The organism is Algoriphagus hitonicola, from assembly GCF_900113375.1.
Taxonomy (GTDB): domain Bacteria; phylum Bacteroidota; class Bacteroidia; order Cytophagales; family Cyclobacteriaceae; genus Algoriphagus; species Algoriphagus hitonicola.
Genome location: NZ_FOPC01000006.1, coordinates 31,459 through 146,801 on the forward strand (window position 1 = coordinate 31,459; position 115,343 = coordinate 146,801).

Sequence of the window (115,343 nt, forward strand, 5' to 3'; positions counted from 1 at the left end):
TATAGGATTTATAATCCGAATAAATATAAAGAACTCTTTTTCAGCGATTAACAAACTTCGAAATTCATCATTGGGCATTCATCATTCGATATTTTAAAGGACTGATTTCTCCAATCTCCCACCTTCCCATCGATTCAACTTTCGACGATTCCCCGATTCTCCTCAAACGACTGTTTAACAATTAACTTTTAACCCTTAACCAAAAAAGTAGGCAGTCGCAGTTTTCAGTTAGCAGGGTATCAATGAACCCCGAACCTTGAACTCAGACCCCGTAGTACCTTTGCGCCGTTGCGAGCTTTTCAGTTAAACAATTCCCCAATTCATCAATTAAACAGTTCATTGATTCCCCAACCGATTGTTTAACAATTAACTTTTAACCCTGAACCCATGAAGTAGGAAGTCGCAGTATGCAGTCGGCAGATAAACCTTGAACCCGGAACTGTGAACCCTGAACCGTTGCGTCCTTGCGAGCTTTTCGATTAAACAATTAAACAGTTCATCAATTCCCCAATTCATCAATTAAACAGTTCCTCGATTCCCCAACCGACTGTTTAACAATTAACTTTTAACCCTTAACCAAATAAGTAGGCAGTTACAGTTTTCAGTTGGCAGATCAAGAATCTAGAACCCTGAACCTAGAACTCAGAACCCATAACCCGTTGCTTCTTTGCGTCGTAGCGAGCTTTTCGATTAAACGATTCCCCGATTCTTCAATTAAACAGTTCATCAATTCCCCAATAATCCCCCAACAAAAAAAAATCGATTTTTTTTCACCTGTTAATTTCCTTGAAAAAGGTTGAAAACTGTATTTAAACAATATAAAAAAGTTGTTTATCTATTTATATCAAATAATAATATTTTTAATCAATAGATCTTTCTATTAATTAATTGTTAATGGCAAGGCATTTGTTATGTTTTTGCGTAAATTTACACCGTTAAATCGCTTTTAATATGTTTTTTTTCTTAGCAGCGCTAACCGCTTTTTCAGTAGGAATGATCAGTATGCCAATCCTGATTAAAATCCTCCGAAAAGCCAAAATCGGAGATAATCCCGGAGGTAGAAAAATCCACACCTCATTTATCCCTTCCATGGGAGGAGTTGGTTTTTTTGTTGCATCCCTAGTTGCTATGTCTATCTGGGCTTGGCAATTTCCACTTCCCGATATCCGATACCTGCTTGGAGCCATCGCAATCATGTTTATCGTAGGACTAAGAGACGATTTGATCGAAATGAAAGCATCCCAAAAGATCGTCGGGCAGTTAATAGCAGTCTTACTCGTAGTAGTGGCCTCAGATATCCGAATCAAGGATTTGCATGGATTTTTGGGTTTTCATGAACTTCCGCTTTGGTTTTCTTACAGCTTCTCCGCCTTTGTTCTTCTCGCTCTGACCAATGCATTCAATTTGATTGATGGCTTGGATGGACTCGCAGGAACTATGGCTATGTTGGTTTTTGGATTTTTGGGAACCTGGTTTTTGGTGCAAGGATTGGAAAGTTATGCGGTTCTGTCTTTTACCTTTCTGGGCGGTATTTTAGCCTTTTTAATGTTTAATTGGCACCCGGCAAAAATATTTATGGGGGATACCGGTTCGCTTCTGCTTGGCTTTACGCAGGGTGCACTGATCATTGCTTTTATGGAATATAATGCCACACTGCCTGAAGACGGTTTCTTACAGTTTGAGCCGGTTTTCACTTCAGGGATTGTGTTGATGCTTTATCCCTTGTATGATATGGCCAGGGTGTTTACCCGAAGGCTGTCTCAAGGAAAAGGCCCCATGACACCCGATAAAAGCCATGTGCATCATTTTTTGATGCGGATGGGGTTAAAGCATAATCAAGTCGCCCTGATGCTAGGAGCACTTCAACTTTCATTTATCCTATTGATTTTTGTAATGGCAGATGTATCTGATCATATCGCCTTACCCATCGTATCTGCCTTAGCCCTGTTTTTAGGCTATCGGTTGGATAAAATTACCGTCAAATACGTCAAACGTAAAGTTCACAAACAGCCTAGAATTCTTGATATGAAAAGTCGGGCTTCTAGAAAACATGCTCAGGTTTCACTCGATGCTGAAAAACTTAAATCCTCAAAAATCAATTTGAATTAATCTTAGCTGATTTCTTTCCAAATTTACTCAAAGCTATTTCTTACCCTGATTAAGGGCTTTTAAAATTAAACTATTTTCTTAAAACTTAGATAAATACAATTTTTTTACTACTTGTAGTTCAATTGGTTGGGTTTTTGTTGGTTTGTGCGTATGTTTAGCACCATCTACATCTCACCCTAATCGTAAATGGCTTACCAAATAAAATTATCAGCGCCGATTTTTAATGGTAATGAGTCAATCTATATACAACAGGCTGTAGATTCAGGACACCTGGCCACTTATGGATCCTTTATAGATCAGTTTGAATATAAGCTTGGAGCCTTAACCAAAACCCATCAGGCAGTAGCTCTGAATTCCGGGACATCGGCGCTTCATTTGGGAATGGCTTTATTGGGAGTTTCACATGGGGACGAGGTGATTTGTCAGTCCTTTACGTTTTGTGCCTCAGCAAATCCCATCATCTACCTGGGCGCTACTCCAATATTTGTAGATAGTGAGTTGGATACCTGGAATATGTGTCCCGAATTATTGGAAGACGCTATTCTGAACCGGATTGCCAATGGAAGAAAACCCAAGGCGATTGTTATCGTGCATCTTTTTGGCATGCCGGCAAAGATGAATGAAATCATCGAAGTGGCTTCAAAATATCAAATTCCTATTCTAGAAGATGCTGCCGAAGCAGTGGGAAGCAAATACGCCAATCGACACTGCGGCACCTTTGGGGAATTGGGTGTTTATTCCTTCAATGGAAATAAAATTATCACCGCTGGCGGGGGAGGAGCATTGATTTCTAAAAATGCATCCCTCTTGCAAAAAGCCGAATACCTGTCCATGCAGGCTAGGGAAGATCTTCCCTATTATCAGCATCTCGAAATTGGATATAATTACCGGATGAATAATCTCTCGGCTGCTGTCGGAGTTGCCCAGATGGAGCAATTGCATCAGGCTGTCAAAAGACGAAGGGAAATCAACCAAAACTACCGGCAATTATTGAATAATATGCCGGGGATTAAATTTCAGGACGATTCGGATCTTTCAGAGTCTAATTACTGGTTGACGACCGTTTTAATCGATGAAAAGGTGATGGGTTTCTCCAATGACCAACTTCGGATTAAATTGATGAAAAATGGAATAGAAACCCGTTTTTTATGGAAGCCACTTCACATGCAGCCCGTTTATAGAGGAATTCAATTTTTTGGTGGTTCGATCGCAAAATCTCTTTTTCATTCGGGCATTTGCTTGCCAAGCTCATCGGATTTGACTTTCGATGATCAATCCCGGATCGTACAATTAATTCAGGATGAGCTTGCCAAATCATTCAAATAAGAGTTTGTATCGGAGTTTTGGAAAACGGCTAATGGATTTCTTCTTATCCATTATTTTATTCGGCATTCTTTCTCCCCTATTTCTACTCCTTTATTTCAGTTTGGCAATTCATTTTCGGGGAAACCCGATTTTTGCCCAAGAAAGACCAGGCAAGGATGGGGTTATATTTAGAATTCTAAAATTCAAAACCATGAAAGATCGCAGAGACCCCTCAGGTAATCTGCTTCCCGATATCGATCGACTGACTAGCTTTGGAAAATATATCCGAAAATTTTCACTTGATGAAATTCCACAACTGCTAAATGTGATCAAAGGGGATATGAGCTTGATTGGTCCTCGACCGCTTTTGGTGGAATACCTGAGTCTTTATTCTGAGGATCAATCCCAACGGCATTTGGTCAAGCCAGGAGTAACCGGATGGGCCCAGATTAACGGGCGAAATACAATCAGCTGGGAAGAAAAGTTTATCTATGACCTCTGGTATATTAAGCATTATGATTTCTTTTTTGATGTAAAGATTTTGCTGATGACTTTTTTCAATGTGATCCGCGGAAAGGGCGTTTCCCAACATGGCCATGTCAGCATGGGAAAATTTACCGGAAGCAATTCCCAAAAAGTCCGGTGATTGCTAAGTACTCCAATTTGGCATAAATCTTCCGTTTTTTCTTCGAAATTCATTTGCGCCGCCACGAGCTCATTAAGGTCGGTGAGCTGGTCGAACCATCAGTTAACCAGTTCATCAATTCCCCAATTCGACAGTACCCCGATTGATTGTAAATAGAAAGAAGTGAAAAGTAAACAGAGGGAAAACCGACGCCTTAACCCATAACCATTTACCATTAACCTTTTGGAAATGAGACTTTCCTCTTCAACCTATTCAGTTAACCAGTTCATCAATTCCACAGTTCGACAGAGTTCCGTGATTGAGTGTAAATAGTAAAAAGTAAATACCAAACAGCGGGAAAACCGACCCCTTAACCCATAACCATTAACCTTTAACCTTTTGGAAATGAGACTTTCCTCTTCAACCTATTCAGTTAACCAGTTCATCAATTCCACAGTTCGACAGAGTTCCGTGATTGAGTGTAAATAGTAAAAAGTAAATACCAAACAGCGGGAAACCGACGCCTTAACCCACAACCATTTACCTTTAACCTTTTGGAAATGAGTCTTTCCTCTTCAACCTATTCAGTTAACCAGTTCATCAATTCCCCAGTTCGACAGAGTACCCCGATTGATTGTAAATAGAAAGAAGTGAAAAGTAAACAGTGGGAAAACCGACGCCTTAACCCATAACCATTAACCTTTAACCTTTTGGAATCGAAATTTTCCTCTTCAACCAATTCAGTTAACCAGTTCCTCAATTCCCCAATTCGACAGTACCCCGATTGATTGTAAATAGAAAGAAGTGAAAAGTAAACAGAGGGAAAACCGACGCCTTAACCCATAACCATTAACCATTAACCTTTTGAAAACGAGATTTCAATTTTGAACCTATTCAGTTAACCAGTTCATCAATTCGTCGATTAAACAAATCCCCAGTTCGACGATCAAACAATTCCCCAGCTAATTAATGCTTTTCCAAAAAAAAATCCACGAAAGCCCTCAATCCAAACATTAACTTTATTTCGTTTATCCATACAAACGATGCTCAAAACTTATTTAATTGCAAAGTAATATTGGAATTTGAAAAATATTGACTAAGTTTCTTTGGTCAAAGTTCGCATTCTACTTAGTTTTGCCGAATTATTGGACTGATTATGGTTGGTGTCATTTTAAAATCTTACCATTTGAAAAAATCTCTACTATGAATTTTTTGTCTCGGTTAAAAATCCTCCCTCGATGGATCATAGCCACTCTTGACTCGCTTATTCTTTTTCAATGCGCGTTATTTGGCTACTTGGTTCGCTTCAATTTTGAGCTCGCGCTGATCGAACAAAACGATGCCGTTGCCGGCAGTTTTACCTTTATGATCGGAGGTCTTCTGGTCATGCAGAATACCCGTAGCTATGAAGGAATTGTGCGCCATACTGGCTTTAAAGACGGTTCTAATATCTTTAAAACGGTATTGATCAATTTTATATTGTTTCTTTTCCTGAATTTTTTCCATGGCAGTTTTCTCAATGATCGGTTCCTTCTTCCCACTTCAGTTCTGATTGTGGCGAGCTTGTCCTCGCTCTTTATGTTGATCTTTTATCGGCTATTGGTGAAAGAACTTTTCGTCTATTTGAAAAATGGGTTCATGCAACGGGAGATGAAAAATGGAGTCATTTTCGGAGCCGGTGAAGCTGGAATAATCGCACAAGAAGCCATCAAGCAGGACAGTATAAGTTTATTCAATACCATCGCCTTTTTGGATGACGATCCTAAAAAGGAAGGAAAAAATATTGCCGGGAAGCGAATTTACCGTGGAATCGAATCCTTGGAAAAAGTAGTGGAGCTTTTTGGTGTAACAGAACTCATCATTGCTGTAAGAGATCTTTCGGTTAAGCGAAAAAATGAGATTATTGATGAGTGCCTCCGTTTAAAGGTTTCAGTGTCCATCGTTCCTCCCGTGGATCAATGGATCAATGGAGGACTGACAGCAGGCGCAATCAGAGAAGTGAAAATCGAGGATCTCCTCAGCCGGGAGCAGATCAAATTGGACAATCCACGAGTCAAAGAAGACTTGATGGGCAAAATCATTTTGGTCACCGGAGCAGCGGGGTCCATAGGAAGTGAGATCTGCCGTCAAATCACCCATTATAATCCAAAACTTCTTATCATGCTGGATATCGCTGAGTCTGCACTCTATGATATCGAACATGAATTTAAGGAGAATTATATCTCTTGTCCGATAAAAATCATCTTGGGGGATGTTCGGAATAAGAAGAAAATGAAAGAGATTTTCCGGCTTTTTAAACCTCAAGTGGTATTCCATGCAGCAGCCTATAAGCATGTACCTATGATGGAAAATTATCCGGAAGAGGCTATTCATGCTAATGTAATCGGAACCAAAATTTTAGCCGACCTATCGGTTTTGGCACAGGTGGATCGATTTGTTTTTGTCTCTACAGACAAAGCCGTCAATCCAACCAATGTCATGGGAGCAAGCAAGCGTGCTGCGGAAATGTACGTACAGGCACTCAATGAGTATTTGGAGCAAAACCATAAAAAATACCACACCAAGTTTATCACGACCCGTTTTGGAAATGTCCTCGGCTCCAATGGATCTGTAATTCCACTTTTCAAAAGGCAGATCTTACATGGAGGGCCGATTACGGTTACCCATCCTGAAATCACCCGTTTCTTTATGACTATTCCTGAAGCTTGCCAATTGGTTTTGGAAGCAGGAATCATGGGAAATGGTGGAGAGATTTATGTGTTTGATATGGGTGAACCCATCAAGATTTTGGATTTGGCTAAAAAGATGATCCAACTTTCCGGTAAGAAAGTGGATGATGATATCAAAATTACTTTTTCAGGCTTAAGGGAAGGGGAGAAACTGTATGAGGAATTGCTTAATGACTTCGAAACTGTCAAGATCACTCACCATCCCAAAATTAAAATCGCCCAGGTTTTACCGGCTTCGTATCATAAGATAGACGGCCAAATTGAGTTGTTCCAAGATTTGATTCATAAGAATTCTGAAAATGACTTGGTTTCACATCTCAAGGTCATCGTTCCAGAATTTATCTCAAACTCTTCCCGATTTGAGGTTTTGGATCGATTGAATTAATTGTCCCCTCCAAATTTCCAATGCATTTCAAGCCTTCTTAGCCGAAGCCAAGGTATCCATTCCCTAATTAGTCAGGAGTAGATTGGGACCTTTTATTTCAGTTTCTACAAAACTTTCTTTCCTTGATATAGGGAACAGGAATCAGTTTAAGGGTAAAAAGTAAACAGTGGGAAAACCGACCCCTTAACCCATAACCATTAACCTTTAACCTTTTGGAAATGAGTCTTTCCTCTTCAACCTATTCAGTTAAACAGTTCCTCAATTCCCCAGTTCGACAGCACCCCAATAGAGTGTAAATAGTAAAAAGTAAATACCAAACAATGGGAAACCGACGACTTAACCCATAACCATTAACCTTTAACATTTTGGAAATGACTCTTTCCTCTTCGACCTATTCAGTTAACCAGTTCATCAGTTCCCCAATTCGACAGTCCCCCGATTGAGTGTAAATAGAAAGAATTGAAAAGTAAACAGTGGGAAAACCGACGCCTTAACCCATAACCATTAACCATTAACCTTTTGGAAATGAGTCTTTCCTCTTCAACCTATTCAGTTGAACAGTTCATCAGTTCCCCAATTCGACAGTCCCCCGATTGATTGTAAATAGAAAGAAGTGAAAAGTAAACAGTGGGAAAACCGACACCTTAACCCATAACCATTAACCATTAACCTTTTGGAAATGAGACTTTCCTCTTCAACCTATTCAGTTAAACAGTTCATCAGTTCCCCAGTTCGACAGTACCCCGATTGAGTGTAAATAGAAAGAAGTGAAAAGTAAACAGTGGGAAAACCGTCGCCTTAACCCATAACCCTTAACCTTTAACAATTTGAAAACGAGACTTTAATCTTCAACCTATTCAATTAAACAGTTCCTCAATTCCCCAATTCGACAGTACCCTGAACCCAAAAACGATGTCAGGCTGAGTCTCGAAATCGAAGCTATTGTCAGGCTGAGCGAAGTCGAAGCCCGTCGCACCACCACGAGCTCCTCAAGGTTGGTGAGCACCTGTACTGAGCACTTGTACTGAGCTTGTCGAAGTATGTCGAAGTAGGTCAAACCATCAGTTAAACAGTTCCTCAATTCCCCAGTTCGACAGCACCCCAATAGAGTGTAAATAGTAAAAAGTAAATACCAAACAATGGGAAACCGACGACTTAACCCATAACCATTAACCTTTAACATTTTGGAAATGACTCTTTCCTCTTCAACCTATTCAGTTAAACAGTTCCTCAATTCCCCAATTCGACAGTACCCCAATAGAGTGTAAATAGTAAGAAGTAAATACCAAACAATGGGAAACCGACGCCTTAACCATTAACCATTAACCTTTAACATTCTGGAAATGAGACTTTCCTCTTCAACCTATTCAGTTAAACAGTTCCTCAATTCCCCAATTCGACAATTAAACAGCTCCCCAACCCTGAACAATTTTTCCTACCTTTGCCCCGATTTAAGGATAACTACCTTACCATGAAAAAGCATTTTACCTTACAACTTTCCCCAGAGGAAGCTTACCAACCCGAGGTGTTTAAAAATACCTTGCTCAAGAAAGCAGGCCTCCCTCCAGAATCACCCCATACCTTTGCCCGCCAAACCCGGAGATCAATTGATGCCCGAGGAAGAAACGTTAAGGTTAATGTGGAGGCAGAACTTTTTATTAATGAGGAACCGGGAAAACTCCTCGATTATCATTCGGATTATAAAAATGTAACCCACTCGGATCCTATCCTGATCGTTGGGGCAGGGCCTGCGGGTCTATTTGCCGCATTGCGGGCCATCGAATTAGGAGTGAAACCCATCCTTATCGAACGAGGAAAAGATGTAAGGGCGAGGCGAAGAGATCTCGCTGCGATCAATAAGGAGCACATCGTTAACCCAGATTCCAATTATTGCTTTGGAGAAGGTGGAGCAGGAACTTATTCGGATGGAAAACTCTATACGCGCTCCAAAAAGCGGGGAGACATTCGGAGAATTATGGAAATCCTAGTCGCCCATGGTGCCACCGAGGATATTTTGGTGGATGCCCATCCCCATATCGGCACGAATAAGTTACCTGTTTTGGTAGCCGAACTCCGGGAAAGTATTTTGTCACATGGAGGTGAGATTTTATTCAATACCCGTGTGGAGGATTTTATACTCGAAGGGGAAGAGATCAAAGGAGTAGTTACCCAGGATGGGGAGCAAATTAAAGGCTTGGGAGTGGTTTTAGCTACCGGCCACTCGGCAAGAGACATTTTTGAGTTGCTGCATAGACGCAAGGTATATATTGAAGCTAAACCCTTTGCATTGGGAGTTCGAATAGAGCATTCCCAAAACCTCATCGACCGCATCCAATACCATTGTGAAATTGATCGGGGGCCTTATTTACCGGCTTCTTCGTATTCTTTGGTTCATCAGACCGAACTCCAGGGAAAGCGTCGTGGTGTGTTTAGCTTTTGTATGTGTCCCGGGGGGTTTATTGTACCAGCCGCTACCGCTCCGGGGGAGTTGGTCGTCAATGGGATGAGCCCAAGTCGACGGGATAGCCGCTTCGCCAATTCCGGAATGGTGGTTTCAGTTGAATTGGAAGACCTCCCCCAATTTCAAAAATATGGGCCATTGGCGGCTATGCACTTTCAGGCTTCGGTTGAAAAGGCCGCTTGGGAAGCTGGAGGTAAGACGCAGGTTGCTCCTGCACAGCGAATGGTTGATTTTGTTAATCGTAAAGTAAGTAAAAGCCTCTTGGATACTTCCTATCAACCCGGCCTTAATTCGGTAGATATGAATGAAGTTCTCCCGGATTTTATAGCAAATAGAATGAGCCTTGCTTTTCGGGCCTTTGGCCAAAAAATGAAAGGATACTATACCAATGAAGCTCAATTGATCGGGGTAGAAAGCCGAACTTCCTCCCCAGTCCGGATTCCTCGGGATCGAGAAAGCTTCGAACATCCCCAAATCAAACGCCTTTATCCCTGTGGAGAGGGAGCAGGCTATGCAGGGGGAATCGTCTCTGCTGCCATGGATGGAGAGCGCTGTGCCGAGCGCTTAATCGCCGCCTATGCAAATCAGGCAAGGTAATATTCGTTTAAAGAAGTGGTTATTTTTTCGTTCTTTCTTCTTGAACTTGAACAGACAATACCATTTACGACTTACCACTTACTACTTACTGCTGACAGCTGACAGCTGCCAAGCTGCGACCGCCTACTTTTTATCCCTTTTTCAGCTTTTTCACTTCCTCCCCTTCAGTCTGCCGTCTCCTGTCTTCGGTCTCAATCACCGAATACTTGGGGTAAGCGCAGTCGAACCATCATACACCACTCACACTACTTACCACTTACAATTTACAAGGCGATAATATCCAATAAACCATTTCCCTTTACCATCGAACCCCCATCATCCCCCGACAATTCTCGTCTAATTCCTAAATGACTCAATTGCATTCCTTACTTTTGATTATGGAATTTGCCATTGTCGATATCGAAACCACAGGGGGTAATGTGAAGGTGGGTGGGATTACAGAAATCGCCGTGGTCATTCACGATGGTCATCAAATAGTCCACGAATTTCAGACGCTGATTAACCCCGAACAGGGAATTCCCACTTACATCATTGGATTGACAGGAATAGACAATCAAATGGTGCGCTATTCCCCCCGCTTTGAAGATATCGCAGACGAGCTTTGGGATTTGCTTGAGAATCGCGTTTTTGTTGCCCATCAAGTCAATTTTGACTTTGGTTTTATTGCCGAAGCTTATTCCAGAATAGGGAGAAAACTAGCTAGCCCAAAACTTTGCACCGTCAGACTTGCCCGAAAGGTATTTCCGGGAATGCGGTCATACAGTTTGGGTCGGGTTTGTGAAAGTAGGGGAATCCCCATTTTGGCAAGGCACCGAGCGATGGGGGATGCGAAGGCTACAGCTATTCTTTTTGACCAAATGCTCCATGAAAATGCGGAATTGGTATATACTGCGCTGAAAAAAAACACGGGAGAGAGCTTTTTGCCGCCCAATTTTCCGATAAAACGTTTTCGTGAATTACCACAAGAAACAGGAATCTACTACATGCTCGATCAGCGGGGAAAAGTCATTTATGTTGGGAAGGCAAATAATATTAAGGAAAGATTTAAAGGACATTTTACTGGACAAGGATTACCTCACTTGAAGAGTCAGCTCAAATCTGAAGTTCATGATCTCCAGTGGGAATTAAGCGGAACAGAAATGATGGCCTTGTTGATGGAGGCGGTGGAAATTAAGCGACTTTGGCCGAAGTATAATGCGGCATTGAAGCTGCCCCGAACCTTATGGGGGATTTTTGGCTATCGGGATGGGTTGGGATATCAGCGCTTTCAAATCGCAAAAGTCACTCCGGCCATTCAGCCTTTAGAGACATTTTTTAGCAGAGAAGAAGCCCAAGTATTTTTGAAAGAAGGATTGGAGCAGTATCAACTCTGCGCTAAATTATCCGGCCTTCGCAAAGTCAACTGTCAGGTGGTAAAGGATGAGACTTGCTTAGGTGCTTGTGAGCAAAATGAAACGATAGAAAGCTATAATCAAAGAGCGCTTACTTTTATCCAAAAAGTAAAAGAGCGTAAAGGTCTGATTCAAATTGATCTTCAGGGCCGAACCGCCGAGGAAAAGGCAATTTGTATCTTTGAACGTGGGATGTTGGTAAAGTACGGGTTTTTGGCTCAAGGTCAGGAAGATATCAGTTCCCTCAAATCTGTAAAAGCCTTTGCCGAAAGCTCATCTATTTTTAAGCAGTTTTTTCACAAAATAGGATCGGATCAAGTCAGGGTTTTGGACGATTCAGAAGTTTCTTTTGGGGAACAGGGGCTTTTTTCCTCCTTAAAATTTTGAAACCGAATCAATACAAATTAGCAAAACTTAATTAACTCCTGTTTTTCCACCTTTAATCCTATTTTAAACAGCATTTTTATTAAAAATGAGTAAAAATACTCATATACCCATTCTCCAATTGGCGAAAATTACCCATTGTTCACCGCTGTGTTTCGATTTAAATTTGTATCAAATACAAAAAAAAGTATTCGAAACAATTTAAATTGATTGTGAAATTGAAATCAAAAACGAAATACTTTTTTTTGACTAGCTATGGATTGAACTAACAATCAATAAATTAATCTTTTAATTAACTTTCAAATTTTCAAACATCATGAAAAAATCAATTTTAATCTTAGGTGCCCTTGCTTTTTCAGCAGGCGTATCTTTTGGACAGGGGAATACGGCTTCCTCTAGCTCAACAGGTAACGGAAACAGTTCATCCGTTTTACAAACCGGTCAAAACAATACCGGATCCACCACCCAAGAAGGTAATAACAACGAGGCACTGCTTCAGCAGGGTAACTTTGGAGGTGGAAACGTTCAATCAAACAATGCGGAAGGTTCAATTTCTCAAACAGGAAACAGCAATGATGCAACTGTAAAGCAAAGACAGGGTTTTGCAGGGGGTACGGCAGTCAGTGTTCATTCTGTGGAGCAAATTGGAAACAACAATGATGCTTTTATTGAGACTTTCAATGGAGGTAATCTTGGTTCTGTTTTCCAAAATGGTAATGGTAATACTTCTTTCAGCCAGCAATCTGCTTCCGGTCATGACGTAGATATTGATCAAATCGGAAACGGAAATACTGCTCGAACTTTCCAACTAGGTGGAGGTGATAATTCAGCAGCTATTCGTCAGGATGGAAACAATAACTTCGGTGAAATCAGACAGTCTGGAATGAATAACCGTGGATCTCACTGGATAGCTGGATCAGGAAATACAGGTTACTCAGAGCAAGACGGAATGTCTAACGTTCAAAGAACAGAAATCACAGGTAATGGTAATGATTTTACAGTAGATCAGTTTGGTGATGATAACTTCTCCTATGTTAATGCTAGAGGAACCGGTCCTGGAGCGAATGATCTATCTCTAAATAATTCTGAGATCGATATTCTTCAAAATGGTGACGACAACAAAATCAGTGGTTCTATCGGTGGAAACAATAACGAATTAACCATCACTCAAGATGGATCAGGAAACTTGATTCTTGGTTCAGGCGGTAATTGGGATGCGCTTGGTTTCACCATCAGTGGAAATGGTAACGTAGGTACGGTAATGCAAATGTCCAACAACAACAGTGCAACCTTCTCTATGGTAGGAAATGGTAACACCACTACCATCACACAAAATTAAATAAACTATAGCACCTCCTGTTCGTTTCGAAGCAGGAGGTGTTTATTTTTATTAACCCCAAAAATCATGTTTAAACTTTCAAAAACCATTTTATTTTCCGCGCTCTTTCTTAGTAGTACCTGGGTATTGGGACAGGGTCAATCTGAGGGGAATGATCTAGTCAATATGGGTCAGATTTCAAATCTCGATCTTGGCTTTAACAATGGAGCTTTCACCAATCAGGAGGGTAACCGAAATAAAGTCTCAATTGAGCAAACAAAAACATCAGGATTTAATATTGGTGACTTCTTAAATGGACCGGGAATTTTCTCCGATGGCTTTCCGGGGCAAGGTGATTTTCCTTCCCAAGGAATCGATGAATTTCCGGGACGAGGTGATGGGCCAAATCAAGATGGTGGTCTTTTACCAGTGTCGGGTTCGTTTCTACCCTTTAACTTGGCTGCGGTCAATCAGATGGGCAATCGCAATCAAACCCAAATCGGGCAGGAGGGTTCAGGCCTTATAACATTGGTTAATCAGATGGGCAATGGAAATATGGCTTCACTCAATTCTTCGGGTATTAATGTGGTGCAGGCTTCCAATCAGATGGGACGACGAAATGAAATCTCCAGTGAAATAAATTACAATGGATTGGGAGGTACAGTTGCCCTTTACAATCAGATTGGCAGAGATAATACGATTGATGTTAATGTAAATACCACTTTTGGGCTTGGAATCCAACCCGTTTTAATCAATCAAGTAGGAGAAAATAATGTTGCAAATGTGGATGTGAGTGGATTTAGTGGCCCAGGTAATGAGATTGTGATTAGTCAAACCGGTGGAATGCCAATGAATATTACGCAGACTCCCGGTGGAGGAATGGGAGGATTTATTCCCGGATCAAGGAGATAATCAACCATTCATCATTTCTATTTGGATTATAAAAATATCTGAATTTATTTTAGGATTTAAATAAGTGAATTAGTAGCTAATAAATGAATTCGGGGAATAAATATCGCATTGTTGATGATTTGGTTCGAGGATTGAAAAAGAAATACCTTTCTTGGGTATTTCTTTTTTCTTTGATTCTCTTTTTTATTCCTCAATGGGCTGAGGCTCAAACTCAACCTGCTAAAATCGATACCTCAAAGAAGGTGAAAAAGACAGAACAAGAACTTAAAGAATTACTGAATAAAATTGTAAATCAAGAAGTCAAAAAGGTTTCTTCTGATGCAGAGTTGGAAATCGATGGATTAATTGTGGATGAAACCAAAACAAAAGTAGGAAGGGACTTCTACGATTATTTTTACCGGGATTGGCAGCCTCCTGCAGAGGCAAGCAATTACTCTATTTTTATCATAGAGAAGCCTTTCAGACTGAATACCACAATCATTGAAATTAAAATCAATGAGATTACCGTTTTTGAGTCCTTCCTACAGCCTAGAGGTGATTTAGTAGAAGGTCTGGCAATTCAATCCATCGCAAATACCCAGTTTTACTTACAGCAATATGATGAATTGGTCAGAGAACTTGGTGGTGAGGATACCCGCGGAACAGGAATTTATTAACAAACCCATTATGAAAAAATTACTCCTATTGATTCCCATGCTGATCTTTGGTTTGATGGCATTTGAAGCCCAGAGTCAGCAACTCGTTTATAGACCTCAAAACCCCGCATTTGGAGGGGATACTTTTAATTATCAGTGGTTGCTCTCTTCTGCAGAAGCCCAAAATACCACGCGAGATCCAAATGACCTTTCCAATGATCCATTTGGTTTTCAGCAAGATCCTTTGCAGGATTTTTCTGAAACCTTAAACCGTCAAATTCTTAGCCGATTGGCAAGAGATATCGTTGATCGCCAGTTTGGAGAAGATGAAATAGGTGAAGGAAGCTACGATTTGGGTGATTTTCAAATCGAAATAAATAATTCGGGTTCCGGCCTGAATATTACCATTACCGATGTGCTATCGGGGGCCACGACAAATATTGAAGTGCCGTTTTTCTAAAAAACTTTATGTTCTATCGATTAAAAAGAGTTTGTGGAATCTTGGGCATTACTTTGCTCTTGATTTCCAGCGCATGCTCTCCGTATTATTACCAGCCATTTAACGACCGCAATGCGAGGCTTGGCCCAGAAACTCCTATGAAAAAAGAGCTTCAGCAGCTGCCTGAGCCAAAAGAGCCGATATATGTGGCAGTTTATAAGTTTCGTGACCAAACCGGTCAATACAAAGAATCCAATGTAGGAGCCAGCTGGTCCACGGCTGTTACTCAGGGAGCTACGAATATTTTGATTCGTGCTTTGGAAGAATCGGGTTGGTTCGTTCCAATCGAGCGGGAGAATATTTCCAATCTATTGAATGAGCGAAAAATTATTCGGTCCAGTCGGGAACAGTACGAAGGCAGTAACAATGTCTTACTGCCTCCGCTTTTATTTGCTGGAGTCTTGCTCGAAGGGGGGATTGTATCGTATGAGTCCAATGTTTATACCGGTGGTGCCGGGCTCCGTTATTTTGGTGCCGATGCTTCATCCCAGTATCGAGAGGACCGAATCAGTATCTACCTACGGGCGATCTCGACCAACAATGGTAAAATCCTAAAGACGGTTTATACGACTAAATCCATTCTTTCTCAGGAAGTTTCTGCGGGCCTTTTTCGATACGTCAAATTCAGACGGCTTTTGGAAGCAGAAACAGGGTACACTTACAATGAACCCCGCGAAATGGCAATCATTGAGGCCATTGAAAAAGCTGTTCATAGCTTGGTGATCGAAGGTGCAATTGACAATCTCTGGCAATTCAAAGCAGAAAATGATACGAGCCAAACAGCAGTAGATAGCTACTTGTCGGAAAAAGAACAAAATCAGCAGATTGACTACATCGGAAGGTTACAGGACTTTGATGGACGGACCTCAACCTACCTTTCGGTAATGGGAAATACCCAAACCTATATTGGGGATTATTCAAGTGGTTCGTTTAGACCTGGGTTTACGGCCAATTTAGGAATCGGGCTATCCAATTCACTTTTTCTTGAAGGAGGAGTCGGTGTGCAGCAGATTGAAATCAAAGAATTGGTTCGATCAGTAGATTATTTCGGAGATTTAAGCCTGATGTATATGGCCAATATGAATGGCAAACTCTCGCCATATGCTTCGGCCGGTATAGGTAGCTTTTTCGACCCTGAAGATCAAATAGGACTTTCTGGAAATTCCTGGTTGCCCTATGCTAAATACGGAGCTGGACTGGAATATTTGTTTTCTGATCGCACGGCGCTCACTTCTAGGGTTTATGTGAATCACATGTTTAATGACCGGTATGATGGAGTAGAAGCCGGAACCTTCAATGATGTAATCTGGGGACTTAACCTAGGCTTTCGATTTTATTTAGGAAAATAAGAATTATGAATTATAGAAATTTTAATCTGGCCCTTTTGCTCTTTGTGACATTGATCCTTAGTTCTTGTGAAGAACAATTATTGGATATTGATCGATTCGGTACCATCACGGGAATCGTGGTTGACGGGACTACTTATGAACCGCTTCCAGGAGTATTAATTACTACTGCCCCGGCAAGCAATGCGGTACTTTCCGATGAGGGAGGGACTTTCCAACTGGATAAAATTACCGCAGGAGATGTGCTGATCAATGCCCGGAAAAACGAATATTTGACCGGCTCAATCAGTGTGGCCGTCTACGAAGAGGAAAATACTGCGGTAACTTTCTTTTTGCTGGAGGATGAAAATAATGTAGGTGATGTGGTATTATTTGACCCTGTCCCTGGGAATGGCGCCGTTGATCAACCTCTGAGTTTTACGCTTAGCTGGAATGTAGATCAGGAAAATAGGGGAGTGGAGCTAGATTATACGGTTTACTTATTTGAAAGTGGTTCGACTACTCAGACGATCGTATCTGAAAACCTACAAAATCGTGAGGCAGTAATTTCAAACTTGAAAACCAATACCACCTACTTCTGGTACGTGGTGGCCAAGTTTGATGGACAAAATGTAGCAAATAGCCCGACATGGACTTTCAGAACAGGAGGAGGATAATTATTTAAAATATCAAAACAATTAAAAGCGCAATCTTGTTGCAATTATAACTTGTTTCATAGGGTTATCAATTAGTTTTTTTATGATAAAAATATTATTAGTTCAACTAGAAGACTGCGATAGTTCGTTATTCGAATTACTTTCGGAGAATGGATTCGATGTTAGCCAAGTTTTTGAAGTTGGTGATGCGCTAAAGGGAATCAATTCAAAGAAATTTGATTTGGTTTTCTGTGATCATGACTTGGGAAATCATGATGGCTTTTATGTGTTCAAATCTATTCAATCTTTTCTCAAGGAGCTTTTTATTCCTTTCTTCTTAATTATGGACCGAAACGTGCTCAAGGAGGAATTGATGCTTGTTTATGAGTTGGGAATAGATAATGTGATTTTCAAGCCTTTTGATAAAGATTCAATTCTGAATAAAATAGAACAAACCCTCAAGAAAAAAACCGAGGTAAATCTTTTTAGAGTGAAGGATTTTAAGTCTTTTTTCAAATATTCACTCGCACCGATGATTTGGGTCAGTGATGAAAAAATCCAAACCATTAATTATGCGGTAGGAAAAATCCTTGGAGATTATTCAGAACAACTAGTAGATAAGAAGGTCGAGCAGATATTTGAATTGAAAGAGGAGGACACTACTCGCCTGAGTTATTTTAAGTTTAAACATCAGGTAGTTAACGAATGCTTTCTGAATTCCATAAAATTAAAGGAGGGGATTTCCCAGACTTTTGATTTGTATTTATACCGTGGAAAATTTACAGGATCGACAGAGTATTTGATTGAAGTTTGTTATCTGCCATCAGAATTGAAGAACAAAATCAGAAAGAACAAAAATTCCGGTAATTCTGATGAAGCTAGCTTGAAATTGACTTCCCGAGAGCAGGAAGTATTTCGTCTTTCCGCAGATGGTTTACCTTTAAAACTGATCGCTGAAAAACTCAATATTTCTCGCAGAACAGTGGAGCGTCATCGCGCCAATATCATGCAAAAAACCAATTCCAACAGTATTATTGAAGCAATTTCAAAAATCAGGAATTACGAATATCATAATTCCTGAGGTTTAGACTTTTTCCTTTTTAATCGGAAAATATTCCGGTAAATTTCTCAAAATATCCGTTGTCATCTGGTCCAAATCATAATCAGGACTCCAATTCCAATCTGCTCTTGCCTGAGAATCATCAATGCTATCTGGCCAAGAGTCAGCAATTTGCTGTCTGAAATCCGGTTGATATTCGATTTCAAAGTCTGGGTGATGTTTTTTTATGCTTTCGAAAAGTTCTTTTGGAGTAAAGCTCATTCCGGCGAGATTGTAACTTGACCGGACTTTAATTGACTCTTTGGGAGCCTCCATAAGTTCGATCGTTGCCTTGATCGCATCGGGCATGTACATCATCGGAAGGCTGGAATCCTCCTTGAGAAAACAGGTAAATTTCTCTCCGGCCAAAGCCTTGTGATAAATGTCCACTGCGTAGTCCGTAGTACCACCCCCGGGAAGAGATTTGTATCCGATCAAACCCGGATAGCGTAAACTCCGCACATCCACCCCATACTTTTCAAAATAATATTGACACCACTGTTCGCCCGCCTGCTTACTGATTCCATAGACTGTATTGGGCTCTTTGACTACAAACTGTGGCGTTTTGATTTTGGGAGTATTGGGACCAAATACAGCAATAGAAGAGGGCCAATAAACCTTGTTGAGTTTAAATTCACGTGCCAATTCCAGAACTGACAGCAAACTGTCCATATTCAGTTTCCAGGCAAAAAGTGGTTTCTGTTCACCCGTCGCCGATAGAACAGCGGCTAGATGGTATATCTGAGTGATTTTCTCATCCTTTACCAAGCTTTTCAGTTTTTCCTGATTCATCACATCCAGCACTTCAAAGCGGCAAAAATCAAATTTTGAACGCGCCTGTTCATTCAAGTCCGTGGCAATGACCTGCTCTTGGCCATGAAGCTCTGCAAGCGATTTGGTCAATTCTGATCCCAACTGTCCAGCGGCACCGATTACAAGGATTTTTTCCATTTTCAGGTCTTTCGAAAAAGCGCCTGAGCATGCAGGGCTTTTTGTTTATATTTGGGTTTGCTTGCGCAAAAGTAAGAAAAATCAGAGGGTCAAAACGAATTTTTGACCAATGGATAAACCGAAATTCTAAAATATAAAAATAAAAAATGTACGATCAGATTAAACCCAAATTAGAGCAGGAATTAAAATCCATCGAAGAAGCAGGTCTTTTCAAAAAAGAGCGGATCATTACTTCTCCACAATCAGCCGAGATTACAATCTCCGGAGGCCAAAAAGTACTAAACTTCTGTGCTAATAATTATTTGGGCCTTTCCTCTCATTCTCAGGTCATCGATGCAGCCAAAAAAGCGATTGATACCCATGGTTTTGGGATGTCTTCGGTTCGTTTTATCTGCGGGACTCAGGACATTCATAAAGAACTGGAACGTAAAATCTCCGAATTTCTCGGGACAGAAGATACCATTTTATATGCGGCGGCTTTTGATGCCAATGGGGGAGTTTTTGAGCCCTTGCTTGGGCCCGACGATGCCATTATTTCTGATGCCTTAAATCATGCTTCTATTATAGATGGCGTCAGACTTTGTAAAGCCATGCGCTTTCGATACGAGCACAATAATATGGAGGACTTGGAGAAGCAGCTTCAAGATGCGATCGCTCAGGGAGCCAAACAGAAGATTATCGTAACTGACGGGGTTTTTTCGATGGATGGGACGATTGCTCAGTTGGATAAAATAGTAGAATTAGCCGAAAAATATGAGGCTCTTGTCATGTCTGATGAATGCCATTCTACAGGCTTTATGGGGAAAACCGGAAGGGGAGTTCATGAGCATTGTGGAGTAATGGGGAAAATAGACATTATCACGGGTACCTTGGGTAAGGCGCTTGGCGGTGCATCCGGAGGATTTACTTCGGGAAGAAAGGAAATTGTGGAATTGCTCCGTCAGCGTTCAAGGCCTTATTTGTTTTCCAATACACTTGCCCCTTCTATTACCGGAGCTTCCATAGCCGTTTTTGATTTGTTGTCAGAAACCACCGAACTCCGGGATAAACTGGAGGAAAATACCACCTATTTTAGAGAGAAAATGACTGCCGCGGGATTTGATATCAAACCGGGTACACACCCGATCGTCCCCGTGATGCTGTATGATGCGGTGCTTTCCCAGCAAATGGCAGAGAAACTCTTGGAAAAAGGAATCTATGTGATCGGCTTTTATTATCCGGTAGTTCCCAAAGGCCAAGCTCGCATCCGCGTACAGATTTCTGCAGGACATGAAAAATCTCATTTGGATCAGGCAATAGCCGCGTTTACCGAAGTAGGAAAAGAATTGGGAGTGATTTAATCCATTTCAGATATCCTAAAAAGCCTTGAAAATGTAAGTTTTTGGGGCTTTTTTTATTTGGGACAAAGATGACGGTAAAATGACGTAAGCAATTTTTGTTGTGAAAATGGGTTCCTGAATACTTTTGGAAAAACGAATCAACTATGGAAAATAAAATAGGTCAACAGCTCAAGGCACTTCGTCTGCAATCGGGATTTTCTCAAGAGGAACTAGCTGAGCAAGCAGGAGTCAGTCTCAGAACTGTGCAGCGTTTTGAAAATGCGGAAACTACTCCTAGAGGGGATACGGTTAAGCGTTTATTTCAGATTTTTGGAAAAAGCCCAGAGGAGGTGTTGGACTGGAGCAAAGAAGAACATCAGGGGTTCTTATACACCCTGATTCTCTCAGGTTTACTTTTTCTTTTCAGTCCAATTTTAGGCTTAGTCATTCCACTTGTACTTTGGCTTAATCGAAGAAATAAAGTAGTAGAAGTGGACTACCTCGGTAAAAAACTCATCAATTTTCAATTGACCTTATTGATTCCCTATTATGCTATCCGTCTTGTCGGATATCTTCGACTCCTGCCTTCCTTCAATGATGGCAATGTCAGTATTACTTATTTTCAGTGGTCTTTTACGCTTTTGCTTTGGGGCACGGGGATCATATTTGGATTGGTAACCCTGATGACCGCAATTAATTGCTATAGATTGTATCAAAATAAAGCTGCCCTTTATTATGGGATTCCCTTTATTCGGTAAAAAATAGTGATTTAGAGTTTTTATGCCGTCGTGAGTAGCCTGTCCCGATTTATCGGGGTCCTCACTCACGACTTTCGATAATGGATAAATTGGTATAAAAGAGAATTAATTTCACTGAAAAATTAAACAGGGCAAGAAGAACCCCTTAACCCTGACTTTTACTCGTCATAGCCATTTTACGTTTCTTCTTCATTTCATAATCCTCCAAATTCTCGAATCGGCTATCCACATCAAGATTATTCAGATAATCATTGAGCGTTTCCCGCACATCCTGAAAAGACATGTTGTGAAGCACTTTCCCATTTTTTGCCATGGATAATTGGCCGGTTTCTTCCGAAACAATCAATACAATCGCATCAGTGGCCTCAGACATGCCAATTCCAGCCCGGTGTCTTAGGCCGAATTGGGCCGGAACTTCCCGTTCGGTGACCGGAAGAATACATCTCGCAGCCTTGATTCGTCCATTGTGAATAATGACCGCTCCGTCATGTAAAGGGCTGTATTTATTAAAAATTGAAATGAGTAATCTTTTTGAAAGGTCAGCGTCTAAAATATCTCCACTCTCGGCGTAGAATTTCAGTTCGGTGCTTTTGGAAATCACCATCAACGCACCTGTATTACTACCGGCCAGAGTTTTGGAAGCGTCAATAATTGGGGAGATATTAAAGGAACCGTTTTCTTTTTTCCTCCAAAAGAAAAACAAATCCTTCCAAATATTATCATCCGAAAGGAGAGAAGACCTTCCGATCAAAAGAAGGAATTTTCGGATTTCTGGGGCAAAGATGATAATAGCTGCAATTACACCTACTCCCATAAACTGACCCAAAATCGAGGAGAGCAATTCCATCTGTAATGCCCGTACCAACAAGTAAATCAAGTAAATGGATAGAAATCCCAAAAAGATCTTGATGGCAACACTACCCTTCAAAAGTTTATAAACCTGATATAAAAGCGCGGCTACCAAAGCAATATCGATCATATTGACAATGGATATATCCAGGAAGCCGATTTTAAATAAAAGGGTCAAAGGTAAAGTTGTTTATATAGTTTCAGTGTTTCGTTTGCTTCTTTAACGTCGTGTACTCTCAGGATGTTGGCACCGTTCATCAAGGCCACCATATTCAAGGCAGTTGTGCCATTTAAGGCTTCACTTGGATCAATTTCCAGCAACTTATAAATCATGGATTTGCGAGAAAGTCCCGCCAAAATTGGAAATCCTAAAAGGCGAAAATAATCCAGATTTCTAAGGATATAATAATTTTGCTCCAACGTTTTTGCAAATCCAAACCCCGGATCAATAATTACATCTTTGATGCCAAACTTTCTAATAAAATCCAGTTTTTCGGTAAAATAGTTCATTATTTCAAGGATTATATCAGAATACTCCGTTTGACCTTGCATAGTCTCCGGATTTCCTCTCATATGCATGGCAATGTAAGGCACACGGAGCTTGCCTATGGCTTCAAACATATTCTGGTCCAATGCGCCTGCAGAAATATCATTGACCAAATGAGCCCCTGCCTCAACCCCCTGCCGGGCTACTTCTGATCGAAAGGTATCCACCGAAATCAAAACCTCCGGAAATGTCTCACTAATCCATGCGATGGGTTCTACCGTTCGGTTCAGTTCCTCTTGTACGCTGACTTCTGCTGCTCCCGGTCTACTACTGTATCCCCCAATATCCAGAATATGAGCTCCATCTCGAATCATTTTTTCGGCAGTCGTCAGAATGGAGTCTTTATCAATGGAAACTCTGCTATTCTTAAAAAAAGAATCCGGGGTCGTGTTTAAAATCCCCATAATTTGCGGTTTATCCCAAATGATAAGCCTTCCCTTCGATTGAAGTGTATATTTTTGGGGAAATAATTTATCTTCGAAGGAAGATGTAGTGCCTGTGGCCACAACTATTAAACTAAAGTAAATTGAAAACAAAAACCAGTAGCGAATATACGGAAGTTATCAGCCGTTGTAAAGAACTATTTCGTAAGAAAACCATGGATTATGGGACAGCCTGGAGGATTTTGAGGCTTTCCTCAATTACGGATCAGATTTTTATCAAAGCCCAGCGGGTACGGTCGATTCAAGAGAAAGGAAATCAAAAAGTAAGCGATCCGATTGTCGATGAATTTGTGGGAATTGTAAATTATTGCCTGATCGCCCTTTTACAGATTTCCTTTAAAGATGATGAGCGAATGGAAATCCCATTTGAGGAATTGGAGCCGATCTATGATCGCTGGGTAAACGAAACAAAAGGCCTGCTCGAAAACAAAAATCATGACTATGGAGAAGCTTGGCGGGAAATGCGGGTCAGTTCCATGACAGATATTATTCTGATGAAATTGCTGCGGGTCAAACAGATCGAGGATAATCAGGGACAAACCTTGGTTTCTGAAGGAATCGAAGCCAATTATCAGGATATGATCAATTATTCGGTATTTTGTCTGATCAAACTAGGATATCATGGGTAAACAAATCGCATTGTGGGTTCTTCGATTGCTTGTCGGAGGCCTTTTTATTTTCTCTGGGTTAATCAAAGTCAACGATCCTGTCGGAACTGCAATCAAGCTGGAAGAATATTTTGACGTGTTTTCCAACGATATTGCCGGATTCTTTTATTACTTCAAACCTTTCGCCTTATATCTGGCGGTTTTCTTGGTGGTGATTGAGGTAGTTTTGGGAGTCATGCTTATTCTGGGAGTCAAAGCAAAATTCACCCTTTGGGCTCTGGGCTTGATGACCTTGTTCTTTACCTTTCTTACTTTCTTCTCCGCCTATTTCAATAAGGTAACCGATTGTGGTTGTTTTGGAGATGCGATCAAGCTGACCCCCTGGGAATCGTTTTATAAGGATGTCATTTTGTTGATGTTGATAGGACAAATATTTGCCCTACGAAAGTTTCTCCCTCAATCTGCTCCAAAATGGGCCAATTTGACAAGCATTGCTGTATTGGTTTTATGTTTTTCTTTATCTGTATATGCGATCCGAAATCTGCCATTTATTGATTTTAGAGCCTATAAGGTAGGGGTCAATATCCCCCAAAATATGCAGCCATCCGAAAATTTGCAGTATACTTATGTGATGACAAAGGATGGACAAGAAGTGGTTTTTGACCAATATCCTTCGGATGAAAGTTATGAATTTGTGGAAATGGTCCTGCAAAACCCCGATGCACTTCCCAAGATTTCAGACTTTGCAGTTTGGAATGAGGAGGGAGATTTTACTGAAGCCGTTTTTACAGGAAATAAACTGCTTATCTTGATCAGCAGCTATTCCAAGATGTCAGATGTAAATCTGGAGGACATAGATGTATTGATTACCTCGCTTAAGGACTCACCAATTGAAGTAGTACTCGTTGCTGCAGCTTCTGAGGACGAGATTCAGGATCTTAAATCCACGAGGTCTTGGGATATTTTATCCCTTCAGGCCGATGCCACGGTAGTGAAAACTATGATTCGCTCCAATCCGGGAATTATGCTTTTGGAAGAGGGCACTGTGCTAGCTAAGTTTCATCATAATAATACTCCGGATCCTTCCGATGTTTTAGATTATTACCTTCCATGAACCCACCATTGAAAGTGGTCCTGGTAGGTTTACCGGGATCAGGAAAAAGTACCTTTGGTAAGCAGTTGGCAACAGCACTGAATTTTCAATTTTATGATTTGGATACGCTGATTGAAGAGCGTTTTTCACTCAAAATTCCTGAAATATTTTCCAGATACGGAGAGGGGAGGTTTCGTGATATGGAAACCGAAACCTTGGAAGAGGTGCTCTCTTGGGATAGGCCATATGTTTTGGCATCAGGTGGAGGTTGCCCTTGTTTCAATGAAAATATGAGCCGAATCAACGAAAAGGCAGTTTCTGTTTACTTGGATGTTCCGCTGGAAGATATCTCGGAGAGATTGGAAGCTTCAAAAATCCAGAATCGTCCACTCTTTCAAGGAATGGGCTCGGGGGAAATTACCCTTAAACTCAAAAGTCTACAAGCTGACCGGGATTACTATTATAATATGGCAAAAATAAAGCTCAGCGGATCAGATTTTTCCGCTGAGCTTTTACTCTCTGAGTTGATTCACCTACTTAAAAACTAAGCCCAAGAGTCAATACTCCATTTAAAATCGAATTTTCCAATTCAGTGACTGGACCTACATTATTTCCTTGGGAATCAATCACCTGATAAGAGGAATACAAGCCATTGTAAAGCTGATTAACCAGCGCAAAATCCACAGTCAAACTATTTAATCTGACTCCAACTCCACCGCTGATTTGGGTAGTGCTTCGATCAAAATTTGAATTGGTATAAGGATCTCCAAAATAGGCAAATCCACCTCTTAATCTGAAAATATCCAATTTAGCCTCTGCGCCGAGACGGAAATTTACTGTACTACTATATATGCTGCTGATGGCTTCATTGTCAGGACCCTCATTAAAATCATTTGAATTTAAGCGTGCAGCACTATAATCTACATAATCCACGTCAGCTGAAATAAACCCGTTTTTCCCGAGAAAAAAGGTAGCCCCGCCACCAAGTTTCAGTGGTGTGCGAAGGCTATATGTACTCAGAAATAAATCTGTAAGCGCTTCTTCTCTTCCCAGGGTGACATCTTCTTGTTCGAAGTAGTAATTGTCATAATTGGCTACCATTCTAGCCTCATATTCCTCATTGAGACTATACCAGGTTGGAGACTGGAAAGTCAAACCCAGATTCACATAGTCAATAGGCTTATAAATTAATCCTAAGTTGACATTGACTCCTGCACCATTGATAAATAAATTTTCTTCCAAACTGGAGTTTCGTAATGGCTGATCAATAAACTCCTCATTGTAGATTTTTCGAGACGCAAAACTTATTGACCGAATTCCCAAAGATCCTCCTACAAATAACTTGTGGTCAAAATTAGCCCCATAGCTAAATGTAATTTGACTAGAAGAACCTTCCTGAAGGATGTTTTCGTCCTGAAAAGGATTATCCAAGACAAAAGAATCATAAGTGTCGGGATTGTTTATAGGGTTGCCATCCTGATCAAATATCACGGGATTGATTTGATAAGTTAAGTAGGCCAAACCAGTCAACCCGAAAGTCTCGATTTGATTTTCGGGGATTCCAAAGGCATCTTGGATATAAAAATCAAGAATGGAATTATTACCTATCTCGTCTGAGAAATACCCAAACTCATTGTTGAAATTTGCGATTCGTTGTATACTGATCCCAAATGCCCCACCTTTAAATGATCCCCGACTCAATGGGCCTTTGGGATTGGCAAATACAGCTGAAATATTGGGGATTGTTACATTATCTGTATTGTAGCTTCTTCCCTGACCTAAATAGCGGGTATCAACTCCCCAATCAGTATATCCAAAGGATAAACTGGCTTCAGAGTTTCGGAAAAAGCCTAATCCGGCAGGATTTCCCGCAACATTCGAAACATCTCCTCCAAGTGACCATTGGGTACCACCTATTCCCATTATCCTTGCCGAACCTGTGGGATTTGCTTGACTAAAACGAAAAGCATCCTCAAAATAACCGCTTTGCGAAAAAGCCGGAAAGGAAAGCAATAACAATACAATTAAACTGCTATATCTCATGTAGTTTTTGAATTGGTAATACAGAATTATACGGTGCTGCTGGGATTACGGCTGATATTTGGCAAAAAAAAGGGGGGAATTAATTCCCCCTTCCTCCTCTGGAACCAGTTGAGACGCCTCCGCCTCCTCTGGATCCTCCAGTACTCATTCCTCCGCCGGAACTTCTGCTAGGTACTCCGACAGATCCGCTTCTACTAGGGAAGCTTGTTCTTGTATTACTTCTATTATAAGTAGGTGTTGTGGTCCTTCTCGTTGGACTAGTTCTATTATAGGATGGGCTTGAAGACCTATTATATGATGGACTACCGATCGCTCTCCTATTGTTGTAATTATTCATAGAACGATTAGGGCTATACGTTCTTGAATTTGGAGTACCCAGTGAGGATCTTCCGGCTGGCATAGCACTTCGAGTTCTTACCGCTGATGATCTATTCAAAGCTGGAGAATTTACATTTCTACTGCTTGCTGAATTGGCAACTCTCGATCTGCTTGAGCTATAGTAGTCATTTTGGCTACTACCAAAATCTCTGGCCGTAGCTCTTGTTCTATCAGAAGAAACCAAACTTCGGTTATTTCCCATCGCATCTCTTCTTGCTTGAGCTCTACTGGTACTAGGCAATACACCTGCCGAACCTCTATTCAGATTGGCATTAGCTAAACCAGAACCACGAGTAGGTCTTGCGCCTCTAACCAGTCTTCTGTCTCCAAATTCATTACCAGGAAGAACATATATAGGTCTGGCAAATCCATAACCGGGTAAACCACCGAAGGCATAATTAGATCCCCAGAATGGATCGTAAAATCCACCCATTCCGAAACCGCCCATTCCAAATCCAGAACCCCAGAACGGATCATAGAATCCACCCATTCCAAATGGTCTCATGAATGGTCTACCCCATCCGAATCCTAATCCAATAGACATGTTGAATCCAGGACGGAATCCAAAACCAGGTCTAAAACCAAACCCAGGACCCCAGAATGGATCATAAAATCCTCCCATTCCTCCCCAAGGACTGAATCCTGACATCAGGCCCATATTGAAACCCATGTTGAACGCAGAAGCTGAGTTGAATGAATTATTCATCCCGTTTCCGGAATAGAAATTATTATAAACATCGATATCAGGATCACCTTGATTTTGTTCGCTAGCGCCTTCGTCGAAGTAAACAATCTCATCTTCTCCTTGCGAAGTATCAGACTGATATCTGGAGAGATAATCAGGATTTACGTTTCTGCTACTAAAGCTTTCGCCTGGAGCTATTTCTGTCGAGGTAAGCGTCTCAAAATTCTCTGGTGTGTTATTCTGTACTGCGTATTCGGTAGACAATCTGGCATCAGATGCCATGAAATACATGTTGTCAGATTCTCCCATACTTGCCATCCTGTTGGTGTTGCAGGATATCAAGGTCAGCGAACCTAGAATAACTGAAGTTGATAATAAGGTTATTTTCCTCATGGTTGATTTGAATTGTTACTTCTTATACGTGGCTAAAGAACGAGGGTTATATTTTTAACTTATATTTGTCCCACTCAATTTAGCAAAAATAAAGACATTTCATATCCAAATCAACAACGATGAGTAAAGGTTTACCAAAACGTAGTGAAGATTATTCCCTTTGGTACAATGAATTAGTGAAGAGGGCTGATTTAGCCGAGAATTCTGCGGTTCGTGGATGTATGGTGATCAAGCCCTATGGCTATTCTATCTGGGAAAAAATGCAGGCCGAGCTCGACCGAATGTTTAAAGAAACTGGCCACACTAATGCATATTTCCCCCTTTTTATTCCAAAATCTTTTTTAAGTAAGGAAGCTTCCCATGTGGAAGGCTTTGCTAAAGAATGTGCCGTAGTCACGCATTATAGGTTAAAAAATGCCGAGGATGGCAGTGGTGTAATCGTAGACCCTGATGCCAAGCTCGAAGAGGAGTTGATCGTACGGCCTACTTCTGAGACAGTGATCTGGAGCACGTATAAAAACTGGATTCAATCTTATCGTGATCTACCTCTTTTGGTCAATCAATGGGCAAACGTGGTCAGATGGGAAATGAGAACTCGTTTATTTCTGCGAACTGCCGAATTTCTTTGGCAAGAAGGCCATACCGCCCATGCTACCAAAGAAGAGGCCATGGAAGAGACGATCCAAATGATGAATATTTATGCTCAGTTTGCGGAAGATTTCATGGCTTTGCCAGTAGTGAAGGGAAAAAAATCCGAAAATGAGCGATTTGCCGGAGCAGATGAAACCTTCTGTATCGAGGCATTGATGCAGGATGGAAAAGCACTTCAGGCAGGGACTTCTCACTTTTTGGGACAAAATTTCGCCAAAGCTTTTGACGTGAAATTTGCCAGCAAAGAAGGAGGACTTGAATACGTATGGGGAACTTCCTGGGGCGTGAGTACCAGACTAATGGGCGCTTTGATCATGGCTCATTCGGATGATAATGGGCTGGTTTTACCTCCTAAACTTGCACCAATTCAAGTGGTGATTGTGCCGATTTACAGAGGTGAAGCAGAATTGGAAGCAATCTCTGCCAAGGCCAATGAGATTATGGCATCCTTGAGAAAAGCCGGCGTCTCTGTGAAATATGACAATAGAGACACCTATAAGCCGGGTTGGAAATTCGCGGAATACGAATTGAAAGGTGTGCCATTGAGAATTGGAATCGGACCAAGAGATTTGGAAAATGGAACCATAGAGCTGGCTAGAAGAGATACGCTGACCAAGGAAACCTTTGACCTCAATTCCCAACCGATTGAAGAAAAAATCTTGGGTCTCCTAAGCGAAATCCAGGCAAGTATTTATAATAAGGCCTTCAAATTTCGCCAAGAAAAAACCACCGAAGTTAATTCCTGGGAGGAATTCAAATCAGTTTTGAACAACAAAGCTGGATTTGTGTCTGCTCATTGGGATGGGACTTCCGAGACAGAAGAGCGGATCAAAGAATTGACCAAAGCGACGATTCGCTGTATTCCTCTGGATCGAAAGGAGGAAGAGGGTGTTTGTATTTTGACAGGAAAGCCTTCTAGCGGAAGGGTTTTGTTTGCCAAAGCATACTAAGGAGAAAGCGATTAAAAGTCGAACTCGAACCTAAAATAAAAGCCCGGATTTCCGGGTTTTTTCTTTTTAAACATACAGGGTTCGTTTCTTTCTTGTATTTTAGAAATCTCATCGAAAAAGGAGCCATGACTATTGTAATATTAACAGCACTGCTCGGCATAGGATTGATCCTTTTGCTTTTGGAAATCCTCTTTATTCCTGGCACTACCGTAGTGGGGATATTTGGTTTGTTGGTGAGTCTGGCAGGAATAGCCTATGCCTTTTTGAATTTTCCACCAGAGATAGCTTGGTGGATCACGGCGGTAGCCACTTTGCTGAATTTAGCCGCTGTGATTTATGGTTTTCGATCCGGAGTATGGGACAAGTTTTCGCTCAAGTCTTCCTTAAAAGGAGGTACATTCGATGAGCGGACTGTAGGAGTGGAAGTGGGAATGAGTGGCAAGGCGATTTCGGATATCAAGCCAATCGGCAAAGCACTCATCAATGATGAAGTGTATGAGGTGAAATCTGATTCGGGATATATTCCTGTGGATTCCATCTTGACAATTATAAAAGTAGAAACCAATAAAATTATCGTAAAATAATATGGATCCTTCAAGTTCAATGTTTGTTTTGATCGCTGCCTTTGCAGGGATAGTATTACTCTTTATTTTCCTTTATTTCGTTCCAGTCAACTTGTGGATTACTGCGCAGTTTGCCAATGTCAAAGTAGGAATCGGAGAGCTTATCGGGATGAGAATCCGAAAAGTTCCACCAAGTGTGATTGTCAACTCTATGATTACGGCTACCAAAGCCGGTCTGGATTTGACTACCAATGACCTCGAAACGCATTTTCTAGCTGGAGGAAATGTCCCTAATGTAATTCGGGCTTTGATTTCAGCGGACAAAGCCAACATCAAACTGACTTTTAAACAAGCCACGGCGATTGATTTGGCGGGAAGGGATGTATTTGAAGCTGTTCAGATTTCTGTAAATCCAAAAGTCATCAATACGCCCAGCGTGGCCGCAGTAGCCGCCGACGGGATTCAATTGATCGCCAAAGCCCGAGTGACGGTGAGAGCCAATATCGCACAGTTGGTCGGTGGTGCAGGTGAAGACACGATTCTTGCCAGAGTAGGGGAGGGAATTGTAACCTCAATTGGATCTTCTGCCAACCATAAAATTGTGCTTGAAAATCCCGATCGGATATCCAAACTCGTACTCCAACGGGGATTAGATGCAGGTACAGCATTTGAAATTCTTTCCATTGATATCGCAGATATTGATGTGGGAACCAACATCGGAGCCAAGCTTCAGATAGATCAAGCATCGGCGGATTTGAAAGTAGCAGAAGCCAAAGCCGAAGAACGAAGAGCCATGGCCGTGGCCCTGGAGCAGGAGATGAAAGCCAAAAACGTAGAAATGCGCGCCAAAGTAGTGGAGGCGGAAGCTGAAGTACCGAAGGCATTAGCGGAAGCATTTAGATCAGGAAAATTGGGTGTGATGGATTATTATCGCATGGAAAACATCAAGTCCGATACCTCAATGAGAGAGTCCATCGCCAATTCGGATACGGACAATAAGGATTCTGGAAAAGGTAAAAACGAGAAAAATTAGGCTGATTCTCAACCCTAAAAATATTTTTGATTTAAAAGGGGCTTTACTGGCCCCTTTTTCTTTTTTGCTTAATCGGTTCTTCTTCGACTACGATAATGGGTTGATAGGTTCCTCTTGCCAAGATTTGCTGAGTCGTCTGATCGATGGAGATTTCTTCATAATCCAAGGGAAGTTTGACATCTCCAGACTCACTGATTACTCCCATCTTTTCATTTTTTCTGACAATGATCAGATCTGATTTTTCCCGCTGTACAAAGTCGTATTCCGCTTCAAGTAGGAGTTTCCCTTGTGCATTTGCTAGGCCAATTTTACCATTTTTCGAAAAGAGAAAATATCCTCCATCTGTTCGGGAGATTTGATCAAACCCGTCTTCAAAAATTGAATGGCCGCTCTTGTCCAGCAGAAACCATTTTTGATCTTTGCTGGCTAGTGCAAAATTCTGGCTAAAGCCTTTGATTTCATTCCATTGGGCAGACGAAAGAATACTCCCCCGGGAATCCATCAATCCCCAAAAACCTCCATGTTTAAACGCGGCGATAGATTCCGAAAAGGTAGAGACCTCTTGATATTCAGGCTCGATTTTCCATTCTCCCCGCTGATTTACAAAGCCGAAGAGACCGTTTTTTTGAGCAGGGAAAAGTCCTCCTTTTCCATTAAAAATCCCCTCAAGGCTATCGGTGGGCTGGACAAGCCAGCCTTGTTTTCCCAGCAATCCTAATTTTTGATCCCGAAATCTCACTTGATAAATATCCCGCTCAATCCGATTTACCTCAGTCATTCCTACCGCATCCAGCAAAATCCCATCCTCCTCCATCACACGGCGAAGTTTGCCATGGATGTATTCCAGCATCAGGTCATTTTCATAAGTGATTTTATGAAAAGAATTGTAGCGAACATTTGCTCTGATGGGATGTCCCTCGATCAAAAGGTACTGATCCTCGTCATATCCGTAATAAAAATCTCCTCGAGTATGAATCAGTGAATCAATAATTGGCTCCAAGATCGTCCTACCCTCCATATTGATCAATCCAAAGCCCGTCTCGGTTTGAGCTAGAAGATAATCCCCCTCATTGTCTGAAAGTTGAAGATAGCCTTGACTTGGGTTTGGAGATAAGGGGAGGAAGAATTTTCCCGACTTCTGAGCAATTACCTGACCATTGTGAGTGATTTTTGCCTGATCAAATTCCCCCAAAAAGCTGCTTTTATCTTTACCCCGATCATAAATCCAGTATTCGTTTCCTTTCCTGGCCAAAAGCAGATTAAGGTAGGTTTCGATTTCCTCAAATTCCAGTGGTAGAACCTTTTGACCATATTCATGAAATGCGCCGATCCCTTTTTGGTTTTTGACCAAAATCCAAGGTTCTAAATACTGATACAACTCATCTCCTTCCAAGTTTACACTCGGTTGGTATTGGGAATTGAGTAAAAATAAACTGCTGTCGGTTTTTCCGATTTTTACCGATTCACTGAGAAGAAAAATGGATTGATAGACTAATCTGCTTTGGAGTTGATATTGGCTGTTGTAAAGTTCCCAGGTTTGACAGAAAGATGGAAAAACAGAAAGGCAGGAAATGAGAACTACAAGGCTCAGTTTAAGGCGATACATGAACGAATGGTAAATTTGGCCTAAATATAAAAATGACCAAAAGACTAATGTGATCTTTTGGTCATTTATTTATGTTCGGTGATTTTTATCTGTCTTTATTCTCCCTGTCCAAGTCAAAAAGATCGGAAATGATGTCGATCATTTCTTCAGCTTCATCTCGCTTACAGGCTGCTCGAAGCTGGACTACAGGAACCTTGAGGATTTTCTGCATCATACTTTTGGTGATTTTATCGATGATGGCAAATTCCTCCTCGGTTGAATTTTTCAAGTATCTACTGAGCTCTTCTTGACGGATCTGTTCCAGCGACTGCTTGAGTTTATTGATGGTAGGGGACACCATCATTTCTTTTTTCCAATTGTAAAATTCCTCTATGCTCTCCAGGATGATATCCTCCACTTTAGAGACTGCCGCGAGTCTTTTTTCCAAGGCTTCGGATGCTTTGCTACGGATATTGTCCACATTGTACAAAATCACACCTGGCACATCTTCCACGGTAGTTTCGATGGATCGAGGCACAGATAGATCGACCAACAATTTATAGGATTGGATCTCAAATTGACTGACGAGCTGCTTGGTAATGAATGGATCGTCTCGATGAATAGAGCTGACAATTACATCCGCTTCCTGCATGGCTTCGAGACAATTGTCAAAAGGAACGACCTCAAAACCCATTTCTGCTGCTATCGTTTCGGCTTTCGAAATGGTTCGGTTCGTTATTTTAACTTTAGCATCGGGAAGATAAACCATGTTTTTGGCTACATCTTCGCCGATTTCACCCACCCCTATCAATAAAATTCTCGGCTGATAGGTATTGGAAGTAAGACTATCGATCAATTCAATAGTAGCGTAGGAAAGCGAGGCTGCTCCATCTCGGAAAGTGGTTTCCTGCACAATCCGCTTATTGGTAAAAAAGATGGTGTGCATCAAGCGGTGCAAAAACGGCCCAGCCATATCCAAATCCGCAGAAGCTTGATAAGCACGCTTCACTTGATTGGAAATCTGTATATCACCGACCACTTGGGCTTCCAAACCCATAGCTACCCTAAACAAATGATTGATGGCCGTTTGGTCTTCGTTGAAAATCTCAAAATACTCTAAATAGTTGACCACATCGGACATTCCCTTTTCCAGCCCGATCAATTTTATTATCTCGGTACTTAGATCTAAGTCATGGCTGTAATATACCTCTGTACGGTTGCAGGTAGATAAAATCAAGGCATCATTCATACTGAAAAACTCCTTGAGCTTCAGTAAGATACTGTGAATAGATCGTTCATCCAGTGCGATCAGTTCTCTGATCTGCACAGGGGCTGTTTTATGTGATAAACTTAAGGCTCTAAACTTGACTTGCATAGGTCCAATTCTTGCAGTGCAAATTTAACAGAGATTGCGCTCCATCAGGTTCATTCTCGTATTCTATTTGACAATTTAGAATATATCTAAATAGAATTTCTGTCACAAATATCGAAGAAATTGAAATTCTAGTCCAATATTATTAACTTATCCGTTATTGATAGATTCTATTTCGGATGAAGCTGAGCAAATTTTTCTATTGGATGAAGGTCTCTTTTGGGTTTTCGCAGAAAGAATCCAGAGGCTTTGTTTTATTGATTCCCTTCTTGCTTATTTTGATTCTTTTGCCGAATGTTTTTGATTGGATCAACTCATCTCGCGCAGACACGCAACAAATTCAGTTAAGCTCCAAAATCGATAGCTTGGAGCAAGTGGGATTTTTTAAGGTTTCCTCTTCTCGCCCCCTTTTCAATCCCGAGGATACTGCCAAAACCTCTTCTTCGGATAGGCTCGAATCAATCCAAAGAATCCCATTTTCTGAAAGTGATTCGGTGACCTTACAAATTGTTCCAGGCATAGGTCCCACCTTGGCTGCCAGAATCGTCAAGTACCGGGAAAATCTGGGAGGGTTTCATAGTCAAGAGCAATTGCTTGAAATCTATGGGATCAAAGAAGAGGTCGTGGAGAATTTATGGGAGTATTTTGAATTTGATCCCGGCATCCGCCGAAAAGTAAAAATCAATGAATTAGATGTTCCTGAGCTGGCCAAGCATCCTTATATCGGCTATGGTGAAGCCAAAGTTTTGGTCGCTTATCGAAAGCAACACGGGGATTTTTCCAATTCGGAAGACTTGCTAAAAATCAAAATTTTTAAAGCGGAATGGGTAAATAAAATAGAACCTTATTTGGAATTTTAGCTTAGAAATAATCGTTCTTCCACCATATTTGCCCCATGAATTTGTCCGAGTCAGAAGTTCAATTACCAAATCTGAACCTTCCCGAAATCCAACCCCGGCTAAAAATGCAGGATGGGAAATTAATGGTCTTTGATACCCAGCGGAAAAAAGATCTAATCCTTACTCCCGAAGAGTGGGTGAGGCAGCATTGGATTTCCTATCTGCTCCATCAACTTTCCTTCCCTAAGGGACTGCTTTCCTTGGAAAAAGGATTAAAATATAATCAGCTTTTGAAGCGAACGGATGTCTTGGTTTTTGATCAGGAAGGAAAGCCATATCTACTGATCGAATGTAAAGCTCCGCAAGTCGCCATTAACCAGAAAACCTTGGAGCAAGCCTGTCTTTATCATAAAACCCTTCAGGCGAAATACCTCATTTTGAGCAATGGCATGCAACACGTTTCCCTACGGTGGCTTGCTGCCGAAAATCGATTCGAGCAACTAAAAAATTTTCCGGAAGCCCCGATTTAATTGATTCTTCTATGATTTTAATCAGTCTTTTTATAACTTTTAAGAATTAAATACTCATTATTTATAAAGTATCCCGAACCATGTCTAATCCAACCAAGAATACGCCCTGTGAACTCTGCGCAAGTAGGAAGTACTCCATGTTCGCGGATTTGTCTGAGCAGCAAATTTGTACGATTTCGGATCATAAAAACCTCATCTCACATCGCAAAGGTCAGATTTTGTATTACGAGGGTACCAAGCCGTTGGGGATTTTCTGCATCAATGCCGGCGTAGTGAAAGTTTATAAAACCGCCTCCAATGGCAAAGAACAAATTGTTCATCTGGCCCAAAAAGGCGATTTTTTAGGATATGCGGCCCTATTGGGGGAGGAAAATTACACTAATTCTGCCATGATTGTCGAAGATGCCAAAATCTGCTTTATTCCCAAAGAGGCCTTTCTCAATACACTTTTGGGAAATACTCAGTTTTTTAAGCGAGTGACCAAGCAACTCAGTCATGAACTTGGTCTGATGGAAGAAAAACTCACTGACGCCACACAGAAAAGTATTCGTGAGCGATTGGCTTATGTTCTTTTACATTTGGCAAGTAGCTACGGAATCGAAGGCGGAGATAATCAAAAAATCGATTTGGTCCTCAGCAGAGAAGAGATTGCGAGTATAGTCGGTACTGCTACCGAATCTATCATCAGGCTTTTGTCAGAATTCAAAAAGGACAATTTGATCGAACTGGACGGGAAGAAAATCATCATTAAAGATAAAAGAGGACTGGCCCGACTTTCCGATTTCTATGCTTAAGCCGAACCTTCAGTTATCAATTGAAGTTTTAAGTGCATGAATCCTAAATTGACCAACTCACCTTATGTATTAAAAGGGCTGATTTCTCTGGCCCTTTTTTTAGTGACTTCCATGGCTTTTTCTCAGTCTTTTGCTTACAAAGCGCTCTTAAAAACCATCTATGATGCTGATCTTCCGGTATTGAAGCCGGAAGAAATTCCTGATTTGGATCGATTTCAACTCATCGATACCCGAGAAAAAGAAGAATATGAAGTGAGCCATCTTGAAGGAGCACGTTGGGTAGGATATGATACTTTTTCCATGGATCTGCTCGATGATTTGGATAAGGATGAACCAGTATTGGTTTACTGTACAGTAGGAGCACGTTCTCAGGATATCGGCAAAAGATTAAAGGAAGCCGGATTCAGAAAGGTATTCAATTTATACGGCGGAATTATCCATTGGGTAAATGAGGACTATCCGATATATCACGAAGGGAAATCGACCAATCAAGTTCATACCTATACCCGCACTTGGGGTATTTGGCTGCAAAAGGGAGAAAAAGTTTATTAAAACCGATTTCCAGAGGTTCGATTTTTCTATTGTCAGGCTGAAGACATAATTAAGCAGGATTGATCTATACCTTTCTATTCCTCGTAAATCATTAAAAAATGAAAACGCTAAAAATCACATTCACCTTTTTCGTTGGCCTCATGCTTTTGAGTTGTACTTCGTCCACATTGGGCATGGCAGGCACCAATCCGCCGAGTCATGAACTTTGGGATCAGTTGGTCAAAAAACATGTAAAATCAGACGGAATGGTCGATTATCCGGGATTTATAGCCGATAAGGATCAATTGGAGAAATACCTCAATTTACTAAGTGAAAATGCACCCGATCGTAAAACCTGGAGTCGCGAGGAACAGCTTGCCTATTGGATCAATGCGTATAATGCATTTACGGTAAAATTAATATCCGATAATTATCCGGTAGAAAGTATCCGAGACTTGGGCCCAAAACTCAAAATCCCAATGATCAAGGATGTTTGGCATTACAAATTCTTCAAAATTGGAGGAGAAGAATCCAGCCTGGACGAAATCGAACACGGGATTCTCCGAAAGGAATTTGATGAGCCGCGGATTCACTTTGGGATCAACTGCGCCTCAATTTCCTGTCCGCCTTTGCATGATGAGGCCTTTGTGCCTGAGAAAATTGATGAGCAACTGGACTTTGTCGCCAAACAATTTATCAATGATCCCCGCCGAAATAAAATCGGAAAAGACCAAGTCGAAATATCTTCCATATTTTCCTGGTTTAAAGGAGATTTTACCAGGAATGGAAGTGTAATAGATTTTTTGAATCAATACAGCAAAGTGAATATTTCGCCTAACGCCAGTATAAAACACATGGATTATAACTGGAGTCTAAACGAATAAACTTACCTTGATTTTCTAAAATTCAGTTCATGTCAACTTCCAAGCATGTCGTCATTATCGGGAATGGGATTTCTGGGATCACCTGTGCAAGGCATCTCAGAAAATTGGATGATCAGGTTCAAATCACCGTGATTTCTGGGGAAAGCGAGTACTTTTTTTCGCGTACGGCACTCATGTATATTTATATGGGGCACATGAAGTTTGAACATACTCAACCCTATGAGAATTGGTTCTGGGAAAAGAATCGGATCGAATTAAAGCATGCCTGGGTAAAAACGGTGAATTTCACCTCGAAGTCCTTGCATTTTGGCTCTGGAGAGCAAATGAATTATGATGAACTCGTCATTGCAACCGGGTCAAAACCCAATAAATTTGGTTGGCCGGGACAGGATTTGAAAGGAGTGCAAGGACTGTATTCCAAACAGGACCTAGAGCTCATGGAAGAAACCACAAAATCAGGAGTAGAGCATGCGGTGATTGTGGGAGGAGGTCTGATCGGGATAGAAATGGCCGAAATGCTGGCTTATCGAAAAATATCAGTGACTTTTTTGGTTAGGGAAACTGGTTTTTGGAGAAATATTTTACCCAAAGAAGAATCCGAATTGGTCGGAAGACATATTCGTGAGCATCATTTCGAACTAAAACTCGAAACTGAGCTCGATGAAATCATTGGTGATAAATCAGGAAAAGTGATAGCTGTCAAAACCAAAAGTGGCGAGGAAATACCCTGTCAATTTGTGGGTTTGACTGCTGGAGTTAGCCCGAATGTGGATTTTCTAAAGGGAAGTGGTCTGGAAATCGGAAGAGGGGTAAAAATAGATTCTTTTTTTCGGACCAATATCGATCACGTGTATTCCATCGGTGATTGTGCCGAGTTCAAAGAAGCTCCCGCAGAAGACCGCAAAAATATTGAGCAGGTTTGGTATACTGGTCGAATCCATGGCGAGATTTTAGCCCATAACCTGATCAAAAAGCCTGTCCCTTATCGACCTGGAGTTTGGTTTAATTCCGCCAAATTTCTCGATATCGAATATCAAACCTACGGTCAGGTTCCGGCAGATTGGGATAGAGATCAGGTAAAGAATTTCTATTGGGAGCATTCAGGAGGAAAAGTTGCCTTTCGATTGTTGATGCATTCTGATGAGTCCATTCTAGGTGTCAATGTCTTCGGCTTAAGAATGAGACATGAATTTTTTGATCGGGCAATTCGGGAGAAATGGTCCGGAGAAGAGGTCATTAATAAATTGGAGAAGGCTAATTTTGATCCGGAGTTCTTTGCTCCCTATTACAAAGTCATCAAGGAGAAATTTGCGGCTGATTTTGATAAAAATATTTCTAAAGTTAAGCTTTCTTGGATTCAACAGCTATTAGGAGCACGGGTATGAAAATAATACAAGCAGTCGGATTGGTTTTGTTTTTGGCAGGTATGCTGGCTTTTACTTTGATTCCATTTGTTGGAAGCTACGAGCTTGATTCGGAAATGGTGACAGCGCAGACAAAAGAGTCTCATCGAGAAAAAATGCTGGAGATTCTCGAGCCGATGTATGGGAAAAATTACTCGTCTAATTTTTCATTTCTCTCGGATTTCAACACTCATTTTGACGACTACAATGATGAGTTTAAATCCAATCAAAAATGGGATGAAGTAATTTGGGATGATTACCGTTTTCCTTTGGCCAAAGCAGCTCTCAATAGCCCGGTAAAAGATTCACCTTGGTTGTGCCTGAGTTTATCGATAGGATTGATTGTTATAGGCGGGTTGTTTTATAATCTTCCAAAACATCAAGATGAACCAGCAGGGATTAAGCACAACGGAATCTATCACTCAGCCATGAAAAACAGAGGTTGGCTGGGGATTTTAACCGGATCCTACCTGATTCTATTTTACATCATTCTGTACTGGTTTCCGGCTTATTTGGTCAATCTAGTGTCCATGGTAGATCCTTTGAGTGAAATTCTTTCGGGAAATCCGGCAAGTCAATGGTTTCTATACGGTTTGATTTACACCTTGGCGATTTTGGTCATGGGGATCCGAATGTTCCGTAAATATCGAGGCAATAAGTATCAGCAGCTACGAACCGCTTCCGTGATGTTTTTCCAGACGGCTTTTGCTTTTTTGATTCCAGAAATTCTCGTCTTACTCAATCAGCCTTATTACGACTTCAAGAATATTTGGCCATTGGATTATGATTTCTTCTACGATTATCAGATTAGTACATTTTTATCTAGTGGAGGAATGGGCTTGTTTATGTTGATCTGGGGGATTTTGCTCATTATCATAGCAGTGCCGACATTCACCTATTTCTATGGGAAGCGCTGGTATTGCTCGTGGGTGTGCGGTTGTGGAGGATTGGCTGAGACAGCCGGAGATCCCTATCGGCAGCTTTCGGATAAGTCCCTGAAATCATGGAAAATTGAGCGTTATCTCGTGCATTCTGTTTTGGTTTTGGCAGTAGTAATGACCGCTTTGACGATTGCCAATTATTTTTCAAGTTTTTCCCTTTTGGGAAATATCACTAACCAGCTACATTCGTTTTATGGATTTGCCATTGGATCGGCGTTTGCCGGGGTAGTCGGAACGGGATTTTATCCTTTTATGGGGAACCGGGTATGGTGTAGATTTGGTTGTCCACTTGCTGCCTATTTGGGAATCGTGCAACGCTTCAAATCACGGTTTCGAATCACCACCAATGGCGGTCAGTGTATTTCCTGCGGCAATTGCTCCACCTATTGTGAAATGGGGATCGATGTACGCTGGTATGCACAGCGGGGACAAAATATCGTTCGGGCTTCCTGCGTAGGTTGCGGAGTATGTTCTGCAGTTTGCCCGCGAGGTGTCCTCAAGTTGGAAAATGGTCCGGAGGAAGGTCGGATCAATGACCTCCCGATTATTATTGGAAATGACTCGATTAAGCTGAATGCCTGATATTTTACTTTACGCGCTCCTGGGAATTTACTTGCTGGGAATGCTCTTTATTTTCCTATACAGTTTAGCTCAGGGACAGCTCCTCTTTAGCTTCTTAAAAGCCCGGAAATCTCTCCTAAAAACCCAAAAAATTTCACCCCAGGAATGGCCTTTGGTCACGGTACAGTTACCGGTTTTTAATGAATTGTATGTGGCCGAACGATTGATTGATGCTGTCGCAAAGCTCAATTACCCCAAGGAAAAACTCGAGATTCAAATCCTCGATGACAGCACGGATCAGACGGTCGATTTAATCCGCGAGAAACTCAAAGATTATCCAAACATCCATTTCAAATATATTCACCGACAGGATCGAACGGGATTTAAAGCTGGCGCCTTGCGAGAGGGTTTGACAGTGGCGAAGGGAGAATTCATTGCGATTTTTGACTCAGATTTTATTCCCGATCCGGATTTTTTGCAAAAGACTATTCCCTTTTTTCATTCGGATAAGATCGGAATGGTCCAATCCCGCTGGACACACCTCAATGAAGAGTATTCCCTGCTAACCAAGTTGCAGGCTTTCGCCTTGGATGCACACTTTCTAATCGAACAGATCGGCCGAAATCATCAAGGCGCCTTTATCAATTTCAACGGAACAGGAGGCATCTGGAGAAAAGCTTGCATTCTTGATGCTGGCAATTGGCATGATGATACCTTGACGGAAGATTTGGACCTAAGCTATCGAGCCCAGAAAAAGGGTTGGAAATTTATCTATCGACCAGAAATCGAATCTCCGGCAGAACTTCCTCCCATTATGTCCGCCATCAAATCCCAGCAGTTTCGCTGGACCAAAGGTGGTGCCGAATGCGCCGTAAAACATGCCAAATCTGTACTTGGACAAAACCTACCCTTTCGGATCAAATTTCATGCGATGGCTCATCTGTTTAATAGCAGTATTTTCATAGCGGTGTTGCTGGTAAGTTTAAGCAGTATCGGCGTGTGGTTTTTAGGAGAAAAAGAATTTCTTTCATCCGAATGGCTCAGAATGGCTGGTCTATTTTTAATGGGTTTTGTGCTGATTGCCTTGGTGTATTTGGTCTCTTATTTCTATGGAAAACGAAGTTTTTTCAGAAGTCTGGGCGAAGCGATCATTTATCTCCCGCTTTTTCTCTCCGTATCGATGGGTATGGCCCTTCATAATGCTCAAGCCGTCTGGGAAGGCCTTTCGGGAAAAAAATCGCCCTTTATCCGAACCCCGAAATTTAACCTGGAAAGTAAAAAACAAACCTTAAAAGCCAACCGATACCTCACTTTCAAAACACCAATTACCACCTGGATAGAAGGTGTTTTGTCACTGGTTTTTCTTGTCATGGTGTTTTTAGCCATTCAAACCGGCAATTATCTTTTTCTTCCATTTCACGCCATGCTGGCATTTGGATATGGTCTGGTATTTATCTCTTCCTTCAAATCTTACGCCTTGGGAAAATCCTGATTTATGCTCCAGAATCCGATTATTGACGTCATCATTCCAGCCTATAATGAGGTAAAGTCTATTCCCAAAGTAATTGCAGAAATCCCCGATAGGGTACGACATATCGTAGTGGCAAATAATAATTCATCCGATCGGACTGGGGAGGTGGCTGTTCAGGCAGGAGCAGTGGTAGTTTTTGAACCCCAAAAGGGATATGGAAAAGCTTGTCTCACTGCCATGGACTGGATCAAAAACCAGGAAATTCAGCCGGATATTGTGGTTTTTTTGGATGGAGATTACAGTGATTTTCCAGAAGAAATGAATGATTTGATTTCTCCGATCATTGATCAAAAAGCAGATATGGTCATTGGTTCCCGGGCTTTGGGAAATCGGGAATCCGGCTCAATGACTTTCCCGCAGGTATTTGGAAACTGGCTGGCCACTACTTTAATGAAATACATACAAGGGGCACGCTATTCGGATTTAGGACCTTTTCGAGCGATTCGATGGGAGAATTTACTTTTGTTGAATATGCTGGATCAAAATTTTGGCTGGACTATAGAAATGCAAATCAAAGCGCATAAAGCTGGATTACGCTATTTGGAAGTACCGGTCAATTACCGAAAGCGAATTGGAGTTTCCAAAGTCAGTGGCACGGTTAAAGGCGTCTTCGGAGCGGGATACAAAATAATTTTGACGATCTTTAAGTATTGGTAAGACGCTAACTGGAAAGGATATGAAGGTTCAAAAAATTAAGCGATTTCATCCGAAAATCAGCTCCCTTCCACACTTGGGCATGTGGATTTCTATTGTTTTATTCCTGTTTTCTTGTGGCCCACAAAGTCGCGATGGGATAAATGAGGATGAATTTGCCGGATACTGGTACAAAGGTCTCGCTGAGATCAATGTATTTGATCTGACCCAAATGAGGTATGGAGAGGAACGCAGAGGCAATGCGGTGATGATCTTTGTCACGGAGGATTTTTCCCGTCGCAAGCAGGTCAAGCTAGACGACCCCGGTGGTGCAGGTGCAGATGCCCGAAAAGTAATGAAACTCAATATGACACGGGATTTTGTGACTGGGGTCTATCCCTATCATACCATGCTATCGGTTTTTACTCCCGTCAATGATGAAGTAAATTCTTTCAAACTCACTGCTTCGGTAACCGAATGGTGCGGACAGGCTTTTACCCAGATGAATTGGCGGAATTCCGGCTATCTCGTTCAGATGTTTTCTTATTTTGAGTCAGAAGGAGATCAAGAATTGAAAATCGATGCCAAGCCGGAGGATGAACTGTTTAATCTGATTCGGTTAAATCCTGATTTGATTCCCACCGGAGATGTCAGGTTAATTCCCAGCTTGATTTATCAGCGGTTTTCGCATACTCCTTTGAAGGCAGAGCGAGCGGAGATTTCCATTGAGCAAGGCAGCGAAAACACCAAGGAGTTGATTGTCGAATATCCTTCCTTGAAAAGAACTCTGACCGTTCGGTTTAAGCAGTTTTTCCCATATGAAATTCTTTCTTGGGAAGAGGTGCAAACCAAACCCAATGGAGATCAGGAAATCACCAAAGCCGTCCGAAAAAAACTTGAGCTTCTGGACTATTGGGAGAAAAACGAATCGGTTTTTGAGCCACTTCGAAAAGATCTGGGCTTTTGAAAGCAAAGGAAAACGCTTTCCTGATATTCACTGCCCTGCTGATGGTGGTGGGGATTTATTTTTTAGGCTATCGCGTAGTTCGAACTGAATTCTCTTTGGTTTTGAGTCTCTATTCCAGCCTTTTTGGGCTCATGATTTTTTGGTTTTTCTATTCCAAAAAAAGAACCGTCGATTGGAAGGCGGTTTTTCTGGTTGGGTTTATATTGCGGTTGGTGTTATTTCCTTCAATACCGCTTTGGTCTGAGGATTTTGCCCGATTTTTATGGGACGGCGAGCTTTTGAATTTAGGATTCAATCCCTATTTAAACACTCCCAATCAATGGGTTCAGCTCCACTCGGAAGATTTTTCTGCGTATTTGGCGCTGCTTTATGACAGGATGAATTCCCCAGGTTATTATTCGGTTTATACCCCCTTTAATCAATTCTTTTTTTGGCTTGGCGCAAAACTCGGTGGCGGAAGTTTGATCCCCGGTCTTCTTGTACTCAAAGGGATCTTAATTATTGGAGAAATCGCTGTGTTTTTTTTATTAAAGTCATTGTTGATACGGTTTGGTATTGGAAGCCAAAAGTTAATCTTCTACTGGCTCAATCCCTTTGTCATTTTGGAAGTGATTGGAAATCTACATTTCGAAGGGTTGGTTTTACTTTTTTTGCTGGCAGTACTTTTCGGTTTAGAGAGAAAACATAGACTGGTTTCAGCTTCGTTTTTGGCATTTGCCGTCGGATTGAAACTGGTGCCTTTGATTTTAGCCCCTGGATTTTTACGTATCAGGTCAAAACAGCCTTGGTTTTGGATGGGCTTAGGCGTGATTTCCTTGGTTTTATTTCTGCCGCTTTTGATCGATCAATCCTGGCGTAATTTCTTTCAAAGTCTAGGCCTTTATCAGGGAAAATTTGAATTCAATGCCTCCATTTATTATCTCGGTCGGGAGGTGGGTTATTGGATAGAAGGCTACAATACCATTGCTTATTTGACCAAAGGGTTGAGTGCCTTGACTTTGCTATTGATCCTTTTTTTAGCATTCAAAAAGAAAATCAATCAAACAAAAGATTGGATCGAATTATGGATTGGATGCTATTGGATTTATCTTTTGTTGCAGCCGGTTGTTCATCCCTGGTATCTGATTCCGGGATTGGGCTTGAGTATTTTGACCAAAAAAATCGGTTTTTTGGTTTGGAGTTTGGCTGTGATTTTGTCGTACCAAGCTTACGGAAATCACTGCAATGTAGAGTATCCGATAGTTTTAGTCCTCGAATATTCGCTGGTTTGTGTGGGCTTGATCTATGATTACCGCCAGCATTATTTTACCTTTCCCATTAAATTATTGAAAAAATGAAGCGAGTTAATTTTTACTTTTTATTCCTAGTATTCGTTGGAATGACATGGTTTTCTTGTCATCCAGCCGAGGAGAGAAAAGCGATTTCCCTTGTGGAGAAATCCATTGCTGCTCATGGGGGCCAATCGGAATGGGATGTGCTGGAAGCGATTCATTTTTCAAAAAAGACTTCATTGTTTGCTGAGGATGGCTCACTTGAAGAGGAATTGGATCAGCAGATTGAATTCCAGCTCAAGCCACAATATTCTGGAAAAATGTCTTGGATAAAGGATTCGATTGCCCATGTTTTGGAGTTTGACGGGAAAAAAATCCGCTATAAAATGGCCGGAAATCAAATTCAAAATTCCGATTTTCTTGCCTCAAAAAAGAAAGAACTTGATGCAGCGCTGTATGTAGTAGGGATGCCCTGGAAATTGCTGGAAGATCAATCCGCAAAGTTAATTTATAAGGGAATCCGAGATACAGCCCTAGGGGAAGTAGAAGTGATCGAGGTGGATTATGGTCCAGGTGCGGATCGATGGTGGTATTATTTCGATGCTGAAAGTCATCTCATGGTAGGAAATGAAGTGCAGCTAGAGGACCATCGCAGCGTAATCGAAAATCTAGACTTTAATCAGGTCGATGACTTTGTTTTTTATGGTGAGCGCAAAAGCTATCGGGTGGATTCTCTTGGACAAAAATTATATTTACGAGCAGCGTATCAATACGGAGATTATAAACTTATCCCATAAATGAAAAAGAATCTGTTTCTAATTATTCTTGGCCTTGTAGTGCTTATTCAGGCTTGTGATCAGCGATCGGAAGCTCAAAAAATCGTCGATTTATCCATTGAGGCTCATGGTGGAAAAGCCTTTGAGGAATCCGAAATCGAATTTGATTTTCGGGATATTCACTATCAAATCTTCAAAACCAGTGATTCCTTTGAATATAGTAGGGAGTTTCAGGACTCGACAGGACAGATCAAGGATGTCCTCAATAATTCAGGATTTGTCCGGACGCTCAACGGAGCGAAAGTGGATACCTTGACAGAGGAGCGAATTGGGGCTTTTTCCAGATCGGTCAATTCGGTTGCCTATTTCGCTTTTTTACCTTATGGACTCAATGACGCTGCTACGATAAAAAACTATTTAGGCGAAACAACTCTCAATGGAGAAAGCTATCATTTAATCGAAGTAACCTTTGAGCAAGAAGGCGGCGGAGAGGATTTTGACGATATTTTTCTCTATTGGATTGGTGTAGAGGATTATTTTGTTGATTTCATGGCTTACAGCTACCACACCGATGGGGGAGGAGTCCGGATGCGCGAGGTGTCAGACGTGCAGGAAGCAGGAGGAATCCGATTTCAAAATTACCTGAATTACAAACCAGAAGATAAAGATACTCCAGTGGATCAAATGCAGTCACTATATGAAGCGGGAGATTTGGAGTTGCTTTCTGAGATCAATTTGGAAAACATTGAGGTGAGACCTTTAAATCGCTAACTATGAATCCATTAAAACTGAGTTTTAAAAATCGAAAAGGATTGGAGCTTTCGGCACACCTGTATCAGCCCTTGGATCGGGAGCCAAAATTTTATTCCATTTTTGCCCATTGCTTTACCTGTACCAAAAATCTCTCATCGGTCACGCGCATTTGTACTGCTTTATCTCAGGAAGGAATTGCGGTTTTGAGTTTTGATTTTACAGGTTTGGGCATGAGCGAGGGTGAGTTTCAGGAAAGTACCTTTTCGGCTAATATCTCAGATTTGGTGGATGCTGCAAAATATCTGGACGAAAACTATCAATCTCCACAATTGATGGTGGGGCATTCGCTTGGTGGTGCTGCGGTGCTTTATGCTTCAAGTGAAATAGCGTCTGTTTCCGCGATAGCCACCATCGCTGCTCCTGCAGATCCCGGTCACGTCAGACATCTTTTTGAAGGTGACTTAGAGGATCTTGAGAAATCGGGTAAGGCAATGGTAAATATCGGGGGAAGACCATTCGAGATAGACCGGCAATTTGTGGAGGATTTGGAGCAGAAGCCTTTGAAGACTTTTTTGAAAAAAATGAGAAAATCAATCTTGATTTTGCATTCCCCACAGGATAAAATCGTGGAAATCGATCAAGCCCAGGAAATCTATCAAAGTGCCTTTCATCCCAAGAGTTTCGTGTCGCTCGATGGGGCAGACCATTTGCTCAAAAAAGAGAAAGACGCCATTTATGCGGGTCAGGTAATTGCCTCCTGGAGTGCACGCTATGTGGAAATCGAAGCGGATACCGAGAATCAAACCAAAGGTAATCCAGTGATGGTTCGTCTCAGTGGTGGTCCAGGTTATACTACCGAAATCAAAACTCCACATCACCATTTGATAGCAGATGAACCCTTGGATGTGGGAGGACAGAATTTAGGGCCGAATCCATACGACTTTTTGATGGCTTCTTTAGGAAGCTGCACGGCCATGACACTCAAAATGTATGCAGCCCGGAAAAAATGGGAACTCAAAGAAGTGCGGGTTTACCTAAATCATGAAAAAGTCCATTTACAAGATTCGGAACACGCAGAAGAATCGGATGCAAAGGTTTCTCAATTTACCCGAATTATAGAGCTCGAAGGAGATCTGGACAAAGAGCAGCGAAATCGTTTATTGGAAATCGCCAATCGCTGTCCGGTTCATCGTACCTTAGAAGAAGATATTTTGATCCAAACCATGCTTGCTAAGTGAAACCCCTCTACAGCAAATACCTTTTTAGCAGTCTATTCCTGATTTTTTTCTTGCTGGGAGTTTGGTTCCTTGCCCCCGGTTTAGACACGAATATTCCAGTTATTTCTGAAAAGCTAAAAGGCGTGTGCTGGGTTGGAAGTCGGCAGGCTTTGCAAGGTGGGGAATTGGAATATTTGTCGGGCACCGGCGCAAATGCTCTTTCACAGACACCGTTTGGATGGCAAAGCGACCCTAAGAAACCTGAGATTCGTTGGGCTTTGGAAAACGATCGGATGTGGTGGGGCGAATCTGCAAAAGGCTTAAAAGCTACTTTAGATTCTGCCAATATGCATCAGATTTCCTCCATGCTGAAGCCTCACCTTTGGGTAAGAGGGGCTTGGCCTGGGGAAATTGAAATGAGTTCTGAGGAAGATTGGCTAAAGTGGTTTGTACTGTACCGGGAGTTTATTTTAGATTATGCGAGATTTGCTGAGCAATCAGAAATGCCGTATTTCTGTATAGGTACAGAACTGGAAAAGACGAGCCACAGAACCGAAGATTGGAGGAAAATTATTTCAGACATTCGTCAGGTCTATTCTGGGAAATTGACCTATGCTGCTAATTTCACTGAGTTTGATCTGATTCAGTTTTGGTCCGAACTCGATTTTATCGGAATTCAAGGATATTTTCCGCTTAGTGAGAAAAAGAAGCCTACTAAAAAAGATTTGGCAAAAGCTTGGGAAAATCACCTTTCCCGCATCGAGGATGTGGTGCAGCAGTTTCAAAAACCCGTGATCTTTACCGAGATCGGTTATTGCAATACCGAAGATGCGGCAAAGGAACCTTGGGTTTGGCCTAATGCACGTCAAGAATCCATTCTTTCCGAGTCTATTCAGGCGATGTGCTATGAGGCATTTTTTGAAACAGTCTGGGAAAAAGATTGGTTAGCCGGGGTATATTTTTGGAAATGGTATCCCGAAGGCAAGAGAAGGGATCCGGATTTTAGCCCTCAGGGCCTTCAGGCTGAGCGGGTCATGCGAACCCATTTTACCCAACCCTGAAAATCAGTTTCTTCTGTGACTTTTGTCATTTACTCCGATTTGGGATAATGCTAGCTTTAATCTATTAAATAAGAGCAATTCTTGAAATTTAAATGACAGAAGCCATGAAAATTAATATGGGAAGTACAGATAGGGGTTTGAGATTACTCGCTGCTGCAATATTAGTTGGGTTGTATTTTTCCGGTGTCCTATCAGGGACGTTGGGAATTGTTGGTTTGGTGATCGCGGCAGTATTTACGCTGACCACTTTAATTGGCTTCTGTCCTCTTTATACTCTTCTGGGAATGAACACTTGTTCGCGAACGGCGAAAAGATAGATAATGCGTAATAGTTTTGGGAAAAGCCGGGGGCAATAGCTTCCGGTTTTTTTGTGGGTTTTTGGCCGGAATAGTCAAAACTTCTTTAAAAATTTTATTTATTAGATTTTTCAAACCCAAAATTTATAAAAATGAAGAATAATGCTAGACGTGAGTTTTTGAAGTCCACCGGATTGGCAGGCTTGGGACTTTTTGGTGCAGGCTCAGTTATCGGAAGTCAAAATGACCATCTCCCTTTCGAAGCCAGTTTTGCCAAAAAACGTGTCCAATCCTTCAATATGTGTGGTTTTGCAGCTCCCAAATTGGAAACTGTTCGTGTAGGGATAGTCGGATTGGGAATGCGTGGGCCGGGAGCTGTGGATCGTCTGAGCAAAATAGAAGGAGTGGAAATCAAGGCGCTTTGCGATTTGATTCCTGAGCGGGCTGAGAAGGCCAAAAAAACATTAGAAGGAACGGTTCATAATCCAGATCTCTATTCTGGAAAAGTATATTCCTATAAGGAAATGTGTGATCGTCCCGATCTCGATTTGGTATACATTGCCTCGCCTTGGGAATGGCATGTGCCTATGGCGGTCTATGCCATGGAGGCCGGAAAACACGCTGCAGTGGAAGTTCCTGCTGCCAGAACGCTCGACGAGTGCTGGGAACTGGTAGAGACTTCGGAGCGAACCCAAAAGCATTGCATGCAGCTGGAAAATTGCTGTTATGATTTTTTTGAATTGATGACCTTGAAAATGGCCCGTGAGGGATTTTTTGGAGAAGTGCTACACGTAGAGGGAGCCTATATTCATGATTTGCTTTGGTTAAATTTTGATAAGGAAAAGGGCTATCAGGATATGTGGAGGTTGAAAGAAAATTTCAGAAATGGTAACCTCTATCCCACCCACGGTTTGGGGCCGATCTGTCAGATTCTAAATATCAACCGTGGCGATCAGATGGACTATTTGACCTCACTTTCTTCCAATGATTTTCAAATGAAAGCCAAAGCCCAAGAGCTCGCAGAGCAGGATTCTTTTTGGGCTTCCTATGCTGCAAAAGACTATCGAGGAAATATGAATACCACCATGGTGAAAACCAAAAACGGAAAATCCATCATGATACAGCATGATGTGACTTCTCCTCGTCCGTATTCCAGACTGCATGTGGTGAGTGGGACGGAGGGCTTCGCCCAAAAGTATCCCGAGCAAAAAGTATCACAGGGACATAGCTGGCTCAAGGAAGAGGAAATGAAGGAATTAGAAAAGAAATACACCCCTGAAATCATCCTTAAAGTCGGTGAACTGGCCAAACAAGTCGGTGGTCATGGGGGGATGGATTTCATGATGGATTGGCGTTTGATTGATTGCTTGAGAAATGGTCTGCCACTGGATCAGGATGTCTATGATGCGGCCCTTTGGAGCTGCATTACTCCCCTGAGTGAGTGGTCCGTAGCCAATCGCTCCAATTCGATCGATGTGCCCGATTTTACCGGAGGAAATTGGAAAACCAACAAACCTGTGCCGATTACTCTCCAAGGTGGTGGTACGACAGCAGTGAGAGTTTAATCGAAAAAAGGGGCTGTCTCAAATGTAAAGGTTGTCACATTGAGCACTTGAGAGACGAGAGTCTCGAAATCGAAATATGGGCTAAAACGGTAGATTTGGCCTTCGTACTGCCCAACTCTAGTTGGTCAAGTGCTACCGATGACAGAGATGCTTAATATCACAAAATTGGGGTCAGTCCGAGCACCCGAAAGACGGGAGTCTGAAGGTACGAGGACGCTTCGACTCTCCCGAAACTTGATCGGGACAAGCTGCTCAGCGTGACCAAAAATTTGATTCAAACCACAATTTTCGTCATCCCCTTATTTGTATGATCGAAGAATATTTAAGACTCAGGCTGACATTAAAGCTATTGATGAAACAGCCTCTTTTTTAGTTTTCTTTGTTTTAGTTTAGGGCTTTTCTGACTAAATCCTCCATTTTTTTCGGATCATTTTTGAAGGTACTCAGGTCCAAAACTGCCACTTTTCGAAAATCTATCGGGTGACTTTCACTTTGTAGCGAGATAAACCCTTGGTCCAAAGGCCGACCATCTTGCTTTATGTTTTCATCCACAGGACTGACCATTCCTCCGCCGATTTGGGGCTTGAAATAGCTGAAAACCGTGTCTTGTCCCACCAAATGATGAACGGCTTCACCTCCCAAGACGAGAAAATTGGCCTGTACCCACTGATCTCCATGATAGGTTTTTGAGTTGCTATTGATGCAGTGAGGGGTGAAGAGTGTATCGGCCAGATAAACTTCAGTTCCCGGAGTACAGAGATTGCAAGTGCTACGCTCATCAGTACCATTTCCTCCCAGAAATTGAGCCTCGATGGAGATCGGAAAATCCTGGTCTTTCAGCATCGTTTTGGCATCTTGCGAATGCAGCATTGCCCCACTATTTCGCCAAGCCCAACCTTCACCACCGGGCGCCTGTTCCCCCACAAATCGGTATTCAACTTGCAGTAAATAATAGGAAAAGGGCTCCTTGTAAAAAATATGACCATACTGCTGATCAAATTCGCTGTATTGATCGTAACGGACTTTCATCAGGCCGTCCTCTACTCGAAAGGTATTGCCATAATTTTCATTGAGTTCATGCTTTCTGATTTTGATATTCCAATCCTCAAGGTCCTCGCCGTTGAATAATTGTTTCCATTCCAAATCATCAGTTTCGTTCGTGGACACAGATTGGCAAGAGATCAATGCCAGACCGATCAGGAAAAGGAGTGAGTTGAGTTGAAAATTCATAGTGGGAAATTTAGGGAGTTTTTAATCTGATTTTTGCACGGACAGGATAGTGGTCAGAAAAGGGTACGTCGATGACTTGATATTCTATCACTTCAAAATCCCGCTGACTGGCAAAAATATAATCGATTCGTTTCCCTTCCTCGGGGCTGCCGTAAGTCGGTTGATTTGGATTAAATTTATGTGCAGCATCAATCCAGCTTTTCGGGATAATTTGGTAGGGAGCGCTTTCAGGAGTGAAATTAAAATCCCCCATCAAAATGTGAGGAAGCTTGGCTTCTTGACTAAATCTGATGAGCTCCTTGACTTGAGCACTTCGGTTTTCTTCAAACTGATGACAAAGGTGCGTGCCACCAACTAGTATTTCTGATCCATTTTTCAGGTTGAGTTTTGTCCAAGCTGCCGATCGGGGTTCTCCGCCCACCGGTGTGGAAAGAAGTTGCCGCTCAAATTCTGCATCTCCTTTCACCAAGAGCGCTTCCCCATATCCCCCTTCTCCGTAATCCATGGCTTTGGCAAAGAAGCCAGTGTAACCGGTCATCTTTGCCAATTCGGCCACCAAATTGGTTTTTTGGCCAAAAATCCCGACACTTCTAAGCGTCATGCTGTCGATTTCCTGAAGGGCAACCACATCCGGATTTAATTCTAAGATCAGTTGGGCCACTTCTTCGAGATTGGTTTTCCCCGCTTCCTCAGGCCTTTCTCCATGATAAATATTATAAGTCAAAACCGTGATTTCCATTTGCTGTGCAAATCCCAAAACGGGAAATAACATACTTCCAAGGAATAGGATGAGATTCTTCATGTAGCTGGTTTTTCAAATACCAATAAAAAGGGCTGGATTTTAAATCTAGCGAAAATCGGTTCAATTTAGGTGAGTGCTTATACAAAAGGCTGATTAAGCTTTGGGGCAAATAAAAATTGGAGGAATTGATCAATAAACTTGGTATATTTTCACAAAATCCCACATGAAGCGCATCCTTTTAGGCATACTTGTATTTCTATTATTGATTGTTTCGGCAAATTTCGGTTTGGAATATTGGTTGGAGTCTAAGGTCAAAAATCTGCTGAATGCTGACGCTGACCGGAAATATGATCTACTTTTTGATGAGGTAAATATTGATTTGCTGGGCCGGAAGATCGCATTGAATTCCATTCGTTTAGTACCACGAGAGGAGCAGTTGGGAATTCGCGTAAACGGCTCCATCCATGAGATCTTGTTTTCTGACGTCCGCTATTGGGACTTACTGCTGAAAAATCAGGTTTCCATCGGAGAATTATATTTACGGGAGCCCTCCTTTCGTCTTGTCCGGCAGGACAGCACTTTTGGGGGGAAAGATAATAGCAAGGCTTTTCAGGATCTCTTTGGAGATTTGATCAAGCGTGGTAAAATTGAGGATTTTAAGCTTTCGGGCGGAACGGCCGAATTGTTTTTTGGCCAAGATAGTCTCTATCGCTTTGGGCAATTTACGGACCTGACCATCCATGCTATGGGTTTAAAAACCGATTCCTTGATTCTCACGAATCCCGTTCCTTTCGAAGTGGAACAAATCACCAGCAGCTTAAAGAATTTCACACTTTACCTCACCGAGGATCAAACATTTAGTATCAAAAGCTTTGATTTTGACTATCGTTCAAAAACTCTTTTAATGGAAGGGCTGTCGCTCACATATGACCTTTCTCTTCAGGAAATCGCTCAAAAAGACGAATTTCAGCGTGATGTGATCGCTTTTGAGTTGAAGCGATTTGAGGTAGAAAAGCTGGATGCTAATAGTAATTTGTATGGCAACTGGACGATTATTGCCGGGTTGGCAAGTTTGGATAGTTTGATTTTACGTGATCTCAGGGATAAAAATATCCCGGTCAAACCCGAAGACGCCAAACCCATGTTTGCGGGAATGCTTAAAAGTTTGCCTTTGCCATTAAAAATTGATCAAGTAACCATTACCAATTCGTCCATCAGTTATTCCGAAATCGGTGAAGGAGAATCAGAACCTGTCACTCTTTCATTTGAAAACCTCAATGCAGAAATCCAAAATTTGGTTTCGATCGATTCCTTACAAAATAAAGATTCGATGAAAATGAAGGTTACTACTGATTTTATGGGAAATGGCGCAGTAGAGGCAGATTTTGTTATTCCATTTGATCAATCCTATTTTGATTTGGACTTGACTATGGGTCAGATGGATTTGGTTCAACTGAATTCGGTGATCGGTCGATTGGCACAAATGCGAATAGAAAGTGGACAGCTCCAAGGGCTTAAGCTGGAAATGAGAGCTCAAGATTCAAGCTCAGAAAATAAAGTTTGGTTTGATTATTCGGATTTGAAAATCGAAATACTCAACGGGGAGAAAAGAAATCGTAAAAATGGTTTGTTGACTATGATGGCAGGATTGGCGATTTCAAAGGAGAATCGTTATCAGGATAAAAATTACAAAGTGGCTCAGTTCAGATCCCAGAGAAATCCTTATCGTGGGCCTTTTAATTTTATGTGGGAAAATACCAAAACGGGTTTGGAGGAGATCATTCCTTCAGGAGCAGCAAGGTTTCTTCAGGGGAAATAAAAAAAGCGGGCCATATGACCCGCTAATAATGTTAGCCAAATAGCTTTCCAAGTTTTGAAAAGCCCTCTTTGAAAGAACTGGCAGCATCACTCAAGTGATCCTTTACCTCGTCCCATTTATCTTCTGAGCTGTCTTCAAGTTTCTCCAATTTGGCCTCCAATTCATCCTTTTTGGCTTTCATTTGAGCTACTTTTTCATCGAATTCTGCTTTTAAGTTATCCGAAAGATCTTCTCTTTTGGATTCCAATTCTGCGATTTTGCTTTTGGCCTCAGCCAAAGCACTTTTGAATTTTGACTTGATTTCTTCAGTATTCATGGTTAAAAATTTAAAGGTTTAAATTCCCTTTAAACTAACAAAATAACCTTAGAAATGAAAGGGGATCGCTAAATATTAGATGGAGAAATAATCCGGCTTTTGATCGCAAGTATGGCCCTATGTCATTTCCTAAAAACCTGAAAAATAATGGTAAATGTCATGGATTTTATGGCTACCTTTTTGAATTAAGGGGTAACAATTGTTGGTTTGCTTCTTATCTTTGTGAGCCCAAGTTTGACTATTGATTTCCGATGAAACCGGAGCTAATCGTTGATTCAGTACTTTTCCATTCCCTCCCCGATGCAGTGGTGATTTTGGATACCAACCTACAGATTTGTCAGGTTAATCCTAGAGCGGAAGCCATGTTTGAGTTTTCCGAAGAAGAACTGCAAAAGATGGATTTTTATTCTTTGTTTGATTCTCAGCTGGATTTTTCGCAAGAATCACTGATCAATAGTCTGCCTCAAAAAAATACGGATTGGCAGAGTACTACGGTGCTTCGATTTTATGGAAAATCAAAAACCGGTCGCCGTTTTTTTCTGAATTTTTCCAGCGCCATATTTCTTGAAGACGATAAGATCATGGTGCTGATCAGGGATATTTCAGAATTTATCAATAATTCGATTCAATTGGAGTCAGCCAAAAAAAGACTGGAGGAGGCTTTTGTGATCAATCGTATCGGAACTTGGGAATACCTCATCGAAGAAGACCGACTTTTTCTTTCTCACGAATTATTGAATTTATTGGGACTGGGTCATGACTTCCAACACTGTAGTTTTATGGATTTGGAGCAATTTTTTCACCAAGATGATCAGGAGTTCATTGCCAAAGCCTTTTCGAATTCCATAAAAAACCGAATTCCCTACAATATTATTCATCGGGTAAATCCACCCAATCAGTCGATATCGTACATCCGAACCAGAGGTAAAACATATTATTCGGATAAAGGCATGGCCTACAAAACTTTTGGAACGATTCAGGATGTCACTGATTTGAGTCAACGTCGGCTGGAAGCTGATCAATACGTTCGCATGTTGGAAAATCAAAAATCAGAGTTGGAAAACAGTCTTTACATCGCGACTCACGATCTCAAAGAGCCCATCAACAATATTTTGGGACTGACTGAGCTGATTAAAATGGAGTCGGCTTCGGGTGAGCTGGATTCCGGACAGCTTTTAAGTTACAGTGAAACCATTCAATCTACCGGTAGACGTCTTCAAAAAATGGTGCAATCACTCATCAACATGGGTAAAATCGGAAAGGATGAAATGATGTCTCAGGTGAATTGCAGTGAGGTAATTCAAGAGGTTATTAATTCCCTTCATTTTCAGATTTCTACGACTAACACGGAAATCGAAGTTGGCGAACTTCCTGTAGTTCGTGGTTTTGGGATGGAGATTAATCGGCTTTTTCAGAATCTGATTTCGAATGCGATCAAATATCGCCATCAAGATCGTGTTCCAAGAATCGCCATTGAGGCACATGAGACAGATCAATTTTGGTTATTTACCATTGTGGACAATGGAATGGGGATTAATCCAAAGTACAAAGATCGAGTCTTGAGTTTGTTCCGAAGAGTCCCTGGAAATGAAAAGGTAGAGGGAACTGGGATTGGGCTAGCCCACTGTAAGAAAATCGTGGAGCAGCACCAAGGAGAACTTTGGTTTGAATCGGAATATGGGCATGGTTCCGTTTTTTATTTCACGCTGCGCAAAGAAAATGGCATGCCTATTAGCTAGATTTTCAATATAATTTCTTTGTCAATTAAACTTCAGTCTGAAAGATTAAGAAGTTATTTTTAAAAAAGGGGTGCATTTTTTTGCTCGAATAAGTAGTTTAGTTAGATGAATGAAAAATCTACTGATCGTATTGATCTAGCAGCACAATTTGTCAATTCCACGGCGGCCCCTATTTTTTTGACGGGAAAAGCCGGTACGGGAAAAACTACTTTCCTCCGAAATCTGAGTCATCAGACACATAAGCGACATGTAGTTTTGGCACCGACAGGAATCGCAGCTCTTCATGCCAAAGGAGTGACCATTCATTCGCAGTTTTTATTGCCCTTGGGGAGTTTTCTGCCGGTGAGAGAGCCGGAAGGTAATTTTACCCATCAATACGGCTTTTATACCCAGCATACCCTAGCCCGGAAACATCCGCTAAATCAGCTTCGAAAGAGTGTCCTGCGTGCGGTAGATCTCTTGGTGATCGATGAGGTGAGTATGCTCCGAGCTGATGTGCTGGACGCAATTGACTATCGGATGCGCAGTGTCAAAGGAAATTTCAGAGAGCCCTTTGGTGGAGTTCAGTTGCTGTTGATAGGAGATTTGTATCAGTTACCTCCGATAGTCCGTGATCACGAATGGCAGATTCTCAGCCGTTTTTATAATAGCATGCACTTTTTTGAGGCGAAGGCACTACAAAATTCAGGTTTGGTGTATTTGGAATTGGATAAGATTTTTCGTCAGCAGGATGAGGAATTTATTCATGTGCTCAATAACCTTCGGAATAATCAAATCACGGCAGAAGATATCCGATTGCTCAATCGGCACTTCAAAAGCCCAGATCAAATCAAAGGTGAAAAAGACTGCATTACCATCACCACACATAATTATAAAGCCGATCAAATCAATCAAAAGGAATTACAGTCCTTAGACGGGAAGTCCTTTTTTTACCAAGCAGAAGTAGAGGGAGATTTCCCGGAGTCGCTTTATCCACTTCCTGAAAAGCTGGAGTTGAGGGAAGGCGCTCAGGTGATGTTTATCAAAAATGACACCTCGGGAACAGCTCAGTATTTCAATGGAAAACTAGCCAAAGTCGTCGAATTAAATAATGATGAAGTTACAGTACAGATGGAAGGCGATGAACAGACTTTCCTTCTCCGAAAGGAAGTCTGGGAAAATAAACGCTATGTGGTCAATCCCGAAACCAAAGAACTCGATGAAGATGTGATCGGGACTTTTTCGCATTTCCCGATCAAGTTGGCCTGGGCGGTTACGGTCCACAAAAGCCAAGGGCTGACTTTTGACAAAGCAATCATCGATGTGGGACAGGCTTTTGCACCGGGTCAGGTTTATGTGGCTTTGAGCCGTCTTCGGAGTTTGGATGGCCTGATCCTAAGAAGTAGAATTCAGTCCGATTTGATTTATTCTGACCATCAGGTGGTCAAATTTTCCCAATCCTCTGATCAACAGCAGCGGCTGGATGAACTCTTGAAAATTCATCAGCGACATTTTTTACAGCAGTTGATCGACCGTACTTTTGATTTTATTCCCATCATTAAAGAGATCGAATATTTCCAAAAGAATCAGGAGAGCAGTATGGAGTTTGAAGACATCGAGATGCAGGCAGCCATTCCGATTGTCTATGAAAATCTCCGTGCAGAAACTGAGAATACCGGGAAATTTCGCCGGCAATTGCAGAGCTTACTTCAGATAGAATCACCCGATCAGCTTAGCGAACGTCTTCAGAAAGGAGTGGATTATTATAAAGGTATTTTGAAAAAGCTGCTCGGGAAAATTATTGATCAGCGGGCCATGGTTTCTAATTTTTCACGAACGAAAAAGTATCAAGACGGTCTTGAATCTATTGATGAATTGATAGTGAGAAAACTATTGGAAATCAATAAAATAAATAATTTGATTCAAGTGATTTCTAAGGGTGAAGTGCCGGGAAAGATGGATGAACTCGAAATGGAGATTTTGGGCTTAAGAAGAAATCTCATGGGGAACGCAAAGGAAAAGGCCATGGATAAAATCAAAAATATCAAGACCAAAACCGGCCGAAAAAAAGCGGAAGGACCAAAACTAAAGCGTCAAAAAGGAGATACGCAAGAACTCACCTTCAGTCTCTTCGAAAGTGGTAAAACGATCGCTCAGATTGCAGAGGAGCGCGGATTGGCCGAGTCCACCATAAAGAGTCACTTATCTGTAGGAATTTCGGCGGGAAGAATTGATTTGGCGGATTGTCTTCCCCAATCCATCATCCAAGAAATCATGGATCAACTCGATAAGTTTTCCGGCATGAAAGAACTTCGGGAGCACTTTGATGGGAAGTATGATTACGGTACGATCAAAATGGTCATCGCCGGGAACAAAAATTTATAGCGCTATGAAGTCTACGGGATTCACCTTACTTCTCGTCCTAGTTTTTCAGGTTGCCTTTACTCAGGAATTGGCGATTTCTGAAAATCAACGATACTTGATTTACAAGTCTGATTCTACGCCATTTTTTTGGTTGGGGGATACGGCATGGGAGCTCTTTCATAAGCTAGACCGGGAAGAAGCCCTTCATTATTTGCAGACCAGAGCCGATCAGGGATTTACTGTGATCCAAGCTGTGATTTTAGCAGAGCGCGATGGAGTTCGAACACCCAATGCATACGGGGATTTGCCTTTTGAGGATTTAGACCCCAAGCGGCCTAATGAAGCCTATTTTGAGCATGTGGATTTCATCATTGATGAAGCCAACAAGCTGGGCTTGGTCATGGGAGTTTTGCCTACATGGGGAGATAAGGTATATTCAGAGCACCCCGGTGCAGGTCCGATTTTATTTGGAGAAGAGAATGCCCGGATTTTTGGAGAATATTTGGGCAGGAGGTATCGAGATGCAAATTTAGTATGGATCTTAGGCGGAGATCGGGATATCGCAAATGAAGAGGTACGAGCCGTTTGGGATGCCATGGCGGCAGGAATAGCTGAAGGTGATGGCAAAACCCATTTGATGACTTATCATCCAAGAGGAAGCCGTTCCAGCGGAGATTACTTGCATGATGCAGACTGGATGGATTTTAATATGTACCAAAGTAGTCATGCGAGATTTTATAATCCAGTCTATGAATTTGCGCTGAAAGATCGGGCGCTACAACCAACCAAACCGACACTCGATGGTGAACCAGCCTACGAAGATATCCCGGTGGCTTTTTGGGAGTTTATGAAATTTGAACCTGGGGAATTTTCGGAGATTACGGATGAAGATGGGACTTTGAAAGATCGGACACCTTTTACCAAGGGATTTTTTGACGGAAAAAGTGTACGAGTTCATGCTTATTGGAATATTCTAGCAGGAGCAGCAGGCTATACTTATGGCAATAATGCCGTCTGGCAAATGCACAAAAAAGGGGAGACTTTTGTCATTCCTGCCTTGACAGACTGGAAAGATGCACTTCGCCGTCCCGGAGCTGAAAGTATGAGATTTGTGCGAAAGCTTTTTGAGATGCGTTCCTTTTCCGAATTGGTGCCTGCACAGGAATTAATCGTTTCTCCCAATCCCGAGGGTGAGAATCACATTCGAGCGGCAAAGCAAAGAGACGGCGATTTTGCAGTCATTTATTTGGCCAATCCACAGGAATTTGAGCTGGATCTTTCGCTCTTGAACTCTGATCGATTTACAGCTTTTTGGTATGATCCGAGAAATGGAAGCCGATTCAAGCTTCCAGAATTTGGAATTGCACAAAAAGTCTGGACAGCACCTTCCGTTCCAGATGATGCCGATTGGGTGTTAGTGATCGAAGCGAAGTGATTTTCAAAAAAAGAGAGGAAGCCCGGATGACTCCCTCTCGCTACAATAGGCGTTGAAATTAAGTACTACCTCTTGTTGCCGTAGTATCGATCGTGAAACTGATAGCGCTGCTCCACCGATGATTTTTCTGATTTGGATTCGATATCAATGACCAAAAATGAAGGATTGGGATCATTTTTTTGGATAGGCTCCCAGTTGACCAAGTTTTCTCCATTTGGATTATAGGTTTTGATGAAATTGGCAAAGTAGGACTGCATTTGATCAGATACCTTGTAATCATCTGCCTCCCAAGCATAGTCCTTAACCAGATGTAAATTTCCCATGGCATATTCGATCTCGCAGGCATGTGGTGCTCCCAAAGCTTTTGGAGCTTCCTGTCCATTGGATTCCATTGTACCGCCAGCTAAACCTGAGACCAGATTTTTATCTCGAAGTGGAGGTCTGAGTTTGGAGTATAGATAGCGGTAAACGGGCTGATCAGAATTTTTTGAATGCAAGTCAAGCCATTTCCAAGTGCTGTAGGATATAAATCGATCCGCTGCCAAATTGGTCGCTGCCCATTCGATTTCTTCTGGGCTTTCGTGAGGGTGAAGTGTCAAAACTTCCTCCCAGTCCTCAGGATAAGTCTCTTTTACTTTGGCGATAAAGGCTTCCTGCGTAAAAGGCTGCCCTTGCATAAATGCCTGTCCGGGGATTTCGGCCGAGTTCCAACCGGCTAATAAAGGCACCTGAGCCTGTTCTCCCGCTTCGAAAATCTCCGGAAGTGTCTTGGGCAGGAAATGTCCATCAATGGTCACTGGAAAGCCAAAAAGCTCAGATTCCAGAAATGCCTCATAAAGTTCTTTACTGCTTAACTTTCTAAGCTCATCGATCGCGTTATATCCTGCTTTTTTGACAAATTCAACCCCAATTTCTTCGGCTTTAGCTAAAGGCATCGGTGCCAAAGTCGGATGAATTCCAGCACCGCTTTCTCCGATGGCCGCAGCGATTAGACCTTTCGAAAGGGGAGATGCCATCTGATAGCTGACCGATATCGATCCTGCCGACTCACCGGCAATGGTTACCTTTGTAGGATCTCCTCCAAAAGCTCCAATATTTTTTTGAACCCAAGTCAAAGCCGCCTGCTGATCCATGAGCCCGTAATTTCCTGAGCCGCCGTGCGCCGTTTCTGCACTTAATTCCGGATGGGCCAAAAAACCAAATAAACCCAATCGATAGTTGACGGTGACTACTACGATTCCCTTTTGGGCCATGCTTTCGCCATCGTATCGAGGTTCGGAACCGTCACCCGCAGAGAAACCCCCTCCGTAGAAATATACGAGGACTGGCAAGTCTTTTTGATTTTCTTTTGCTGGAGACCAAACATTTAAATACAAACAGTCTTCCGAAATGCCATCAGACCGAAAACTCATATCTCCAAAAATCGGTGCTTGCATGGCTCTCGGGCCAAAGTCGGTAGTTTCTTTAATGCCATCCCAATTTTCCAAAGGCTGTGGAGCTTTCCATCGAAGTTCATCTACAGGAGGCTTGGCATAGGGAATTCCAAAATATTTTTGTACACCGGTTTGGGTATCATAGTTTCCTTCTATTATTCCATTTTCTATGGTAGCTTGAACTAAAAATGCGTTGTTGGATTGAGAAACAGCATTTTTAGGGTACACTTGCATAAGAATTAGGACCAAAATAAAAGCGGATATAATTCGCATGGTTATCAATTAATGTTTCACTATGAAACAATAGTAATTGCAAATTGCCTAAAATCCTATTTATTTGAGGAAATTTTAAATCTGTCTATGTCACTTCCAGATTCTACTCAGTACTTACCCCACATTGCTTATGATTCTGTCATTTTTGGTTTTTCGGGAGAAAAGCTAAAAATCCTCCTCATGGAATATCATAATACAGGTTGGTTTGCTTTGCCCGGAGGTTTTGTGAAAGTAAGCGAACCACTAGATGAAGCGGTGAGTAGAGGATTGAAGGAGCGAACTGGGCTAGATCAGATTTACTTGGAGCAGTTTCATACGTTTGGTTCATTGGAGCGGGTCAAACCTGATGTGATGCGGAAAATTCTGGAAGCGCAGCACAGCGAAGTTCCAGAGAAGCATTGGCTTTTTGAGCGCTTTATATCCGTGGGCTATTATGCCTTGATTGATTATACCAAAGTAGAACCCCAGCCAGATGCTCTGTCAGATTCGATTGATTGGTATGATGTGGATGCTGTTCCTGAGTTACTTTTTGATCATAATTTTATTGTACAGAAAGCGCTAGAACACCTACGGACGCATCTTGATCAAAAGCTACTGTCAGTTAATTTGCTTCCGGAGCGATTTACGATGAAGGAATTGCAACAAGTTTATGAGGCGATTTTGGACGAAAAACAAAACCGGGCAAATTTCCAACGAAAAATGCTCAGTCTCGGGATTCTGGAGCGCCACGAAAAACTATATTCAGGTGGATCTCACAAAGCACCGTTTTTGTATAGTTTTAATTCCAAAAATTGATTTTTAGTCTAGCGGTTCGGTCAATACACTAATGATAGTTTTGATGCCCTCTTTGTAATTTCCCAATCGAATATTTTCATTGGGGCTATGCTGATTATTGTCGGCATTTACCGTTGGAATAGTCACTGCGGGGATTCCCAAAGCATCTACAAATGGTGAAATGGGAATGGATCCTCCGGATATTCTGATTTGCACCGGATCCTTTTCGAAAGCTCTTCTCATAGCTTTTCTCAACCAAGCTCCAACTTCTGAATCCATTGGGGTTCGAAAAGCCTGATAGGAAATGGACTTTTTCATCGACAGAATCTTGGGATGAGTTTGTCTTTCTTCTTCTGTCGGTTCCCTGTCAATCAGGTAGAAGCCCTGTCCTTTGATATGATTTTCAATTAATTTAAAAAGTCTAACCGGATCGGATTCCGGCACGAGGCGCATGTCAATCTCTGCGATAGCGGTGGAGGGAACGATCGTTCGGGCTTCGGAACCCACCCAACCGGAAGACATTCCCCGGATATTCAGGGAAGGATATTGAATACTTTCCTGATAGGTCTGACCTACTTGGTCTGTCCTGGCGATTCCGATTTTTTGCATGATCGTCGCCTCATCATCGGGAACAGATCTGAGGATTTCCATTTCGCTTTCAGTGAGATTGATCCCATCGTAAAAACCGGAAATAGTCACCCTTCCCGATTCATCCTTCATGGAAGACAGGAGTTGAGAAAGCATCAAGGCTGGATTTGGAGCATAATTCCCATAGTGACCACTATGCTGAGGCACTCGCGGGCCATAAGTAGTTAGTGTCATTTCCGAAATCCCTCTGGCTCCGTAAGTTAAGGTAGGTTCATTGGAAATATGTCGAGGTCCGTCCATAATCAGCATCAGATCAGCACTGAGTTTTGACTGATGTTCAATTACGGCTGCGGGAAGTTTTGGGGAGCCTTGTTCTTCTTCAAAATCAAAGATAATCTTGATGTTATAATCTGGATTAAGACCGGCTTTGCTAATTGCGTCCCATCCTGTCAAAAACATGGCTACCGGACCTTTGTCATCCGAGCTGGATCGAGCGAAAAACCGCCAATCGGGATTGAATTGATCTTCAAGGCGTGAAAGCGGAATACTGTCCCAATTTCCGTCGGAGTTTTGTTCTTTGAGGACGGCTTGATAGGGATTGGATTGATTCCATTTGGATCGGTCCACCGCCTGACCATCCATATGAAAATAGAAAAGGACTGTATTCTCGGTATTGGTTAGGTTTTTTTCGACCAAAAGCAGCGGTACTCCTCCCGTGGACAAGCGTTGGGATTTCCAGCCCCTTTTCTCAAACTGTGATTCGGTCCATTGGATGTTGGGTTCGATGTGAGACGGAATCATGGCATCATTGGGAATAGCCACGATTTCTTGGAGCAATTTCAACCCCTGCTGCCAATGATCTTCCGTCAACTGATCGAGATTAATTGATTTTGAATTCTGACCTTTAACTTGAAAAGCAATTAGCAAAATGAGAAGCAGCGGAAGAAGATTTTTCATAGGGTATGATTTTAAGAAAAGTATGAAAATTACCCCCATTTTCAAACCTAGAATGCTGAATACCCTACAACTAGATAAAAATGACGAGTTCAAACATGTTGCCGCATTGGCCGTTTTTATAAAAAACAATTGCGATGACACATCTTCAAAAATCAGCACTTTTCCTCAGTTTAGGTTTAATCTTGTTTTGGCCTGCTATTTCACAAGCTCAAAAATCAGATGCTCCTTATACCTTTGAAACTCCAAGCAGGGATGGTACCGGAAAATTTTATTTGGGAAGGGAAATTTCTCAAATTATGGGTTTTCAAGGTATGAAATGGCTGGAGCGATCCAGTCGAGAGCGGGAAGAGGGCGTTTCTAAAGCAATTAGTAACCTGCCGATTTCTGAAGAAAGCGTTGTTGCGGATATTGGTGCAGGTTCGGGATATTACACGTTTAGGATTGCGCCACTGGTGCCTGAGGGAAAAGTCCTTGCGGTAGAGATCCAAGATGAAGCGATTCGATTTTTGGAAAATAAAAGTCAAGAGCTGGGTTTTGATCAGGTTGAGGCAGTGAAAGGAAATTCTTATTCCCCAAATCTTCCCGAAAATGCTGTTGATGTGGCCATCATGGTTGATGTTTATCACGAATTGGCTTATCCTGCCGAGATGCTGCAAGCTCTAAGGTCGTCCTTGAAAACAAATGGAAAACTCATTCTGATCGAATATCGGGGAGAAGACCCGTCCATTCCGATCAAACCTTTGCATAAAATGACCCAAGCTCAAGCCGAGAAGGAATTGAATGAAAATGGCTTTCGATTGGTAGAAAATGGGGATTTTTTACCGATTCAGCATTACCTGATTTTTGAAAAGTTGGATTAAGCGTTGGAGAAATTTCTTTCTTCGAAGGTGATTTTTGTCATACGATTTGATTCGGGAATTGGGTACTTTGTGGTATCACAAAAAACCAATTAATGCCATGGAAATCAAAGGAAAATATGCCGTTATCACAGGAGGAGCCGGAGGAATTGGTCTCGAAACAGCCAAATTATATTTTAAAGAAGGTGCAGAAGGAGTAGCTATCGTCGATTTCAGTCAAGAGGGATTGCAAGAGGCTAAATCCCAATTGATGGGACAGAATGCCCTATTTATCCAAGCTGATGTGTCCAAATCTGAGGACGTTAAGCGATTTATTGATGAGTCAATGGAAGTTTTTGGAAGGATAGATATCCTATTCCTCAATGCCGGAGTGGAAGGTGTCGTCAAGTCAATGGTGGATTATCCCGAGGATAAATTTGATCAGGTCATCGGAGTAAATGTCAAAGGAGTGTGGCTGGGGATGAAACATGGATTTCCTGCCTTGAAAAAAGGTGGGGGTGGATCCGTGATCATTACCTCTTCCGTGGCTGGATTGCGAGGCACTGCTCAAGTGTCGGCTTACGTTGCCAGTAAACATGCGACCATAGGTTTGATGCGGACAGGAGCATTGGAAGGAGCGCCAGATAATATCCGCGTCAATTCTATTCACCCTTCTCCCGTGGATAATCGCATGATGCGTTCTCTCGAAGAGGGTTTTTCTCCAGGATCAGGAGATCAGGTTAAGGAAGGGTTTACCAAGATGATTCCGCTAGGTCGCTATGCAGAAAATGGTGATATCGCTGAGATGGCACTGTTTTTAGCCTCTGATCGGAGTAGATTTGTTACTGGTGCAACCATGGTAGTCGATGGGGGATTCACTGCTTAGAGGATTTTCTTGAAATAATTTTTTGGCTAAAGCATCACTTTGATAAGTGGTGCTTTAGTTTTTTAGTCGGACCAGTGGATAATTCAGTCCATTCACTTCATTTCTGACTACGGTATATTTTTTCAGGCTTTTGAAAAGTTCCGTGAGATTACGAAATCCATAGGTTCTCGGATCAAAACTCGGGTCAATTTTACGTAAAGAGGCGCCGATTTTTGCAATGTGAATTTCCTCATCTTCATCAGATGAAATCTCAAATGCCCGATCAATCAAGCGTAGATCAAGTTTCGGATCGGTCTTTTTGATATGGGCATTGGCTTGGGAGGATTTGGGTGAATTACTTTTTTCAAACTTCTTTTCTTCCACAAATTCCTCTTCTCCTAGATTTTCGGCAAAGGTGAAAATCTCACAAGATTGCACAAAAGCTTGGGGTGTGATTCTCCGGCCAATTCCCATGACAAACATACCCTCTTCCCGGATCCGCTTGGCCAGGCCCGTGTAATCGGAGTCTGAAGAAACAATACAAAATCCGTCCACCGAGTTGCTGTGCAAAATATCCATCGCATCGATGATTAAAGAGCTATCGGTAGAGTTTTTTCCTGTGGTATAGGCAAACTTCTGAATCGGGTTGAAAGAATATTGATTGATCACTTCCTTCCAGCTGTTCATCTGTGGTGTGGTCCAGTCACCGTAAATTCTCCGGATAGTTGCTTTTCCATATTTGGAGACTTCTTCCAAAATCTCCTTGATCAATTTGGCTTGGGCATTGTCTCCATCGATGAGGACGGCAATATTGAATTTGCTCTCGAGCATATTGTTTTTTCTGGTGAGTTTTAAAGTTAAAGATTATCTAAAGTAAAAGAGAGCAGAATACTGAAAAATATAGGTTTTCCTATGATTGGTAGAAACAAAAAAGACTTCTCGAAAGAAGCCTTTTTTAATCAGTTTATTTAAATGCTATTTGAGGTTTTCTTTAAAGAAAGCAATGGTACGGTCCCAAGCCAAGTTAGCCGCTTCTTCGTCGTATCGTGGAGTGGTATTGTTGTGAAAACCATGATTCACTCCCTCGTACATATGCATCACATAATCTATTTCATTTGCTTTCAAGGCAGCTTCGTAATCCGGCCAACCGGCATTGACCCGCTCATCCAAGCTGGCATATTGAATCATCAGCGGAGCTTTGATTTTTGCAGCTTCTTCGGCGGAAGGTTGACCTCCATAAAAAGGAACAGCCGCTTTTAAATCGGGTAGTCTTACAGCCATCATGTTGGAAATCCAACCACCAAAGCAGAATCCCACGACACCGACATTGCCGTCACATTCAGGATGAGTTTTGAGGTATTCGAAGGCTGCGATAAAATCCTCAAGCATTTCCTCTCGGGTGCGGTTTCGCTGCATATCTCTTCCTTCATCATCGGTGCCTGGATAGCCTCCCAGTGGCCAAAGTGCATCCGGAGCTATGGAAATAAATCCAGCAGCGGCGCATCTTCTCCCGACATCTTCAATATAGGGATTCAGTCCACGGTTTTCGTGAACCACAACTATGCCGGGAAATTTGCCCGAACCTGCAGGTTTGGATAGCAAACCTCTGATCTCACCACCACCTTTTGGAGAATTGTATAGGACATAGTCCGAACTTTGTAGTCGCTCATCATCCGGCTGAATAGTAGCCGTAGTGATGTAGTCTGGCATCATGGTACTCATGAGAGAGGCCAAGGTAATTCCGCCGATGGCGTAAGCGGAAAGTTTTTCTACGAAGGTTCTCCTGTCCAGTTTATTGTGGGCATAGTAATCGTAAAGGTCAAAGACTTCCTGAGGGATATCTTCTTTGTTAAGTTTTTTCATGGTTTTCAGTGTTTTAATCTTGGAATATACCAAAAATAGCAGTGCTGAAAAGCATAAATTTCACCAAAAGATACTACTGTTTATGAATGACTTTCCTCGTTGGGTCGGTATTTGATTCGAAGTCCCATGAGAAAATTTCTCAGCACCTGATCTCCGCAGTCGCGATACTGATGCTGATTGGGTTTTCTGAAAAAGGCGCTCACCTCATGCTTGCTGATGCGGAATAGTCTCAGTCCAAAAATATCCAGCATATCATTGTCTTTGAGGTTTAGTGCGATTTTTAGCTTTCGCAAAATCTGATTATTGTTTAGGGATTTCTCTGGAACTGGATCTTCTCCGTCTTTTTTGCCTCGTTTTAGAATAATCAGCCCATTCAAAAATGCGGCTAATGGCTTGTCAAAAAGGGGACTGAATTCAGGATCATCTTCTTTTTTCAGCCAATTTGAAACCGTAGCTCTATCTGTGGGTTCTCCTCCCTGTTGGAATAGGGAAACCATTTGATCGTCGTTAAAATCAAAAGTATATCTTAGAACCCGGAGGATATCGTTGTTGCTCATAGCCTAGTAAATTTCCCTTCAAAGATGGTAATTATCTAAAAGTGATAAAAGGAAAGCAGCTATTGCCGAGAAATAAAAGACGATATGTACGAAATTCCTTCAAACCTTTCCAAATTTGTATCAAAATTTTAGCGCCTTGACTCATCAGGTTTTATTCATCACTCCTCCATTCACGCAGCTGAATACCCCGTATCCGGCTACTGCCTATCTCAAGGGCTATCTGAAAACATTGGGTTTAAATTCGAATCAAGCTGATTTGGGGATTGAGGTGATTTTAACCCTTTTCTCCCAAAAGGGCCTTGGGAGGGTTTTTGAGTTTGTGGAAAAGCATCAAGATTCCCTATCGGAAAACTCCAGCCGTATTTTTAGACTTCGCAAAAAGTACCTACAAACGATTAATCAGGTGATTGCTTTCCTTCAGGACAAAGATCCCATGCTCGCTTATCGGATTGTGGAGGGGGATTTCCTCCCTCAGGCCAGACGTTTTGAAGATTTGGAGGATTTGGATTGGGCATTTGGGAGCTTGGGAAGTCGGGACAAAGCCCGCTATTTGGCCACCCTATATCTAGAGGATTTGGGGGATTTGATTCAGGAAACCATCGATCCCTATTTTGGATTTAGCCGCTATGCCGAGCGATTGGCTATTTCTGCCAAATCATTTGATGAACTTTTCGAAGCTTTGCAAGGGCCGCCGAGTTTGGTGACGGAACTGATGTGGGAGATTCTGGAAGAAAAAATCCAACAGCTCAATCCTGACTCGGTCGCTTTTTCTGTCCCATTTCCCGGCAATTTATTTGGGGCGCTTCGATGTGGTCAATATTTGAAAAAACATTATCCTCATCTCAAATTATGGATGGGGGGAGGCTATCCCAATACGGAATTGCGTTCCCTCCGGGATCCGCGGATTTTTGATTTTGTGGATTTCATCACGTTGGATGATGGAGAAGCTCCGGTGCGATTACTGCTTCAGCATCTCAGTGGTGAGCTTCCGGTTGAAAAGCTCAAAAGAACCTTTGTCCGAGAAAATGGAGTGGTACGATTTATCATCAATTCGGAGGTAAAAGATGTTGCTCAGCGGGAAGTAGGTACGCCAGATTATAGCGATTTGAAGCTTCATGATTACCTTTCTGTGATCGAGGTACCCAATCCCATGCATCGACTTTGGTCAGATGGTCGATGGAACAAACTTACCTTGGCCCATGGATGCTATTGGGGCAAATGTACTTTCTGTGATATTTCCCTGGATTACATTCAGCGCTATGAGCCCATCAGTGCCAATATCCTCTGTGATCGAATCGAGGAAATCATCGCTCAGACAGGACAGACAGGCTTTCACTTTGTAGATGAAGCTGCTCCCCCGGCTTTGATGCGGGATTTGGCGATCGAACTTCTCCGAAGAGGGCTTTCCATTGTTTGGTGGACCAATATCCGTTTTGAAAGTAGTTTTTCTGCCGATCTTTGTCGTTTGCTTCGCGCATCGGGATGCATTGCTGTTTCAGGTGGACTCGAAGTGGCATCCGATCGCTTATTGAAACTGATCAAAAAGGGCGTCACCGTGTCTCAGGTAGCCCAGGTTTGCAATCATTTTACCCAATCAGGAATCATGGTGCATGCTTACCTGATGTATGGTTTTCCGACACAAACCGACCAAGAAACGATTGATTCACTGGAAATGGTCAGACAGCTGTTTGAATCGGGAGTTTTGCAATCGGGCTTTTGGCATCGCTTTGCACTGACAGCGCATAGCCCTGTGGGCCTAAATCCAGAGAATTTTCTGGTGAAAATCCCCCATCCGGAATTGGGGACTTTTGCCAATAATGAACTCGAGCATGAGGATCCGACTGGGGCGGATCATGATCGGTTTGGAGAGGGATTAAGAAAATCACTTTTCAATTACATGCATGGGGTGGGATTTGAAATTCCACTTGGGAAATGGTTTGATTCAAAGGTTCCAAATACCTCTATTTCTAAAAATTATATTTCCCGCGAGTTGCAATTAGAAAAAGATTTTCAACTCAAAGATCAAACCCGGATTCTATGGATAGGGGAGTCTCCTGATTTGATTGTTTCTGAGGATGAGGATACTTGTGATTTAATTTTTTCTGTCAAAAATGAAGATTTGGCACTGGAGCTTCCCCTTGAGTTTGGTCGCTGGGTTAAAGAATTTTTGGATCAGGTCAGCTATCAAAATCCACTTCTTCAAGTTCGACAAATTAAGCAGAGCTACTCGGATCTTTTTGGGGATTTTGAAGAATTAATGGAATCGGAAGTTTGGGATATCCTCTGTGAACAAGGACTTTTGCTGATTTGAAAAATCATGTTGAAATCAAAAAAATGATTAATTTCAAATGCAATTCCAGCTAAAACTATGGACGATCGGATTTTTGAAAAAGTAAAAGAGGAAAAAACCTCCCGTGAAAGACAGACTTTCTATCGGGTAACTTTTAACAATAATGCTCAGCTGCTTAAAATCGCCGATAACAAAGCGAATATCATCATTTCAATTAATGCTTTGGTGATTTCTTCTATGGTGGCCTTGATCGGATTCGGTTCTATTTCTCAGCAGTTGGACATGGGAAGCCTGTTAAATTTGGTCCCCATTATGCTTTTTATTTTGACTTGCTTGAGTTCGACGATTTTGGCTGTACAGGCTGCCAAACCAAAAATTATCGGCAAGCCGGAAGCTCAGAGCAAAGAGAAACATTCCTTGATTTTTTTTGGCTCGGTTTCTTATTTGACCAAAGATGAATACCTCGCTCAATTGCGTGATACGATGAATTCACGGGTGGAAATAATGGATCAGATGTCTACCTCACTTTATTATCAGAGCATGGTTTTGAACCGAAAATATAAATTGCTCCGGCATGCCTATCAGGCTTTTATGGCCGGGTTGATTTTGGCAGTAGTGGCTTTTCTGATTCAGTTATTGGGCTGAGTTATTTTTTGTCTTTGAAGACTCTTATTTCCACTCTTCGGTCTTCATCTCTGGAGCCGGCTGCTCTTCCTCGTTGGATAAGTCCTCCTTCCGCAATCGAGATTTTGTCAGCGTCAATTTCTAGCTCTTCGGTGAGGAAATTTTTCACCGATTGAACCCGCTGAGCTATCAAATTCAGATTGTACTGGACTGAGCCGGTATTGTCTGCAAAACCCTTCAATTCGATCTGAATCGATTCTTCTTCAGGTATATCAGTCAAGAAATCTTCAATTTTTTCCTTTTCTCCATCACCTAATTCATTTTGGTTGATTTCAAAATAAACATCTATGGTAGAATTGTAGAAAAGGGTGTTTTTCCTTACTTTTTGAACTACCGTATCGGTCCTAGCTGGTCGGTTTTTTAAGCTATCGATCAATATGGAGTCTCGTTGGATTTTGCTCAAAAGAAGAGAATCAAGAATGACGTACTCAGTTTGAACCCGGATAGAATCCGCGTCGTCACCTCTAACCGCAGAAGTGGCAGCAGCTGCTCCACCGACTAACAGGGCATCTCGTAAAATTCGGTTTTGACGAGCTTCCTCTTGCTCATCGCGCTCCATGTAGCGTGTCTCTTTCTCTGAAAAAGTTTCCCGAATGAGATCAGGTGCGCGTGTTTCTTGATCATCTGAATTAGACCTTTGGTTTTCCATGTTGGAAATAGCTACAATCAAAGCTGAATCTCTTTTCGCCTGCGCTTCTAGCATTTCAACTCTAAGGTTGTTCAGTTCGGATTCCAATTCGGATCTGCTGATCATCTCGTTCTGGTATTCGGACTTAGATTTTGAACTACTTTCTGTACTGGTATTCCTGCTTTTCAAAACCCAAGCGGAGTCCAAAAATGCTAGTAAGTTTTCCTCATTTTTATCCTCGATCAGAGAATCCACTTCAAAGTTGAATTGGGTTAAAATGCTGTCATTTTGGCTTTTCAGTGAGTCTAAGGAGTTGATCTGGTCTTCTAGTAAAATGCGCTGATTAGCCAAGGAGTCTTTTTTAAGCTGCTTTAGAGAATCTGCGATAAGCGTATCAGTCATTATCAATTTTTCATATCGGACCAAGCTGTCCAATGATGCTGAAATGCTGTCTCTATCGTAAATCAATGAGTCCTGATCGGATAGCAAGGCTTCTTTTTCTTTCAATTTGGTAGAATCAATACTGGTTTTTTTATCATTTTTTGATGGGATCTGAATCAGGGTGTAGTAATTATTGATGATGGGAGAGTCATTTCGAACAGTCGTATCTGCTGAATCTTTAGGTTCGAATTTATCAGCAATTTTCTCAGGGGTAATTTGATAGCGCTGGGAAATGACCGGAAATCGATAGGATTGCTTTTTCGCCCCAAAACTGAATTTGATCCCTACTCCATGATAGATGTACCAGTCATTTTGACCATCTGGATTTCCCCGATAGGGTTGCTCTCTAATCGGACGATTTTCCCCGGGACGAGCGGCATATTGTTGAAAACTTGACTCGTAGTTTATTTGATATCTTCCCGATACATCATCCAGATAATCGGTAAAGGCATAATTGAATGTGGATTGCGCAAAAAGCTCAAATTGTGGTGTAAGGCGAAAACGTAAACCCATTCCAAAATTCGCGTAGGGAGTCAAGTTACGGTAGGCGGTTTCCCGCTCGGTATTCAGTGGCCTGAGTTCGGTTTCAAACTCCCCATCAACCTGCGGCTGATTATTGCTGTAATCGTAACGATTTCCATCCTCATCCAATAAATCTCCGCGTACATTAAACTGCTGAATTCCTGCGCCAAAAGTTAAGTAGGGTGCAAAAAATGATTTTCCTGACAGTAGCCAATTATTGTCTGGCTTGATCACAAACGAAAGGCCGGCATCCATCAATCGGGTTTGAAAATTTAAGGCACGGTCAAAATTTTGGTTTGGTTCAGCAAAAGTTCCATCGTTTTGGATAAAGCGGTCTGCTGATCCAAATTGGTAAGTCCCTGCACTGAGCTTCAATCCGATGGAAGGGCTTAGGGCATATTCAAGGGAAGCTTGGTAAGACCATTCCGGAGCGTAGTTTTGATGTCTTTTGTACCAATTTGGTAAGTCGCTGAGTGATTCCAATCCAAAAGGCTGAATATCTCCGTAATAATTGGTCGTTCCGGAGCTGATACCCAAGCGCCATTTATAGCCGTGAAGCTGAGCAAAAGCTGAATAAACCGAGCTGAAAAGGAGTATGGTGAGTAATAATTTCTTCATGTGTTTACATTTTCTTTTGAAGCGGTCATCACTCCTTATTTATTCCCTAATCCTAACCAAATTCTTAAGTCCGCACTGATACCGATGTAGGGATTGATGCTTCGGTTTTTTGTGCCATCCGCCTGATAGGTGGTCAAAAAGCTAGCACCTGCATTGATTCTGAAAAATCTAAAAATATTGTAGCCCAGACCGGCATAAACTGGCCAGTTGAAAATCGGACCCGTAATTCGTTCATTTTGAGAATTTTCCAGATTACCGGAAATAAATACGCCCGTCGATAGGGTGAGATTATTCATAAACCGATTGAATGCCCGATTGCCAAGGGGAAAAGACAAACCTGCATACGGACTACTGATGAACTCCCGCTCCGGTAATCCATTTGAAAGCATAATGGCTCCATAACCCGCATTTAAGGTTAGGGCATTGGGTTTTTTCTCGCTGGGATATTTTTTGAAATCCAGTTCGTCCACCTGTACGAGCATCTGAAGGCTGAGGTACTGAATGACTTCGGATTGAAGGGTAGATTCGAGTTCTTCCAAATAATCCGAGGCGTAAGATGCCCGGGCATTATCTTCTTCGTCTGTGTTGGGTTGATTCAACTCTGCATTTTTAAGCTTGAGTTTTTTGCCTTGCTCCAGTTTATTTTTGACTAAATCACTAAATCCTCTGAAGTCCTTCCCGTTTGGCAGTTCAAAATAGTATGCACCCTCTTCTACGATTTCATTTAAGCGACTCAAGATCACTTCCTGAGAATCCAGGAATTTGATTTTACTATTTCTGACTAAAGTGACTGTACTGAGATAGGTTTGGATATTTTTAAAAATCAAGGAGCGAACTTCCTCCATTTGATTTTCACCGGCCTTTTGATAATAGCTAAAAGTTAAATTATATTCATCACTCGCACGTAGGGGATCCGAAACCAAAAGTTGGTAGGACAGGTCTTCATATCCAAAAGGGGTTTTCCACATATAATCGTACCCTTTGGATTCACTTTTATTGGAGGGATAAATCTTAACTTTTACCATTTCGATTCCTTCAGGAATAGCTCCTTGGATATAAAATGATTCTTCAGATGGGAGCGGATTTCCTCCGTTTAGTTCTTGCTGAATGATATCCAAACTGATCGAAGGGATCTGAGCAGAGGATTGGAAAATAATGAGAAATAGAAAAAGAAAAATCGGGTATAAGCTTGCCTTCATAGTGATTGAATTCAGATTGTTGACAAAGTGATTGATGCATAAAGAACTCCTATAATCCTCTTTTAGTTCAAGATTTTAGAAATCATGCATTTGAGAAACAGCTTGATTAGGAATTTTTCAGAAATAAAAAGTTATAAAAATTCTGTTTTATTAGTTTTAACTAGTAAAAAACAATATAAAATTCTGATTGATAGCTTTGAGTTGGTTATGGGTAGGGGTTTTCCCAACAAAGGACAAAAAAAAGACCGCATTCGCGGCCTCTTTTTTAGTAGGTGTATTTGACATAGACGCGTTTGTCTATTTTTAGTTGATCAGTTTGAATCAGCGGTTCTGACTCTTCTGCCATATCACTGGATTTCATCATTCGGGCAGTCGGATAAATCGGTCGGGGTGTATCCAAACTGACATGATGAACTTGGATGCTTCGAATGTTGAGCGTTTCCGCAATCAAGCGAGCACGGCTTTCGGCATCTCTTAGTGCCTCGGTCAGAAGTGTATTTTCCAGGGATTTTTGAGCCGCTTCAGAAAGTTGGAATCCCAACTGAAAACTCATATCCCCGGATGAATTGATGGCTTCGATGATTTTTTGCAGGTCTTCATTGGTACTTGAGGTCACTATCCGCAAGCTCTGTCTGGCCACATATCCACTGTCGCGGCTGTTTCCACTTAGATAAATCCGATTGATGTCCACCGAATAATTATCCGCAATCAATTTATAATCCCGCACTCGCGCTTTTTTAAGTTCGTCCGCCAATTTTTGAGTTTTGGTGTTGAGGACTTTGCTGGCATCGGCGACTTTCATCGCTTTTTCTTCAAGGTTGATCATCAGGACCGCTTCATCAGGGTTTACCAATCGCTGACTATAGCCTTCTACTTCGATCAGTGGGATTTGTTCCAATTGCTGAGCATAGGAAAATGCGGAGATCATTACCGCGGCAATCATGGAAAATAAAGCTTTCATAAAATTATGTGTTTAGCATTTGTATTCTAAAGTCAAAGGACGATCCAATTTGATTTTCCGCTGCTGGCTTTTCCTAAAATTAGGGAAAATTAAGAGATTTAATTTCCTGGACTTTTCCACTCCATGACCTCCATTATAGCCGTTTCTGGTCCTCCACCCCGATTTTTGGATCCTGCAGCGACCCAGATTTTCCCATCAAAAAATACTGCTCCAGTCCCATGTCTTCCTATTCCTAGGCTAGGCAAAGACTTCCATGTCCCGGTTTCCGTATTCAGCACTTCAACTTCGGCATGAGCAGATTCTTGTTTTTCACTTTCTCCATTGAGCACAATCAGGTATTTTCCAATTCCCAAATTGGAATTTCCGGCACGTTCTGTGGGAATTTCCTCTTTTTCCGTCTTCCAGATTCCGGTTTTGAAATTGTAATAATCCACGGCGGCTACGGTAGTTTCCAACACCTTACCGATAGCAGCATGAGAAGTCCGTCCGCCTGCCAAATAGAGTTGGTCGTTCACAATGGCAGCACTGATATGATCTCTCGCATGAGGAGCATCGGGAAGAACCCTCCATTTTCCAGTTTTGGGATCAAGCTCGTCCAGCCAAGGGACAAAACCCTCATAATGCCCGTCGATGATTCCACCTGCCAAATAGATTTTATCTTGATAAACTGCCACACCGGCCGAACCTCGAAGTCTTTCTTTGGGGATTTTTGGTCCGTTGCGCCATTCTTTTTTCTCAGGATTAAAAATGAGAATGTCTTCAATCGGCGTTTCATGTGGGTAGTTTCCGGTAAACGCTCCCACGATCCAAATTTCATTTTCGTAAGCGATCGCCTGAAAGTGACTGATTTCCAAAGGTGCCTGAGCAATGGCTTGCCAGGAATTGGTTTTGGGATCGTATTCGTCTACGGGACGCTCGCCTCGACCTCCGATGAGGTAAAATTTGCCATTACATTCGACAAATGAATTTTCATGTCTTGAGGAAGCTTCGGACTCGGGAATGACGATTTCCCATTCTTCCTGCGCGAGAAGCGGAAAAGAAAGTAAAAGTGCGAATATTAGAAAATAGCGTTTCATAGGTTTTGGGATTTTTTTTCAATTTAGGAAAATGATCTCAAACCCAATTTGAACCCACAAAAAAACCACGAATCACTCCGTGGTTTTTAAATGGTATGTTCTGATTCTATTTCCCCAAATCCAGAATATCTCTGATTTTGTTGATTTCGGCCATATCCTGATACAGGGAATCACTGTCGCCTTCAGCAATTTTTCCTCTAATATCCTGGAGGTTGCTAATGTATCCATCCAAGGCTGCCAAAATATTGTCCTTGTTTTCGGTCAAAATTGGCGCCCACATCGCCGGACTGGACTTTGCCAATCGGACGGTGGAGGCAAAGCCCGAACCTGCCATATCAAAAATATTTTTGTCATCAGCCATTTTTTGCATCACGGTTTTTCCCAGCATAAAGGAGCTTACATGCGAAAGATGGGAGACAAATGCCAAATGCCGATCGTGCTCCTCCGGATCCATAAATCGAAGTTTCAAATTAAGCGCTTCAAAAAGTTGATAAGCTTTTTCCTTTAAGTGAAGATCGGTTTTCTCCATTTCGCAGAGGATCATTACTTTTCTGTCCAGCAGATCAGCAAATGCTGCTTTGGGTCCGGAATACTCCGTTCCTGCGATAGGGTGTCCCGCTAAATATTGCTTCCGTTTGGGATGATTTGTTACTTTTTGACAAAGCTTTGACTTGGTCGATCCCAAGTCTATGACGAGCGTTTCGGGTCCAATTTGATCTAAAGTCTGAACCAATAAATCTCCCAAAGAATCCGCTGGAGTCGCCAAAATCACAATATCGGTATCTTCATCAGCTTGCTCTTTAGCTTCGGTGATAATTCCTAGCGTCTGGGCATCTCGGAGGTTGTCTGATGAAATGTCCTGACCCGTCACTTTCAGCTCTGGGAATTTTCTTCTAGCTCCGAGTCCGAAAGAACCTCCTAAAAGACCTAGTCCAATGATGTGTATTTTATTCATGATTTGATCGGTTTGATTCGTTTGATAGCTTCCAGGATTTTGAATTCGGGCATGCAAAGCGAAATCCGCACATGCTGAACTCCTTTGCTGCCAAAAATATGTCCCGGGGTGATAAAGATGTTTTTTTCGTAAAGTAAGAAGTTGACTAATTCATCGGCTGATTTTCCTTCGGGTAGCTTGCACCAAACAAAAAGCCCAGATTGCTCTTTCGTATAGCTAAGTTCGAGTGAATCGGCCAATTGCCAGACCAGTTTTCTTCGGTTTTCATATTGTTGATTGAGTTCGTCAAACCAGCTTTTGGGTAAGTTCAACGCTGCTACAGCTCCTTTTTGGATGCCCAAAAACATTCCGGAATCCATATTTGATTTCACCTTCAGTACTGCCGAAATCCACTCCGCTTTACCACAGAGCATACCGACTCTCCAGCCTGGAATATTGAAAGTTTTACTCAGGGAATTGAGCTCCATCGCAACATCTTTTCCTCCAGTGACATGGAGAATACTCATCGGATTTGGGTTGAGAATGTGGCTGTAGGGATTGTCGTTAACAAGCAGGATTTGATGTTTTTCGGCAAACCGGATTAGCTTACTAAAGATCTCTTTACTTCCCCGAGCCCCCGTCGGCATATGCGGATAATTCACCCACATGATTTTTACTTTTGACAAATCTCTCGACTCGATTTCCTCCCAATCGGGTTCCCCATTTTCCAAAAGATTATAATCCATCGGATGACATTCGAGCAGTTCCGTGACCGAGCGATAAGTTGGATAGCCAGGGTTAGGGATCAGCACTTCATCACCGGGATTCAAGAAAGCTAAACTCACATGCATGATTCCCTCCTTACTTCCCATCAAGGGAAGAATTTCCTGAAAAGGATTGAGGCTTACGTCAAAAGCCTGCTCGTAGTAAGCAGCCATGGCTGTTCGGAGTTCAGGAATTCCCTGATAGGACTGATAGCCATGAGCCTGGGATTGATCCGCAGCATTCTTTAGAGCGGTTTTGACCGAATCAGCAGGGGCTAAATCGGGACTTCCAATTCCTAAATTGATCACGGGCTTTCCCTCTGCAATCAACTGATTGACCTCTCTTAACTTTGCGGAAAAATAATATTCCTGAATCGAATCGATCCGTTTTGCATATCCCTTCATGGCTTTCTACTCTTATATTCTCCGAAGATTTTCAGGTCCCCGAAATCACTTTTTACTTGCTCCATTGCCGATTTATACTGTTCTCTGTTTTCAAAAACCGCATCTATGAAAAAGGAATATTCCCAGGGCTTTTCCATTACGGGGATGGATTGGATTTTACTGAGGTTGAGCCCAAAATCAGCCAACATGGTCAGTAATTTTGCCAAGCCTCCGGATTCGTTTTTGATGGTTATTTTTAGCGAAGCTTTGTTTGCTTCTTCGCTTCTTTTGGGACTTTTTCTTAAAATGATAAAGCGGGTAAAATTGTTTTTGACGGTTTGGATATCCTCGGCCAGAATCTCCAATCCATAAATATCTGCTGCAATTTTACTGGCAATAGCTGCTGTACCGCTTAGTTTTTCATCTTGGATTCGTTTGGCAACAGTAGCGGTATCGATATCGTCTTTTTGCGCTAGTTTTGGGAATTGTCCTAAAAACTGTTTGCACTGCAAAAGTGCCATAGGATGAGATCGAACTTCAGTCAGGGCTTGAATTTCTTGACCCGGAAGAGCCATCAGTTGATGCGAAATCGGCAAGTAAAATTCATCCCAAATGTGTAATTCATACCGATCAATCAAATCGTAATTAGGAAGAATGGCTCCGGCAATGGAGTTTTCGATTGCCATCACAGCCACGTCCGCAACTTCCTCCGCCACAGCTTTGGCTACGGGTTCGAAGGTGCTGAAGGGAATTATTTCGCAATTTTCCCCAAATTCCAACAAGGCCACTTGATGATGGAATGAACCCGGGATTCCCTGAATGGCAACTTTTAGGCTCATAATTGCTGTGTTGTGATGCCGGCAAGCTGGCAATGCTTCCAGAAGCTGGGGTAGCTTTTATTGACCACAGAGGGATCCTCGATGATGACTTGGGTTTTAGTCAGCAAAGGCATAAAAGCCATGGCCATGCGATGATCATCGTAGGTGTGGATTTTGACTTCGTGAGGCATGGTCACAGAGGGAATCACCTGAAAGACATCGGGCTCGATTTCTTTAAGTTGGGCGTTGAACCTGGCAAGTTCTTCCTGCAGAGCAAAAATCCGATCGGTTTCTTTGATTCGAAGGCTTTCCAAGCCGGTGAAAATTGAATTTTGGCCTAATATGGCGCAGGTGACTGCTACTGTTTGGGCGAGATCGGGACAATGGGTGAAGTCGTAGGTTTCCAGTCCTTTGACGGCTTGTTTTTCCAGCAAAACACCATCTTTTTCGAAAGTACTGCGAATTCCCAATCGATCCATAATTTCCACGATGGCTGAATCCCCCTGCAAACTGTCTTTTTTTAACCCTTTGAGAAACAAAGTTCCTGAATCTGCACAAGCCAAAAGACTAAACCAATAACTGGCTCCGGACCAGTCGCTTTCTACCGAAAAAGTGGAAGGCTGATAGGATTGATGCTTGACCGTAATGCGATTTTCTTCCCAGGTATACGCAATGCCGAAATTTCGCATCAATTCAAGTGTCATTTCGATGTAAGTTCGGCTACCGACTTTTCCTTCCAGTTCCAATTCCAACCCCATCGGCAAAATCGGAGCAATCATCAGCATGGCCGAAATATATTGACTGGAAACATCTCCTCGGATTTTCACCTGATTGGTGGTTTGTTCATTCAATCCATGAATAGCGAGAGGAGGGTAGCCTTCAATATTTAAATAGTGGATTTCCGCTCCGATGGCTCTTAAGGCATCCACCAAAATACCTATAGGCCGCTCACACATACGCGGAGTGCCAGTCATCACCTTCTTTTGATTAGTGACTGTGCCATAAGCAGTCAAAAATCGCATGGTTGTACCTGCATCCAATACATCAAAAACCGGTGGATTGGTTTTTAGCAAGTTGATCATCGTTTGAGTATCACGAGCTTCTGCCAAATTGCTGATTTGGTTTTCTCCTTCGGTCAGCGCATCGATGATTAGCACCCGGTTGGATTCACTTTTAGAAGAAGGAAGGGGGATTTGAACTGTCTCAAAATCGGATTTTTGTGATAATTGGAGCAGCTCCATAGCTTGAGTTTCCAAGATTAGATAGTGGTATAATAGGTTAAGGCTTGTGTCATTTCTCCCCGGCTGACGGGAATATTATAGGTGCAGCTTCCGATCGATTGCAAGAGTGAAAATAGAATAGTCTTCCCTTCATTTTTCTTATCCTGAAGGCAAAGCTCCAGAATTGCTTCCCATTCGGACGATTCGATTTCTATTTTCCCATACACCTGAATCAATTTTTCGGCGATTTCGAAAAGCTCTTTTTTTGCTAAACCGGTTTTTTCTGCTGAAAGCCAAGCTTCGCAAATCATTCCTGCGGCGATGGCTTCTCCGTGAAGGAGATGTTTGGGTCCGTTGAGATAAAAGGTCTCCAGGGCATGTCCCAAGGTATGACCAAAGTTGAGGATTTTTCGAAGTCCAAGTTCTTTTGGGTCTTCCTGTACCACTTGTTTTTTGATCTCTACCGAATGCGATATCAGTGAAGTCCAGTCGTTTTGATCCCAGTTTTGAAAATTAAGGGAATCAAAATAAGCCCTATCTTGAATCAAACCGTGTTTGATAACTTCGGCAAACCCGGAGCGAAGTTCTTGCTTTGGTAGGGTTCGGAGAAATTTGGAAGAGATCAAAACGACCTCAGGTTCATTGAATACGCCCAAATGGTTTTTAAATCCTTGAAAATCCACGCCTAATTTACCGCCTACACTGGCATCGACCTGAGAAAGCAGAGTCGTGGGCATATTGATAAATCGAATGCCGCGCTTGTAGATGCTGGCGCAAAATCCCCCCATATCCCCGAGTACTCCTCCGCCCAAATTGAGTATTAACGCTTTTCTATCCAGCGCCAATTCGGTCATTTTTTCCCAAATCTCCGAGCAGGTTTTCAACGTTTTGAATTCCTCTCCGGGGGAGATGGTAAAAACGGAATGCTTTGGAAGACTTTTTTCAATCAAAGGATAGCAATCCCGAAGGGTGTTTTGGTCGGTCAAAACCAAAAGCTGAGAAAAATCCAGCGACTGGATTTCCTCCTTGATTAAAGCTTCCGGGCTTGGATGGAATATTACTGGATTCACAGGAATTAAATTTCAGAGCAAGTTAATTCAAAATGAGGAAGGGGAGGAGATTTCCCCTTCTTCAGTTTCGCTCAGCCGATAAATTTTTACTTTTTGATGGGTTCTGCTTCTCTCAGTTGCTTTTCTTGACGCTTCACCGACTCTTCGTGAATGGTATAAAGCAGCTCTTTCATAAATTTTTCACTGAGATTTTTTGCCACGCCTTTTTGAGTTCGGCTTTCCATCACTTCTTTCCAGCGGTTGGATTGGAATACAGTCAGGTGATGTTCGCGTTTGTGCTCTCCGATTTGATCGATGACCGCAAATCGTTCCTGTAAAATATCCAAAAGCTGATCGTCTAAGTGATCCACGGCACGACGAAGGTCTTGTAGACGCTCATCCGGTTTCATGTTTTCCAAAGGCTCTTTGAAATCAATCGAATCAATCATCTCTTTCAATCGAGCGGGAGTCACTTGCTGCTTGGCGTCCGACCAGGCTTTGTCAGGATCATGATGAGTCTCGATCATCAAGCCATCGAGGCCAAAGTTCATCGCGCGCTGTGCCACTTCCAAAAGCCCATCTCTTCGGCCCACGATATGCGAGGGGTCATTGATTACTTCCATTCCAGTCCAAACCCGCTTCAGATGAATCGGCATGGACCAGTTGGGTTTGTTTCTGAATCGCTTGTCATAAGCATCCGAGAATCCGCGGTGAATTGCCGCCAATTTATCAATCCCTACCGCATGCATTCGTTCCAAAGCGCCCATCCACAAATCCAAATCTGGGTTCATCGGGTTTTTGACCATCACTGGCACATCTGACCCACGAAGCGCTTCGGCGATTTCCTGTACGGCAAAAGGATTGACGGTAGTCCGGGCCCCGATCCAAAGCACATCTATTTTGTGTTTGAGCGCCATTTCTGCATGTGCGGCATTTCCCACTTCCACGGTAATAGGAATATTCAAGTGATGTCGAACGATCTCCATCCACTTGAGACCTTCTTCACCAACCCCTTCGAAGGATCCTGGACGGGTTCTTGGTTTCCAGATTCCAGCTCTGAAAAGCTGTGGAATCATGTTTTCTTCCTTCATTTCCTTACAAATCTGTTCGATTTGCTCCGGTGTCTCCGCAGAACAAGGTCCTGCGATGATCAGTGGGGTGGTGAGACCTAGTCCCCAGTCTTTGATTTGTTTGTGCGGCTTCATACGGTTTGAGCGTTTTAAATGAAAAAAGCCCGACTCTTTCGAACCGGGCTTTTTGTGTTTTATTTTTCTTTTAGTTTTTGGCTAGGGAATACACAGCTCCGATTCGATTTTTGATTCGAAAGTAAAAATAAAAGAAAGTAAAATAGATCGCTGTGATTAACATGTCGTAAATGTAAGTGGGGATTTTTTAAATGCAAAATAATTTTCGCCAATTTTTTTATTGAATCGATAATTTAACCAACGTTCTTTTAGGATATTTTAAATATCAGTTCAAATTTACCCTGATTTGGCATAAAATTTCGTTTTTTCAGAAAATACAGATTAAATATATTGATTATTTAATTGTTGAGAAATTTCAAAGGGAATTAGCTCCGAATTAGGCTATTTCCGATCTAAAATTTCGGTTTGCTTTCGGATGGATTCCTGATGGAGCAGTCCGAAAATCTCTTGGATCAATTCGGGATTGATGGCTAGTTTTTCAGCCCATTCGGGTCGGGTTTTAAAGATTTCCTTCCATCGCTCCATCTGCAGCACGGCGACATTATTCAGTTTTTTGTATTCCCCGATTTTCTCCACGAGTTCCATCCTACGATGCAGCGCTTCCAGCAAATCGTGATCGGCTTGATCAATTTGATGGCGGATTTCTTCTAACTGATTGAGGGTTTCTTGGCTTTCGAAGCGGACTTTCCGGGTTTTGAGATTTTGGAGCAAAAGCTGAAGATCTTCGGGAGTAAGCTGCTGCTCGGCATCGGACCAGGCCAAATCGGGAGTGTAATGCGATTCGATCATCAATCCGTCAAAATTCAGGTCAAGAGCCTTCTGCGCGATGATTGGTACCAAAGATCTTTTGCCACTGATATGTGAAGGATCATTGATCATCATCATATCCGGGAAGTAGGTTCGGAATTCCACCGCGATTTGCCATAGTGGAGAGTTGCGATGGACTACATCCCTGAAATTGCTAAATCCCCGGTGAATGACCGCGATATCTGATATTCCGGCTTTTTGGATTCGCTCCACCGCTCCAATCCAAAGGCTCAAATCTGCATTGACCGGATTTTTGATCATGACGGGAATTGAAGTTCCTCTTAGGCTTTCCGCAATTTCCTGCACTGTGAATGGATTGACGGTTGATCTCGCACCGATCCAGAAAATATCGACGCCATGCTTGAGCGCTTCCTCTACATGTCGGGCAGAAGCTACTTCCGTGGCAAATTTAAATCTCAGCTGTTTTTTTGAATCCTGAATCCAGGGCAGTGCTATGGAGCCAAGGCCTTCAAAGCTTCCTGGCCGGGTGCGGGGTTTCCAAATACCCCCACGTATGATTTCTATGCCTTGATTGACGAGCGGAGTGATGGTACTCATGAATTGCTCGGGAGATTCCACACTACAGGGACCTGCGATAATTAGCGGTTTGCCGAGTTGGCTTTTTTCGAAAATGGCTTCCAAGGATTGTGAATTAGTTAGCTCTTAAACTGCGGGCTGTGGGCTTTGGTTCGAACTGTAAAGAAACAGGTTTTTCTCTGCCCGAAACTTTCCAATATTCCTAACAAAAGGAAAGCAGAAGTGGTTTTTTTGATATCTTTGCACCTTTATTTGCGCAATATGCCTGTAAAACCCAAAATTTCTTTTGAGAACCTTGAAGTAGCCTTTGCTTCAAAAAGTGACGCCGAACTTCGGAAAATGTATCTGATTTTTGCGACACTGAATAATAATCTGATTTCTGAATTGGGAATCGGATTGGCTAATCTGGCCTTTAAATTACGGTTTCCCGTCAAAGGCATCATGAAAAAGACCATGTTTGGTCATTTTTGTGGGGGAGAGACAATTTCCGAAAGTATTGAAGCCAGTAGGAAACTTGCCGAATATGGAGTGCATTCCATTTTGGATTTGTCGGTAGAAGGGAAAGGCGATGAGAAAAGCTTCAACCAAACTACCGATGAGATTTTCCAAACGATGATCGAATCTTCCAAAACCAATTTTATGCCTTTTGGGGTGTTTAAAACCACGGGCTTGGGTGATTATCACATTATGGAGAAAATTCAGTTGGGAAAAGCCCTGACTGATCAGGAAAAAGAGGCCTTTGAACGAGTCAAAATCCGGGTGGATCGACTATGTAAAGCAGCCCATGATCTGGGGTTGAAAATACTGGTGGATGCAGAAGACAGCTGGTATCAAAATACCATCGACGATCTGGCCTACGAGATGATGGAAAAGTACAATCAAGAAAGAAGCGTGGTATACAATACCTATCAAATGTATCGCCATGATTCCCTGGAGCGATTGAAAAAGGCCCATCAAATTGCTCTGGAAAAAGGTTATAATTTTGCCGCCAAGCCAGTCCGTGGTGCCTATATGGAAAAGGAACGAGAGCGTGCTGAGGAAATGGGTTACCTTGACCCGATTCAACCAAACAAAGCGGCTACAGATCGGGATTATGATGCTGCTATTGAATATAGCGTGAAAAACCGGATCGCCTTAGTTTGTGCCACACACAATGAAAAAAGCTGCCTGAAGCTTACCGAGTGGATGGATGAATGTGACATTAATCCCAAATCGGATTTGGTTTATTTCTCCCAACTATATGGAATGAGTGATAATATTTCATTCAATCTGGCCAAGGCAGGGTACAATGTGGTCAAATACGTTCCCTATGGGCCAGTGGAAAAAGTAATGCCGTATTTGACTCGGAGAGCAGCTGAAAACAGCTCGATTGCCGGTCAAAGCAGTCGGGAGTTTGAGTTGGTACGAAGAGAAATGAAGCGGAGAAAAGGGGAAAGTAAGTAGTATGCAGTCTCAGGAGTCAGTGGGCAGTAGCGGTAAATATGAAATTAGGTAATAAAACATAAATTATAAATCAATAAAATGCAACTTCTGAGCGAACAGGAAATCGAACGAAGAAAAGATCGGGAAGAACTCATCCGTCTGGGGGTAAATCCCTATCCGGCAGCGTCTTTTTCTATCAATGTAACTGCTGAAGATATCCATCGAAATTACGAAAACCGGAAGAACGATTATAAAAATATTTCTATTGCTGGACGTTTGATGAGTCGCCGGATTATGGGCTCTGCTTCATTTGCTGAAATTCAGGATTCTACCGGAAGATTGCAGATTTATGTTCGAAGAGATGACATCTGTACAGGAGAGGACAAAACCCTGTACAACTCAGTATTCAAAAAGCTTTTGGGAATCGGGGATTTTATCGGGGTAAAAGGCTACATTTTTACCACCCAAACCGGGGAGATTTCACTTCATGTTACGGAGCTGACTGTTTTGTCAAAATCCGTAAAGCCGCTTCCTGTCGTCAAGCGGGACGAAGAGGGAAATGTGTATGATGGATTTACGGATCCAGAGATGCGCTATAGACAGCGCTATGTGGATTTGACGGTCAATCCAGAGGTGAAAGAGACTTTTATCACCCGAGCCAGAATCATTTCCAATATGCGTCGCTATTTTGACGATCACGGTTGGCTGGAAGTGGAGACACCAATTTTGCAGGGGGTACATGGGGGAGCTGCGGCGAGACCTTTTCAGACTCACCACAATACCCTGGATATGCCGCTTTTCTTGCGGATTGCCAATGAACTGTATTTGAAGCGATTGATTGTCGGGGGATTTGATGGCGTGTATGAGTTTGGAAAAATGTTCCGAAACGAAGGAATGGACCGAACCCACAACCCGGAATTTACTTCCATGGAAATCTACGTGGCCTATAAAGATTATATCTGGATGATGGAGATGGTGGAGGATTTATTGGAAAAAGTAACCCTCGCCATCCATGATGACACCAAAGTAAAAGTGGGGGATCGGGAAATTGATTTTGCGGGACCTTATCGCCGACTGACGATGTATGATTCGATCAAGGAATATGCTGGAATCGACGTCAGCAAAATGGATGAATTCGAGCTTCGTAAGGTCTGTCAGGAGATGGGGATTGAAGTGGACGATTCCATGGGCAAAGGGAAATTAATCGATGAGATTTTTGGGGAAAAGGTCGAGGCAAATTTGATTCAGCCGACTTACATCACTGATTATCCGATTGAGATGACTCCTTTGGCCAAAAAGCACCGAACCGAACCCGGATTAGTGGAGCGATTTGAGCTTTTTGTCAATGGAAAAGAAATCGCAAACGCGTACACAGAGCTTAATGATCCAATCGATCAACGGGAGCGCTTTGAAGATCAGATGAAATTAGCCGAACGAGGAGATGAAGAAGCCATGGCTTTGGATGAGGATTTCTTGCGGGCGCTAGAATACGGCATGCCGCCAACATCTGGGCTAGGTATCGGAATTGATCGATTGACCATGCTACTGACAAATAAAACAACGATTCAGGAAGTACTGTTTTTCCCTCAAATGAGGCCGGAGCAAAAACCCATCGAACTAAACGAGGAAGAAAAAGCAGTGTACGAATTGGTCAAACAAGAAGGATCAGGTGAACTGAATATCATCAAGGCCGAAGCAGGGCTCAGCAATAAAAAATGGGATCTGTCGGTGAAATCATTGACCAAAAAAGGCTTGATTTCGGTGAAAAAAGAAGATGAAACGCTAATGATTTATTTGGCCAATTAAAAATTGAATCCAAGAGTAATGCCTTTCATCATTTGGTAAAATCAGAGGTAAAAAGCCTGCCGGGATTTGATTTCCGGCAGGCTTTTTTTAGTCATATTTTCGTTGGCGCTCTGCAAAGCCAAATACTTTCTGAAGCAATGGACTGGTTCGGGCGCTGATATTTTCCCGGATCTTTAATTCCTCTTTGGCGATTTCTACAAAAAGCCCATCAATGGCCTTCTGCGTCACATAGGCTCCCAAATCGGTATCCACTTTTTTGACAAATGGAACCTGATTGTAGCGCTCGATGACATCTCCCCAGTATTTGGTTGCATTGACTTTGGTTAGGCTTTGATCGATGATCGGTGCAAATTTTACTGTTAATGAATCCGTAGTCGTCCGTTCAAAATACAAAGTTGCTGCATTCTTTTCACCCAAGAGAATATCTTGGACGTCACGCAAGGTCATCTGCTTGATTGCCGCAGTAAAGATCGGTTTGGCTTCATTTGATGCGTCTTCCGCTGCCCGATTGAGGCTGAGTATAACATCGTCACAGAGTTTTCCCAATCCAATATTTCGTAGGGTGTTTTCGACCTTTTTGGCTTCCTCTGGGAAAAGGATTTTGACATCGAGATTACCCAAAAAACCATCTTCGGCAGAAAGCCGATCCGCAGAGATTCCCGTTCCTTTTTCGAGGGCTTCTTTGATTCCGGCTGAGATTTCCGAATTGCTGGGATTTCCACTCGCTTGCTCAAGGATTTTGGTCAGTTGAGCTGCTGACTCACAAGAGGAAAACAGGAAAAATACACTACTTAAAAGTAGAACAAATACGTTACGTTTGAGGATATGCATTGGATATAAATTAGAATCGAATGTACGAAATTTTGGAGCCGATGGGTTTAGACTTTGCCTATTGTTTATAAAAATCAAACTCGGGTATTATTCTGCAAATTCTTAGCCAGTACTTTGAATAAGCATTTTATCCAATTTAAAATTCCTGAATAAAAGTCATTTTAAATTATTTTTCATCCAATCAAATGGCTTTTAAATTAAAAAATCAGTAATTTTTGATTATAATTTTATTAACCTTTTTTGAAAATGAATCTACGAATTAATTCAGAATACGGCACCTTAAAGGCAGTTTTGATGCATAGGCCCGGAAGGGAAATAGATCGCTTGACGCCTTACAACAAGGACTTTCTGCTATTTGAGGATGTGCCTTACCTGGAAGCGCTGCAAAAAGAACATGATTTTTTTAGCAATCTGATCAAGCAATCTACCGGGGCGCAGGTTTATCAGTTACGGGAACTCCTGATTCGAGTCTTATACGACCGGGAGATTTTGCTCAAATTGATGGAGGACTCATTGCTGCGTTCGGGATTGGTCCATTTGGCAGGAGAGATTTTGGAGCGTTTCTCCACCGCCGAATGTGCCGGGATTTTGACAGCGGGGCTCAAGGTTCATGAATTGCGAAGAAAGATGCCCCAACTCGATGCTGGAGAATTGCTGGAATATGCCTTTCTGATCTCTCCCTGTCCCAATTTATATTTCCAGCGGGATCCCATGGCTTTGACTCCGGGAGGGATTATTTTTTCCTCAATGAAAATGGAAGGTAGGCAGCGGGAAGCGGACCTGTTGCGCACTATTTTTGAAAACCATCCTGATTTTAAAGAACACGTCAACTTGCTGTATCCCGCCAATGGATTCACCAATCCTCCCAGTATCGAAGGGGGAGATGTGATTATTCTTTCGCATGAAGCCGTGGCCATTGGAAATTCGGAACGGACTGATGAAAAGGCCATTTATCAGGCGGCCAAGGCACTATTAGCAGAGGGAACGGTCAAGCGGGTTTATGAAGTTCATCTACCCGAAAAGCGGAATTATATGCATTTGGATACGGTGTTTACCATTTTGGATGAAAACCTGGTACTGACCTATCCCGATGCCATGAATGCCGTGCTCAAAACCTCCTGCTACACGCTCAAAGAGATTCAAGATGATAAGGTTCATATTCGTCGAGAAGTGCTTAAAGAATCACTTTTGACTGTTTTGGATCGGGAAATTCCCCATTTGGAAGTGTTGGCTACCGCAGATGGGAATCCTGATTATTCCATGAGAGAGCAGTGGTTTGACGGAGCCAATGTCTTTGCGATCGGACCTCGTCGGGTGATTTCCTACAACCGAAATATTCATACCAATCGAGCGTTGCGGAATATGGGAGTGGAGGTTTTGGAAATCCCTTCCTCCGAACTCAGCCGAGGACTCGGAGGCCCCCGATGTATGACCATGCCGCTGAGTCGGGCGAGGGTGTAATTTTTAGTTTAGAAGGATATTCTATTTCACCCTCAAAACCTCCGACCGTCCCGAAATCCCATTTTCATTGAATGCCTCAATGCTAAAGTAATACTCCGTATCACGATCAAGGTTTCGCATCAATAGCTTGCTGTCCTTGTAAATCAGCCAAGAATGATACAATTTATCAGGAGCGATTCCCCATCTGATATTGTATCCCTGCGCTCCTTCAACTTCACTCCACGAAAGCTCCGCATCCCGTCGATCCTCCTGCCGATCTACCTCAAATCCCCGAACTTCCTTGGGCTTTTCACTCAAGCCTAACCCAAAGACCCGAATCTCGGATAGGGCTAGATTTGGACTGGGGACTTCCACATTGGAATAGCGCACAAACTTAGCTTCAATGGGTTGGCTCAATGCCAAATAGGCATTTGGAGAATCCTTGTGGCTGTCCTTGCGGTCTACGATGGTTTTCCAGTTTTCTCCATCCATCGAACTTTCCAACAAAAAACGGTGTCTGAGTCCTTCGATTCGAGTATAAATTTCTGTTTCATGATCGTGGTAGTTGAGCTGGATTGCATAGATCTTCCCGGGAGATTTCATTTCTATTTTTACCCATTGCTCCTCATTATTTTCCTCCGCGACCCAATATGATTTTGGATTTTCGTCGGTCAGGACTTGGGCAGTTATTTCTCCAGATTCATTTTTTACGATAGGCAATTCTTCCACCTCGACCTCATCGTCATTGGTGGTGCTTTTGCGGATTTGCATAAGGGAGGAAGAAACGGTCACTTCCCCATCGTAGGAGAGTAGCATCCATCCCGTATGTTCGCCGGCTTTTGTAGGATGGCTGGGAGCAAATCGCGGATAATCACCATAATGCGTTGGTGAATACATTAATCCATCTTTGTCAAAATAGGTGGGAAACATACTCAATCGGCGTTCCCACTGACTATTGGAGGCTAAAGCCATGGTCGCAAAATGCCAATACTGTCCATTGCTCTGTCGCATGGTCATTCCATGTCCAGCGCCATTACTAAATCCACCCGGCTTGAAAGACATCGGGTTGTTTTTCATATAGGTAAAAGGCCCCAACGGTGATTCTCCCACATAAACACCATCTCCATAAACATTGAATTGAGTGCCCGGAGCAGCGTATTGCAGGTAATATTTTCCATTGTGCTTAGTCATAGAAGCGCCTTCCATATAGCCTTCTTTGAGCGTGGGGTGAAAATTGTTTTCTCCAAACCGCTCCCAGCCATGAAGTTCTTCATCCAAGTTGATCAGGTCTTTTTTGACTCCGGTTTCCAGCATTCGGTTGCCTTTGTCCAGCATTTTGACACGAATCGGATGCACATTAGAGGATCCCCAATACAAGTAGGTTTTCCCATCATCATCGATAAACAGCTCAGAATCCTGGATATTGTTAGTGATCGATGGAGTAGGAGTCCACTTTCCGCTTTTGGGATCATCGGTATAAAGAATGCTTCCGTAGCCAGCAGGATCACCGGCGAAATAAACCAATGAATCCTTGTAATTGAAAGCCGTGGGAGCATTGCTTCCCTCAAAAAACCACTGCTCCGGTTTGATAAAAGACCAATTGACTAAATCGGTGGAGTGCCAATAGCCGAATGATCGGGTGACAAAAAGGTAATATTCATCGCGAAATTCGATGACCGCAGGATCAGCACCGGATCGGTAGGAAAGATTATTGGCCGAATTATAGACCATATAGGTGTAGTCAATATCCAAGGGATTGATATAGGTCTGAGGGAGGGGATCTTGACCTTGGAGTTGAGATAAAGCAAAAAGAAGTAAAAGGGTGAGTTTACACTTCATGGGAATGGTATTGAGGATCTGGCAAGAATGAATTCATTTGAAGTTAAAAAATGAAAGCCAAATGGTAGGATTAATCAAATCTTTTTTCTGGGGTAATCCATTTTTGACTGGGACCTGAACTTTTGGTTTCGAATCTGAGAGCAGAAAAAAAGCCAACTTTTCAGCTGGCTTTTAATCGATTAAAACTTCATCACCCAATCGTGTGGATCGGATTTAGTTCCGTATTTGATGCCGTCGAGTTCGGCTAAAACCCGATGCGAGAAAGCATCCGTAGACTTTTCGGGCAATTCATAGTCTTTCCCATCAATATGAATCAACCGGATATGAGCGATAGTGGCGGCTGTTCCCGTACCAAATGCTTCTTCCAATTCCCCATTTTCAAGGGCTTCTTTTAATTCATTTACACTCAAAAACCGCTCTTCGAGAGTTTGTCCCCAGTCCTTGGCCAATTGAATCACCGAATCTCGGGTAATTCCTTTGAGAATGGTACCGGTGTGGGTTGGGGCAGTCACCAAAGTCCCCTTGATTTTAAACATCACGTTCATCGTGCCGCTTTCCTCAATATGGCTGTGACTTTTGCCATCCGTCCAAAGTAGCTGATCGTATCCGGCTTTTTGGGCCTGAAGAGCGGGGTAAAGAGATGCGGCATAGTTACCGGCAGTTTTGGCTGCACCAGTCCCGCCTTCGGTCGCTCGGGTAAATTTGGTCTCTACTTTTACACTGACTGGTTTGGAATAGTAATTTCCAACAGGACAGGTGAAAATGATAAATTTGTAGGTATCTGAAGGCTTTACTCCGATGTAATCATCGGTAGCAAACATAAACGGACGTACATAAAGTGAAGCCCCTTTTGCAGTGGGCACCCAGTCTCGGTCCAAGTCGATGAGTTGGGTAAGTCCTTCCATGAAAATTTCCTCAGGGAGAAAAGGCATACACATCCGCTCGGCTGATTCATTCATTCTGCGCCAATTGGCATCTGCCCGAAAGATGATCACTTCCCCATTTTCGTTTTTATAGGCTTTCAGTCCCTCAAAAATCGACTGCCCATAATGCAGAGCGGCATTGGATGGATTGAGGTGAAGTGGAGCATAGGGTTCAATTCGAAGATCCGTCCATTCCCCATTTTTGTAGTCTGCGACAAACATGTGGTCGGAGATGGTTTTTCCGAAAACCAGATTGGAAAAATCAGTTTCTGAAAGTCTTGAATTTTGGGTTTGTTGAACCGGGAAGGCGAGTGAAGTTTTCATGTGAATGTGCTTTATGGCGTATGCCTTTTAACAAGAGAGGAAATTTCAGTCCTCATCTAATCAGATTTATTGGGTTCGGGGTTTCCAGGTGACTTCTTCTACTTCGAGTTCGACTGCCATTTTTCTCCCCAAGACAAAGAAATAATCGGAAAGTCGATTAAGGTATTTGATTACAAGCTCATTGACATGCTCGTGGGATGCCAGCTCAACGACGAGGCGCTCAGCTCTTCGACAAACAGTACGTGCAATGTGACAAAATGAAACAGACTGATGTCCTCCGGGGAGAATAAAAGCAGTGAGGGCGGGAAGCTGAGCCTCCATGACATCCATGGCTTCCTCAAGTTCCTGAATATCCTCATCATGTAAATCTGGCTTTTTGACTTTGTCTTTACCGGGTACAGTAGCCAAGTCGGCGCCCAAAGTGAAAAGTCGATCTTGAATCGATTTTAGGAATTCGCTTCTTTTTTCGTTGACCGATTGGTCTCTCAATAATCCCACGTAGGAATTGAGCTCATCCACGGTGCCGTATGCATCAATCCGTAGGTCGGATTTGGGTACTCTGACCCCTCCGAGTAATGATGTGATTCCTTGATCTCCTGTTTTTGTATAGATTTTCATTCCTAAGCCCTTCGATTCTGTCACAAAAATAAGAATCTATTTTAGATTTCTCGCTTTCAACTCAGGCATGTACAGCGGCTCCTCGGGTTGGGTTTGGATTGATCGTATCGCTTTCAACCAAGCCGTCTCTCAATCGCACGATTCGGTGGGCATAATGAGCGATATCATCTTCGTGAGTGACCATAATGATCGTATTTCCTTTGGAATGTAATTCATGAAAAAGCTCCATGATTCCGTAGGAAGTTTTAGAATCGAGGTTACCGGTAGGTTCATCGGCGAGGATGATACTGGGGTTATTGACCAATGCTCTTGCGATAGCCACTCGCTGACGCTGCCCCCCGGAGAGTTCATTGGGGCGATGCTTGGTTCGGTCACCCAAGCCCACATTGCTCAATGCCTGAAAAGCGATTTCCTCTCGCTCCGCCTTACTGTAGCCGGCATAGACGAGGGGTAAAGCGACATTTTCCAAGCAACTAGCCCGAGGTAGAAGATTAAAAGTCTGAAATACGAAGCCAATTTCTTTGTTTCTGATTTCAGCCAACTCATTTTCTGTCATATCACTGACATCCTTATTATTTAGAATATAGCGCCCCGAAGTCGGTGTGTCGAGGCAACCAATGATATTCATGAGCGTAGATTTTCCGGATCCGGATGGACCCATAAATGCCACATATTCTCCACGATTAACTTCGATGGAAACGGATTTGAGGGCTTCTATCACTTCAGCCCCCATTTTATAGGTTTTATTGATTTCGTGTGTTTCGATTACTTTAGGCATGTGGCGTAGGTTTAGTTTCGATTAAAAATAGAAGCAATTTTAAGAAAATACGAGTATATGGCTTAGAAGTTTGACAACTGAAGTTTTTCCAAGTCTTCCGGACTGACCCATTCGCTCATTTGTTCCAAGGCTCCGGTGGCATAATTATCAAGTCCAAGCTGTCTGGCAAGCTGCACTTTTTTGATCCAGAGAAGCGGATCTTGATTAAATTCGGTGGCAGAATTCACCAATTCGTAAGCTTTCAGCGGATCACTTTCAATGCTGACAGCTGACCAAATCAAGGGACTCAAAAATGGATTGCTTGTCAATTCATCACCGATTTCCAATGCCTCCATCAAGGCATTCACGGTCTCCTGATTTTTCAAATCCGGATTGGAAAGAAAGGTCTGAAGCGCTTGAGATTCACCTCTTGCATCTTGGATTGATTTTCCTAAATTTTCCAGCTGATCCTTGTTCAATCCGTGAGCTTTAAAGGCCAAAACACGGACAGCTAAATCACTTTTTAATTCATCCGAGGCCAGTTGACTCCATTCATTGTAGGCGTGTTCCGGGATCAGTTGGTGGATTTTTCGAATGATGTCCAAATATTTTTGAAGGTTTTCGTCAGTATCAATAAAAAAGTCAGGAATATCAAGCTCATACTTTTCTCTCAGCTCGATGGCTTTTTCTGCATATCCGCCTAGAGTTAAAATAATCCAATGATGAGGTTTAAATGCTTGAAATCCTTTTTCCTCTGCAGCCATTAATTCTCTAGAAGCTCTCGCAAAATCAGCCTGCTGTGCCAAAATACTGGAGGACAAATGCAGGAAATAACCGGCGTCTCCGGGGTTTCGGAAGGCCAAGCCATTGAGGTTTTTTACCGCATCTGTAATTCTTCCCGCTGCCAAACTTCGGATGACGGCTGTTTCCTGCAAGGGCATGATATAATCCGTCATTTCTTGGGTGGACCAGAGCGAATCGAGCATTTCAAGGTCTTTATCCGGTTGGTTAAAATCCTTGATTGAGAAAATATTCCTCCAGGCGGCTTGAACCAGCATGGGGCTGTTTTCGGTTTCAACCGCATTTTTCAGATCCGTGATAAGCGATTCTTCCGGATAATTGCCAAGGGCATTTTGACGAGCCAGTTCATTGATCAACTGAGGGATTTCGCCGGGATTTTCTATTTCTGATTCATTTTTCCCGGATTTGATAGAAAGCGCAGAAAAATTACTAGCCGATATCGGATCCGAACCACCAGCAAGAAGATTTAAGGCTTCTTCGCTTCGGTTGACTTTGGTGTAAAATAGCGCAAGATTGTTTTTGATGCGATGATCTTCAGGAAAATATCGCAGGGCGTTTTCCAGGTAGTAAATGGATTCAAATAGTTTGTTCTCCCGATGTAAGCGATCTGCAAGCAAAATAACATTATCCACTTGGGGAGCCTGTGAAAAACTCTCCTCTAGGTGTTGTTTGGCCAAAGTAGGCTGATTCAGTTCGAAAAGAAGCTGGGCGGTTGTATTTTTTGCTTTAGGATTGTTTCGGTATCGAGACCAGGCATTTTCATAGATGATACTGGCTTCGAGTTTTTGTCCACTTCGGTAGTAATAATCCCCCAAAACCTGATTGCTAAGTGCATTGGCCTGCACACCTACGATTCCTTCGGTGAAAGCAATGATCACAAGCATGGCGATCAAGCCACCGATTCTGAGATGGTAATAGGGAAGCGAAAATGGCTTGAAAATGATTTTGTCCACGGCCTTGCCCGTATCCATCACCGATAGAAAATTGGAAAATAGATAAATTAAAAAGAACAATGAAAACCCGATTTGGCTGTATACGAGCAAGTGTTTGATGAGTTCTTTTCCGGGTTGGTTTACGCTGATATCCAGTCGCCAAATCAACCAGAGTGTCAGTCCAAAACCCAGCAAATACAAGGCTTTCAGTGTGAAGTTAGAAGCGATCAAATCCAGTCCCGATTTGGTTTTGACATCCAAGGTAAACCATCCCAAAACTCCAACCGGGATTACCAAAAGTAAAGGATTGAAAATGGGAATTAAGGCAAAAGGCGTTTCTCGAAAACTCAGGAGAATATTACCCAAAAACAAAAGATAAATTGCTCCCAGGATCAAAATCTGGACAGAAACCCGAAGGTTTAATTGGCGACTGGCCCGAGCTATCAAGATATAAATTCCTGAAATCAGTCCATGGCCATTCCAAAAAAGCCAGGCACCGGCTAGGAGGACCACAGGAATCAAGGCATGTTCTTCCAAGTAAATGGAGGCATCCTGAATTCCGCTCATTTTGATCATTACTGCCAAAGCTGAACCGAGGAGGACTAAATTAATCATCAGTCGGATTGGAAAGCGCACATTGCCACCACGAATGTGAAAGAAAATCGGGCCGATCAAACTGCCACAAATCGCCAAAATAAGTGCGTAATTGCTACTCACTCCACCGATATTTAATCCGTTGAAATTGGAGAGTGTCAGAACTAGAATCCAAATGATCCCAAAAGCCAAGAAAAACAGTTTTTTGAATTCGGAAACCAAGCTGAGAAGTACCCCTACCAAAACCCACGTCAAAACCCCAAAAAAGAGACTTTCTTCATGATTATATGGACTGGGAAGGGATTTAAACTCTTGAAAAATCAGAAAATTGTCCACCAGAATCGGAAATGAAATCGGTCCCATCTGCACCCAATCGAAGGGAATAGCCACTGTATCCAAAAATGAAGCGGGAAGAATAGCCTGAAAGGCTGCCGGTGAAATGAGTAATTGATAATACGCAAAAAGCCCTCCGGTGATGATCAATAGGAGGGCAGGAATTAGACTTGAATATCGTAGATTTTCTTTTTTTTGCAAATTCATTATTCTAAAACCTTCGGTACGCGGAAATATTTAGAGTCCCGTTTGGGAGCATTTTTAAGTGCTGCATCATGACTGAGGTGCATGCCGACCTGATCCTCTCGCATGTCGTTGACTTCGGAAGACATGGTGGTCAAGGGCTCGATTTGGTCGGTATCCAGCTCATTGAGTTTTTCGACCCAGTCCAAAATCTGACTCATATCTTGGGATATTTTTTCGGCGCTGCTTTCATCAAATTCCAAGCGTGCGAGATGAGCTATTTTTTTGATCGTGTCCTTATCAATATTCATTTTCTTATTTTTCTAAGGTTGGCACTTCCTTTTTTACCTGATTGTCGTGATCAAGTTGACCCTGGATTACAGCAAAACAAAGATCTCTGAGATCTTGCTCTGTCAGGTTTTCAGATGGATAAATTGCTTCATGAATGACCATTTTTGCTTTTTTAAAATTCAAAAGCAGTTGACTGTCATCGGGTAAAATTAGATGATTATAGCTTAAGGTGACAGGAATTATCGGGATTTGTTTTTCGATCGCCAAACGAAAAGCCCCATTTTTGAAAGGAATCATTTTCGGTGGGTTTTGGGTATAAATGCCTCCTTCGGGAAAAAGCACAATACTGCTTTTCTGATCCAGGGCCAATGCAGCCCTTCGCATGGTTTCTGCCCGACTTTTGAGACGAGATCGATCGACTGCGATGTGCAGTTTTTTGAAATAATAACCAAAAAGTGGCACTTTTCGGATAGAAGCTTTTCCCACAAACTGCACATCTCCCGGAATAAAACCCATCATCGCAATGTCCAAATAGCTGAAATGATTGGCTAAAAATATGTAGGCTTTTCCATTTTCGAGCCTAGCTCGCTGATCAACCTGCACAGGTAGAAATATGAGAGTAAAATACACTTTAGCCCAATATCGGTTGATTTTCCTTCCCAATCGCTGCCAACCGGGAACCCAGATACAGATCAAAAAAAACGGAAAGATGATCAGGAAGCTCAGGACAAATAATAGTCCAGCATAGACTGTATAAATCTTTCGTATTAGCTTACTCATGATTGATCATGTGATTGGCCACTTTGATGAAGTAATTCATCATGAGTTCTCGCACTTCTGGCTCCAACTGGAGTTGATCTATGGAGCTCATCATCGCATTCAGCCAGTGATTTCGCATTTTTCCATCGATTTGCCATTGGAAATGACGCATCCTAAGTCGGGGATGACCACGCTCCTCAGAATAGGTTTGCGGTCCACCAAATACCTGTAGAAGAAAAAGGAAAAGCCTCCGCTCGGCAGGTTTGAGGTCCTGCTCGGGATAGAGCTTTCGCAGCTCCTCGTTTTTGGCCACTTCTTTGTAAAATCCTTCAACTAGTTTCCGGATATTTTCTTCCCCGACAGCTTCGTAAATTGACTGAAATGGATTCATGGGGCAAACTTAGCAAAAAAGGAAATTTTTATCCTTCCCATTTTTTGACCCGAATGGAAGTGCCCTCAGTGGAGATGACGACAATCAACTCATCCTGATCGATAAATTCACCTCTCGAATAAGCGTCGTAAATCTCCCCGTCAATTTCCACCCGACCACTTGGACGCAGTCTTGAATGTACTTTTCCGGTTTTGCCCAAAAGCTCATCACTATAAAAACTGGAAGTATATCCTTCAGCTTTGGACTGAGTGGATGCGAGCGTAATGGTGCTAAATGCTCCCCATTGATTGACTTTAGGCGTGAGCCAAAAAACCAAACCAACTGCTGCCAAAGCTGCTAGAATCACCGTGAGCAAAGCGGCAAAAAGATCTGCCGCCGGCACAAAATCAAAATTGAAGTCTTCATTGGGAAGCATTCCTAAGACCAAACCTCCGAGAATAAATACGATTCCCAAAACCCCAAAAATACCAAATCCTGGGATGACAAACAGCTCAACTGCCAGCAAAACTATTCCCAAAAGGAAAATGATCAACTCCCAGTTTTCTGCTAATCCATTAAGATAATAGGGGATAAAATACAGGATAGTAGCCACAATAGCAGCCAAAATAGGAAAGCCCACGCCTGGAGTCTGTAGTTCGAAATAGATTCCCCCGATGATAATCAGAATTAAAACTCCCGAGATGGCGGGATTGAGAAAAAAGGAAATAATCTGCTCAGTTTCTGAAACTTCATAAGCGACAAGCTCGGCGTCTTGAAGATTTTGAGTTTCTAGGATGTCATCGATAGAGCGAAATTCCCCTTCACAAAAACCAAAGTTGATTGCCTCCGAAACAGAAAGTGTGACTACGGATCCTGCTGCTGTAATGCCTTCGATTTCGATATTTTCATCCACCATGGCTTCGGCGATTTTTGGATCTCGTCCTTTTGCTTCTGCAGTACTTCGCATCATGGAGCGCATGTAGGATTGATATTTATCCGGGGCTGCTGCTCCATCAGCTCCATTGACTACGGTAGCGGCACCGATACTGGATCCGGGAGCCATGTAAATGCTGTCACTGGCAATAGAAATCAAGGCTCCTGCCGAAGCTGCATCTTTATTGATAAAGGTGTAAATGGGGATTTCCGATTCCAAGAGCATAGTTCGGATATCATCGGCATCGTTGACCGCTCCGCCGTAAGTATCCATTTCGATGATGATCAGGTCGGCTTCAGTTTCTTTGGCGTCCTCAAAAGCGAGTTTTACCCGCCGATTCATGGCAGGATCGATGTCCCGATCGATTTTAAAAGTAAATACCTTTTTGATTTCCCGGATTTCTTGTCCAAGTAAATCGTTGCTAATCAAAGAAAAAAGAACAAGAAGACTGAGGCAATACTTAAGCATAGTTTTAAACTTTGTCAAAAGATAACAACGAAATTGCTGGAATGATTGATTTTTGTGTAGAAAAGGAATGAAAAGCCATGTGTCAAATGGGATTTTCTCAAATTGTCCAAAATCATTTTCTTTAGCATAATTCTTGTTACAAAGTTAAATTAAGCAGATTTAATAGCATTTACGCCCTTATTACTATGAGTTTAAAAGAATCCCTTTCCTTTCTAGTTGTCTTGTTCATGATTTCAACGACAGGTTTTGCTACTGAAAATAATCATGCTGCCCTTGATTCAGTGGGGGTAGAGCGAGTAGGGGACAAAACGTATATCTTGCATCAAGTCGAAGCCAAAGAGACACTTTTCGCAATTTCCAGAAGATACCAGACCCCAGTGGGAGAAATCGTGGAAGCCAATGAATCGCTCAAAGCTGGACTTAAAATTGGACAGCAGATTCGAGTACCTTTTATTTCCAAAGCAGAAATCCCAACCGGTTCCAATCTCCATAAGGTAAATGCGGGAGAGACCCTTTTTGCCATTTCCAAAAAATACAATGTATCTGTTGGTGAAATAATGGAGTGGAATCAGCTCAAAGGAAATGACCTGAGCGTTGGACAGGCTTTGATTATCAAGCAAACTGAACCTGCTCCAAATACTGCCATTGCGGAAGCAAAACCGACTCCTGCAAAAGAAAAGTTTAAGGAAGTGGAAGAATCGCTATCTGAACAAAAGCCAATAAGGGAACCTCGAAAGAATGCGGTAGTCGAAAAACCAAAGGCTGAACCTAAAAAAGCTGAATCCGAAAAGGCTGAGACCGAAAAGCCGGAGGCCAAGAAAAATAATTCAAGAAATCCTGAGTCAAAATCAGAAAATCAGAATCCTGCCAAATCTTTAGAAAATAAGAAACCAATCGTGCCGGGAGAGTGGATTTCCCATGAGGTGCAAGCTGGAGAAACCTTGTTTTCACTTGCCAGTCGATATAATGCGAAAGTGGAGGAACTCATCAATTGGAACGCATTAAGCTCCAACAATCTCCGAACCGGTCAAGTAATCAAGGTGGGAAGAGCTGAATCTGGCCCCTCTGAAGTGCCCTTAGTCGGAGAGGCAAAAGTGGTCAGCAATCCTGAAGAGATGAATGAAGTCCCGGATGGAGCCACTAGCGGTGGATTTAAAAATATCCGCGAAACCGGTCAAGCGGAATTAATCGAAGGAACAGGCGGACATAAGAAATATTTGGTGCTGCATCGAACCGCTCCTGTGGGGACGATTATCCGTGTGAAAAACGAAGAAAACGACGTGACAATTTTTGCTCGAGTGGTTGGTGTTTTGCCAGAAACCGGTGATAATTCCAAATTAGTCATTAAGCTTTCACAGGCGGCTTTTGATCAACTCAAAGCTGTGAACGGACGATTCCCAGTCGAGGTAATGTATTGATTTAGAATAGAATCATATTGAAAAAGCTGCTTTTTTAAAGGCAGCTTTTTCTATTTTTAAGCAAAATTAGGTAGATCGAAAACTAAAATCTGCTAAAACTTTCTCTTTCACTTTCGGTTTTCAAATTATGGATCCACGCATTTCTTTTCGTTTTTTATTCATTTTCCTATTCCTCTTCATAGCTGTTGACTCCTTTGGGCAGGAGATTTCCGGGCTTGAAAATTTCAATCAGACCAGATTGGAATACAATAAAAAAGGGATGCTGATTTTGGGGTCTTGGGCAGTGGGAAATATGATTTGGGGAGGATTGGCTGCCCGTCAGCAAAGTGGCGAGTTGAAGGCTTTCCATCAAATGAATCTCTATTGGAATTCGGTTAATTTGGTGATCGCAGGTTTGGGATATTGGCAGGCTACAAAGGAAAGTCCGGGAACAGATTTTTGGCAAACGATGGAAGCTCAACAGGGAATAGAGAAAATCCTGTTAGTCAATGCCGCCTTGGATGTGGCCTACATGGCTGGAGGGTTTTACCTAAAAGAGAGAGGACTTCGAAAATCTAATGAGAGGCTGATTGGTTTTGGAAAATCTGTAATTCTACAAGGTGCTTTTTTATTGGTTTTTGACGGAATTATGTACGGTTTTCACCATGCACATTCCCGGGAGCTACCCGGATTTTTGGAGCAAGTCAGCTTAGGGCCGACTGGATTTTCTTTGAGAATTCCGCTGAATTGATTCCATTTTTTTCTCTTGATCGGTGGATTTGTTATTGCAATGCCTTCGGGGTAACTTTGCATCGGAGTATAGCACCATGAATAAAGTACAATTGTTTTTTCACCATTTGTTCCGGTTTATCTGGAATGCCATTTTTGTGATTTCCTATCCCATCCTAGCCAGTTTCGGAATTATATTTATCGGTCTGACTTGGTTCTTTTCCCAATTATCTCAGCTGTTGACTCGATTGCGACCTGAAGGGAAAAAGGAGGAGTTTAAGGATCAGGAATGGCAAGTCTTGCCCTATTCGGATGGTTTTTTTGAAGCGAAGCCGGTCAAGCAGATCATGTTTGGTCCATCGGGATTTAAACTCAGAAGGACAGATGGGGTTCCCTCGGTGCTTTCGGATTATGTGTTTGGCAATAAAGTCCGGGTGATAGATGAAGGGATAATTCTGGAAAAGTGGAATAGTTTGGACGCTAAGGATCTTCCTGATTTTAATATTTGCCTTTACAATCCGGATGAAGACAGCTTAAAATCCCTGACCAATATTAAATGTTTTGATTGGCATATTGCCGATCGGGTAGAAAACGAACTGCTGTTTAAGTGGTTTGATGGGACTCAAGGCGGAGAAGTAAAAGTTACGATCGGATGATTCAGGATTTAAAAGGATTCCTGGATGAAAAAGTGGATCAATACAATCGCCCCGGTTTTATTCTTCTCGATCCGATATCGATTCCGCATCGCTATTCCAAAAAGCAGGATATCGAAATAGCCGCATTTTTCGCAGCGATTTTGGCTTGGGGCCAGCGAAAAACTATCATCAATAAATGTTTGGAGCTTTTTAAATTGATGGATGACGCTCCCCATGATTTTTTGATCAATCATCAGGAAGGGGATTTGATCCCATTTTTGACCTTTAAGCATCGGACCTTTAATGACATCGACACGCTTTACTTTATTCATTTTCTCAGTTGGTTTTACAAAAACAACACATCCCTAGAAGCTGCATTCTTGAAAAGTGGAAATGCCGACATGGAACAGATTCTTTCCAGCTTTCATGACTTCTTTTTTTCCTTGCCAGATGCTCCTCAGCGGACAAGAAAGCATATTGCAACCCCAAAGAGAAAAGCAGCCTGCAAGCGAATCAACATGTTTCTCAGATGGATGGTCAGAGACGACAATAAGGGAGTTGATTTTGGACTTTGGCAAACACTGAAGCCTTCTCAGCTTATCTGCCCATGTGATCTGCACGTAGATCGGGTTGGACGAAAACTGGGTTTGATCCGTCGCAAGCAAACTGATTGGTTGACCGCGATAGAATTGACCGAAGAATTGCGAAAATTCGATCCTATTGATCCTGTAAAGTACGATTTTGCACTTTTTGGACTCGGGATAGAGGAGAAATTTTAATGGAATTTTTTGACTTCAGGAGCAGCTGCTGATGTAGAAAACTCAGTACTCAGGCGTTCTGCATATTGATCCAATAGATGCCGAACCCGCTTCCGGTCTTTGGACTGGACAATTAATCCAGCATGATATGCTAAAGGAACTCTGAAAAATATCTCCGGATCATCAAAACTTCTTAAATCAGGGTTTTGAGTATGGGAAAGCGTAAGTACGATCCCTCCATAATTTTTGCTTGATTTTGGAGCCTTGTATTCGGTTCCTTTTGCGATTGCATCCTCGATTTTGGCCCATTCAGCCCAAAGATTGACTCCTGTAGCTGCTTCGACCATTTCAGCAAGATGTGCCCCTCCGACACGGGAAGAAGTTTCTAAAAAATAAATTTCACCATCTTCTCGGCATTTGATGAATTCGGTATGTGTGGCGCCGGATTTCATTCCAAATGCTTTCATGATGTCATTGTTCATTTTTTTTATCGCTTTCTCATCCTCTGATCCATACGCTACGGTCGCTGAGCGAAAAATTCCCCCGCCCTGAGAAATCTCCATGGGAGTAGTGAGGTATTGGGATACGGAAAGGAAGATGTTTTTGCCGCCAAGAATCAATCCATCGGCGTGGTAAACGTCACCCGGTTTGAACTGCTCTACTAAGTAATAAAGTCTGTTTTCTCCTAAAGAATGAATATTTTCCCAAAGTTCCTCCTTGGTGTGTACTTTGATAATTCCATGTGCGGAAGCTTCGGATCGGGGTTTTAAAACCCAAGGAGCCGAGATATGATCGGCAAACTGATTGATATCCTCATCATTGAAGAGCGGAGAGAAAGCCGGAACTTTCAAACCGGCATCTTGTGCTTTGATGCGCATGGCAAGTTTGTCCCGGAAATACCGACCGGTGGATTGTCCCATTCCTGCAATTCGTAGATTTTCGCGGAGAAAAGTGGCTTTTTCTACATCATAATCGTCCAAGGCAATGATGGAATCAATTTTATGCTCTTTCATCAATCCTCCTACACCCTGAAGTAAAATATTCAGGTCCCAGTCCAAATCCTGTCCAGGCATGAAAAAGAGTTCATCGATGGATTCAAAAGCCCAAGGACTTTCTTTGAGCTTTTCTGAAGTCACCAAAAAAACCCGATTTCCTTGCTTTTTCAATGCCTGGAGAAAAGCATTTCCCTTAAAATAATTAGAAATACAGAGAAAAGTTTTGGAAGATTCGCTCATGATCAAAGTTGATTTTCGATGAATTTAAGCAATAAATGAACACCGTAAGCAGTTCCTGATTTGCTTTTTGAAAATTCCCCGTCTCCAAAAGCTACCCCTGCAATATCGAGATGAGCCCAGGAAGGATGTTCATGAATAAATGCCTGGAGAAATTTGGCAGCGGTAATAGCACCAGCAATGGGTTTTCCATGGAAATTACGGATATCGGCAATCTCACTGTCCATTTCTTTGCCATAGACATCCCAAATTGGAAGGGGCCAGGCTTTTTCATCGATCAGCATCCCCAGTTTTTGGATTTCTTGGGAAAGCTGTTCATCATTGGAAAATAAGGCGGCTGACTCATAACCAAAGGTCCCTACGGCACTACCTGTTAGGGTAGCAAAATCGAGCAGTGTATCCACTTGATAATTCTTCACTAAATAAGAAAGTCCATCCGCTAAAATCAACCTTCCTTCTGCGTCAGTATCGACTATTTCTATGCTGAGTCCAGCGTGACTACCGATGACTTCTGAGGGCAAGTAGGCATTTTTGTCAATGGCGTTTTCGACTGAGGGAACGATAGTCGTCAAATTGATCGGCAGTCCAAGCTCACCGATCAGCTGGGTAGCAGCCAAAACCGTGGCAGCTCCTCCCATATCGGATTTCATGTAATGCATGCCTTGGGTTTTGACATTGAGTCCACCGGTATCGAAAGTCACTCCTTTACCCACTAATCCGATATGCTTTTTTGCTTGGGGATGACGATATTCTATGACAATGAATTTTGGCGGCTTGGCGGAACCCCGACTTACGGCTAAAAATGCTTCCAAACCCAGCTCTTTAGCCATTTTTTGATCGTAAATCGTCACGTTTACTTGGGGAATTCGGGCTAAGCTTGCTGCCCAATCGGCCAGAAATTCTGGAGTGACTTTATTAGGCGGAAGATCGACCAGTGAAAACGCTTCGATTTTTGCCTTTCCGATTTTCTGAGCCCGATCCAGTGAATTTTCTAAATTCTTGGCTGTTGACAATACAGCGATTTCTAGATTCTCGAAGTTCTTTTTCCGTTCTTTTTTATAAAAATCCAACTGGTAATTCCCCAGCATCAATCCGGTGACGGCAGCTTCTACGACAGCAGAATCAAAAGTCTTATAAAAATCCAGATGAATGGAATTTTCGACCAATTCATGGTTTTTGGCAATTACTCTGCGAAAACTCGTTTCGATGGTCTTGTATTCTGGATCAGTTCCCAAGCCTAGTAGTAGCAGGAGTTTTCCCTCCCGTTCGAATACAAGGGTACTATCTTTTTTTGCGGAAAAGACCCGCGAACTGATCGAGAAATCAGATAGTTTTTCGGCGAGGATTTCATTTCTAAGGTTTTCTGTCACCGGAATGACCGTTAACATACCTTTATTTATCTTCGATTCTTTGGTGCTAAAATTCATAGATTTTTATTCAGGTTTATCACTAAAAAACAGCCATTCGATGGCTTTTGGAAACTCATCACTCCAATAGACTTCATTATGTTTTCCTTGCTCATTTATAGAAAGTCGGATTTTCATTATTCCCTGCAAGCTTTCGCGTTTGAGGAGTCGGTTTCTTAATTTGCTGACATGCTTGACCATGGTTTCGCTTTCATCTCCACCGGCATAGAGATAAAGGCGGGTTTCTTGGGGCTCGAAGAAATCCAAAAAGCTCAGTTTGATTTTCGGAATTACCCAAAGTGAAGGAGAAAATACCATCAGTTTGCCAAATACTTCTGGATAAATCAAACCCGAAAAAATACTGACCAATCCTCCCATAGAGCTTCCACCGATTCCGGTAAATTCCCGCTCGGGTTTGGTTCTGAAAGTTTGATCGACAAAAGGTTTAAGCGTATCGGTAATGAAGCGGATGTATTTTTTGCCATGACCGACGCCCAAAATCGTCCGGCCAAAATTGTATTCTTGGATCCGTTCGGATTCGGCATGCTCGATGGCAATAATGATGATTTTGCCGATTCCGTAGTCAGACATGACGGCTAATTTTTTGTCTATTTGCCAGTTGAAGGCTGATTTCTCATTGAAAAGATTTTGGGCATCATGGAGATATAAAACCGGATAGTTTTGATCCGATGTTTCATAATCATGCGGAAGTAGTGCCCAGATCTTGCGGGTTTTGTTGAGTTGGGGAATTTCAAATTCCTCCGAGATTAAATGGATTTTTGGGAGCTGACTGGGGCGATAGGGGAGCCAGTTTTTTCGCCATTTGGCTACTTTTTCGATTCGGGTAATTTGGTCATCTTTCCAGTGTCGATTGGGGGTTTTGTTGCCATAGCGGTCGATTTCCACTTCGGACCAGTCTCCTTTGGTGAATTTGTAAATGAGCTCACCTTGGAATTTTTCATCAGAGGGGAAAGTAAACTCGTATTTGCCTTCAGCGATTTTATTCATCTGAAAACGGCTGTCCTGTGTGGCCCAATCGTTGAAATTGCCTGAAATATAGACTGGTCGATGATCATCCTGCGGGGTTTGAAGGATGATTTTTCGAGAAGTTTGGGATTTAATAGGAGATTCTTGGAGTTTCATAATCGATGTCCGTGGTTTGTACAAACCAGGAATTACAAAAATAGCCTTTTGCCAATCAAGAATGAAACCTATACTTTTTCGAATGGTCTGAAACGGATTTCTTCAGGATAGGGAAAGGCATGAATCAACTCTCCCTGCTGGATTTTTTGTTGGATTTTTGACCAATGCTTTGGATCAAACAAATCCTGATGGTAAGTGATAAAGTGGTCTTTGAGATCTGCTCGGCCGATCATCCAGCGTTTGAAGTCCTCAGGAAATACATCGTTTTTGGCGATTTCGTACCATGGTTCGGAAGCGTAAATTTGCTCGTAGTTTTCAGGCTTGGGTTTGATCCGAAAATTCATATCCGTCAAAAATTCGATCTCATCGTAATCGTAGAAAATCACTCTTTTCTGTCGGGTCAGACCAAAATTCTTGGTCATCATGTCTCCAGGGAAAATATTGGCTTGGGCAAGCTGTAAAATGGATCGACCGTAGTCCTCCACTACAAATTTGCCCTCCTCAGTACTACAATTTTCCAAATAGATATTAAGAGGTTCCATTTTCCGCTCGGTGTAGAGGTGCTTGATGATCAATTCATCTCCTTGAATTTGAAGAAGGGAATTGACGGTGTTTCTAAGCTCTTTAATCAGTTCTGGGTGAACTCTATCGATCGGGATCCGGAAATACTCAAATTCATGCGTATCGGCCATTCGCCCGACCCGATCATGAAGCGATACCAGTTTGTACTTGTCTCTCACCTCTTGTCGAGTCATACTTTTTGGAGGCTCAAAGTGGTCTTTGATTAATTTAAAGACCACATTTAGAGAAGGCAAGGTAAATACGGTCATTACCATGCCTTTGATTCCCGGTGCTATGACAAATTGATCGGTGCTTTGCTGCAAATGGAGCAGGAAATCGCGGTAAAAAAGAGTCTTGCCGTGCTTGTTGAATCCAATGGCGTTGTAGAGTTCATGCGTTTTTTTGTGTGGGATAACCGAACTCAGAAAGCCCACGATTTGCGAAGGAACTTTGGCCTCGACCATAAAATAGGATCGGGTAAAACTGAAAAGTGTACTCATCATATTCGGATCGAATATCAAAGTATCCACAAAAATCCCTTTGGGACCATGAAGAATAGGAATGATAAAGGGCATCCATTTATTTCCGATGTAGGTTCTTCCGATGAGATAGGCAGCTTTGTTTCTATAAAAGACTGACTTCAAAAGCTCAGTGGTTGTCTCTGGTCCAGGTTGATATCGGGTGAGAATTACCTCTTTGACACTGTTTATCAAGAATTCGACATCGGCTTCTCTATCCATAAATGGCGCTCCAAATTCATAGTCATCCAAGATAGATCGAATGATTTTTTCTAAGCCTAGAAAACCAGGATAGGAATTAACCAGATGACTGTTTTCGTAAATGGTGCATTCGCTGTATCCCTCCATCAAATACATCAGCTCTGGATCTGCAGACATCCCTGGAAAGGCTTTTCGGATGATGGAATTAAAAAATGTCTCGGCTAGTTCGATATCATTCCGATCTGATATGAGCTTTTGGTATTCATTTCGGATTTTGAGCCAGATCATTCGATTTGCGGCATCGGAACCTAGCATTTCTGAAAATTCCCTCACCAATTGGAAAAGAAGGTCTTTGTACAATCGCAATCGCTGACGATGGTTGAGCTGCATGGATACCCAATCCCTGCCTTTAAAATAAACCGGAGCAAGTCGAGTCAGGGTGTCAAACGTATGGATATAGCTTAAAAATCCGTTGTAGATTTTTTCTGCTAAGGGAATGGCTCGATGTGGCATGAGGTAAATTTAGGGGATTGCAGTAGGCTTGACCAAAGTGGTTAAAGATATTTTGTGAAAATGCGGGAATTTTATGCAGACGATTGCATAAAATTTCCGTCAATTGGAAAGAAAAAATCTGAAATTTTTTTTCGAAAACCTTGAAGTTAAATAAGCTTGATTTTGAACGATTTACAGCAAAAATCTATCGGAAAATAAAATTTTGAAAATCTTTCGCAATCGATTGTTTGGAGTATATAAAAACATTTTCTACTTTTCGAAGGTATTCATGAATTGAATATCTACAATAGGTTTAATAGGTTTGAGAGCAGGAAAAGGTCGGATTCATAGTCCGGCCTTTTTTGATTTTTGGGATGAAATTTTCCGATTCGATTAAATCCTTGGTTTAGATGCTGGATTTTTTGGGAATTTGATGAAGATTCTGGATTTGTATGAATAAAATCCATAGTCGAACGGCATTTTTTAGAGCTCGGAATTAATTTTGCTTTAACCTAATCATGAATGAAATTCCAGACATCAAGACCAAACCAAAGGTCAAAATTGACGAACAACTTCTTCGAAAATCGAAAGTCCAGATCGAAACTGAAAAGCAAGTCGTAGTTCATATCCGACTTCAAGTCGATGAACTTCCCAGTTTAATTCGAATTTGGCCCAATACTTTTTTGATTTGTGGCAATACAAATTCAAAATCCAAGCTACTGAACGCAGACCGGATTAGTTTCGCTCCGATGTGGACTCAAATTGACAAAAAAACTTACCGCTTTACCCTGATTTTCGAAGGCCTTCCCAAGGACTGTACATTTTTTGATTTGGTCGAGGAACTCGACACCCTCGATCGATTTGAATATTATGGGATTGCACGAAACCAAAGTGATATTTACCATCTTGATCTTATCCCATGAGGAAAATTTTTTTAGGCTTTTGTCTAGGTATTGCCTCAAATCTTGATCGAACTTCAAGTCCAAGCCCTTGTTTTTTGTGTTGAATGTCCTAGTTTGGTCTTTCTTTTCCCACCATCATGAAAAATAAGCAGCTTCTTTCCTTTTTTATTTTGGCTTGGTTCGGCCTTTTTTCCTGCACTGGCAATTCCTCTGATGAAGAGCAGCAATCTACGGATGAGGTGTCAGATGAAGGTACTGATTTCATTAATCGACTTGATGTGGCTTTGGCTGAAAAAGAAAAATGGACAACTCATTGGTCGGAATATTTGGGAGGTTTTTCGGCTATTGATTTTGAATTGGCCAGTGAAGATTCTCTCGACCAATATGAAATGCCCGAGAAAAACCCTATCGGTGATGACGATCCATTGGCCCCCTATCAGATTCCTCATCCCGGAGGAAACGGCGTGGTGGATATTTATTCCTATAAAATAGAAACCCAGGATGATGAAGGAAACCCTTACCTCAATCCCGACTCGGAGGTGGTTTGGTACAAAGCCGATGGCATGAAAAAGCGTCTTCTATTTATAGGACCTTCTGGGCTTTTTGAGGAAGCGATGTGGTTAAATGAGAATGAGCTGTTGATCATGGGTTTTTTTCAGGAAGAAGCCGGCGCCCGCCCTATGATTTGGTTATTGGATATGGAAACTTTGCGGATGCGGCAGTACAGTTTGGATGAGGCTTCCGATTCCTATCCGGTCAATTCCTATTTGGATTTAAAGATCAAACCGCTTTCCCTGGATTGATATGCGTTTTGAAGAGGCTTTACAGCGGATCAAGGACGGGATAGAAAAGCCCCTTCCCGGGAAAGAGGCACATTTGAAAATGTCACCCCTGCCTGTGGATGCTAAGAGATTTGATCCCAAAATCCCCCTGTCTCATCGAAGAAGCGCCGTTTTAATTATGCTTTATCCCCAAGGGAAAGATGCGTTTTTCCCTTTGATTAAACGGCCTGTTTATCGAGGGGCGCATAGCGGTCAGATTGCTTTGCCTGGAGGCAAAATGGAAGCCACCGATTCTGACATCGTCTTTACCGCTCTGCGGGAAGCAGAAGAGGAAGTAGCAATCAATCCCAATAAGGTAACTGTCCTTGGAAAACTTAGCAATCTCTATATACCGACCAGCAATTTTCTGGTAACTCCAATTCTTGGATTCTCAGAAGAAATACCTGATTTCATTCCAGAAGTGCGAGAAGTGCAGCGAATACTTCCTACCGCTTTGAAATCGCTCTTTGAAGAGCCGGTCAGGCAGCGTACTCAACTCAGGATCAGTCCAAGTCTGGAACTGGATACTCCCTTTTTTGAAATTGATCAGGAAATGGTTTGGGGAGCCACGGCAATGATTTTATCCGAATTTTTAGAATTGCTTCAAGGTAAAGAAGAATAGTCATTTGATCTTTTTTTGGTATTGTTGCAAAGCGAAAAAAAATGAACCTCATGGAAGAAGCCACCCCTTTGTTTACCAATGACGCAGTAGTTTTTGGAATTTTGATCGGTATTGTTGCTTTGGTTTTTGCTACGGCAGAAAGTAAAAGCAGTTTTTTTCAAAAATTTTATCGTGTTGTTCCCACCGTTCTGCTTTGTTATTTTATTCCAGCCGTTTTTAATTCTTTTGGGATAATATCAGGGGAGCAGTCTAATTTGTATTTTGTGTCGAGTAGATATTTATTACCGGCCTCCTTGGTCCTGTTTACAATCAGTATCGACTTCAAAGGGATTTTAAAATTAGGTCCAAAGGCCTTAACCATGTTTTTGGCTGGCACTGTAGGAATCATTCTCGGTGGGCCATTGGCATTATTCACGGTTAGTTTTTTTCAGCCGGAATTATTGGGAGGAAATGGTCCTGAGGAGATTTGGCGGGGATTGGCGACTATAGCAGGTTCCTGGATTGGAGGCGGAGCTAACCAAACCGCCATGTTGGAGGTTTTCGGGGCAAGTCCCTCACTATTTGCTCAGATGATCGCAGTCGATGTGTTGGTGGCCAATTTATGGATGGCTTTTCTCTTGTACTGGGCGGGCAATCCGGAAAAAATCGATAAGTTTTTTAAAGCAGACAATACCGCCATCTATGAGTTGAGGGATAAAATTGAGGGATTTAGGGCCGGAATTATGAAAATCCCGACACTTGCCGATACCATGAAAATCATGGGAATAGCCTTTGGAGTGACAGCAATATCACATTTGATTGCGGATATTTTGGCCCCTTATATCGGTGAGAATTTCCCGAATCTGGACCAATATTCGTTAAACTCAACTTTCTTTTGGATCGTGGTAATTGCAACTACCTTGGGTTTAGTACTGTCTTTTACCAAAGCACGAAATCTCGAGGGAGCAGGAGCTTCTCGATTTGGTTCGGTGTTTTTGTATGTGTTAGTGGCTACGATTGGGATGCAGATGGATTTGGGAGCGGTATTGGATAATCCCATTTTATTTGTAATCGGGATTGTTTGGATTCTGTTTCATATCATCATCATGCTTGTAGTGGCATGGATTATCAAGGCGCCATTTTTCTACGTTGCCGTAGGGTCTCAGGCCAATATCGGTGGAGCAGCGTCGGCTCCGATTGTAGCCTCAGCTTTTGATGCTTCTTTGGCTCCGGTGGGAGTGCTTTTGGCAGTTTTAGGTTATGCTTTGGGAACTTATGGTGCCTATTTGAGTGCTGTAATGATGCAATGGATTTCTGGCTTGTAGCTGGACTTGGGATTATAGACTGAAATATGAAACATAAGCGGCAATTGGTTTTTCTTTGTGGTGGTTCCGATTGCAAGGGGGCTGGATCGAAGACTATTAAAAAAGAGTTGAAAAGCGAATTGAAATCAGGTGTTCTGAAAGGACATTGTAAGTTGATAGAAACCAAATGTCTCGATATGTGCAAGTCTGCGCCGGTGGGGATTGTCGGGAATCATTTTTGTAAAAAGGCCTCTGCTGACCATATCGTCAAAGAAATAAAAAAAGCCCTGGATTTGCAGGGCTAAAAACTTAGATTTGGGTGACTTTGACTGCTGTGCCACTGGCGGTGACCATCAGCATTCCGTCGCGAATCGTTTCGTAATCCAGGTCTATGCCCACAATGGCATTGGCACCAAATCCTCGGGCTTGCATTTCCATTTCGGCCATGGCGGTAGCTTTGGCTTCTCGCAGAACCCGCTCATAGGCAGAGGATCGGCCGCCTACAATGTCAGTGATACTCGCAAAAAAATCCTTGAATACATTGGCTCCGATGATGGTTTCTCCGGATACGATTCCCAGATAAGCTTCGATTTTGTGTCCTTCAAGGCTGTTAGTGGTCGTGATGATCATGTTGTTTTGTTTAAAGTTTCGATTAAGTTTTTAGCACGGATTTTAATCGGTAAAAGTTTCAGAAGGGAGACATTTCGTTTGGTTAAGGCCCAAAAATCTAAAATGACCACATCATTACTCTACGACCAATGAAGCCAACATTACCTAAATTTTTATAAAAAAAAGCTGAGGGAATGATCGAAAACACCTGATAATTTCGAATAAATTTATATTTTTCGACATGAGTCAACTTCAACATTTTGATATTTCAGATTTTTTGAATGAGATCAAGGAGCCCTTATTTTTAATGGATTCCGAAGAAATTATTTTTTGGAATTCCTACGCAAAAGAACAGTTTGAGGGGCTTCCGGATAGCTGGAAAACTTGGTTTGAAAATGAGGATTTTATTCAGTTGATCAATGAATTTTTTCAATCAGGAGTGGTTCCAAATAGGAATTTCTACAAAACATTAAGCCATCAAAATGGAGAGAAAATCAGGTTTGAATGGAGTTTCACCAATTTGCCCTCCAGCTATACTTCGAGGTTTCTCATCGTAAAAGGAAGCCGGGTTAAATATTATGGTTCCAGTCCTTTTCGGCATCATCTGACCAGGGAGTCAAATCAAGAAAAAGAGGAATTGAATTATATTCAGAGTATTCTCAACAACAGTCATGATCTGATTGCGATTTTGGATGAGCAGGGGAATTACAAATTCATTTCCGAATCAGTGGGACAAAAACTAGGGTTTCCCGTAGAGTCGATTTTGGGAAAAAACTTCCGGGATTTAGAAAAAGAAGGCATTATCGAATTGGTCAAAGGATCCTTTGCTGAGGTATTAAATTCAGAACCAGATCAAGAAGTGCCGATTGATTTTTGGATCAAAAGAAGTAATGGCCTTCAGGTTTATCTGGAAAGCTACGGCAAAAATCTACTTGACCATCCAGAGATTCGTGGGATATTATTTAGTAGTCGGGATATTACTGATTTTGTGGAGACGGGAAAGTCCTTACAAAAACGATATGAGATCGAAAACTTGATCAATCAGGTTTCTTCTCGGCTGATCAATGGGCAGTTGACAGAAATAGAACGCGATTTTCAGGATGCGCTGAAGCTATTTGGTGATTTTTTAAAAGCGACTCAAGCCTTTGTATTGATTTTTAACCGTGATACCGATTTATTAGAAATTTTAAATTCTTGGAGCCAATCGGATCAAAAAAATACATTGAAGGATTTTATTCCCGAATTGGTAAATTCCAGAAAAAATCGGCTTGAGGCAGGGATTGTGAAGTTGATCGAAC

101 protein-coding genes (1 of these 101 running past the window's edge) are annotated in these 115,343 nt (G+C 42.2%); 60 read left to right on the plus strand and 41 right to left on the minus strand.

The features are described 5' to 3' along the window. The first annotated feature begins 951 nt into the window (after positions 1 to 951). The 13 genes from BM043_RS09430 to BM043_RS09490 all read left to right on the plus strand — a co-directional run bounded on the left by BM043_RS09430 (position 952) and on the right by BM043_RS09490 (position 18,412). Positions 952 to 2,109, plus strand: a complete 1,158-nt coding sequence (locus tag BM043_RS09430; protein WP_092791044.1) for a glycosyltransferase family 4 protein — start codon at positions 952 to 954, stop codon at positions 2,107 to 2,109. Between the two features lie 186 nt (positions 2,110 to 2,295). Next, a complete protein-coding gene (locus tag BM043_RS09435) occupies positions 2,296 to 3,435 on the plus strand; it encodes a DegT/DnrJ/EryC1/StrS family aminotransferase (RefSeq protein ID WP_092791045.1) in 1,140 nt (379 codons plus the stop codon). 31 nt (positions 3,436 to 3,466) lie between these two features. Next, positions 3,467 to 4,060, plus strand: a complete 594-nt coding sequence (locus BM043_RS09440; protein WP_317042375.1) for a sugar transferase — start codon at positions 3,467 to 3,469, stop codon at positions 4,058 to 4,060. Positions 4,061 to 5,242: 1,182 nt separating this feature from the next. Continuing rightward, on the plus strand, positions 5,243 to 7,153 hold the full coding sequence (locus BM043_RS09445) for a polysaccharide biosynthesis protein (RefSeq protein ID WP_092791049.1): 1,911 nt from the start codon (positions 5,243 to 5,245) through the stop codon (positions 7,151 to 7,153). A gap of 1,471 nt (positions 7,154 to 8,624) precedes the next feature. Continuing rightward, positions 8,625 to 10,211 carry an NAD(P)/FAD-dependent oxidoreductase gene (locus BM043_RS09450; RefSeq protein ID WP_092791050.1) on the plus strand — a complete coding sequence of 529 codons (1,587 nt, stop codon included), beginning with the start codon at positions 8,625 to 8,627 and terminating at the stop codon, positions 10,209 to 10,211. A gap of 347 nt (positions 10,212 to 10,558) precedes the next feature. Then, positions 10,559 to 11,989, plus strand: coding sequence for an exonuclease domain-containing protein (locus tag BM043_RS09455; protein WP_245753005.1), 1,431 nt, complete (start codon positions 10,559 to 10,561; stop codon positions 11,987 to 11,989). A gap of 313 nt (positions 11,990 to 12,302) precedes the next feature. Then, positions 12,303 to 13,325, plus strand: coding sequence for a hypothetical protein (locus BM043_RS09460; protein ID WP_092791051.1), 1,023 nt, complete (start codon positions 12,303 to 12,305; stop codon positions 13,323 to 13,325). A gap of 66 nt (positions 13,326 to 13,391) precedes the next feature. Further along, positions 13,392 to 14,216 carry a hypothetical protein gene (locus BM043_RS09465; protein WP_092791053.1) on the plus strand — a complete coding sequence of 275 codons (825 nt, stop codon included), beginning with the start codon at positions 13,392 to 13,394 and terminating at the stop codon, positions 14,214 to 14,216. Between the two features lie 83 nt (positions 14,217 to 14,299). Continuing rightward, the gene (locus tag BM043_RS09470) at positions 14,300 to 14,872 is read left to right on the plus strand and encodes a CsgE family curli-type amyloid fiber assembly protein (protein WP_092791054.1); all 573 of its coding nucleotides are present in this window, start codon (positions 14,300 to 14,302) and stop codon (positions 14,870 to 14,872) included. Positions 14,873 to 14,882: 10 nt separating this feature from the next. Further along, positions 14,883 to 15,311, plus strand: coding sequence for a curli production assembly/transport component CsgF (locus tag BM043_RS09475; protein ID WP_177188454.1), 429 nt, complete (start codon positions 14,883 to 14,885; stop codon positions 15,309 to 15,311). Between the two features lie 137 nt (positions 15,312 to 15,448). Further along, the gene (locus BM043_RS09480) at positions 15,449 to 16,699 is read left to right on the plus strand and encodes a CsgG/HfaB family protein (protein ID WP_245753006.1); all 1,251 of its coding nucleotides are present in this window, start codon (positions 15,449 to 15,451) and stop codon (positions 16,697 to 16,699) included. Positions 16,700 to 16,704: 5 nt separating this feature from the next. Then, a complete protein-coding gene (locus tag BM043_RS09485; RefSeq protein ID WP_092791061.1) occupies positions 16,705 to 17,352 on the plus strand; it encodes a carboxypeptidase-like regulatory domain-containing protein in 648 nt (215 codons plus the stop codon). Between the two features lie 82 nt (positions 17,353 to 17,434). Beyond that, the gene (locus BM043_RS09490; protein WP_092791063.1) at positions 17,435 to 18,412 is read left to right on the plus strand and encodes a LuxR C-terminal-related transcriptional regulator; all 978 of its coding nucleotides are present in this window, start codon (positions 17,435 to 17,437) and stop codon (positions 18,410 to 18,412) included. A gap of 3 nt (positions 18,413 to 18,415) precedes the next feature. Here the strand turns inward: BM043_RS09490 and BM043_RS09495 are convergent, their stop codons facing one another. After that, on the minus strand, positions 18,416 to 19,381 hold the full coding sequence (locus BM043_RS09495) for an NAD-dependent epimerase/dehydratase family protein (RefSeq protein ID WP_092791065.1): 966 nt from the start codon (positions 19,379 to 19,381) through the stop codon (positions 18,416 to 18,418). 146 nt (positions 19,382 to 19,527) lie between these two features. Between BM043_RS09495 and kbl the strand changes: the two genes are divergently transcribed. Together kbl and BM043_RS09505 are read left to right on the plus strand one after the other, a co-directional pair. Next, positions 19,528 to 20,721 carry a glycine C-acetyltransferase gene (gene kbl, locus BM043_RS09500; protein ID WP_092791067.1) on the plus strand — a complete coding sequence of 398 codons (1,194 nt, stop codon included), beginning with the start codon at positions 19,528 to 19,530 and terminating at the stop codon, positions 20,719 to 20,721. Positions 20,722 to 20,864: 143 nt separating this feature from the next. Then, positions 20,865 to 21,458, plus strand: coding sequence for a helix-turn-helix domain-containing protein (locus BM043_RS09505; RefSeq protein ID WP_092791069.1), 594 nt, complete (start codon positions 20,865 to 20,867; stop codon positions 21,456 to 21,458). A gap of 145 nt (positions 21,459 to 21,603) precedes the next feature. Here BM043_RS09505 and cdaA read toward each other — a convergent pair whose 3' ends face one another. Both cdaA and folP read right to left on the minus strand, forming a co-directional pair. Continuing rightward, on the minus strand, positions 21,604 to 22,485 hold the full coding sequence (gene cdaA / locus BM043_RS09510; RefSeq protein ID WP_092791071.1) for a diadenylate cyclase CdaA: 882 nt from the start codon (positions 22,483 to 22,485) through the stop codon (positions 21,604 to 21,606). Then, complete coding sequence (folP, locus tag BM043_RS09515) at positions 22,482 to 23,258, minus strand: dihydropteroate synthase (RefSeq protein WP_092791393.1); 777 nt, start codon at positions 23,256 to 23,258, stop codon at positions 22,482 to 22,484. The genes cdaA and folP overlap by 4 nt, the downstream gene beginning before the upstream one ends. A gap of 122 nt (positions 23,259 to 23,380) precedes the next feature. Here folP and BM043_RS09520 point away from each other — a divergent pair, with 122 nt between their 5' ends. Genes BM043_RS09520 through BM043_RS09530 form a run of 3 tightly spaced genes read left to right on the plus strand, consistent with a single transcriptional unit; the run spans position 23,381 to position 25,546 of the window. Next, positions 23,381 to 23,926, plus strand: a complete 546-nt coding sequence (locus BM043_RS09520) for a DUF1599 domain-containing protein (RefSeq protein WP_092791073.1) — start codon at positions 23,381 to 23,383, stop codon at positions 23,924 to 23,926. Then, positions 23,919 to 25,019, plus strand: a complete 1,101-nt coding sequence (locus tag BM043_RS09525; RefSeq protein WP_092791075.1) for a BT_3928 family protein — start codon at positions 23,919 to 23,921, stop codon at positions 25,017 to 25,019. The genes BM043_RS09520 and BM043_RS09525 overlap by 8 nt, the downstream gene beginning before the upstream one ends. Further along, a complete protein-coding gene (locus BM043_RS09530) occupies positions 25,016 to 25,546 on the plus strand; it encodes a shikimate kinase (RefSeq protein WP_092791077.1) in 531 nt (176 codons plus the stop codon). The genes BM043_RS09525 and BM043_RS09530 overlap by 4 nt, the downstream gene beginning before the upstream one ends. Here the strand turns inward: BM043_RS09530 and BM043_RS09535 are convergent. Beyond that, positions 25,536 to 27,041: an OmpP1/FadL family transporter gene (locus tag BM043_RS09535; RefSeq protein WP_092791079.1), complete on the minus strand. Its 1,506-nt coding sequence runs from the start codon at positions 27,039 to 27,041 to the stop codon at positions 25,536 to 25,538. The genes BM043_RS09530 and BM043_RS09535 overlap by 11 nt on opposite strands. Before the next feature lie 79 nt (positions 27,042 to 27,120). Then, positions 27,121 to 28,497, minus strand: coding sequence for a hypothetical protein (locus BM043_RS09540; RefSeq protein WP_177188455.1), 1,377 nt, complete (start codon positions 28,495 to 28,497; stop codon positions 27,121 to 27,123). Between the two features lie 119 nt (positions 28,498 to 28,616). Between BM043_RS09540 and proS the strand changes: the two genes are divergently transcribed. From proS to floA, 3 genes are all read left to right on the plus strand, one after another. Beyond that, complete coding sequence (gene proS, locus BM043_RS09545) at positions 28,617 to 30,098, plus strand: proline--tRNA ligase (protein ID WP_092791080.1); 1,482 nt, start codon at positions 28,617 to 28,619, stop codon at positions 30,096 to 30,098. Positions 30,099 to 30,223: 125 nt separating this feature from the next. Continuing rightward, complete coding sequence (locus BM043_RS09550; RefSeq protein WP_092791397.1) at positions 30,224 to 30,682, plus strand: NfeD family protein; 459 nt, start codon at positions 30,224 to 30,226, stop codon at positions 30,680 to 30,682. Position 30,683: 1 nt separating this feature from the next. Next, positions 30,684 to 31,694 (plus strand): flotillin-like protein FloA, encoded by a 1,011-nt coding sequence (gene floA, locus BM043_RS09555; RefSeq protein WP_092791082.1) that lies wholly within the window; start codon positions 30,684 to 30,686, stop codon positions 31,692 to 31,694. Between the two features lie 43 nt (positions 31,695 to 31,737). Here the strand turns inward: floA and BM043_RS09560 are convergent, their stop codons facing one another. Beyond that, the gene (locus tag BM043_RS09560; RefSeq protein ID WP_092791084.1) at positions 31,738 to 33,300 is read right to left on the minus strand and encodes a WG repeat-containing protein; all 1,563 of its coding nucleotides are present in this window, start codon (positions 33,298 to 33,300) and stop codon (positions 31,738 to 31,740) included. Positions 33,301 to 33,385: 85 nt separating this feature from the next. Next, positions 33,386 to 34,654, minus strand: a complete 1,269-nt coding sequence (gene hemA / locus BM043_RS09565) for a glutamyl-tRNA reductase (protein WP_092791086.1) — start codon at positions 34,652 to 34,654, stop codon at positions 33,386 to 33,388. Between the two features lie 203 nt (positions 34,655 to 34,857). On the opposite strand from hemA, the gene BM043_RS09570 reads away from it, so the two are divergent. The 17 genes from BM043_RS09570 (at position 34,858) to BM043_RS09650 (ending at position 51,204) form a co-directional block, all read left to right on the plus strand. Then, on the plus strand, positions 34,858 to 35,511 hold the full coding sequence (locus tag BM043_RS09570) for a ComEA family DNA-binding protein (RefSeq protein WP_245753007.1): 654 nt from the start codon (positions 34,858 to 34,860) through the stop codon (positions 35,509 to 35,511). Positions 35,512 to 35,546: 35 nt separating this feature from the next. Further along, entirely contained in the window at positions 35,547 to 36,020 is a 474-nt protein-coding gene (locus BM043_RS09575) for a type I restriction enzyme HsdR N-terminal domain-containing protein (protein WP_092791090.1), read from the plus strand. Between the two features lie 80 nt (positions 36,021 to 36,100). Next, positions 36,101 to 36,814 carry a Crp/Fnr family transcriptional regulator gene (locus BM043_RS09580; RefSeq protein WP_092791092.1) on the plus strand — a complete coding sequence of 238 codons (714 nt, stop codon included), beginning with the start codon at positions 36,101 to 36,103 and terminating at the stop codon, positions 36,812 to 36,814. 36 nt (positions 36,815 to 36,850) lie between these two features. Then, positions 36,851 to 37,366 (plus strand): rhodanese-like domain-containing protein, encoded by a 516-nt coding sequence (locus BM043_RS09585; RefSeq protein WP_245753008.1) that lies wholly within the window; start codon positions 36,851 to 36,853, stop codon positions 37,364 to 37,366. A 98-nt stretch (positions 37,367 to 37,464) separates the two neighbouring features. Further along, complete coding sequence (locus BM043_RS09590) at positions 37,465 to 38,229, plus strand: DUF547 domain-containing protein (RefSeq protein ID WP_092791094.1); 765 nt, start codon at positions 37,465 to 37,467, stop codon at positions 38,227 to 38,229. 29 nt (positions 38,230 to 38,258) lie between these two features. Beyond that, complete coding sequence (locus BM043_RS09595; protein ID WP_092791096.1) at positions 38,259 to 39,614, plus strand: NAD(P)/FAD-dependent oxidoreductase; 1,356 nt, start codon at positions 38,259 to 38,261, stop codon at positions 39,612 to 39,614. Then, positions 39,611 to 41,155 (plus strand): 4Fe-4S binding protein, encoded by a 1,545-nt coding sequence (locus BM043_RS09600; RefSeq protein WP_092791097.1) that lies wholly within the window; start codon positions 39,611 to 39,613, stop codon positions 41,153 to 41,155. Before BM043_RS09595 ends, BM043_RS09600 begins: the two co-directional genes overlap by 4 nt. Further along, on the plus strand, positions 41,148 to 42,626 hold the full coding sequence (locus BM043_RS09605; protein ID WP_092791099.1) for a cellulose synthase family protein: 1,479 nt from the start codon (positions 41,148 to 41,150) through the stop codon (positions 42,624 to 42,626). Before BM043_RS09600 ends, BM043_RS09605 begins: the two co-directional genes overlap by 8 nt. Before the next feature lie 3 nt (positions 42,627 to 42,629). Next, positions 42,630 to 43,322, plus strand: a complete 693-nt coding sequence (locus BM043_RS09610; RefSeq protein ID WP_092791101.1) for a glycosyltransferase family 2 protein — start codon at positions 42,630 to 42,632, stop codon at positions 43,320 to 43,322. A 19-nt stretch (positions 43,323 to 43,341) separates the two neighbouring features. Continuing rightward, complete coding sequence (locus BM043_RS09615; protein ID WP_245753009.1) at positions 43,342 to 44,265, plus strand: hypothetical protein; 924 nt, start codon at positions 43,342 to 43,344, stop codon at positions 44,263 to 44,265. Further along, positions 44,262 to 45,602 carry an MptA/MptB family glycosyltransferase gene (locus BM043_RS09620; protein ID WP_092791103.1) on the plus strand — a complete coding sequence of 447 codons (1,341 nt, stop codon included), beginning with the start codon at positions 44,262 to 44,264 and terminating at the stop codon, positions 45,600 to 45,602. Before BM043_RS09615 ends, BM043_RS09620 begins: the two co-directional genes overlap by 4 nt. After that, positions 45,599 to 46,333 carry a hypothetical protein gene (locus BM043_RS09625; RefSeq protein ID WP_092791105.1) on the plus strand — a complete coding sequence of 245 codons (735 nt, stop codon included), beginning with the start codon at positions 45,599 to 45,601 and terminating at the stop codon, positions 46,331 to 46,333. Before BM043_RS09620 ends, BM043_RS09625 begins: the two co-directional genes overlap by 4 nt. Further along, a complete protein-coding gene (locus tag BM043_RS09630) occupies positions 46,334 to 47,083 on the plus strand; it encodes a DUF6503 family protein (RefSeq protein ID WP_092791107.1) in 750 nt (249 codons plus the stop codon). A 2-nt stretch (positions 47,084 to 47,085) separates the two neighbouring features. After that, positions 47,086 to 48,303 (plus strand): bifunctional alpha/beta hydrolase/OsmC family protein, encoded by a 1,218-nt coding sequence (locus BM043_RS09635; protein ID WP_092791109.1) that lies wholly within the window; start codon positions 47,086 to 47,088, stop codon positions 48,301 to 48,303. Then, positions 48,300 to 49,343, plus strand: coding sequence for a glycoside hydrolase family 113 (locus BM043_RS09640; RefSeq protein WP_245753010.1), 1,044 nt, complete (start codon positions 48,300 to 48,302; stop codon positions 49,341 to 49,343). Before BM043_RS09635 ends, BM043_RS09640 begins: the two co-directional genes overlap by 4 nt. Positions 49,344 to 49,459: 116 nt before the next feature. Further along, positions 49,460 to 49,660, plus strand: a complete 201-nt coding sequence (locus BM043_RS09645) for a YgaP family membrane protein (RefSeq protein ID WP_317042376.1) — start codon at positions 49,460 to 49,462, stop codon at positions 49,658 to 49,660. A 131-nt stretch (positions 49,661 to 49,791) separates the two neighbouring features. Continuing rightward, positions 49,792 to 51,204: a Gfo/Idh/MocA family protein gene (locus tag BM043_RS09650; protein ID WP_092791111.1), complete on the plus strand. Its 1,413-nt coding sequence runs from the start codon at positions 49,792 to 49,794 to the stop codon at positions 51,202 to 51,204. A gap of 384 nt (positions 51,205 to 51,588) precedes the next feature. On the opposite strand, the gene BM043_RS09655 is transcribed toward BM043_RS09650, so the two are convergent. Continuing rightward, a complete protein-coding gene (locus tag BM043_RS09655) occupies positions 51,589 to 52,434 on the minus strand; it encodes a 3-keto-disaccharide hydrolase (RefSeq protein ID WP_092791113.1) in 846 nt (281 codons plus the stop codon). A gap of 10 nt (positions 52,435 to 52,444) precedes the next feature. Then, on the minus strand, positions 52,445 to 53,236 hold the full coding sequence (locus BM043_RS09660) for an endonuclease/exonuclease/phosphatase family protein (protein WP_092791115.1): 792 nt from the start codon (positions 53,234 to 53,236) through the stop codon (positions 52,445 to 52,447). A 163-nt stretch (positions 53,237 to 53,399) separates the two neighbouring features. Between BM043_RS09660 and BM043_RS09665 the strand changes: the two genes are divergently transcribed. Then, on the plus strand, positions 53,400 to 54,995 hold the full coding sequence (locus BM043_RS09665; protein ID WP_092791117.1) for a DUF748 domain-containing protein: 1,596 nt from the start codon (positions 53,400 to 53,402) through the stop codon (positions 54,993 to 54,995). Between the two features lie 31 nt (positions 54,996 to 55,026). Here the strand turns inward: BM043_RS09665 and BM043_RS09670 are convergent, their stop codons facing one another. Then, on the minus strand, positions 55,027 to 55,311 hold the full coding sequence (locus tag BM043_RS09670) for a sll1863 family stress response protein (protein ID WP_092791119.1): 285 nt from the start codon (positions 55,309 to 55,311) through the stop codon (positions 55,027 to 55,029). 251 nt (positions 55,312 to 55,562) lie between these two features. On the opposite strand from BM043_RS09670, the gene BM043_RS09675 reads away from it, so the two are divergent. The 3 genes from BM043_RS09675 to BM043_RS09685 all read left to right on the plus strand — a co-directional run bounded on the left by BM043_RS09675 (position 55,563) and on the right by BM043_RS09685 (position 60,828). After that, a complete protein-coding gene (locus BM043_RS09675; protein WP_092791121.1) occupies positions 55,563 to 57,050 on the plus strand; it encodes an ATP-binding protein in 1,488 nt (495 codons plus the stop codon). Positions 57,051 to 57,155: 105 nt separating this feature from the next. Beyond that, complete coding sequence (locus BM043_RS09680; protein WP_092791123.1) at positions 57,156 to 59,414, plus strand: helix-turn-helix domain-containing protein; 2,259 nt, start codon at positions 57,156 to 57,158, stop codon at positions 59,412 to 59,414. 4 nt (positions 59,415 to 59,418) lie between these two features. Next, complete coding sequence (locus BM043_RS09685) at positions 59,419 to 60,828, plus strand: glycoside hydrolase family 140 protein (protein ID WP_177188456.1); 1,410 nt, start codon at positions 59,419 to 59,421, stop codon at positions 60,826 to 60,828. Positions 60,829 to 60,893: 65 nt separating this feature from the next. Here the strand turns inward: BM043_RS09685 and BM043_RS09690 are convergent, their stop codons facing one another. Continuing rightward, positions 60,894 to 62,534, minus strand: coding sequence for a carboxylesterase/lipase family protein (locus BM043_RS09690; RefSeq protein WP_092791127.1), 1,641 nt, complete (start codon positions 62,532 to 62,534; stop codon positions 60,894 to 60,896). A gap of 87 nt (positions 62,535 to 62,621) precedes the next feature. On the opposite strand from BM043_RS09690, the gene BM043_RS09695 reads away from it, so the two are divergent. Beyond that, entirely contained in the window at positions 62,622 to 63,329 is a 708-nt protein-coding gene (locus BM043_RS09695) for an NUDIX hydrolase (protein ID WP_092791129.1), read from the plus strand. A 3-nt stretch (positions 63,330 to 63,332) separates the two neighbouring features. Here the strand turns inward: BM043_RS09695 and BM043_RS09700 are convergent, their stop codons facing one another. Further along, positions 63,333 to 64,853: a M20/M25/M40 family metallo-hydrolase gene (locus BM043_RS09700; RefSeq protein ID WP_092791131.1), complete on the minus strand. Its 1,521-nt coding sequence runs from the start codon at positions 64,851 to 64,853 to the stop codon at positions 63,333 to 63,335. Between the two features lie 134 nt (positions 64,854 to 64,987). Here BM043_RS09700 and BM043_RS09705 point away from each other — a divergent pair, with 134 nt between their 5' ends. Then, positions 64,988 to 65,713: a class I SAM-dependent methyltransferase gene (locus BM043_RS09705; protein ID WP_092791133.1), complete on the plus strand. Its 726-nt coding sequence runs from the start codon at positions 64,988 to 64,990 to the stop codon at positions 65,711 to 65,713. 97 nt (positions 65,714 to 65,810) lie between these two features. After that, positions 65,811 to 66,575, plus strand: a complete 765-nt coding sequence (locus tag BM043_RS09710) for an SDR family NAD(P)-dependent oxidoreductase (RefSeq protein WP_092791405.1) — start codon at positions 65,811 to 65,813, stop codon at positions 66,573 to 66,575. Between the two features lie 54 nt (positions 66,576 to 66,629). On the opposite strand, the gene BM043_RS09715 is transcribed toward BM043_RS09710, so the two are convergent. The 3 genes from BM043_RS09715 to BM043_RS09725 form a co-directional block, all read right to left on the minus strand. Then, entirely contained in the window at positions 66,630 to 67,385 is a 756-nt protein-coding gene (locus BM043_RS09715) for an NYN domain-containing protein (protein ID WP_092791135.1), read from the minus strand. A 144-nt stretch (positions 67,386 to 67,529) separates the two neighbouring features. Beyond that, positions 67,530 to 68,417 carry a dienelactone hydrolase family protein gene (locus BM043_RS09720; RefSeq protein WP_092791137.1) on the minus strand — a complete coding sequence of 296 codons (888 nt, stop codon included), beginning with the start codon at positions 68,415 to 68,417 and terminating at the stop codon, positions 67,530 to 67,532. 80 nt (positions 68,418 to 68,497) lie between these two features. Next, positions 68,498 to 68,974 (minus strand): YehS family protein, encoded by a 477-nt coding sequence (locus BM043_RS09725; protein WP_092791139.1) that lies wholly within the window; start codon positions 68,972 to 68,974, stop codon positions 68,498 to 68,500. A 136-nt stretch (positions 68,975 to 69,110) separates the two neighbouring features. On the opposite strand from BM043_RS09725, the gene BM043_RS09730 reads away from it, so the two are divergent. Beyond that, the gene (locus BM043_RS09730) at positions 69,111 to 71,285 is read left to right on the plus strand and encodes a B12-binding domain-containing radical SAM protein (protein ID WP_092791407.1); all 2,175 of its coding nucleotides are present in this window, start codon (positions 69,111 to 69,113) and stop codon (positions 71,283 to 71,285) included. A gap of 57 nt (positions 71,286 to 71,342) precedes the next feature. Continuing rightward, positions 71,343 to 71,909 (plus strand): Pycsar system effector family protein, encoded by a 567-nt coding sequence (locus tag BM043_RS09735; RefSeq protein ID WP_092791141.1) that lies wholly within the window; start codon positions 71,343 to 71,345, stop codon positions 71,907 to 71,909. A gap of 1 nt (position 71,910) precedes the next feature. On the opposite strand, the gene BM043_RS09740 is transcribed toward BM043_RS09735, so the two are convergent. The 11 genes from BM043_RS09740 to BM043_RS09795 form a co-directional block, all read right to left on the minus strand. Beyond that, complete coding sequence (locus tag BM043_RS09740; protein WP_092791143.1) at positions 71,911 to 74,157, minus strand: OmpA family protein; 2,247 nt, start codon at positions 74,155 to 74,157, stop codon at positions 71,911 to 71,913. A gap of 35 nt (positions 74,158 to 74,192) precedes the next feature. Next, on the minus strand, positions 74,193 to 75,356 hold the full coding sequence (locus tag BM043_RS09745) for a hypothetical protein (protein ID WP_092791145.1): 1,164 nt from the start codon (positions 75,354 to 75,356) through the stop codon (positions 74,193 to 74,195). 265 nt (positions 75,357 to 75,621) lie between these two features. Further along, positions 75,622 to 76,317, minus strand: a complete 696-nt coding sequence (locus BM043_RS09755; protein WP_092791149.1) for an SIMPL domain-containing protein — start codon at positions 76,315 to 76,317, stop codon at positions 75,622 to 75,624. Between the two features lie 98 nt (positions 76,318 to 76,415). Further along, positions 76,416 to 77,393, minus strand: coding sequence for a Kelch repeat-containing protein (locus BM043_RS09760; protein ID WP_092791151.1), 978 nt, complete (start codon positions 77,391 to 77,393; stop codon positions 76,416 to 76,418). A 106-nt stretch (positions 77,394 to 77,499) separates the two neighbouring features. Beyond that, on the minus strand, positions 77,500 to 78,348 hold the full coding sequence (locus tag BM043_RS09765) for a prephenate dehydrogenase (RefSeq protein WP_092791409.1): 849 nt from the start codon (positions 78,346 to 78,348) through the stop codon (positions 77,500 to 77,502). After that, positions 78,345 to 79,496 carry a pyridoxal phosphate-dependent aminotransferase gene (locus tag BM043_RS09770; RefSeq protein WP_092791153.1) on the minus strand — a complete coding sequence of 384 codons (1,152 nt, stop codon included), beginning with the start codon at positions 79,494 to 79,496 and terminating at the stop codon, positions 78,345 to 78,347. Before BM043_RS09770 ends, BM043_RS09765 begins: the two co-directional genes overlap by 4 nt. Then, positions 79,493 to 80,314: a prephenate dehydratase gene (locus BM043_RS09775; RefSeq protein ID WP_092791155.1), complete on the minus strand. Its 822-nt coding sequence runs from the start codon at positions 80,312 to 80,314 to the stop codon at positions 79,493 to 79,495. The genes BM043_RS09770 and BM043_RS09775 overlap by 4 nt, the downstream gene beginning before the upstream one ends. Continuing rightward, on the minus strand, positions 80,311 to 81,534 hold the full coding sequence (locus BM043_RS09780; RefSeq protein ID WP_092791157.1) for a 3-phosphoshikimate 1-carboxyvinyltransferase: 1,224 nt from the start codon (positions 81,532 to 81,534) through the stop codon (positions 80,311 to 80,313). The genes BM043_RS09775 and BM043_RS09780 overlap by 4 nt, the downstream gene beginning before the upstream one ends. Positions 81,535 to 81,551: 17 nt before the next feature. Beyond that, positions 81,552 to 82,583: a 3-dehydroquinate synthase gene (aroB, locus tag BM043_RS09785; RefSeq protein ID WP_092791159.1), complete on the minus strand. Its 1,032-nt coding sequence runs from the start codon at positions 82,581 to 82,583 to the stop codon at positions 81,552 to 81,554. Between the two features lie 86 nt (positions 82,584 to 82,669). Next, positions 82,670 to 83,767 (minus strand): chorismate mutase, encoded by a 1,098-nt coding sequence (locus BM043_RS09790; protein WP_092791161.1) that lies wholly within the window; start codon positions 83,765 to 83,767, stop codon positions 82,670 to 82,672. A gap of 381 nt (positions 83,768 to 84,148) precedes the next feature. Further along, the gene (locus BM043_RS09795; RefSeq protein WP_245753011.1) at positions 84,149 to 85,216 is read right to left on the minus strand and encodes a bifunctional 3-deoxy-7-phosphoheptulonate synthase/chorismate mutase type II; all 1,068 of its coding nucleotides are present in this window, start codon (positions 85,214 to 85,216) and stop codon (positions 84,149 to 84,151) included. A 156-nt stretch (positions 85,217 to 85,372) separates the two neighbouring features. Here BM043_RS09795 and BM043_RS09800 point away from each other — a divergent pair, with 156 nt between their 5' ends. Then, complete coding sequence (locus tag BM043_RS09800) at positions 85,373 to 86,554, plus strand: proline dehydrogenase family protein (RefSeq protein ID WP_092791163.1); 1,182 nt, start codon at positions 85,373 to 85,375, stop codon at positions 86,552 to 86,554. Positions 86,555 to 86,632: 78 nt separating this feature from the next. Then, complete coding sequence (lysS, locus tag BM043_RS09805) at positions 86,633 to 88,339, plus strand: lysine--tRNA ligase (RefSeq protein ID WP_092791165.1); 1,707 nt, start codon at positions 86,633 to 86,635, stop codon at positions 88,337 to 88,339. An 87-nt stretch (positions 88,340 to 88,426) separates the two neighbouring features. Here the strand turns inward: lysS and BM043_RS09810 are convergent, their stop codons facing one another. Beyond that, entirely contained in the window at positions 88,427 to 89,170 is a 744-nt protein-coding gene (locus BM043_RS09810; RefSeq protein ID WP_092791167.1) for a DUF4197 domain-containing protein, read from the minus strand. A gap of 246 nt (positions 89,171 to 89,416) precedes the next feature. Here BM043_RS09810 and BM043_RS09815 point away from each other — a divergent pair, with 246 nt between their 5' ends. Next, complete coding sequence (locus tag BM043_RS09815; RefSeq protein WP_092791169.1) at positions 89,417 to 90,631, plus strand: arginine deiminase; 1,215 nt, start codon at positions 89,417 to 89,419, stop codon at positions 90,629 to 90,631. 21 nt (positions 90,632 to 90,652) lie between these two features. Here the strand turns inward: BM043_RS09815 and BM043_RS09820 are convergent, their stop codons facing one another. The 9 genes from BM043_RS09820 to BM043_RS09860 all read right to left on the minus strand — a co-directional run bounded on the left by BM043_RS09820 (position 90,653) and on the right by BM043_RS09860 (position 100,736). Further along, a complete protein-coding gene (locus BM043_RS09820) occupies positions 90,653 to 92,449 on the minus strand; it encodes a family 43 glycosylhydrolase (RefSeq protein WP_092791171.1) in 1,797 nt (598 codons plus the stop codon). 179 nt (positions 92,450 to 92,628) lie between these two features. Then, positions 92,629 to 93,696: a branched-chain amino acid aminotransferase gene (locus tag BM043_RS09825; protein WP_092791173.1), complete on the minus strand. Its 1,068-nt coding sequence runs from the start codon at positions 93,694 to 93,696 to the stop codon at positions 92,629 to 92,631. A gap of 66 nt (positions 93,697 to 93,762) precedes the next feature. Beyond that, positions 93,763 to 94,314 (minus strand): cob(I)yrinic acid a,c-diamide adenosyltransferase, encoded by a 552-nt coding sequence (locus tag BM043_RS09830; RefSeq protein ID WP_092791175.1) that lies wholly within the window; start codon positions 94,312 to 94,314, stop codon positions 93,763 to 93,765. A gap of 61 nt (positions 94,315 to 94,375) precedes the next feature. After that, positions 94,376 to 95,092, minus strand: coding sequence for an ABC transporter ATP-binding protein (locus BM043_RS09835; protein ID WP_092791177.1), 717 nt, complete (start codon positions 95,090 to 95,092; stop codon positions 94,376 to 94,378). 62 nt (positions 95,093 to 95,154) lie between these two features. Continuing rightward, positions 95,155 to 97,938 carry a tetratricopeptide repeat protein gene (locus tag BM043_RS09840; RefSeq protein ID WP_092791179.1) on the minus strand — a complete coding sequence of 928 codons (2,784 nt, stop codon included), beginning with the start codon at positions 97,936 to 97,938 and terminating at the stop codon, positions 95,155 to 95,157. After that, positions 97,938 to 98,225 (minus strand): Asp-tRNA(Asn)/Glu-tRNA(Gln) amidotransferase subunit GatC, encoded by a 288-nt coding sequence (gene gatC, locus BM043_RS09845; protein WP_092791181.1) that lies wholly within the window; start codon positions 98,223 to 98,225, stop codon positions 97,938 to 97,940. Before gatC ends, BM043_RS09840 begins: the two co-directional genes overlap by 1 nt. A gap of 4 nt (positions 98,226 to 98,229) precedes the next feature. Beyond that, on the minus strand, positions 98,230 to 98,985 hold the full coding sequence (locus BM043_RS09850; RefSeq protein ID WP_092791183.1) for a lysophospholipid acyltransferase family protein: 756 nt from the start codon (positions 98,983 to 98,985) through the stop codon (positions 98,230 to 98,232). Continuing rightward, positions 98,978 to 99,355, minus strand: coding sequence for a globin domain-containing protein (locus BM043_RS09855; protein ID WP_092791185.1), 378 nt, complete (start codon positions 99,353 to 99,355; stop codon positions 98,978 to 98,980). The genes BM043_RS09850 and BM043_RS09855 overlap by 8 nt, the downstream gene beginning before the upstream one ends. A gap of 28 nt (positions 99,356 to 99,383) precedes the next feature. Continuing rightward, positions 99,384 to 100,736 carry an NfeD family protein gene (locus tag BM043_RS09860; RefSeq protein ID WP_092791186.1) on the minus strand — a complete coding sequence of 451 codons (1,353 nt, stop codon included), beginning with the start codon at positions 100,734 to 100,736 and terminating at the stop codon, positions 99,384 to 99,386. A 227-nt stretch (positions 100,737 to 100,963) separates the two neighbouring features. On the opposite strand from BM043_RS09860, the gene BM043_RS09865 reads away from it, so the two are divergent. The 4 genes from BM043_RS09865 to BM043_RS09880 all read left to right on the plus strand — a co-directional run bounded on the left by BM043_RS09865 (position 100,964) and on the right by BM043_RS09880 (position 104,276). Then, positions 100,964 to 102,154, plus strand: a complete 1,191-nt coding sequence (locus BM043_RS09865) for a LysM peptidoglycan-binding domain-containing protein (RefSeq protein WP_245753012.1) — start codon at positions 100,964 to 100,966, stop codon at positions 102,152 to 102,154. A 127-nt stretch (positions 102,155 to 102,281) separates the two neighbouring features. Beyond that, positions 102,282 to 102,884: a DUF6992 family protein gene (locus BM043_RS09870; protein ID WP_092791190.1), complete on the plus strand. Its 603-nt coding sequence runs from the start codon at positions 102,282 to 102,284 to the stop codon at positions 102,882 to 102,884. A gap of 76 nt (positions 102,885 to 102,960) precedes the next feature. After that, positions 102,961 to 103,518 (plus strand): hypothetical protein, encoded by a 558-nt coding sequence (locus BM043_RS09875; RefSeq protein WP_092791193.1) that lies wholly within the window; start codon positions 102,961 to 102,963, stop codon positions 103,516 to 103,518. Further along, on the plus strand, positions 103,515 to 104,276 hold the full coding sequence (locus BM043_RS09880) for a TIGR02757 family protein (RefSeq protein ID WP_092791195.1): 762 nt from the start codon (positions 103,515 to 103,517) through the stop codon (positions 104,274 to 104,276). Before BM043_RS09875 ends, BM043_RS09880 begins: the two co-directional genes overlap by 4 nt. Here the strand turns inward: BM043_RS09880 and BM043_RS09885 are convergent. The 4 genes from BM043_RS09885 to aceK form a co-directional block, all read right to left on the minus strand. Continuing rightward, positions 104,273 to 105,490 carry an ATP-grasp domain-containing protein gene (locus BM043_RS09885; RefSeq protein ID WP_092791197.1) on the minus strand — a complete coding sequence of 406 codons (1,218 nt, stop codon included), beginning with the start codon at positions 105,488 to 105,490 and terminating at the stop codon, positions 104,273 to 104,275. The two genes, BM043_RS09880 and BM043_RS09885, sit on opposite strands and share 4 nt — an antisense overlap. Positions 105,491 to 105,492: 2 nt before the next feature. After that, positions 105,493 to 106,914: a leucyl aminopeptidase family protein gene (locus BM043_RS09890; RefSeq protein ID WP_092791199.1), complete on the minus strand. Its 1,422-nt coding sequence runs from the start codon at positions 106,912 to 106,914 to the stop codon at positions 105,493 to 105,495. 6 nt (positions 106,915 to 106,920) lie between these two features. After that, a complete protein-coding gene (locus tag BM043_RS09895; RefSeq protein ID WP_092791201.1) occupies positions 106,921 to 108,036 on the minus strand; it encodes an alpha/beta hydrolase in 1,116 nt (371 codons plus the stop codon). Between the two features lie 68 nt (positions 108,037 to 108,104). Beyond that, positions 108,105 to 109,829 (minus strand): bifunctional isocitrate dehydrogenase kinase/phosphatase, encoded by a 1,725-nt coding sequence (aceK, locus tag BM043_RS09900; RefSeq protein ID WP_092791203.1) that lies wholly within the window; start codon positions 109,827 to 109,829, stop codon positions 108,105 to 108,107. Between the two features lie 497 nt (positions 109,830 to 110,326). Between aceK and BM043_RS09905 the strand changes: the two genes are divergently transcribed. From BM043_RS09905 to BM043_RS09925, 5 genes are all read left to right on the plus strand, one after another. Continuing rightward, positions 110,327 to 110,731 (plus strand): hypothetical protein, encoded by a 405-nt coding sequence (locus tag BM043_RS09905; protein WP_092791206.1) that lies wholly within the window; start codon positions 110,327 to 110,329, stop codon positions 110,729 to 110,731. Between the two features lie 116 nt (positions 110,732 to 110,847). Further along, complete coding sequence (locus BM043_RS09910; protein ID WP_092791208.1) at positions 110,848 to 111,513, plus strand: hypothetical protein; 666 nt, start codon at positions 110,848 to 110,850, stop codon at positions 111,511 to 111,513. Position 111,514: 1 nt separating this feature from the next. Further along, positions 111,515 to 112,153 carry an NUDIX hydrolase gene (locus BM043_RS09915; RefSeq protein ID WP_092791210.1) on the plus strand — a complete coding sequence of 213 codons (639 nt, stop codon included), beginning with the start codon at positions 111,515 to 111,517 and terminating at the stop codon, positions 112,151 to 112,153. Positions 112,154 to 112,203: 50 nt separating this feature from the next. Beyond that, complete coding sequence (locus BM043_RS09920) at positions 112,204 to 113,457, plus strand: DUF819 family protein (protein WP_092791411.1); 1,254 nt, start codon at positions 112,204 to 112,206, stop codon at positions 113,455 to 113,457. A 26-nt stretch (positions 113,458 to 113,483) separates the two neighbouring features. Next, a complete protein-coding gene (locus BM043_RS09925) occupies positions 113,484 to 113,741 on the plus strand; it encodes a (2Fe-2S) ferredoxin domain-containing protein (protein WP_092791212.1) in 258 nt (85 codons plus the stop codon). A gap of 4 nt (positions 113,742 to 113,745) precedes the next feature. On the opposite strand, the gene BM043_RS09930 is transcribed toward BM043_RS09925, so the two are convergent. Next, on the minus strand, positions 113,746 to 114,066 hold the full coding sequence (locus tag BM043_RS09930; protein ID WP_092791214.1) for a YbjQ family protein: 321 nt from the start codon (positions 114,064 to 114,066) through the stop codon (positions 113,746 to 113,748). 220 nt (positions 114,067 to 114,286) lie between these two features. Here BM043_RS09930 and BM043_RS09935 point away from each other — a divergent pair, with 220 nt between their 5' ends. Further along, a protein-coding gene (locus BM043_RS09935) for a PAS domain S-box protein (protein WP_092791217.1) crosses the window boundary here: on the plus strand, positions 114,287 to 115,343 show its beginning. The gene runs 3,230 nt beyond the window's last position; 1,057 of the gene's 4,287 nt are visible here — the first part of the coding sequence; it begins with the start codon at positions 114,287 to 114,289; its stop codon lies off the right edge, out of view.

Excerpts from the sequence above, each read along its gene's own strand:
- BM043_RS09430 (WP_092791044.1), top strand. The coding sequence starts at position 952 with ATGTTTTTTTTCTTAGCAGCGCTAACCGCTTTTTCAGTAGGAATGATC.
- BM043_RS09435 (WP_092791045.1), top strand. The coding sequence starts at position 2,296 with ATGGCTTACCAAATAAAATTATCAGCGCCGATTTTTAATGGTAATGAG.
- BM043_RS09440 (WP_317042375.1), top strand. The coding sequence starts at position 3,467 with ATGGATTTCTTCTTATCCATTATTTTATTCGGCATTCTTTCTCCCCTA.
- BM043_RS09445 (WP_092791049.1), top strand. The coding sequence starts at position 5,243 with ATGAATTTTTTGTCTCGGTTAAAAATCCTCCCTCGATGGATCATAGCC.
- BM043_RS09450 (WP_092791050.1), top strand. The coding sequence starts at position 8,625 with ATGAAAAAGCATTTTACCTTACAACTTTCCCCAGAGGAAGCTTACCAA.
- BM043_RS09455 (WP_245753005.1), top strand. The coding sequence starts at position 10,559 with ATGACTCAATTGCATTCCTTACTTTTGATTATGGAATTTGCCATTGTC.
- BM043_RS09460 (WP_092791051.1), top strand. The coding sequence starts at position 12,303 with ATGAAAAAATCAATTTTAATCTTAGGTGCCCTTGCTTTTTCAGCAGGC.
- BM043_RS09465 (WP_092791053.1), top strand. The coding sequence starts at position 13,392 with ATGTTTAAACTTTCAAAAACCATTTTATTTTCCGCGCTCTTTCTTAGT.
- BM043_RS09470 (WP_092791054.1), top strand. The coding sequence starts at position 14,300 with ATGAATTCGGGGAATAAATATCGCATTGTTGATGATTTGGTTCGAGGA.
- BM043_RS09475 (WP_177188454.1), top strand. The coding sequence starts at position 14,883 with ATGAAAAAATTACTCCTATTGATTCCCATGCTGATCTTTGGTTTGATG.
- BM043_RS09480 (WP_245753006.1), top strand. The coding sequence starts at position 15,449 with ATGAAAAAAGAGCTTCAGCAGCTGCCTGAGCCAAAAGAGCCGATATAT.
- BM043_RS09485 (WP_092791061.1), top strand. The coding sequence starts at position 16,705 with ATGAATTATAGAAATTTTAATCTGGCCCTTTTGCTCTTTGTGACATTG.
- BM043_RS09490 (WP_092791063.1), top strand. The coding sequence starts at position 17,435 with ATGATAAAAATATTATTAGTTCAACTAGAAGACTGCGATAGTTCGTTA.
- BM043_RS09495 (WP_092791065.1), bottom strand. The coding sequence starts at position 19,381 with ATGGAAAAAATCCTTGTAATCGGTGCCGCTGGACAGTTGGGATCAGAA.
- kbl (WP_092791067.1), top strand. The coding sequence starts at position 19,528 with ATGTACGATCAGATTAAACCCAAATTAGAGCAGGAATTAAAATCCATC.
- BM043_RS09505 (WP_092791069.1), top strand. The coding sequence starts at position 20,865 with ATGGAAAATAAAATAGGTCAACAGCTCAAGGCACTTCGTCTGCAATCG.
- folP (WP_092791393.1), bottom strand. The coding sequence starts at position 23,258 with ATGGGGATTTTAAACACGACCCCGGATTCTTTTTTTAAGAATAGCAGA.
- BM043_RS09525 (WP_092791075.1), top strand. The coding sequence starts at position 23,919 with ATGGGTAAACAAATCGCATTGTGGGTTCTTCGATTGCTTGTCGGAGGC.
- BM043_RS09530 (WP_092791077.1), top strand. The coding sequence starts at position 25,016 with ATGAACCCACCATTGAAAGTGGTCCTGGTAGGTTTACCGGGATCAGGA.
- BM043_RS09535 (WP_092791079.1), bottom strand. The coding sequence starts at position 27,041 with ATGAGATATAGCAGTTTAATTGTATTGTTATTGCTTTCCTTTCCGGCT.
- BM043_RS09540 (WP_177188455.1), bottom strand. The coding sequence starts at position 28,497 with ATGAGGAAAATAACCTTATTATCAACTTCAGTTATTCTAGGTTCGCTG.
- proS (WP_092791080.1), top strand. The coding sequence starts at position 28,617 with ATGAGTAAAGGTTTACCAAAACGTAGTGAAGATTATTCCCTTTGGTAC.
- BM043_RS09550 (WP_092791397.1), top strand. The coding sequence starts at position 30,224 with ATGACTATTGTAATATTAACAGCACTGCTCGGCATAGGATTGATCCTT.
- floA (WP_092791082.1), top strand. The coding sequence starts at position 30,684 with ATGGATCCTTCAAGTTCAATGTTTGTTTTGATCGCTGCCTTTGCAGGG.
- BM043_RS09560 (WP_092791084.1), bottom strand. The coding sequence starts at position 33,300 with ATGTATCGCCTTAAACTGAGCCTTGTAGTTCTCATTTCCTGCCTTTCT.
- hemA (WP_092791086.1), bottom strand. The coding sequence starts at position 34,654 with ATGCAAGTCAAGTTTAGAGCCTTAAGTTTATCACATAAAACAGCCCCT.
- BM043_RS09570 (WP_245753007.1), top strand. The coding sequence starts at position 34,858 with ATGAAGGTCTCTTTTGGGTTTTCGCAGAAAGAATCCAGAGGCTTTGTT.
- BM043_RS09575 (WP_092791090.1), top strand. The coding sequence starts at position 35,547 with ATGAATTTGTCCGAGTCAGAAGTTCAATTACCAAATCTGAACCTTCCC.
- BM043_RS09580 (WP_092791092.1), top strand. The coding sequence starts at position 36,101 with ATGTCTAATCCAACCAAGAATACGCCCTGTGAACTCTGCGCAAGTAGG.
- BM043_RS09585 (WP_245753008.1), top strand. The coding sequence starts at position 36,851 with ATGAATCCTAAATTGACCAACTCACCTTATGTATTAAAAGGGCTGATT.
- BM043_RS09590 (WP_092791094.1), top strand. The coding sequence starts at position 37,465 with ATGAAAACGCTAAAAATCACATTCACCTTTTTCGTTGGCCTCATGCTT.
- BM043_RS09595 (WP_092791096.1), top strand. The coding sequence starts at position 38,259 with ATGTCAACTTCCAAGCATGTCGTCATTATCGGGAATGGGATTTCTGGG.
- BM043_RS09600 (WP_092791097.1), top strand. The coding sequence starts at position 39,611 with ATGAAAATAATACAAGCAGTCGGATTGGTTTTGTTTTTGGCAGGTATG.
- BM043_RS09605 (WP_092791099.1), top strand. The coding sequence starts at position 41,148 with ATGCCTGATATTTTACTTTACGCGCTCCTGGGAATTTACTTGCTGGGA.
- BM043_RS09610 (WP_092791101.1), top strand. The coding sequence starts at position 42,630 with ATGCTCCAGAATCCGATTATTGACGTCATCATTCCAGCCTATAATGAG.
- BM043_RS09615 (WP_245753009.1), top strand. The coding sequence starts at position 43,342 with ATGAAGGTTCAAAAAATTAAGCGATTTCATCCGAAAATCAGCTCCCTT.
- BM043_RS09625 (WP_092791105.1), top strand. The coding sequence starts at position 45,599 with ATGAAGCGAGTTAATTTTTACTTTTTATTCCTAGTATTCGTTGGAATG.
- BM043_RS09630 (WP_092791107.1), top strand. The coding sequence starts at position 46,334 with ATGAAAAAGAATCTGTTTCTAATTATTCTTGGCCTTGTAGTGCTTATT.
- BM043_RS09635 (WP_092791109.1), top strand. The coding sequence starts at position 47,086 with ATGAATCCATTAAAACTGAGTTTTAAAAATCGAAAAGGATTGGAGCTT.
- BM043_RS09645 (WP_317042376.1), top strand. The coding sequence starts at position 49,460 with ATGGGAAGTACAGATAGGGGTTTGAGATTACTCGCTGCTGCAATATTA.
- BM043_RS09650 (WP_092791111.1), top strand. The coding sequence starts at position 49,792 with ATGAAGAATAATGCTAGACGTGAGTTTTTGAAGTCCACCGGATTGGCA.
- BM043_RS09655 (WP_092791113.1), bottom strand. The coding sequence starts at position 52,434 with ATGAATTTTCAACTCAACTCACTCCTTTTCCTGATCGGTCTGGCATTG.
- BM043_RS09660 (WP_092791115.1), bottom strand. The coding sequence starts at position 53,236 with ATGAAGAATCTCATCCTATTCCTTGGAAGTATGTTATTTCCCGTTTTG.
- BM043_RS09665 (WP_092791117.1), top strand. The coding sequence starts at position 53,400 with ATGAAGCGCATCCTTTTAGGCATACTTGTATTTCTATTATTGATTGTT.
- BM043_RS09670 (WP_092791119.1), bottom strand. The coding sequence starts at position 55,311 with ATGAATACTGAAGAAATCAAGTCAAAATTCAAAAGTGCTTTGGCTGAG.
- BM043_RS09675 (WP_092791121.1), top strand. The coding sequence starts at position 55,563 with ATGAAACCGGAGCTAATCGTTGATTCAGTACTTTTCCATTCCCTCCCC.
- BM043_RS09680 (WP_092791123.1), top strand. The coding sequence starts at position 57,156 with ATGAATGAAAAATCTACTGATCGTATTGATCTAGCAGCACAATTTGTC.
- BM043_RS09685 (WP_177188456.1), top strand. The coding sequence starts at position 59,419 with ATGAAGTCTACGGGATTCACCTTACTTCTCGTCCTAGTTTTTCAGGTT.
- BM043_RS09690 (WP_092791127.1), bottom strand. The coding sequence starts at position 62,534 with ATGCGAATTATATCCGCTTTTATTTTGGTCCTAATTCTTATGCAAGTG.
- BM043_RS09695 (WP_092791129.1), top strand. The coding sequence starts at position 62,622 with ATGTCACTTCCAGATTCTACTCAGTACTTACCCCACATTGCTTATGAT.
- BM043_RS09700 (WP_092791131.1), bottom strand. The coding sequence starts at position 64,853 with ATGAAAAATCTTCTTCCGCTGCTTCTCATTTTGCTAATTGCTTTTCAA.
- BM043_RS09705 (WP_092791133.1), top strand. The coding sequence starts at position 64,988 with ATGACACATCTTCAAAAATCAGCACTTTTCCTCAGTTTAGGTTTAATC.
- BM043_RS09710 (WP_092791405.1), top strand. The coding sequence starts at position 65,811 with ATGGAAATCAAAGGAAAATATGCCGTTATCACAGGAGGAGCCGGAGGA.
- BM043_RS09715 (WP_092791135.1), bottom strand. The coding sequence starts at position 67,385 with ATGCTCGAGAGCAAATTCAATATTGCCGTCCTCATCGATGGAGACAAT.
- BM043_RS09720 (WP_092791137.1), bottom strand. The coding sequence starts at position 68,417 with ATGAAAAAACTTAACAAAGAAGATATCCCTCAGGAAGTCTTTGACCTT.
- BM043_RS09725 (WP_092791139.1), bottom strand. The coding sequence starts at position 68,974 with ATGAGCAACAACGATATCCTCCGGGTTCTAAGATATACTTTTGATTTT.
- BM043_RS09735 (WP_092791141.1), top strand. The coding sequence starts at position 71,343 with ATGGACGATCGGATTTTTGAAAAAGTAAAAGAGGAAAAAACCTCCCGT.
- BM043_RS09740 (WP_092791143.1), bottom strand. The coding sequence starts at position 74,157 with ATGAAGAAATTATTACTCACCATACTCCTTTTCAGCTCGGTTTATTCA.
- BM043_RS09745 (WP_092791145.1), bottom strand. The coding sequence starts at position 75,356 with ATGAAGGCAAGCTTATACCCGATTTTTCTTTTTCTATTTCTCATTATT.
- BM043_RS09755 (WP_092791149.1), bottom strand. The coding sequence starts at position 76,317 with ATGAAAGCTTTATTTTCCATGATTGCCGCGGTAATGATCTCCGCATTT.
- BM043_RS09760 (WP_092791151.1), bottom strand. The coding sequence starts at position 77,393 with ATGAAACGCTATTTTCTAATATTCGCACTTTTACTTTCTTTTCCGCTT.
- BM043_RS09765 (WP_092791409.1), bottom strand. The coding sequence starts at position 78,348 with ATGAATAAAATACACATCATTGGACTAGGTCTTTTAGGAGGTTCTTTC.
- BM043_RS09770 (WP_092791153.1), bottom strand. The coding sequence starts at position 79,496 with ATGAAGGGATATGCAAAACGGATCGATTCGATTCAGGAATATTATTTT.
- BM043_RS09775 (WP_092791155.1), bottom strand. The coding sequence starts at position 80,314 with ATGAGCCTAAAAGTTGCCATTCAGGGAATCCCGGGTTCATTCCATCAT.
- BM043_RS09780 (WP_092791157.1), bottom strand. The coding sequence starts at position 81,534 with ATGGAGCTGCTCCAATTATCACAAAAATCCGATTTTGAGACAGTTCAA.
- BM043_RS09790 (WP_092791161.1), bottom strand. The coding sequence starts at position 83,767 with ATGAAGCCGCACAAACAAATCAAAGACTGGGGACTAGGTCTCACCACC.
- BM043_RS09800 (WP_092791163.1), top strand. The coding sequence starts at position 85,373 with ATGCCTGTAAAACCCAAAATTTCTTTTGAGAACCTTGAAGTAGCCTTT.
- lysS (WP_092791165.1), top strand. The coding sequence starts at position 86,633 with ATGCAACTTCTGAGCGAACAGGAAATCGAACGAAGAAAAGATCGGGAA.
- BM043_RS09810 (WP_092791167.1), bottom strand. The coding sequence starts at position 89,170 with ATGCATATCCTCAAACGTAACGTATTTGTTCTACTTTTAAGTAGTGTA.
- BM043_RS09815 (WP_092791169.1), top strand. The coding sequence starts at position 89,417 with ATGAATCTACGAATTAATTCAGAATACGGCACCTTAAAGGCAGTTTTG.
- BM043_RS09820 (WP_092791171.1), bottom strand. The coding sequence starts at position 92,449 with ATGAAGTGTAAACTCACCCTTTTACTTCTTTTTGCTTTATCTCAACTC.
- BM043_RS09825 (WP_092791173.1), bottom strand. The coding sequence starts at position 93,696 with ATGAAAACTTCACTCGCCTTCCCGGTTCAACAAACCCAAAATTCAAGA.
- BM043_RS09830 (WP_092791175.1), bottom strand. The coding sequence starts at position 94,314 with ATGAAAATCTATACAAAAACAGGAGATCAAGGAATCACATCATTACTC.
- BM043_RS09835 (WP_092791177.1), bottom strand. The coding sequence starts at position 95,092 with ATGCCTAAAGTAATCGAAACACACGAAATCAATAAAACCTATAAAATG.
- BM043_RS09840 (WP_092791179.1), bottom strand. The coding sequence starts at position 97,938 with ATGAATTTGCAAAAAAAAGAAAATCTACGATATTCAAGTCTAATTCCT.
- gatC (WP_092791181.1), bottom strand. The coding sequence starts at position 98,225 with ATGAATATTGATAAGGACACGATCAAAAAAATAGCTCATCTCGCACGC.
- BM043_RS09850 (WP_092791183.1), bottom strand. The coding sequence starts at position 98,985 with ATGAGTAAGCTAATACGAAAGATTTATACAGTCTATGCTGGACTATTA.
- BM043_RS09855 (WP_092791185.1), bottom strand. The coding sequence starts at position 99,355 with ATGAATCCATTTCAGTCAATTTACGAAGCTGTCGGGGAAGAAAATATC.
- BM043_RS09860 (WP_092791186.1), bottom strand. The coding sequence starts at position 100,736 with ATGCTTAAGTATTGCCTCAGTCTTCTTGTTCTTTTTTCTTTGATTAGC.
- BM043_RS09865 (WP_245753012.1), top strand. The coding sequence starts at position 100,964 with ATGATTTCAACGACAGGTTTTGCTACTGAAAATAATCATGCTGCCCTT.
- BM043_RS09870 (WP_092791190.1), top strand. The coding sequence starts at position 102,282 with ATGGATCCACGCATTTCTTTTCGTTTTTTATTCATTTTCCTATTCCTC.
- BM043_RS09875 (WP_092791193.1), top strand. The coding sequence starts at position 102,961 with ATGAATAAAGTACAATTGTTTTTTCACCATTTGTTCCGGTTTATCTGG.
- BM043_RS09880 (WP_092791195.1), top strand. The coding sequence starts at position 103,515 with ATGATTCAGGATTTAAAAGGATTCCTGGATGAAAAAGTGGATCAATAC.
- BM043_RS09885 (WP_092791197.1), bottom strand. The coding sequence starts at position 105,490 with ATGAGCGAATCTTCCAAAACTTTTCTCTGTATTTCTAATTATTTTAAG.
- BM043_RS09890 (WP_092791199.1), bottom strand. The coding sequence starts at position 106,914 with ATGAATTTTAGCACCAAAGAATCGAAGATAAATAAAGGTATGTTAACG.
- BM043_RS09895 (WP_092791201.1), bottom strand. The coding sequence starts at position 108,036 with ATGAAACTCCAAGAATCTCCTATTAAATCCCAAACTTCTCGAAAAATC.
- aceK (WP_092791203.1), bottom strand. The coding sequence starts at position 109,829 with ATGCCACATCGAGCCATTCCCTTAGCAGAAAAAATCTACAACGGATTT.
- BM043_RS09905 (WP_092791206.1), top strand. The coding sequence starts at position 110,327 with ATGAATGAAATTCCAGACATCAAGACCAAACCAAAGGTCAAAATTGAC.
- BM043_RS09910 (WP_092791208.1), top strand. The coding sequence starts at position 110,848 with ATGAAAAATAAGCAGCTTCTTTCCTTTTTTATTTTGGCTTGGTTCGGC.
- BM043_RS09915 (WP_092791210.1), top strand. The coding sequence starts at position 111,515 with ATGCGTTTTGAAGAGGCTTTACAGCGGATCAAGGACGGGATAGAAAAG.
- BM043_RS09920 (WP_092791411.1), top strand. The coding sequence starts at position 112,204 with ATGGAAGAAGCCACCCCTTTGTTTACCAATGACGCAGTAGTTTTTGGA.
- BM043_RS09925 (WP_092791212.1), top strand. The coding sequence starts at position 113,484 with ATGAAACATAAGCGGCAATTGGTTTTTCTTTGTGGTGGTTCCGATTGC.
- BM043_RS09930 (WP_092791214.1), bottom strand. The coding sequence starts at position 114,066 with ATGATCATCACGACCACTAACAGCCTTGAAGGACACAAAATCGAAGCT.